The sequence below is a fragment of the Erwinia sp. Leaf53 genome, assembly GCF_001422605.1.
GTDB lineage: Bacteria > Pseudomonadota > Gammaproteobacteria > Enterobacterales > Enterobacteriaceae > Erwinia.
In genome coordinates this window covers 1-112,803 of sequence record NZ_LMLK01000027.1, presented here as the reverse complement: position 1 = coordinate 112,803, position 112,803 = coordinate 1, and the positions used below count along the sequence as shown (strand labels likewise).

Below are 112,803 nucleotides of genomic sequence, written 5' to 3'. Positions count from 1 at the left end.
TGGTAAAAGAGCGCTACGACCCGGCGCAGTGGAATATCTACGCCGCACAGGCCTCTGACGGCGATAACTGGGCGGATGATTCGCCGCTCTGTCATCAGATTCTGGCGAAAGAGATCCTGCCGGTGGTGCGTTACTACAGCTATATCGAAATTACCCGACGTGCGCACCAGACCCTGTGGCGCGAATATGAACATCTGCAGTCAACCTTCGATAATTTTGCCATTCAGCATATACGTGAGCCGGAGGATATCTATCCGGTGTTCCGTGAACTGTTCCGCAAACAGGTGGAAGAGAGCTATTAACCTCCTGCCCTACCGGCGGCTCCCCGCCGCCGGTCCTGTCAGCAATCCGCTGAAAAAAAAGCAAACTTATCCCCTCAGCGGCCGTTTAGCGTGCTTTTTTTAGGTTACCCTGTTGCAGAGTGCCGTTCTCTGCGCTGATTGGGGTAGACTGGCGTTCAGTTTTTGACTTTTTACCCGCACTTAAAACACACTGTTAAAAAATCATATCACTGCCAGGAGTAGCCCCGATTGGAAGCCAGCGCGATTTACAGTTTATTTATCATTGGTTCAGTGCTGGTTGCCGCAAGCATTCTGCTCAGTTCTTTCTCATCCCGCCTCGGCATTCCGATTCTGGTGATCTTCCTTGCGCTGGGCATGCTGGCCGGCGTCGATGGCATCGGCGGCATCGTTTTTGATAACTATCCGGCCGCCTATCTGATCAGTAACCTGGCGCTGGCGGTGATCCTGCTGGACGGCGGCATGCGCACCCAGGCCAGTTCGTTTCGCGTCGCGCTGGGGCCGGCGCTGTCGCTGGCCACCGTCGGCGTGCTGATCACCGCCGGGCTGACCGGGCTGGCGGCGGCCTGGCTGTTTGACCTGAACCTGATCAACGGCTTCCTGGTCGGGGCGATTATCGGCTCTACCGACGCCGCGGCGGTGTTCTCCCTGCTCGGCGGTAAAGGCCTTAACGAGCGCGTCAGCGCCACGCTGGAGATTGAGTCCGGCAGCAATGACCCGATGGCGGTGTTTCTGACCATCACGCTGATTGAGATGATCCAGCAGGGGCAGACCGGACTGAGCTGGATGTTTGTCGTGCACCTGGTGCAGCAGTTTGGCCTCGGCATCGTGCTGGGCATGGGCGGCGGCTGGGGCATTCAGCAGCTGATTAACCGTATTCCTCTCGCCAGCGGCCTCTATCCGCTGCTGGCGGTCAGCGGTGGCATCCTGGTGTTCGCCCTGACCACGGTGATGGAGGGCAGCGGCATTCTGGCGGTTTACCTGTGCGGCTTTGTGCTGGGCAACCGGCCGATCCGCAACCGCCACGGCATTCTGCAGACCTTTGACGGCATGGCCTGGCTGAGCCAGATCGGCATGTTCCTGGTGCTCGGGCTGCTGGTCAATCCGGCCGATCTGTGGAGTATCGCCCTGCCGGCGATGCTGCTGTCGCTGTGGCTGATTCTGGTCGCCCGCCCGCTGTCAATTCTGGTCGGCCTGCTGCCGTTCCGCGGCTTCAATATCCGCGAACGCTTCTTTATCAGCTGGGTGGGGCTGCGCGGCGCGGTACCGATTATCCTGGCGGTATTCCCGATGATGGCGGGCCTGCCGCACGCATCGCTGTTCTTTAATATCGCCTTCTTCGTGGTGCTGGTGTCGCTGATGGTTCAGGGCACCTCGCTCGGCTACGCCGCGCGTAAGGCGCGGGTGATCGTGCCGCCGACCGCCTCGCCGATCTCGCGCGTCGGGCTGGATATCCACCCGGAGAACCCGTGGGAGCAGTTCGTCTACCAGCTGGGTGCCGATAAGTGGTGCGTCGGTGCCGCGCTGCGCGATCTGAAAATGCCGCGCGAAACGCGCATTGCCGCGCTGTTCCGCGACAACCAGCTGCTGCACCCGACCGGTAACACCCGCCTGCGCGAGGGCGACGTGCTCTGCGTGATCGGCCGCGAACGCGACCTGCCGGACCTCGGTAAGCTGTTCAGCGAGTCGCCGCCGCTGGCGATGGACCAGCGCTTCTTCGGCGACTTTATTCTGCAGGCCACCGCGCGTTTGCATGATATCTCCGAAATTTACGGCATCGATCTGGATGAAGAGACCGATACCCAGCAGACGCTGGGGCAGCTGGTGCTGGAGATGATCGGCGGCGCACCGGTGGTCGGGGACCAGGTAGAGTGGAAAAACATGGTCTGGACCGTGGCAGAGAAAGCGGACAATGAAATCGTTAAGATTGGCGTTCGGGTGCAGGAAGATCGGGATTAATCCTGGCTAATTGCCGCCCCTGTGCGGCAATTAGCCACTATGCTTACTGCTGATGTTGTTTAACTGAGGAGTAAAGCATGGGAAATATCGTCAAAATTGGTCGCTATGACGTGGTCGACGCCGAGCTGGACGGGCAGCATTTCAACACCGTCAGCATCCCCTGCCACACCAATCCGGGGCTGTGCGTGCAGCTGGACGGATGGGACGCGCAGACCAGCGTACCGGCGATCGTCGATGGCAAATCCGTCGATCTGGCGCTGGGCCATTACGATACATCGTCCGACCGCTGGATCCTCAATAAACCCGCCTGAAGCCGGCTGATTACCGTTTAACGCCATGAACGGTAATCAGCCCGCCCGTAACGCAGTCAGGTTTACCCTGACTTATTTTCACTTTTTGCTTTTCTTTTCCTGCGCTTAAAACTACCCTGTGCGGCTCGCTTCAAAATGGACACCTGCCTGTTATGCAAAAATTCACGCTGCTGCTGCTCAGCCTGGTGCTGCTTGCACCGCTGGGCATCGATCTCTATCTGCCCACCTTGCCGGAGATCGCCGCCGGGCTGAACACCCCGGTCAGCCTGATCCAGACCACCATCCCGCTGTTTCTGCTGGTGATGGGGCTGGGGCAGATCGTTGCCGGCCCGCTGGTGGATAATCTCGGACGTAAACCGATCGCCCTGATCGGCCTGCTGCTCTACGTCGGCGGCAGCATCCTCGCCGCCACCGCCACCGCCTGGCCGCAGTTCCTCGGCGCGCGCATTATCCAGGGCTGCGCCGTATGCTGTACCGCCGTGGTGGCCTTCAGCGGCGTCCGCGACCGCCTGGACGGTGACGACGCGGCGCGCGCCTACGGTTTTCTCAACGGCGCGCTGAATATCGTGCCGGCGCTGGCCCCGCTGCTTGGAGGTATCCTCGCGGAAGCCTTTGGCTGGCGTGCGAACTTCTGGTTCCTCACCGCCTACGCGGTGGCGATCGGCGTGCTGGTAGTGTTTTTCCTGCCCGAAACCCGCCCGGCCAACACGCAGAAGGTCAGCGGCCTGCCGCTGGGGCAGTACCTGGCGATCCTGCGCCAGCGGCGCTTCCTTGCCTTCGCCTTTGCTAACGCCGGCGCGCTGGGTATGGTGCTGACCTACGTCTCGCTGGCGCCGCACGTGCTGATGACCGAAGGCCGGCTCAGCCCGCTGGCGTTCTCCATCGCCTTCGGCGCCAACGGCTTCTGGATTATGGCCGTCAGCGTGGTGGTCAATAAGGTGATCCGCAAGCTGGGGCGGCCGGTGTGCCTGGCCATCGGCGCGCTGGCGATGCTGCTGGGGTGCGCGATGCTGATCGGCGGCATGCTGCTGTTCCCGGCAAGTCTGCAGAACCACTGGGCGCTGTATATGCTGCCGGTGGCGGTGTCGGTAGCCGGTCTGGCCTTTACCGTCGGCCCGGCTACCAGCTACGCGCTGGAGCCTTACCAGCAGCAGGCCGGTGTGGCCTCGGCGCTGGCCGGGTTTATTCAGATGGCAGGGGGATCGTCGGCGGGTCTGCTGGTGATGGCGCTGCCGCTGGCGGAGAAGAACGCGCTGGCGCTGATGATGCTGCTGGGCGCGCTGCTGGCGTTTTTCGCCTGGCGCACCAGCAAATCAGCGCGCGGTACGATTACCGCGCTCTGATCGTTACTTTACGATAACCGGTACCCGTGGGGCCAGCGCGCACATCAGCTCGTAGCCCACGGTACCGGACGCCGCAGCCACATCGTCTATCTTCACGTTATTGCCCCACAGCTCAACCTTGCTGCCGATACCCGCCTGCGGGCACGGCGTCAGGTCGACAGTGATCATATCCATCGACACCCGGCCGACGACCTGCGTCATCACACCCTCCACGCACACCGGCGTGCCGGTCGGCGACAGGCGCGGATAGCCATCGGCATAACCGCATGCCACCACGCCGATGCGCTGGGCAGAGGCCGCGCGGTAGTGGCCGCCGTAGCCGACTGCGTCGCCTGCGTTCAGCTGCTGCACGCCGATAATCTCGCTGCTTAAGGTCATCACCGGCTGCAGCCCGCTGTCGGCGATGTCCTGCCACTGACCGCTGGGTGACGCGCCATAAAGGATAATGCCGGGGCGCACCCAGTCATGATGGGTGTGTGGGTGCCACAGCGTGGCTGCCGAGTTGGCCAGCGAGCGCGGGCACTGTAATCCTTCTGCCGCCTGCTCAATGCGCTTTAACGGCTCAACGATGCCCTCTGCGGTTTCGGCGGCGGCGAAATGTGCCATCAGCGTCATCTCACCGACGTTGTCCAGCGCGCGCAGCTGCTGCCACGCCTGATGCACCTGCTCAGGCGGGAAGCCAAGGCGGTTCATGCCGCTGTTCACCTTCAGGTAGATATCAATCGGCGCGCTGAGTCGGGCCTCGGCCAGCGCCGCAATCTGCCACGCGCTGTGCACGCTGGTGGTCAGCCGGTAGCGGTCCAGTAGCGCCAGATCCTGTGAATGGAAGAACCCCTCCAGCAGCAGGATCGGTTTTTGCCACCCCAGCTCGCGCAGCAGCACCGCCTCTTCCAGGTTCAGCAGGGCGAAGCCGTCGGTCTCCTGCAGGCTCTGCCAGACGCGTTCGATACCGTGACCGTAAGCGTTGGCCTTCACCACCGACCACAGGCGCGAACCCGCGGCCGCGCGGCGGGCGACCGCCAGGTTATGCCGCAACGCGGCGCTGTCAATCGTTGCGACAATCGGGCGTGACATAGTAACTCCTTGTACCAGCAATACGATAAGTTAACGCACAGGCGCGCTGTGCAGGGGGCGAACGGCCGGGGTATAGCCGGGCAGATAGCGCATCACCGACAGGTCGTCGGCGGCAATATCCGGTGTTTTACCGGAGATCAGGTCCGCCAGCAGCTGGCCGGATCCGCAGGCCATCGTCCAGCCCAGAGTACCATGACCGGTATTAAGGAACAGGTTTTTCAATGGGGTACGACCGACAATCGGCGTACCATCCGGCGTCATCGGGCGCAGCCCGCTCCAGAACGTAGCCTGTTCAATATGCCCGCCCTGCGGATAGAGATCGCGCACCACCATCTCCAGCGTGGCGCGGCGTGCCGGCAGCAGCTGGCTGTTAAACCCGACGATTTCGGCCATGCCGCCGACGCGGATGCGGTTATCAAAACGGGTAATCGCCACTTTATAGGTTTCATCCAGCACCGTAGAGACCGGCGCGGCCTGCTCATCGCGGATTGGAATGGTCAGCGAGTAGCCCTTCAGCGGATAGACCGGCACCTTCACCAGATTGTCCAGCAGCCCGGTGGAAAACGACCCCAGCGCCACCACGTAGCTGTCGGCGGTGATAATCTCATCGCCGCACTTCACCCCGCAGATCTGATTGCCCTCCTGCAGCAGCGCGTCGATGCTCAGGTTGTAGCGGAAGGTGACGCCGGCCTCCGCCGCCATCGCCGCCAGCCGTTGGGTGAACAGCTGGCAGTCCCCTGTTTCATCGTTGGGCAGGCGCAGACCGCCGGTCAGCTTGTGCGCGGTCGCCGCCAGCGCCGGCTCGACGCTGGCCAGCCCGGCGGCCTCCAGAAGCTGATAAGGCACCCCCGCCTCTTTCAGCACCGCAATATCCTTGCTGGCGCTAAGGAACTGCTGCTCGGTGCGGAACAGCTGCAGGGTGCCGCCCTGGCGGCCTTCATAGGCGATTCCGGTCTGCTCGCGCAACGTTTTCAGGCAGTCACGACTGTACTCAGCGATACGAACCATACGGGCTTTGTTCTGCTGATAGTGGCGCATATCGCAGTTGCGCAGCATCTGCCACATCCACTGCAGCTGGAAGCGGCTGCCGTCGAGGCGGATCGCCAGCGGCGCGTGGCGCTGGAACATCCACTTCACCGCTTTCAGCGGCACGCCGGGCGCGGCCCAGGGGGCGGCATAGCCGGGAGAGATCTGTCCGGCGTTGCCCGCGCTGGTTTCCAGCGCCGCACCCGACTGGCGATCGATAACCGTGACCTGATGGCCGGCCTGGGCCAGATACCAGGCGCTGGCCACGCCAACCACTCCACTCCCAAGGATGACAATACGCATAGCGACTCCGCATAACAGGTTGAAAGGGTATTTCACTGCAACCTGGCCTGATTGGCGGTGTAAAACACCAATGACCACCCACAGACCACCGCAGTAAATTTCACATATTTTTCACAGTTTCAGTGAAAAAAAACAAGATACCCCACACAATTAAGTCAAAAATCCTGCTTTACCGGCCTTATCAGCATCAGAAAGCCATTTTCAGGACAAAAAAACCCAATTTCAGCAGAAAGTTATTGCACCATAGTTTGCGCTTATATACAGAACTTTATTCTGAAAATGACCATCAAAATCAGCTTTCACATTATGTTGCGGTCTTTTTTATAACGACTCTGTATTTTCTGCCAAATATTTCATTTGTTTTCAGCACAGGGATAAGAGACAGTGAACTATCATTGAGAAGACTGGCTTTAATTCCAGACCCGCCACGCGTGTTTTCACGCCAGCGCGTTGCCATGAAAACGGACGTTTTGCCGCTACGTGAAGTACCGCAGATACCGGTTTTATAAAAAGGGGTGCGCTATGACCATGATCTTTGACCAGCCAACCACGACCCGCCAACGCCTCAGTGACGGTCCCGACTGGACCTTCGACCTGCTGGACGTCTATTTGAAAGAGATCGACCGGGTAGCGAAATCTTACCGCCTGGACACCTACCCCCATCAGATTGAGGTGATCACCTCCGAGCAGATGATGGATGCCTACTCGAGCGTCGGCATGCCGATCAACTACGCCCACTGGTCGTTTGGTAAAAAGTTTATCGAAACCGAACAGCGTTATAAGCACGGGCAACAGGGGCTGGCCTATGAGATCGTCATCAACTCTAACCCCTGCATCGCCTACCTGATGGAAGAAAACACCATCACCATGCAGGCGCTGGTGATGGCGCACGCCTGTTATGGCCATAACTCCTTCTTCAAAAATAACTATCTGTTCCGCAGCTGGACGGACGCCAGCTCGATCGTCGATTATCTGATTTTTGCCCGTAACTACATCAGCGAATGTGAGGAGCGCTACGGCCAGGAACAGGTGGAACGCCTGCTGGACTCCTGCCACGCGCTGATGAACTACGGCGTCGACCGTTATAAACGCCCGCAAAAAATCTCCCTGCAGGAGGAGAAAGCGCGGCAGAAAAGCCGTGAGGAATATCTGCAGAGCCAGGTGAATATGCTGTGGCGCACCCTGCCGCGGCGCGAGCGCGAAGAGGCACAGTTTGCTGCCGCGCGCTATCCGGCCGAGCCGCAGGAGAACCTGCTGTACTTTATGGAGAAAAACGCCCCGCTGCTCGAACCCTGGCAGCGTGAGTGCCTACGCATCGTCAGAAAGGTCAGCCAGTATTTTTACCCGCAGAAGCAGACCCAGGTGATGAACGAAGGCTGGGCCACCTTCTGGCACTACACTATCCTCAACCATCTCTATGACGAGGGCAAAGTGTCCGAACGCTTTATGCTGGAGTTTCTGCACAGCCACACCAACGTGGTGTTTCAGCCGCCGTATAACAGCCAGTGGTATAACGGCATTAACCCCTACGCGCTCGGCTTTGCCATGTTCCAGGATATTAAGCGCATCTGTCAGGAGCCTACCGAGGAGGACCGTTACTGGTTCCCGGACATTGCCGGTAAGGACTGGCTGGAGACGCTGCACTTTGCGATGCGCGAGTTTAAGGATGAGAGCTTTATCAGCCAGTTCCTGTCGCCAAAGGTGATGCGTGACCTGCGCCTGTTTACGGTGATGGACGATGACCGCAATAACTACCTGGAGATCGCGGCGATCCACGACGAGGCCGGCTACCGCGCCATCCGCCAGCAGCTGTCGGCGCAGTACAATCTGAGCAATCTGGAGCCGAATATTCAGGTATGGGACGTCGATCTGCGCGGCGATCGTTCGCTGACGCTGCGCTACGTGCCGCACAACCGCGCGCCGCTGGACAAAAGCCGCCGTGAAGTGTTGAAACACGTCCACCGCCTGTGGGGGTTTGACGTGCACCTGGAGCAGCAGAATGAAGATGGCGGTACCGAACTGCTCGACCGCTGCCCGCCGCGGCCGGGTGTCCCGCTGTAACGCAGCCCGCATGAAAAAAGCCGGTCAGCTTACGCTGACCGGCTTTTTACTGGGCGTTCCGCTTAGCGGCGCGGCGGCGGCAGATCGGTCGGCATGTTGACCTGCATGGCGTGCCAGATCTCACCGCTGCGGCGGCCGTAGTCACGCACGCTGTCCACCACCTGTTCATAGTCACCGCTCTGGCAGTAGCCGAGCAGCTGCTGATAGAAATCTCGCGCCAGCTGCCGGGCTTCCGGATTGGAGAAGTAGTGGCGCCCGACGCGGGTATACAACCCCTTCAGTCCGTTGAGGATTAGCCCGTAAATAGGGTTGCCTGACGCGAAGGCCAGCCCACGGAAGATGTTGTAATCAAGTTCGGTGTAGGCTTCGGCGTGATCGTCCGCCAGTGCTGCCGTCTCCAGCACCTCACGCGCTTTATCCGGGTGGTTGTGAATCGCACGACGGATAAAGATCGACGAAATATTGGTGCGAACGGAGAGCAGGTTGTCAATTAACTGCGGCACGCTGTCGTGGTCAAGCCGCGCCAGAGTTTCCAGAATATTCAGGCCGGAGGTTTCCCAGAAGTTGTTCACTTTGGTTGGTTTGCCGTGCTGAATTGTCAGCCAGCCGTCACGCGCCAGGCGCTGCAGCACTTCACGCAGCGTGGTACGTGTTACCCCAATCAGCTCAGAGAGTTCGCGTTCGGCGGGAAGAATAGAACCTGGCGGGAAACGGCTGTTCCAGATACTTTCAATAATGTACTCTTCAGCGAAACCCGCAGGGCTCTGCGCCTTAATAACCATAGCGTTTTGTTTCCGGCTACAAAATTTCAGCTCATCATAGCAGACCCCCCCTGCAACACCTAGTTAGCCACTACGTAAAAAGGCGATCCCCTGCAAAAAAAAGCAACGCGGTTTCACCTGTTTACCGCCCAAACGGGTCCGGTTAGCGGGGTCGCCAGCGGCTGAACCGCCCACGTGCGCTGCAGGCAACGTTTTTTAAACCGAAGTTTAATTCAGGTCATCCTGATGCTTAAAATTTAGGGTGCCGAGGCTCTCATCGCCGGCGTTTTGGTTTACACTGCCGGTTCAACGCTTACTACATGGACAGACTTATGTTGAGATATTTGAATCGCTGCTCGTACGGCCGGGGCGCCTGGCTGTTGATGGCGTTTACGGCTTTTTTACTTGAAATGGTTGCGCTGTACTTTCAACACGTGATGGGGCTAAAACCGTGCGTAATGTGTATTTATGAGCGCTGCGCGCTGTTTGGTGTGATGGGTGCCGGCATCGTCGGGGCCGTTGCGCCAAAAACGCCGCTGCGCTGGGTAGCGATTGCGGTCTGGCTTTACAGTGCCTGGGAAGGGGTGCGTCTCTCCTGGGAACATACCATGATGCAGCTTCACCCTTCTCCGTTTGTCACCTGTGATTTTGCCGCGCGCTTCCCGTCCTGGCTGCCGCTGGACAAGTGGCTGCCGTCGGTGTTTGTTGCCAGCGGCGACTGTGCTGAAAAAGGCTGGACCTTCCTGACGCTGAGCATGCCACAGTGGATGGTGGGCATTTTTGCCGCCTACCTGCTGGCCGGCGTGCTGGTGCTGATTGCCCAGGCCTTCCGGCCGAAACGCCGCGATCTGTTCAACCGCTGATACCGTCTGAGCCAGTGCGCTGGCTCAGATCTCCCCTAATTATTTGCCGTACCAGCGCGGGCGGTTAATGATGTGCTCTTCCCAGTCCACCACTTCACTCTCATGCACCGCAATATGGCGCACCGAAATGCGCGCCGCATGCATCGCCGCGCGCGAACCGTGGCGCAGCGGGTGCCACGCCGGCAGCGTCTTGCCCTCTGCCAGCACACGATAGGCGCAGCTGGGCGGCAGCCAGGCGAAGGTCGGCAGATTATCCCGCGTCAGTTTGATACAGTCCTCTTCCAGCTCAAAACGCCGCTCGTAGTTACGGCACTGGCAGGTTTTAATATTGAGCTGGTTACAGGCGACGTTGGTGAAATAGATTTCATCGGTGTCCGCATCCTGCAGCTTGTTCAGGCAGCACTGGCCACAGCCGTCACACAAGGACTCCCACTCTTCGTCGCTCATTTGTTCCAGCGTTTTACGCTGCCAGAAAGGGGTATCAGTCATGTTGGGATCCGCTTAAGTGTAAAAAACCCGACTCTTATAGAGGGTTTGGCGGTCGGATGCAAGGGCGGGGTTTCAGGCTGCCGCAAGGGCGGCAGCACCATGGCAGGGTTACAGTACGCGGGTAGTGAGGCTGCGGCCTCCCAGCGATACCTCCAGACGGTCACCGGACACCATCGGCCCGACGCCCTCCGGCGTGCCGGTCAGGATTACGTCCCCGGCGCGCAGGGTAAAGAACTGGCTCATATAGGCAATCAGCGGCAGGATGCGGTGGATCATATCCGCGGTGCTGCCCTGCTGACGGAGCTCGCCGTTGACGACCAGCTGCAGTTCGACGTTCTGCGGGTCATGGTCAAATTCAGCGACGGGGATAAAACCGGAGATCGGGCAGGAGTTGTCAAAGGCCTTGGCTTTTTCCCACGGCTGGCCGGCTTTTTTACACCCCGCCTGCACGTCACGCAGCGTCAGATCCAGCGCCACGCCGTAACCGGCAATCGCCTGCGCCACGTGTGCTTCCGTCGCCTGCTTCAGCGTTGCGCCGATCAGCACCGCCAGCTCGACTTCATGGTGCACCGCACCGAGGTTAGCCGGAATCGACAGCGGCTGTTTGATGTCGCACAGCGCCGTTTCCGGCTTGATAAACAGCACCGGCTCGGTCGGGGTGACGCTGCCCATCTCTTTAATGTGTCTGGCATAGTTGCTTCCGACGCAGACCACCTTGCTCACCGGATAATCCAACAACGCGCCCTGCCAGTTGTGATGCTGATACATACTGTTCCCCTGCATGATGCGCGAGCGGTCAGCCTTGGCGACGACCATCGCGCGTTAAGTGTGCGGCCGCACCGGCGATGTGCCGATACCCTGAACAAAATAATAAGCCCGATTGCCCGGTGCCGGGCGACAGAAATTGTTTTAAAGCGTAAATGAGCAGCGGACAGCAGGCTGCAAATGAACGTTATTTAACGCCATCCTCATTTTTCAGATGGCTCTTAAGCAGGCTTTCAATCGGCGGTGGGATTTGTAAATAAAAACCCTCATCGCGTAATGCGGTTTTAACCTTATCAATATCTGCGCTAACCAGCTTGCGGCTGCCGTCCAGCGGCAACAGCATCGCCAGCTGCGGCTTACCGAACCCCTGCATCAGCGCCTCAGGCACCCGCGAGAAATCGTCCTTTTTTTCGACATAAAGATAAGTCTGGTCGCGCTTTGGACTTCTGTAGATCACACAAAACATATTTTTTACTCGAATTAACCTGGAAGGTGACTTGCCTGAATATTACAGTAACTATAACATGCTTGCAGACCTTCGGAATATTGTCCTGCCATGATTAGCTGGCACAACGTGCCGCCGATTAAGTAAGGATGAGAAATAACAGGACTGAGCGGGACAGATGTCACAATCGCCAATCGAGTTTAAAGGCAGCAGTTTCACGCTGTCAGTCGTTCATTTGCACCACACCGATCCTGAAACCGTGCGCAGAGCGCTGGCGGCGAAGGTGAGTCAGGCACCGGCGTTTCTGAAAAATGCGCCGGTTGTGGTCAACGTCTCTGCGCTGCCAAACAACATTAACTGGCGGCTGATGCAGCAGGCGATCCTGTCTACCGGGTTGCACATTGTCGGCATCAGCGGCTGTAAAGATGAACAGCTGAAGCGCATCATTGCCCGTTCCGGGCTGCCGGTGTTGAGCGAAGGCAAGGAGCAGAAGCCGGAGCCGGCCCCTGAACCTGCGCCTGCACCGGTCGCGGTGCCTGAACCGGTTGAAGAGAGCGCCCGTACCCGGGTGATCGCTACCCCTGTCCGTTCCGGGCAACAAATCTATGCCAAAAACTGTGACCTGATCGTCACCAATAACGTGAGTGCCGGCGCAGAGCTGATTGCGGATGGCAATATTCATATTTACGGCATGATGCGCGGCAGGGCCCTGGCCGGTGCCGGCGGTGATAAAAATTGCCAGATTTTTTGTACCCACCTGTCAGCCGAGCTGGTCTCTATCGCCGGTGAATACTGGATTATGGATCAAATTCCGGCTGAGTTTTTTGGGAAAGCGTCCCGTCTGCGTCTTGCAGACGGCGCATTGACTATACAGACACTGAACTGAGCAAGGCTCACTCTTTTCTTTTCTTAAGGAAAATCATTTTATGGCACGCATTATTGTTGTTACATCTGGTAAAGGAGGCGTCGGTAAAACCACCTCCAGCGCGGCCATCGCTACCGGTTTAGCGCAGAAAGGTAAAAAGACCGTGGTGATCGATTTCGACATTGGTCTGCGCAACCTGGATCTGATCATGGGCTGCGAGCGGCGCGTGGTGTATGACTTTGTTAACGTAATTCAGGGTGATGCCACGCTGAACCAGGCGTTAATTAAAGACAAACGTACCGAAAACCTGTTTATCCTGCCGGCGTCGCAAACCCGTGATAAAGACGCGTTGACCCGCGACGGCGTGGAGAAGGTGCTGGACGATCTCGGCAAGATGGACTTTGATTTTATCGTCTGTGACTCGCCGGCCGGCATCGAAACCGGTGCGCTGATGGCGCTCTATTTCGCCGACGAAGCCATTATCACCACCAACCCGGAAGTCTCTTCGGTACGCGATTCGGACCGTATTCTGGGGATCCTTTCGTCAAAATCCCGCCGGGCCGAAAACAGCCAGGACCCGATTAAAGAGCACCTGCTGCTGACCCGCTACAATCCGGGCCGCGTCAGCCGTGGTGATATGCTGAGCATGGAAGACGTGCTGGAAATTCTGCGCATCCCGCTGGCCGGCGTTATTCCGGAAGACCAGTCCGTGCTGCGCGCCTCCAACCAGGGTGAACCGGTGATCCTTGATGCCGAGTCTGATGCCGGCAAAGCCTATGCCGATACCGTTGCCCGCCTGCTCGGAGAAGAACGTCCCTTCCGCTTCATTGAAGAAGAGAAGAAGGGTTTCCTGAAACGCCTGTTTGGGGGATAAACCATGGCCTTACTCGATTTCTTTTTATCCCGAAAAAAGAACACAGCCAACATAGCCAAGGAACGGCTGCAGATCATCGTTGCAGAACGCAGGAGGGGCGACAGTGAGCCCCACTATCTGCCGCAGCTGAAGAAAGATCTGTTGGAGGTGATCTGCCGTTACGTGAAGATTGACCCGGAGATGCTGAGCGTGAAGCTGGATCAAAAAGAGGATGATATTTCGATTCTCGAGCTGAACGTCACCTTACCGGAAGCGGAAGACGCCCCGAAATGACCGACGGCTGCTCATGATATTCCCCTGCTGTCAGGCAGGGGAATATCGCGTTTAACCCGCCGCCAGCAGGCGGTTGATCTCCGGCTCCAGCAGCGCCCCGCGCCAGCCATCCACCAGCTCCGGCTTATGCTCCTGCGGTTTTAACTTCCAGTACCAGCTCAGCAGCTGATTGATCTGACGGCGTGACGCCAGCAGCTCAGGGCTGACGCCGTGCTTTTCTGCCGTCTCGGCCACCAGCGCCTTCAGCGCCTTAAATATCTGTTTGTACTGCGGCTGATCGATCAGATTTACCAGCGGAGCCGGCAGCGCCTCTTCCGGCAGGGCCTCCGCCTGAGCCACCAGCGCCAGCAGCGCGCGACCGTGGAAGCGGATCTCCTGCCCCGGTACGCCCAGGTGCTCCAGTTCACCGAGCGAACCCGGCAGATAGCGCGCTACCTTCCACAGGTTCTCTTCGCGCACCACAAAATTAACCGCCATATCTTTTTCACGTGCCAGGTTCAGCCGCCAGGCTCCCAGCAGACGCAGTGCCGCCAGCTGACGCGGACGCAGCTGCCATGCATTGGTCATTTCACGCCAGGCTTCCTGCGGATCGAGCTGGGCGGTGCGGCGCTGACACAGCAGGCGGCACTCATCCAGCGCGGCGGCCATCTGGCCGGCGGCCTCGGTTTCCGCCATCAGCTTGTGGGCAACCGGCAGCAGATAGAAGACGTCCGCCGCCGCGTAGACGCACTGTTTTTCGGTCAGCGGGCGCGCCAGCCAGTCGGTACGCGACTCGCTCTTGTCCAGCGCGATGCCGGTAAAAGACTCGACGATGGTGGCAAAGCCGCAGCTGAGCGGACGTCCGCTGAACGCCGCGAGGATCTGGGTGTCGATCATCGGCTGCGGCAGCACGCCAAACTGGTGCAGAAACACCTCAAGATCTTCGCTACCGGCGTGCAGAAACTTGGTTACCCCGGCGTCCAGCAGCAGGTCGCGGAACGGCGTCCAGTCACCGATGGTGAGCGGGTCAATCAGCGAGATGGTTTCGCCGTCAAATAGCTGGATCAAGCCAAGGCGGGGATAGTAGGTACGGGTACGGACAAATTCGGTATCCAGCGCCAGCGCGGGTACCTGACGGGCACGCAGGCAGACTTCGGCCAGCGCGTCATCGGTGGTGATCATGGTGTAATTCAAAATTGCATTCTCTCGCCGCAGCGCTGGTTCAGGCCGCGGTCAGCTGGCATTAACGGTTAACGGCCGGGACCCCGGCCGTTAGGTTTTCTGTTCAGGCCGCCGTTGAGCCGGCCTGTTTAATGACTTCATCCCGCAGTTCACGGCGCAGGATCTTGCCGACGTTGGTTTTGGGCAGCTCGTCGCGGAATTCCACGATCCTCGGCACCTTATAGCCGGTCAGGTGTTTTTTGCAGTGGGCGATCAGCTCCTGTTCGCTCAGCGACGGATCCTTCTTAACCACGCAAATTTTGACCGCTTCACCACTGACCTCGCTCGGTACGCCAATGGCAGCGGCTTCGCGCACCTTAGGATGCAGCATCAGCACGTCTTCAATCTCATTCGGATAGACGTTAAAGCCGGAGACGAGGATCATATCTTTTTTGCGATCGATAATACGCATAAAGCCTTCAGGGTCAACGGTAACAATATCGCCGCTGCGAAGCCAACCGTTTCTCATCACCTCGTCGGTGGCGTCCGGCCGCTGCCAGTAGCCGAGCATCACCTGCGGCCCTTTAATGCACAGCTCGCCCGGCTCCCCTTCCGGCACGTCGTTGCCGGCGTCATCGACCAGGCGGATGTCGGTCGAGGGCACCGGCAGGCCGATGCTGCCGTTGTGGCACTTAATATCATAGGGGTTCACCGAGACCAGCGGCGAGCACTCCGTCAGGCCGTAGCCCTCCAGCAGATAGTGGCCGGTGAGCTTTTCCCAGCGCTCGGCGACCGCCTTTTGTACCGCCATGCCGCCGCCTGCCGACAGGCTGAGGGACGAGAAATCGAGCTGATTAAAGTTGGCGTCGTTGAGCAGCGCGTTAAACAGGGTGTTCACCCCGGTGATGGCGGTGAAAGGATAGCGCGCCAGCTCCTTCACCAGCCCCGGGATATCGCGAGGATTGGTGATCAGCAGGTTGGCCCCGCCCAGATCGATAAACAGCAGGCAGTTCACCGTCAGCGCAAAGATATGGTACAGCGGCAGCGCGGTGACCACCGTCTCCTGCCCCTCTTTCAGCAGTGAGCCATAGGTGGCGCGGCTCTGTTCGAGGTTGGCCTGCATATTGCGATGGGTAAGCATCGCCCCTTTGGCCACGCCAGTGGTGCCGCCGGTATACTGCAGAAACGCCAGGTCGTCGTTGGTAATCGCCGGTTTCTGATAAGGCAGTTCTGCGCCGCGCTGCAGCACGTGGCGGAACGAAATCGCCCCCGGCAGATGGTACTTCGGCACCATTTTTTTAATGTATCTGACCACAAAATTCACCAGCGTGCCTTTGACCGGCGAAAGCTGGTCACCCAGCCGGGTGAGGATCACGTGTTTGACCGCGGTGCGGGCCACCACTTTTTCCAGCGTATGGGCAAAATTCGAGACGATAACAATCGCGCTGGCACCGCTGTCGTTGAGCTGATGCTCCAGCTCGCGCGGGGTGTACAGCGGATTAACGTTGACCACGATCATACCGGCGCGCAACACGCCGAACAACGCCACCGGATACTGCAGCAGGTTTGGCATCATCAGCGCCACGCGGTCGCCCTTCTTCAACCCCAGCTCCTGCTGCAGGTAGGCGGCGAACGCCCGGCTGCGCGCGTCCAGCTGCGCGTAGGTCATGCTCTGGCCCATATTGATAAAGGCGGTCTGCTGCGCGTAACGGGCAGAAGCGTACTCGAACAGGTCGATTAGAGAAGCATAACGATCGGCATTAATTTCAGCCGGAACATCGGCGGGGTAACGTTTTAACCAAACCTTATGCAAGCTATCACCTCGGAAACTATTATTGGTTGTCATCGCAGCCTCGGCACGTCGGCATTTGTTAACATTATTTTAACTCAGCGTACCAGTTTGCTGAGCAAACTGTTAAGAGGTTGCGAAGCCCATCACTAAATTTCTCCGTCAGGGAGAAAACAGATAAAAAAAAGGCATATCCGCCATCACACAGCGGATATGCCGTGAATCAGTCCGCACAGGCCGCCTATTCGGTCAGAATGGTCTGTACCTGGGAAGGGCCGGTATTGTAATAGAAGGCCGGTGGTGGCCCCCAGTAGCCGCCACGGTGGCGATAGCCCGGTCCGTACCAGATCCACGGGTCGATCGGTGCCGGTGGTGAAACAATCTGCTGCACCCGGTGCCAGCGCTGGTAGCCGCTAACGTTAACCACCACAAAGTTATAGGACGCGCCGTTGATGCTGCCCTTCTCGGTGCCTTTGATCGGGCCGACCACCGTCACCATCTGGTCGCGGAAATCGACCGGATCGACAAAGCCGTTAATGTCGGCATAAATGCGGCCGATCGAGGCGGACCCCAGACGCGGACGGGCCCCCTCATCCAGCGGCATGGCGGCGATCTCCAGCCGGGTTTTACCGGTCTGGTTGAGCACGTTGACCACCTTGCCGCCGAAGCGCGACTCCTGGCCGGTAAACAGCTGCGGCGCGCCCAGCACGCGGGCCAGGTCCTGCTGCGGCACCGGCGACGAACCTTTGATCGAATCCGGCACGCTGACGCAGCCGGCCAGCAGCAGCGCGGCCGCCAGCAGCAGGCTGCCGGGTAAAAGAGCGGTTCTACGCATTATGTTGTTCTCCCCTGATAACATCACTCTTTTGACTGCACGCGCTGCAAATAGTTGCCGTAACGTTAGTCGCGGCCCGGTAATTTTTTCCACGCCACTTCATTGCGCAGATAGGTCGGCTCGGCGTGTTCCGGTGCTACGCTCAGGCCCGCGGCCAGCGCCTGTACGGCCAGCGGCAGCATATCCTGCGCGCACGGCAGCTCTACCGAACTCATCGTCAGCGTCAGCGGGCTGGCCTCTGCCAGCTGCGGCCAGGCCTTCCAGCCGGTACCGGCGCAGGCCCAGTCACCCTCCAGCGCCGCCATCCGCGCCGCGGCGGCCTCCGGTTTCAACACCGCTTCACTCTGCTCACCCTGCCAGACGCCGTGCGCATCGCGCTGATATTCCGCCCAGTAGACTTCCCCCATGCGGGCGTCGATCGCCACCAGCACCCGGGTTGCCCCGTGCAGCCGCCAGGCGCTCTCGGCCATGGTTTTCAGCGTGGAGACACCCACCAGCGGCAGCCCGGCACCCAGCGCCAGCCCCTGCGCGATACCTATTCCAATGCGTACGCCGGTAAAGCTGCCCGGCCCGCGGCCAAACGCCAGCGCGTCAAGCTGCTGCAGCTGCAGTTCACCCTGCTGCAGGATCTGCTGCACCAGCGGCAGAATGCGCTGGGTATGTTCGCGGGCGCAGAGTTCAAAATGCGCCAGCTGCTGCTGGCCGTTGAGCAACGCAACCGAGCAGGCTTCCGTGGCGGTATCAATGGCTAAAATTCGCGTGGACATCGCAACCTCTGGGGATAAAATTTTTCGGCGCGCATGATAGCATAGCGCGCGGTGAATTACTGCTGCGTCAGCGGTTTAAGAAAGTCGATGGCGCGGGCCAGATCGCGGGTGCGCGGCGCCGGCGGCAGGCTGTTTAAAAACACCGCACCGTACGGGCGCATCACCAGCCGCCCGTCGCAGATCACCAGCACGCCGCGATCGGAGACGTCGCGGATCAGCCGCCCCACCCCCTGCTTCAGGGTGATCACCGCATCCGGCAGCTGCACGTCGTCAAAAGGCTCGCCGCCGCGCAGCTTACAGTCTTCCATGCGCGCCTTCAGCAGCGGATCGTCCGGTGAGGTGAACGGCAGCTTGTCAATGATCACCAGCGACAGCACGTCGCCGCGCACGTCCACCCCTTCCCAGAAGCTGCTGGTGGCCACCAGCAGCGCGTTACCCAGGCTGACGAACTGATGCAGCAGCTGGCCTTTGCTGGTCTCCCCCTGCAGCAGCACCGGCAGCGTCAGGGTGGCGCGAAACTCCGCAGCCACCTCGCGCATCACCTGATGCGAGGTACAGAGAAAGAAGCAGCGCCCGCCGTTGGCCTCGATCAGCGGGCGTAGCGTGCGCGCCAGCAGCCGTGCGCCACCCGGCTGGTTGGGCACCGGCAGGTTACGCGGCACGCACAGCAGCGCCTGCTGCGCGTAGTCAAACGGGCTGTCGAGGATCAGCGTCTCGGCCTCGCCAACGCCCAGCCGCTCGACGAAGTGCCCCATCTGGCCGTTGACCGCCAGGGTGGCCGAGGTGAAGATCCAGCTGGCCGGGCGCTCGTCCATCACCTCACGGAAGCGTTCGGAGACGGAGAGCGGGGTCAGCGCCAGAATAAAGTGGCGGGCGTTACATTCGTACCAGTAGCTGAAGCCCGGCTGGTCAACCTGTTTCAGCCGCTTAAGCCGGCCACGGTAGAGCGCCGCGCGCTCAAAGGCCGCGTCGAGCAGCGCCGAGCGGCCCAGCGACAGTTTAGCCACGTCGTAACAGAGCTCCAGCGCATCGTCCAGCAGCAGCAGCGCGCGCTGAATGTTTTTATCCGCCAGCAGATCGCGCAGGTTACCGCGAAAGCCGGGATCGCCCAGCGCCAGGCGGAAATCAGCAGCCGCCTGCGCCAGCCGGTCAGCGGATTTCTGCAGCTGCTGCACGTCACGCACTTCGGTGCGGTAAGCAATGGTGATGTCTTTGGCGAGGTCCAGCAGCTGGCGGCTGGAGAGCTGCTGACCAAAATACTGGCTGGCAATGTCCGGTACCTGATGGGCTTCATCGAAGATCATCACGTCAGCCTCGGGGATCAGTTCGGCAAAGCCGCTCTCCTTAACCACCATATCGGCGAGGAACAGGTGATGGTTGACCACGATCACGTCGGCCTCCATCGCCTTACGGCGCGCCTTAACCACAAAGCACTCTTTATACTGCGGGCAGTCGCTGCCAAGGCAGTTATCGTTGGTGCTGGTCACCAGCGGCCAGATCGGGCTGTCTTCCGCCACGCCACCGCAGGTGCTGATGTCGCCTTCGACGGTTTCATTTGACCAGCCGCGCAGGTGTACGAGGTCGCTCATCGCCTGCACCGCCAGATCGCCGCCGGCCAGCGACTGCTGCTCCAGCCGTTCCAGGCAGAGGTAGTTGGAGCGCCCTTTCAGCAACGCCAGCTGCCCTTTAAACTTCAGCGCCTTTGCCACGGTGGGCAGGTCACGGCTGTAGAGCTGATCCTGCAGCGCCTTGGAACCGGTGGAAACGATCACTTTTTTGCCGGCGCGCAGCGCCGGAGCCAGGTAGGCGTAAGTTTTGCCGGTCCCGGTCCCCGCTTCCACCACCAGCTCGTGGCGACCGTCAATCGCCCGCTCAACGGCAGCGGCCATCAGCCGCTGCGGCTCACGCGGTTTAAAGCCGGGAATCGCCTTCGCCAGCGCGCCGTCTACTGCAAAATCGTCTGCCACATTACCTCACCGGCTACTAAAAACTACTGTGGATTATGTCAGTATTGCCCGACTGATGCAAAAGCAGGCGGCACCGGCCCTGCGGGGGATGGGCTACCGCCTGCGGGCAGCAAAGGGGGAAAAATGCCCGTAGTGCGTCTGCACACCCTGCCACCGCGTTGCAATGCGGCGTGACAGCAACCGGCCCTTTATGCCAGGCTAGCGCGGTTTCGCATTCTGCAAAAGGAGCAGCACATGACCATTGAACGTCTCGACCCCGAGCACCGCATGTCGGAAGCCGTCATTCACAACGACACCATTTACTACACCAGCGTGCCGGAAAACCTCGACGCCGACGCGGAAGCCCAGACCGCCAACGCGCTGGCGGTGATCGACCGCATCCTGGCGCGCGCCGGATCCGATAAGAGCCGCATTCTGGATGCGACCATTTTCCTGGTGAACAAAGAGGACTTCGCCGCCATGAACCGGGCGTGGGATGCGTGGGTATCACCGGGCAACGCGCCGGTGCGCTGTACGGTGCAGGCTAATCTGATGCACCCGCAGTATCTGGTTGAGATCAAAGTGATCGCCGCGAAGTAACACCGGCGCACAGTCGGGGCGGGGGCAGCGGCGCTACGCGCGCCCTCGTCTTGGTGCGGATCGGCCAGGTGCGGCAGGCCGGCACCCCGATCCGGAGCAATGATAATGATTCAGTACTGGTCGTCTTCGTCTTCGTCGTCTTTATCGTCACGGTCTGGATCGGCGACATAGTCCTCTTCATCGTCGTCGAACATCACCGCAACGTGGCCGCCGGTGTGGGTGCTGCGGATCTCCGCCGCCACCAGACCGATCGCCTGGCCACTGCTCATCCCCTGCGCCATCAGTTCCTGAATGCGCTCGACGGCCTGCTGTTGCTGCTCATAGCTGAGCGCGGGTAAACCTGAAAACATAATGACTCCTGTTAATTTGCCCGGCGGATTATTCCACGGCTGACAAAGAGATGCCAGCGGCAGAAAAATATGCCAGGCTGGCAGCCCTGTAACCGATCACCCTGCTGAAATCTCATGTTACCTGTTTATCATGCGCTTCCCTATACGCCCGACGCCGCCGGGCTGCTGTTTGCCCGTCTTGCCCATCTGCCGTGGGCGATGCTGCTGCACTCCGGATTTGCCGAGCACGCCGACAACCGTTTCGATATCCTGGTCGCCGAGCCGCGCATCACCCTGACCACCCGCGGCGACAGCACGACCATCGCCGACGGCGACCGGCAGCAGGTCTCCGGTGAGGATCCGCTGCTGTTGCTGCAGCAGCAGCTGGGCGCCTGCGGGCTGACCGCCGACTGGCGCGAGGATCTGCCGTTCCAGGGCGGCGCGCTCGGCCTGTTCGGCTACGATCTCGGCCGCCGCTTTGAAACGCTGCCGCAACAGGCGACGGCGCAGCTGACCACGCCGGATATGGCGGTGGGCATCTACGACTGGGCGCTGATCGCCGATCACCATCGGCAGGCGCTGACGCTGGTGGTGCACGGCGATCTGCAAGCGCGCCTCGACTGGCTGCAGGTGCAGCAGGCCCCGGCCGTTGAGGATTTTCGCCTGACCGGCGACTGGCAGTCGAATATGTCGCGCGAAGAGTACGGCGATAAATTCCGCCAGATCCAGCAGTGGCTGCTGGCCGGCGACTGTTATCAGGTTAACCTGGCACAGCGCTTCACCGCCCCGTACCGCGGTAACGAATGGCAGGCCTTCCGCCGGCTGTGCGCCGCAAACCGCGCGCCGTTCAGCGCCTTTATCCGTCTTGCCGACAGCGCGGTGCTCAGCCTTTCGCCGGAGCGTTTTATCCGCCTGGAGCAGGGCGAAATCGAAACCCGGCCGATCAAGGGCACCCTGCCCCGGCTGGACGATGCCGCCGCCGATCGCCTGCAGGCCGAACGGCTCGCCCGCTCGCCAAAAGACCGCAGCGAAAACCTGATGATCGTCGATCTGCTGCGTAACGACATCGGCCGGGTGGCGACGCCCGGCAGCGTTAAGGTGCCTGAGCTGTTTGTGGTGGAGCCGTTCCCGGCCGTGCACCATCTGGTCAGCACCATTACTGCCACCCTGCAGCCGCAGCTGAGCGCCTGCGATCTGCTGCGCGCCTGCTTCCCTGGAGGCTCGATCACCGGCGCGCCCAAGGTGCGGGCGATGCAGATCATTGAGGAACTTGAGCCGCAGCGGCGTAACGCCTGGTGCGGCAGCATCGGCTACCTCAGCCTGTGCGGGCGGATGGACAGCAGCATTACTATTCGCACGCTGATTGCCGAAGCGGGTAGCCTGTACTGTGCCGCTGGCGGCGGCATCGTTGCCGACAGCGAGGAAGCCGCCGAGTACCAGGAAACCTTCGACAAAGTGAGACGTATTTTGCCCCATTTGACCAGCGATGACGAGGAGGCGCGCGATGAACGCTAACCTGCCGCTGGAGCGCTTTCTGGCGCGCTTTGTGCTGCAGCCGCCGCACGCTGCCGCGCCGTTACGGCCGCTGCGCGAGGCCGCAGTGCTGGTGCCGGTGGTGGCTCATCCGTCACCGACCCTGCTGCTGACCCGCCGCGCTGCCAGCCTGCGTAAACACGCCGGCCAGGTGGCTTTTCCCGGCGGCATGCGCGACAGCAGCGACAGCTCGCTGGTGATGACCGCGCTGCGGGAAGCCGAAGAGGAGGTGGCGCTGCCCGCTTCGGCGGTCCGGGTGGTCGGCGTGCTGCCGCCGGTGACCAGCAGCACCGGCTTTGCCGTCACCCCGGTGCTCGGCATCGTGTCGCCGGGTATCGCCTGGCAGCCGAACGCCGGCGAAGTGGAGTCTGTTTTTGAGATGCCGCTGGAGGAGGCGCTGCGCACCGGGCGCTACTCGCCGTTCGACTTCATCCGCAACGGCAGCGACCAGCGCGTCTGGCTGTCATGGTTCGACGACTACTTTATCTGGGGTATGACCGCCGGTATCATCCGCCAGCTGAGCCTGCAGGTGGCAAAAACGGCGCAAAGCGGTTAAAATAGTAACATATGTCGGTCAGAATCGCGTCTTTCCATTATATTTAACTGCTTTGTTGCCGTATGGCGATCCAAATCACTGCAAGTCTGTGGGTTTTCATTTATATTTCACCCAATTTTGTGAGTACACCAGGTCACAGCGTATCAATACCCCTAAGGAGCGTTTAACGTGATTAGCGTTTTCGACATGTTTAAGATCGGCATTGGCCCGTCCAGTTCGCACACGGTTGGCCCAATGAAAGCCGGCAAACAGTTTGTCGACGATTTGGTCAACAACCGCCAGCTGTCCTCGGTTACGCGGATCGCCGTCGACGTCTATGGCTCCCTGTCACTGACCGGGAAGGGCCACCACACCGATATCGCCATCATTATGGGCCTCTCCGGCGCGATGCCGGATACCGTGGATATCGACAGCATTCCCGGCTTTATCCGTGACGTGGAAGCACGCCAGCGCCTGCTGCTGGCCAACGGTGCCCACGAGGTCGACTTCCCGCGCGAAGGCGGCATGGTGTTCCGCAGCGATAACCTCTCCCTGCATGAAAACGGCATGAGCATCCACGCTTACGCCGGCGAACTGAAAATCTACAGCAAGACCTACTATTCGGTCGGCGGTGGTTTTATCGTTGATGAAGAGAACTACGGTAAATCTACGCTGAGCACGGTGTCGGTGCCCTACCCGTTCCACTCGGCTAAAGAGATGCTGGGCCACTGCCAGCAGAACGGCATGTCGCTCTCCGGCATGGTGATGAAAAACGAGCTGGCGCTGCACACCCGCGAAGAGATCGAAGGCTACTTCGCCGCCGTCTGGCAGACCATGCGCGACTGTATCGATCGCGGCCTGAACACCGAAGGCGTACTGCCCGGCCCGCTGCGCGTTCCGCGTCGTGCCTCGGCGCTGCGCCGCCTGCTGGTTTCGTCGGACAAACTCTCCAGCGACCCGATGAACGTGATTGACTGGGTGAACATGTTCGCGCTGGCGGTCAACGAAGAGAACGCCGCCGGTGGCCGGGTAGTCACCGCACCGACTAACGGCGCCTGTGGCATCGTGCCGGCGGTGCTGGCCTACTATGACCACTTTATTCAGCCGGTGACGACCGATGTTTTCGTACGTTACTTTATGGCCTGCGGCACGATCGGCATCCTTTATAAGATGAATGCGTCAATCTCCGGTGCCGAAGTCGGCTGCCAGGGCGAAGTGGGCGTGGCCTGTTCGATGGCGGCCGCGGGCCTTGCCGAGCTGCTGGGAGCCAGCCCGGAGCAGGTGTGCGTGGCGGCAGAGATCGGCATGGAGCATAACCTCGGCCTGACCTGCGACCCGGTAGCGGGCCAGGTGCAGGTGCCGTGCATTGAGCGCAACGCGATTGCCTCGGTGAAGGCGATCAACTCCGCGCGAATGGCGATGCGCCGTACCAGCGAAGCCCGTGTTTCGCTGGATAAAGTCATTGAGACCATGTACGAAACCGGTAAAGACATGAACGCCAAATATCGCGAAACCTCGCGTGGCGGGCTGGCCATTAAAGTCCAGTGTGACTGACCCGAAAACGCCACCGCAACGGTGGCGTTTTTTTTGTTGTTTTGTAAAAAAACTTCCGCTACCCGCTATCTCCCAATCCGGGAAACGGCTAGAGTGTCTGCGCGTGTTTTGTGAGAGTAAGTGCCTGTTTTACTGCCACTCAGCTTTTCTCTTCAGCACTACTAAACTTAATGTCTCACTGGCCGATAACAGTTATTCGGTCTCTGTATACGCGTCTTGCTCTGAGGGTGGTTACTGATGCAAATGTCCCAGGAAGTTTTAGGACAGTTTCGCCGTAAGCGATTTCTTATCGCTGCGGTTGTTGCCGCATTGGTGCTTATTCTCACCCTCTCTCTGCGCTATATGGAAGAGAAAGGTCGAATCGAGCAGCAGTCACGCACCTTTGCTTACAACGCCATTCAACGCTTTGACCGTATGTTCTCGCCGCTTGACGTTGCAGCTAATAACACCCTCGGCCTGGTCGGATTAAGCTGCGAACAGGTGCGTTTCCCGCTGGTTGAAAAACTGGCGATGCTGCAGACCGTTCGTTCGGTGCTGCTGGTCGATGACGACCGCATCTACTGCTCAAGTATCTACGGCAGCGTCAGCATCCCCTTCAGCGATACCTATCCGGAACTGGCGGTCAATAATCAGCGCATGAAGCTGGCGGTGGATCAGGACCTGCTGAAAGGATCGCCGGTGCTGCTGCTGTGGACGCCGCGCTCGCTGGATAACCGCTCAGGCATTATGCAGGTGGTGAACATTGAGCTGATGACCAACTACCTGCTGGAACCGACGCTGCCGTGGGTTGAAAGGGCGATTTTTAAGGTCGCCGGCAAGAGCCTTGAGTACGGCAACCCGATGATCGAAGAGGCGGTTCCCTCAGAAGACGAGGTCAGCGTAGAGCAGGCCTCGTTGCGTTATCCGTTCACCATTACCCTGTTTGGCCCGTCACCGGCCCGGCTGGCGCTGGTCACCGTGCCTTCGCAGCTGCCGCTGGCGCTGCTGCTCAGCATGCTGATGGGCTACATCGTCTGGCTGGCCACCGCTAACCGTATGAGCCTCTCCTGGCAGATCAGCTACGGCATCACCGCCCGCGAATTTATGGTCTATGCCCAGCCGCTGATCAACGCCCGCACCGGGGCCTGCGACGGTATCGAACTGCTGCTGCGCTGGCACAACCCGCGCCAGGGGTGGATCCCGCCTGACGTGTTTATCCCGCTGGCCGAGCGGCAGAATCTGATTGCGCCGCTGACCCGCTTTGTGATCGGTGAAGCGGTGCGCCACCTGCCCTCCTTACCTGCCCGCAACAGCTTCCATATCGCCATCAACGTTGCCGCCAGCCACTTCCATGACAAAGCAATTATCGACGACCTGCAGAGCCTGTGGTGGCCGGCCAATCCAAAACCGCAGCTGATCGTCGAGCTGACCGAGCGCGACTCGCTGCCGGTGGTCGATCAGCGGGTGGTGTCACACCTGCACGAAATCGGCGTGCAGCTGGCGATCGATGATTTTGGCACCGGCCACAGCTCGCTCTCCTACCTGAAGACCCTCAGCCCGGATATTCTCAAAATTGATAAGGTGTTCACCGCCGCCATCGGCACCGACGCCATTAACGCCACCGTAACCGATATGGTGATTTCTCTCGCCCAGCGGCTGAACATCAGCCTGGTGGCCGAAGGGGTGGAAACCGCGGAGCAGGCTGAGTATCTGCGCGAACGCGGCGTCGACGTGCTGCAGGGTTATTTCTACGCCCGCCCGATGCCGCTGGCAGATATTCCGGACTGGCTGGTGGATCATGAGGCGCATCTGCGTACGCCAGCGCACGTCTGAATTGCTGATTACCGATCGGTGAGTGCTGAGCGCTGAAAGCCAGGAAAGGACCTGATTCACAGACTGGCTGAGTTGCGGGGCTGGTGTGCTGCTTAGCTGCTTAGCTGCTTAGTGACAGAATGACAGAATGACAGAATGACAGAATGACAGAATGACAGAATGACAGAATGACAGAATGACAGAATGAAGGATAAAGAAAAGGCCGGGTCAATAACCCGGCCTTTTTATTTCCCGCAACGCGGGCAGATTACTCGTCGTGCTCGCCTTCGTGCTCATCGCGCTGGCGGGTCACCCTGACCAGATCGACACGATAGTCGGTGGCTTCAATAATCTGGAAGCTTAGCGGCGCCATCTCAATCACCTCGCCCGGCTGCGGCAGCTGACCTTTCTGTGCAATCAGCAGGCCCGCCAGCGAAGCGTGGTCATCTTCCGGTTTCACCAGCACGTCGGTATCCAGCAACTGCTGCAGGGAGTGCAGGTCGGTACCGCCCTTCACCAGCCAGCCGTCGCCGTCGGCGATAATATCCGGGGTTTCATCCTCGTCCGGGAACTCACCGGCGATCGCTTCCAGCACGTCCAGCGGCGTAATCAGCCCCTGTACCACGCCAAATTCGCTGGTGACCACCACAAAGCTGCCCTTGGCACGGCGCAGCACGCCCAGCAGGTTCAGCGGGTCAAGAGTATCAGGCACGATAATCGGCGGGGTCGCCGCCGCGAAGGTGGCCACGTCCACGCCGTGATCCAGCGCCACCAGGAGCTCTTTCGCCCGCACCACGCCGATCACCTCATCCAGCTCGCCGCGGCACACCGGGAACAGGCTGTGCGGGGTGTCGAGCAGCTGAATACGGATCTCATCCGCCGGACGGCTGGCATCCACCCACGAGATATTGCCGCGCGGGGTCATAATGCTGCGCACCGAGCGCGAGGCCAGGGTCAGCACGCCGTTAATCATGTAACGCTCTTCGTCTTTAAACGCTTCCTGCGGCAGCGCGGCAGAGACTTCGCTGCTCTCGCTGCTGTGGTTTTCGCTCTGGCGACGGCCGCCCATCAGACGCTGAATCGCCTCTGCGGTACGTTCACGCATCGGCCGGTGCGCCTGGTGGCGTACAAAGTTACGCCGCGCAATCTGGTTAAACAGCTCAATCAGCACCGAGAAGCCAATCGCCGCGTACAGGTAGCCTTTCGGAATGTGGAAACCGAAGCCTTCCGCCATCAGGCTGAGGCCGATCATCAGCAGGAAGCTGAGGCACAGTACCACCACGGTAGGATGCGCGTTGACGAAGCGGGTCAGCGGCTTTGAGGCCAGCAGCATCACGCCCATGGCGATCACCACGGCGGTCATCATCACGGCCAGGTTATTCACCATGCCTACGGCGGTAATCACCGCGTCCAGCGAGAAGACGGCATCGAGGATCACGATCTGCACCACCACCGCCCAGAAACTGGCATAACCTTTGTTACCCCCGCCGTGGCTATCGCGGTTTTCCAGCCGTTCATGAAGCTCCATCGTCGCCTTGAACAGCAGGAACAGCCCCCCCAGCAACAGGATCAGATCGCGGCCGGAGAAGGTCAGGCTGCCCACGCTGAACAGCGGCGTGGTGAGCGTCACGATCCATGAGATCAGCGACAGCAGGCCCAGGCGCATTATCAGCGCCAGCGAGAGTCCGATCAGTCGCGCTTTGTCACGCTGCTTAGGCGGCAGCTTGTCGGCAAGGATGGCGATAAACACCAGGTTATCAATACCGAGCACGATCTCCAGTACGATCAGCGTGAGAAGACCTACCCAGATTGAGGGGTCTAAGAGAAATTCCATGACAGACTCCGGAAAAAGGTACAGGAAGACGCAGCAGACGTTCGCATGAGCGTGCAGCAGGCATTAACTGGGGTAAACGACAGGGTGGTGTCGGCAGAGATAAGCAGATCCGTAGAGCCCGGCGGCATGATTAAACGACTTCGGTGACAGTCCATGGGGAGGGCTGAGGCCCGTTACTCCTGTTTGAAAAAGGATCCTTACTTTAGCAGCAGAAAACGGCCGGTCAAATCTTTTATCACCCGCACCGGGTAAACCATTGTCAATGCAGGTCGACCACGGCGGTATTGTGCGCATAAAGCCTCTAAATTACTGAGCAAGGTCACATAATTTATTTTTTCACCTACTAAAATAAATCCCGGTATTGCTGGCTTTGGTTAGCTATGCTGAATAATCAACCGATCACCGTTCTACAGAAGGACAGGCTAGCAAGCTGAAAAAGACAGAAAATCTGATGCGGCCCTGACTCCAGGGGTCGTCGCCAACCGGAAAGGAGGGTGCAAGTGACTATTGCGATTGTAATTGGCACACACGGCTGGGCAGCGGAACAACTGCTGAAAACCGCCGAAATGTTGCTGGGAGAACAGGACAACGTTGGCTGGATCGACTTTGTTCCCGGTGAGAACGCGGAAACGCTGATTGAGAAGTATCAACAACGACTGAGCCAGCTGGATACCGCTCAGGGGGTGTTGTTCCTGGTGGACACCTGGGGCGGCAGCCCGTTTAACGCCGCCAGCCGGCTGGTGGTGGATCAGGCCCTGCACGACGTGGTGGCCGGGGTGAATATCCCGATGCTGGTGGAAGTGCTGATGGCGCGGGATGACAACCCGACCTTCGACGAACTGGTGGCGCTGGCGGTGGAAACCGGCCGCGAAGGCGTAAAAGCGCTGAAGGCCCCGGCGGCGGAAGCCGTCGTTAAGCGCCCCGCCCCAAATGCCACCACTGCCCCGGCGGCCCCCCTGCAACCCGGTGAGCGGATGAAGATTGGCCTGGCGCGCATTGACGATCGCCTGATCCACGGCCAGGTTGCCACCCGCTGGACCAAAGAGACCAACGTCAGCCGCATTATCGTGGTCAGTGACGAGGTGGCCGCCGACCACGTGCGCAAAACGCTGCTCACCCAGGTGGCACCGCCCGGCGTCACCGCCCACGTGGTCGACGTAGCAAAAATGATCCGCGTGTGGGATAACCCGAAATACGCCGGTGAAAAAGTGATGCTGCTGTTCACCAATCCGACCGACGTCGAGCGCCTGGTGGAACAGGGCGTGGCGATCACCACGGTCAATATTGGCGGCATGGCTTTTCGCCAGGGCAAAACCCAGGTGAACAATGCCGTTTCGGTAGACGAGAAAGACATCGCCGCGTTTAAAAAACTGCACGCGCGGGGTATTGAGCTGGAAGTGCGTAAGGTGTCCGGCGACCCGCGGCTGAAAATGATGGATTTACTGGCCAAACTCAATCCGTAACCGGTGCTGCCGGGCGCGCGTAGCCGCGCCGTTCTGGCAATCCAGAGGAGAAGTGTGATGGAGATTACCACGCTACAAATTGTGCTGATATTTATCGTCGCCTGTATTGCGGGCATGGGGTCAATCCTCGATGAATTTCAGTTTCACCGGCCGCTGGTGGCCTGTACGTTGATCGGTATCGTGCTCGGCGATATGAAAACCGGGATTATTATCGGCGGTACGCTGGAGATGATTGCGCTGGGCTGGATGAATATCGGTGCCGCGGTGGCACCGGATGCCGCGCTGGCGTCAATTATCTCCACCATTCTGGTTATCGCCGGTGGGCAGAGCGTTGGCGCGGGTATTGCGCTGGCGATCCCGCTGGCCGCGGCGGGCCAGGTGCTGACCATCATCGTGCGTACCGTTACCGTGGCCTTCCAGCACGCGGCGGATAAAGCGGCGGAGAAAGGCAACCTCAGCGCTATTTCGTGGATCCACGTCTCGGCGCTGGTGCTGCAGGCGATGCGTATCGCCATTCCGGCGCTGATCGTGGCGGTTTCCGTCGGCACCCACGCCGTGCAGGAGATGCTTAACGCCATTCCTGATGTGGTGACCAACGGCCTGAATATCGCCGGTGGGATGATCGTGGTGGTCGGTTACGCGATGGTGATCAACATGATGCGTGCCGGCTATCTGATGCCGTTCTTCTACCTGGGGTTCGTCACCGCCGCCTTTACCAGCTTTAACCTGGTGGCGCTGGGGGTGATTGGCGTGGTGATGGCGATTCTGTACATCCAGCTGGCACCGAAATATAACCGTGTTGCCGGTGCGCAGTCCGCCTCTCCGGTTCATAACGACCTCGACAACGAACTCGATTAAGGAGCGGTGAACAATGAGTGACATCACAACGCCAAAAAAACTGACGCCGGGCGACGTCCGCAGCGTGTTTCTGCGCTCTAACCTGTTCCAGGGATCGTGGAACTTTGAACGTATGCAGGCGCTGGGCTTCTGCTACTCGATGGTACCGGTGATCAGACGCCTCTACCCGGAGAACAACGACGAGCGTAAACAGGCGATCAAACGCCATCTGGAGTTCTTTAACACCCATCCTTACGTGGCCGCCCCGGTGCTCGGTGTCACCATGGCGATGGAAGAGCAGCGTGCCAACGGCGCGGCGATCGACGACGCGGCGATCAACGGCATCAAGGTTGGCCTGATGGGGCCGCTGGCCGGGGTCGGTGACCCGATCTTCTGGGGCACCGTGCGGCCGGTGTTTGCCGCGCTGGGGGCCGGGATTGCCATGAGCGGCAGTCTGCTGGGGCCGCTGCTGTTCTTCGTGCTGTTTAACCTGGTACGTCTGCTGGTGCGTTATTACGGCGTGGCTTACGGCTATCGTAAAGGGGTGGATATCGTTAACGATATGGGCGGCGGCTTCCTGCAGAAACTGACGGAAGGAGCGTCGATTCTCGGCCTGTTTGTGATGGGGGCGCTGGTTAACAAATGGACCCACGTTGACGTGCCGCTGGTGGTCTCGCGCATAACCGACCAGACCGGCAAAACCACCGTCACCACCGTCCAGTCAATTCTCGATCAGCTGATGCCGGGGCTGATCCCGCTGCTGCTGACCTTCGGCTGTATGTGGCTGCTGCGCCGTAAGGTCAACCCGCTGTGGATCATCATCGGCTTCTTTGTGATTGGTATCTTTGGTTACTGGGTGGGCCTGCTGGGCGTATAAGCGCGCCGTCAGAGTATGCTGTCATCGGGCCGGCTTTTGCCGGCCCTTATTATGGAGGTGGTTATGTCACTGACTGACGTTGTATTACTGGTCTTTATCCTGCTGATTCTGCTTTATGGTCTTTACGACGAGCTGGTGATGCCGCTACGGCACGGCCCCACCCGGCTCAAAATTTTACTGCAGCGCCGCAGCAAGCTGGACAGCCTGATCTTTCTCGGCCTGCTGGCGATCCTGATCTGGCAGAACCTGAGTAACGCCGGACCGCAGTTGACCCTGCTGCTGCTGATGGCGCTGGCGGTACTTGCCATCTGGCTGTTCTGGATCCGCGCTCCAAAACTGCTGTTTAAAGACCAGGGCTTTTTTTACGCCAACGTCTTTATCCGCAATGAGCGCATCAGCGCCATCAACCTGTCGGAAGACGGCGTGCTGGTGATTACGCTGGAAAAAAGACGCCTGCTGATCCACGTGCGTCAGCTCGACGATCTGGAGACCATCTACCGGTTTATGCTGACCAGCAGCCAGGAAGGTCAGCCCCTCTGACACGGTGCATCAGGTAGTTCAGGCCGTCGCTTTTATTGCTGTTCCCGATCTTCCTGCTGCTTCTGCTGTTCCTGAGCATCCTGCTGCCCCTCAGCGTCCTGCTCCCGGGCCAGCTCGGCCACCGGCAGTGCCCCGGCCGCCCGCTGCCACAGGCGCAGGGTGAAGTCGGCCTCGCAGGCAAAAGCGTCGGTGGTGGCCAGAATGCCCCACACTTCCGGGCGCGCCCGCCATGCGAATGGCGTCATCTGCAGCAACGCGGCCGACTCCTCACTGTTCAGCGTCATCGGGTAGCTGAGCGACTGCTCCTGCTGCAGGCTGAAACCGGGCATCTGCTCCGGTGTGGTGTCGTGCAGCTGTACGTCCTGGTAAATCAGCGCTTTAAACTGAATCAGATGTCGCGGGCCGGGGGTGACGGTCAGCACGTAGCCGCCCGGTTTCACCACCCGCGCCAGCTCTTCGGCCTTGCATGGGGCATAGATGCGCAGCACCGCGTCAAACTGCGCCTCGGCAAACGGCAGCCGGTGGCTTGACGCAACGCAAAACTCAACGTTGTGATAGCGTTTAGCCCCGGAGCGTACGGCGATCTTCGCCACGTCCAGCCCCCAGACTACCGCCTCACCCTGCGCCTGCAGCCGGCTGGCCACCGCCTGGGTGTAGTACCCTTCCCCACAGCCGATATCAAGCACCTTCGCCGCGCCCGACGGCAGGATGCCGGCCAGCAGATCGCACACCTGCTGCTGCAGCGGTTGATAGTGACCGGCGTCGAGGAAATCACGCCGCGCCTGCATCATCTCCGCATTGTCGCCAGGCTGGCGTGAGCGTTTATGTTGTACCGGTAGCAGATTGACATACCCCTCCTTCGCACGATCGAACTGATGCTGGTTGGCACAGCGCCAGCTGCGCTGCTCAAAGGTCAGCGGCTGCTGGCAGAGGGGGCACTGATACGACATAAAGACTCTCCGGGGAAAATGACGGCGGCAGTCTACTGCAAATCTGCTGGCAGGGGCAGCCAAATCTTGCAGGCAACAAAAAAGCCCGGTCATCGCTGACCGGGCTTTAGCATTCAGATTTCAGCCTTCATCACGCACCGGGCGCGCATCAGGCTCAGATCGAAAATTAGATTGCGGTGACGTTCACAGCAGCAGGGCCTTTCTGGCCGTCCTGAATTTCGAACTCAACGTTCTGGCCTTCGGCCAGAGTTTTGAAGCCGTTACCCTGGATTGCAGAGAAGTGTACGAACACGTCTTTGCTGCCGTCAGCAGGAGTAATGAAACCAAAACCTTTAGACTCGTTGAACCACTTAACCTGACCTTTAATCTTTGCCATTTTGCAAATTCCTTAGAGTGTTTTTTCGCCCGTGGGCATAACCGTACAGAAAAACCAGAGACATTACTGCATGAGGCATTAATTAAGGCTCGGCAAGGAAGCGGTATTCAACGTCAACGTCTTTACTCAGAACTTCTTTACTGAAGATGCCACACATAAACAGGATTGTACCTCGTTTTACCCATTTGGTTTATCACATATTCGCCAATTAATGGCAAGTTATTTTTAACTCAACTTGCGGCTTCGCACAGATTTGAAACAATAGCTGCGATAAAGTGCACATTCAGGGTAATTATCATGCAAACAAACCGTACACTTAGTGCTCAAATGTTACGCCGACGTGCGCCCCGTCTGGTGAGCGCGTCGATGACAGGGCAGCACAAAAAACCTGCCCTCACCGCCAGGGCTCTACTTTATGCTGTGATTGTTGCCTGCTGATGACAACGCGATACCCTAATTCCACCGGAGCGCCCCCCTCAGGATAAACCATTGCCTTATAAGATTTTTTCCTGAATGTATGCACAATGAATATTTGCTGAATAAATACGCTGCACCAAAAAAAGGAAAATCCTTCCACTCTGCCCCATTTAATCGCAAAGGCCGCGTAGAATAGATGTTCCCTTCTGGTTCAATTATTAGCGCATAATTAGATGCTGCTCTCATTTTCGGCATTAGATATAAGAAAATACTGTAGCATTACTCTTGACAGATATTAGCCAGCCCGCGGCTTTCGCCAATCCGCCAGGCGGCGAAGCGCTCACCGTCCATGCCGGACGCCTGCAGCGCATCTGACAACACCTGTGGCGGGGCATCCAGCGACTCGTCGGCCAGCTCAAATACGCCCCAGTGGATAGGAACGGTGAGCGGTTGACCGAGATCGCCATACAGCGAGACGGCCTGCTGCGGATCCATATGCTGCCCTTGCATGAACCATTCTGGTGCATAGGCCCCGACCGGCAGCGCGGCCAGGTTAAATGGCCCGAGCCTCCGCGGGATCTCCAGCAGATTCTCCGAATAGCCGCTGTCGCCGCTGAACCAGAAGTTCAGCGCCTGGTACTGCACCACCCAGCCACACCACAGCGAGCGGTTACGATCCCACAGCGTGCGCATGCTCCAGTGCCGGGCGGGCACCGCATGCACCCGCAGCCCGCCGATGCAGGTAAACTGCCACCAGTCCAGCTCGGTCACGCGCCGCGCGCCGCGCTTGCGGAACCAGCGGGCCAGCCCCAGCGGCACCACGAACTCGGTCTGCGGGAAGCGTTTGATAATCGCCTTAATGGTTGGCAGGTCCAGGTGATCGTAGTGATTGTGCGAGATCAATACGCAGTCGACGCGCGGCAAATCGGCGATCGCAAGCGCAGCCGGGGTTTTCCGTTGCGGCCCGTAAAAACGCAGCGGTGACGCTCGCAGGGAGAGCGCCGGGTCAATCAGCGTGATCTTGCCGCCGGTGCGCAGCATCAGACAGGCGTGGCCTAACCACCACACCCGGTCATCGTTGCCGCTGAGGTCGGCCGGCTGCCACCACTGCGCCGTAAACTGCGGGTAGCCCTGCGCCGGCGGCAGCGGCAGCCCCTGGGCTTTGCGCTCGCGCTGCCAGCGCCGCAGGTCACCGGGCTGGCGCAGATCGGGTTCAGGGTTACAGAAGCCTTCCGGAGTGTGGTGGGCCAGTGAGGGATCGTACCAGGGATTATTCCAGGCCATTGCGGTTAGTTAACTCCAGCGGCTCAGCGTTCAGGGATCATACGGATAAAATCTTTTTCAGCGCTCTGCTCTTCCTGCGCCGCCGGCTCGTTACCCACCACTTTGTCACTCAGCCGGCGCAACAGCGCGTTTTGTTGCTTTTGTTCTTCCAGCAGTTGCTCCAGCAGCTGGATCTGCTGATTGGCCCGCACGCTGGCGCGGTTAACATAAAACCAGACCACCAGCCCGACGATCGTCAGGGCGGCTCCAATACAGGCCGACGCGATGCTGAACGCGCCGTTCATTGTTTCGTTCATACAAACCTCTGAGGGAGTAATGGCTGCCATCATGCCCGGCAGCGCTGCGGCAGTGATTCTACTCACAACCGCGATAATTGATAGTTTCCTCACAAAAATTTACCGGCGTGCGGCGGAAAACCGCCACAGATTCAGCATCCTCTGAGTGCCACCAGGCCAGATTCAGGTCATGCTGATCACCGGGCCGGCAGTCACGGCCCGCACACAGTTCAACAGACAATAATAAGGGGACAGGATGAAAATCTTAACGCGTCTGGTCGCGCTGCTGGTGATTATCTGGCTGGCGATGCTGTTTACCGGTTACGGCGTTCTGACCGGCAGTACCAAAAACGTCGCGGGCCTGGGCCTGCAGTGCCAGTATCTGACCGCCCGTGGGATGGTGGTGGCGCAGTATCTGCACACTGACAGCGGCATCGTCGGCGTCACCGACTGCCCGCTGTTGCGCAAAAGCAGCGAAGTGGTGGATAACTAACCGGACGGGCCGCCTTGCCGGCGGCCCGCCAGCCCGCTATGTCTTCACAGGGCGTGGCGTATAACAAACATTCTTGCAATTCTTATCTCATTTACAGATTGGTAGAAATCGTAAAAACCCTTAGCATGCTTACATTCTTCTCTTAGCCTGCACTTCACTATGTCCTCTTCTGTTACTGACGGCCTGCCGTTACCGCAGCGCTACGGCGCGATCCTGGCGATCGCGCTGGGTATTACCGTCGCCGTGCTCGACGGCGCAATCGCCAACGTGGCGCTGCCGACCATTTCCCGCGAGCTGAACGCCAGCCCGGCGGAGTCGATCTGGATCGTTAATGCCTACCAGCTGGCGATTATCATTTCGCTGCTGTCGCTCTCCTACCTCGGCGATATGGTCGGTTACCGGCGCGTCTATCAGTGCGGCCTGGTACTGTTTACCGCCACCTCGCTGTTCTGTGCACTCTCAGACTCGCTGGGCATGCTGACTTTCGCCCGCGTTTTGCAGGGGTTTGGCGCGGCCGCGCTGATGAGCGTCAACACCGCGCTGATCCGCATCATCTATCCGCAGCGCCACCTGGGCCGCGGCATGGGCATCAATTCGCTGATCGTTGCCGTCTCCGTCGCGGCCGGGCCAACGGTGGCGGCGGCGGTGCTGTCGGTGGCCTCCTGGCAGTGGCTGTTCCTGATCAATATCCCTATCGGTATGCCGGCACTGTGGCTCGCGCTGCGTTTCCTGCCCGCTAACGCGCAAAAAAGCCAGGGGCAACGTTTCGACCTGCTGAGCGGCATCATGAACGCGCTAACCTTCGGCCTGCTGCTGTCGCTGCTCAGCGGCTTTGCACAGGGGGTGGACGGCCGGCTGCTGCTGGCTGAGCTGGTGGGGCTGCTGGCGGTCGGCACGCTGTTTATCCGCCGCCAGCTGACGATGAGCGTGCCGCTGCTGCCGGTTGACCTGCTGCGCATCCCGATTTTTGCCATGTCGCTCTGCACCTCGGTATGCTCGTTCTGCGCACAGATGCTGGCGATGGTCTCGCTGCCGTTTATGTTGCAGGGCGTGCTGCAGAAGAGTGAAGTGGCGACCGGGTTGCTGCTGACCCCCTGGCCGCTGGCGACCATGGTGATGGCACCGATCGCCGGACGACTGATTGAGAAGGTGCACGCCGGGCTGCTCGGCGCGGTCGGGCTGGCGATGTTTGCCGGCGGGCTGTTTGCGCTGGCGCTGCTGCCGGCGATGCCGACGGACCTCGATATCATCTGGCGGATGATGCTGTGCGGTGCCGGTTTCGGCCTGTTCCAGTCGCCGAACAACCACACCATTATCTCGTCCGCGCCCCGCCACCGCAGCGGCGGCGCCAGCGGCATGCTCGGCACCGCCCGCCTGCTGGGGCAGAGCAGCGGTGCCGCGCTGGTGGCCCTGCTGTTTAACCTGTTCTCCACCGGCGGCAGCCACTACGCCCTGCTGCTGGCCGGCGGCTTTGCCAGCCTCGCCATGGTGTTCAGCGCGCTGCGCATCAGGCCGCTTCACGCATAAAAAAACCGGGCGGATGCCCAGTTTTTTATCTTCACCCGTACTTCCGGCGGACTATTTCAGGTACTCACCGCTGCGCAGCGCTTCGATACGCTTATCCAGCGGCGGGTGCGACATAAACAGCTCGCTCATCGACTTCGACTTGCCGTTGATGCACAGCGCCATCATGCTGCTGGCTTCCTGCGGCTCGTAGCTGGTTTTCAGGCGCTGCAGCGCGGCAATCATCTTCTCACGACCGGCCAGACGCGCTGCACCGGCATCCGCATGGAATTCGCGATGGCGCGAGAACCACATGGTGATAATACTTGCCACGATACCGAACACCAGCTCCAGCACCATCGACACGGCAAAGTAGACCAGCGGGTTACCGTTGCTGTTCTCTTCACCATCGCGGTTGCCGGACATAAAGCCCGCCGCCAGCTGTGCCAGAATGCGCGAAATAAAGATCACGAAGGTGTTCACGATGCCCTGAATCAGGGTCATGGTCACCATATCGCCGTTAGCGATATGGCTGATTTCGTGCGCCATCACCGCTTCCGCTTCGTCACGGCTCATGTTCTGCAGCAGGCCGGTGGAGACCGCCACCAGCGATTTGTCACGGCGCGCGCCGGTGGCAAAGGCGTTAATGTCCGGCGCGTGGTAAATCGCCACCTGCGGCATGGCAATGCCGGCCTGCTGCGCCTGGCGGGCGACGGTGTCCATCAGCCAGCGCTCGGTCTCATTACGTGGCTGCTCAATCACTTCACCGCCAACGGAACGCAGCGCCATCCATTTTGACATCAGCAGTGAGACGAACGCACCGCCGAAGCCAAACAGACCCGCCATAATCATCAGGCCCATCACACTGCTTGACTGGATCCCTGTCAGGCTGAGGATCAGGCCGAACACCACCATCACACCCAGGTTAGTTAACAGGAAAAGCGCAATACGCATCATAAAATTTCTCTATCCTCAGTTAGTCACTCGGTATACCCGCATCGTTAAGCCGCCGGTATAGTCCTCCTTCACATCGTAAGGTCATCCCGGTGCTTTTCAAGCACTCTTAACCTTTAAGTGTTTAAAAAGACATAACTTTACATTTTTTATTACTTTTTTCAGTGAAGGCGATACGGCGCATCAATGCGGGGGGCAGAATAAAAAAGGCACAGCCTGCGCTGTGCCCTTTCGCTTACTTCACCGCAGCGGGGGTGGCTGCGGGTTGCTGTTTATCCAGCTGGGCCAGGTCATTGGCAATTTTGACCGTTTCATCCAGATACGGGTCCGGCTCTTTATAGTCTTTCGGCAGGTCGTCCAGCTTAGCCAGCGGCTTCTTGCCGTCCGCCTTCAGCCGGGCGTTGATGCGCTCCAGGCGCAGCGCGTCATCTTCCCGGTTCTCTTTTTCACGCTCGGCCAGGTTAAGCGAAATGATATTACGCTTGTCTTTGGTGGCGTTAAAGCGGGCGATATCCTTGATGATGTACTGGAACTCAGCATCTTTCGCGATACGATCCTGATGTTCTTTGATCAGCTGCGGCTCCAGCGATTTCAGCTCACCGGTTTTGGTGTAGGTCGCCGCGCTAATGCTGTCCCACGGCAGGGCGTTATCCTCAAACTTCTCACCGGTTTCCACCGCTTCAACGCCGGTTGGCATCAGCAGGTCCGGGGTAACCCCTTCACGCTGGGTGCTGCCGCCGTTAATACGGTAGAACTTCTGAATGGTGTACTGCACGGAACCCAGCGCCGGCCACTCCGGACGCAGCATCTGATCGTAGATACGGTTCAGCGAACGATACTGCTGAACGGTGCCTTTACCGAAGGTCGGCTCACCGACGATCAGCGCTCGGCCATAGTCCTGCATCGCGGCGGCAAAGATCTCAGACGCCGAGGCGCTGAAGCGGTCAACCAGCACCACCAGCGGACCTTTATAGTAGGTCACACCGTCGGTGTCGCTGTCCTCGCGGATCTTGCCAATATTGTCACGCACCTGCACCACCGGGCCACCCGGGATAAACAGGCCGGAGAGGGAGACCGCTTCGGTCAGCGCCCCGCCGCCGTTGGTGCGCAGGTCGATAACGATGCTGTCGACGTTCTGCTTCTGCAGCTTCTGCAGTTGCACCTTCACGTCATCGGTCAGCCCGACGTAAAAGCCCGGAATATCCAGCACGCCGACCTTCTCTTTACCGACGTTGTGCACGGTCATCTTCACCGCACGGTCTTCCAGGCGGATCTTCTCGCGGGTCAGGGTAATGGTGCGGGTCTTGGTGCCTTTACCGGCAGGCAGGATCTCCAGCCGCACTTTACTGCCCTTCGGCCCTTTGATCTGCGCGACGACGTCATCCAGACGCCAGCCGATCACATCCACTACCGGCTTGCCGGGCTGGCCAACGCCAACGATACGATCGCCAACGGTGATCGCCTTACTCTTGGCAGCCGGACCACCGGCGACCATCGAGTTGATTACCGTGTAATCGTCATCCATCTGCAATACGGCACCGATACCCTCCAGGGAGAGGCTCATTTCGGTGTTGAACTGCTCGGTGTTTCGCGGTGACAGGTAGTTGGTGTGCGGATCAATTTCGTGCGCAAAGGCGGTCATCGCCAGCTGGAATACGTCTTCGCTGTTGCTCTGCGCCAGGCGGCGGATGGCAAACTGGTAACGTTTGGTGAGAACCTCGCGGATCTCTTTTTCATCTTTGCCGGTCAGTTTAAGACTCAGCTCATCATATTTGACCTTGGCATCCCACAACGCGTTCAGCTCATCGCTGTTCTTCGGCCACGGGGCATTTTTACGGTCAATATCGATGGTGTCGTTGCCGGTAAAGTTCATCGGCTTATTCAGGACAGACAACGCGTACTGGTAACGCTCGAAGCGGCGCTTCTGCGTCAGGTTGTACAGGTCGTAAAAGACATTCAGCTGCCCGGTTTTGAACTCGTCGCCCAGCGTGGTTTTTTTCGCCGCAAACTGGTCAACGTCGGAAGCCATCAGCACGTTGTGGCTGTAGTCGAGCAGGTTCAGGTAACGGTCAAAGATTTTGGCAGAGAAATTCTGGTCAAGATCGAACTGACGGTAGTGCGAACGGGTAAAACGCGACGTAACGCGCTCACTGACGGTGGCATGTTGCGCTTCCTGATGCAGCTGGGGGATCTGATCGGCGCGCGTGATATTGTCAGCGGCGAATACGTTGCCTGCAATCAGCAGGCCCGCAATGATGGTGCTTTTAAAAAGAGTGTTCATGCCCTGATTAGCCTCCGTATCAGAACTGCAAGTGTTCTGCGCGTACGATCATTGCCAGGCCGGAAGCCAGCTGTACCCGGACACCTTCTTTACTGATTTCAAGAATGGTGGCGTCCATGGCACTTTTGCCTGCGGTGACTTTGATGTTCTGACCCACTTGCAATGCAGAGGTGTCGGTAACCGGCTTGCGCGGCGGCTGACGTTCTTCACGTACGGCGGCGGCGGCAGGTGCCTGTTCCGCTTGAGGGCGAGCCGGTTTACTGCTGCGTGGTTTACGCGGCTGCTCGCCTTCGGCAGGCTTGCGGGCAGGTTTACGCGGGCGGCGTGGGGCGGTCTCTTCACCGGCTTCACGTTTTTTCGCCTGCTGCTGCTCACGCTGTGCCTGCACGCGCGCTTTGGCTTCTTCAAGCTGTTTGCGGGCGTGCTCAACATGCTGCTCATCCAGTTGACCACAGGCGTTGCCGTCAAGGTCAACGCGGTCCGCACCGGCTTTGATGCCGTACAGATAACGCCAGCTGGAGGTATAAAGACGCAGTGCAGAACGAAGCTGAGTTTTGCTCAGATTCATTTCACCCTGCACGCGGTCGACCAGGTCCTGGAAGATTCCGATCTTCAGTGGTCGTGCTTCGCCTTCGGCGCTAAAGCATTGTGGGAAACGCTCTGCCAGAAAGGCAATGACTTCTTTGGTGCTATTCAACTTAGGTTGATTTTCCATGAAATTTCCTGATTACAACGGGTTTGCCAATCAGCGCAGGCATGAACAGGCGCCATTATAATGCGCCCATCAGTAAATGCTACGTGATCCAGCGCTTTAGGCGCGTTTCATGTGAATAAATTTTTCCACATCCGTCGCGGCCAGCACCCTGCACAGCCCGTCAGTCAAGGCTTTCAGCCCTGCTTCATCCTCACCATCAAAGCGGTTGTACTCTACGCTGTCGATGTCAAGAACGCCGATTATTTCGCCGTTCACCACCAGCGGCAGCACAATTTCAGCGTTACTCGCGGCGTCACAGGCAATATGGCCCGGGAAAGCGTGCACGTCATCAACGCGCTGCACGCTGCGGGTGGCCACCGCGGTACCGCAGACGCCCCGGCCTACCGGAATACGCACGCAGGCGATTTTGCCCTGAAACGGTCCGAGTACCAGGGTGTCCTGTTCGGTCAGCAGATAAAAGCCCGCCCAGTTAACGCCGTTCAGGCGTTCATACAGAAGTGCGCTGCAGTTACCCAGTACCGCCAGGAAGCTGGTTTCGCCGGTAAGTAACGCGGTCATATCACGGTTGAGGTCGTTGTAAAATTCTGCTTTATTCACGGTTCATCACTATATAATGTTGCGGAGCCACCTGGCGGCCCCGTGTAATAAAATAATCAGCTGTTGTCCGTCAGGACAAGATGCAACATGCGGTGGCTTAGGATACCCTTAGCAGGATGCTGAACCCTGATGGCGCTGACGTGTCATACTATCTTGTCATAACACTGCCCTGCTCCCGTATACCAAGGGCCTGAGCGCGATCGGAACGATGAAAATACACGCTATCACTCATGCTCTGCCCCAGGCACGTTATCAGCGATGCCCGCAGTGCGATACCCTTTTTTCCTTACCAGATGTGAAATCCAGCGAGTCGGCGCACTGCCCGCGCTGCAACGCGCGCATCCTCAACGGCCGCGACTGGTCGATGACCCGGCTGACCGCAATGGCGGTAACGATGCTGCTGCTGATGCCGTTCGCCTTCGGCCTGCCGCTGATGTCGATCCGCCTGCTCGGTACCAATATCAGCGCCAGCCTGCTGGGCGGCATAATGCAGATGACCCAGCAGGGCGAGTTGATTGCCGCCTCAATGGTGGCGTTCTGTACGCTGGGCGCGCCGCTGACCCTGGTGGCCTCCATCTGCTACCTGTCGTTTGGCGAAAAGCTGGGCATGAACCTGCGCCCGGTGCTGCTGATGCTCGACCGGCTGAAAGAGTGGGTGATGCTGGACATCTACCTGGTCGGGCTGGCCGTCGCCTCGATTAAAGTGCAGGATTATGCCGATCTCGATCCCGGTCCGGGGCTGGTGGCGTTTCTGGTTCTGACCGTGCTCAGCCTGCTGACGCTGATCCACCTTAACGTCGAGCAGCTGTGGTGCCGTTTTTACCCGCAGCAGCACAGGCAGGACGTCGCCCGCGTCGAGGATCTGCGCGTGTGTCTGAGCTGCCACTTTACCGGCGTGGCCGACGAACGTGGCCGCTGCCCGCGCTGCCATACGCCGCTGACCCTGCGCCGCCCGTACAGCCTGCAGAAGTGCTGGGCGGCACTGATCGCCTCCATCGTGCTGCTGCTGCCGGCCAACCTGCTGCCGATTTCGGTAATCTATCTGAACGGCGCGCGCCAGGAGGACACCATTCTCTCCGGCATCATGTCGCTGGCGGCAGGCAATATTCCGGTGGCGGCGGTGGTGTTCATTGCCAGTATTCTGGTGCCGTTTACCAAGGTTCTCGTGATGCTGACCCTGCTGCTGAGCATCCATTTCAACTGCGAACAGGGCCTGAAAACCCGCATTCGCCTGCTGCGCGTGGTGCAGTGGGTGGGCCGCTGGTCGATGCTCGATCTGTTTGTTATTTCGTTAACCATGTCGCTGGTCAATCGCGACCAGCTTCTGGCCTTCACTATGGGACCGGCGGCTTTCTACTTCGGTTCTGCGGTTATCTTAACTATCCTTGCCGTTGAGTGGCTGGATAGCCGTTTACTTTGGGATGCACATGCAACAGGAAACGCCGACTATACCGACTAGCGCACGCCTGATCCGCCGGCGAAAAATTTCGCCGTTCTGGCTGCTGCCGTTTATTGCCCTGCTGATCGCCGGCTGGCTGGTGTGGACCACCTGGCAGGAGCGCGGCACCACCGTGACCATCGATTTCGCCACCGCGGACGGCATCGTGCCGGGCCGCACGCCGGTGCGTTATCAGGGGGTTGAGGTCGGCCAGGTGCAGGGTATCAGCATGACCGACGATCTGCGCACCATTAAGATCAAGGCCAGTATCAAAAGTGATATGAAAGACGCGCTGCGCGAACAGACCCAGTTCTGGCTGGTGACGCCGAAGGCCTCGCTGGCGGGCGTCTCCGGCCTCGATGCGCTGGTGGGCGGTAACTACATCGGCATGATGCCGGGCAAGGGCGAACCGCGGGAGAACTTCGTCGCGCTGGATACCCAGCCGAAGTACCGTGTCAACACCGGCGAGATGCTGATCCACCTGCACGCGCCGGATCTCGGCGCGCTGAACAGCGGCTCGCTGGTCTATTTCCGCAAAATCCCGGTAGGCCGCGTTTACGACTACAGCATTAACAGCGGCAGCGGCGGCGTCACCATCGACGTGCTGATCGAACGCCGCTTTACCAACCTGGTGAAAAAAGAGAGCCGTTTCTGGAACGTTTCCGGCGTGAAGGCGGACGTCAGCCTGAGCGGCGCGAAGGTCGAACTGGAGAGCCTGGCGGCGCTGGTTAACGGAGCAATCGCTTTCGACTCTCCGGCGCAGTCGGCAGAAGCCAAAACCGACGACAGCTACCCGCTCTACCCGGACCTGGCGCAGAGCCAGCGCGGGGTGCAAATCACCCTTGACCTGCCCGACGGTAAGAACCTGAAGGCCGGACGCACGCCGCTGATGTATCAGGGGCTGGAGGTCGGTACGCTGACCAGACTGAACCTGCTGGACGGCGGCAAGGTCAGCGGTGAACTGACGCTCGACCCTTCGGTCAGCGGCCTGATGCGCAGCGGCACGCGCATTGAGATGCGCAGCCCGAAAATCAGCCTCAGCGACAGCAGCCTGAGTAACCTGCTGACCGGCAATACGCTGGAGCTGGTGCCCGGCGACGGCGAACCCCAGCACCACTTTGTGGTGCTGGCGGATAACGAGTCGCTGCTGCAGCAGGCGAACACTCTGCAGCTGACCCTGAGCGCGCCGGAGAGCTACGGCATTGACGCCGGCCAGCCGCTGGTGCTGTACGGCATGCGCATCGGCCAGGTGGTGAAACGCACCCTGACCGAGAAAGGCGTCAGCTTCGACGTTGCCGTCGCCCCGGAACACCGTGGCCTGGTGCATGGCGACAGTAAATTTATCATCAACAGCCGTCTGGACGTGAAGCTGGGCATCGACGGCATGGAAGTGCTGGGTGCCAGCGCGCGTGAATGGGTGGATGGCGGTATCCGCCTCGATCCGGGCGGCAAAGGCGAGCCAAAAAGCCGCTACCCGCTCTATGCTAACGCGGAAAAAGCCGAGGAAGGCGTCACCGGCGATACGCTGCCGACCACCCTGACGCTGACCGCGGGCAGCCTGCCGGATATTCAGGCCGGTTCCGTGGTGCTGTACCGTAAATTCCAGGTCGGCGAGATCGTCGGCGTGACCCCACGTGCGGACGCCTTTGACGTCAGCGTGCATATCAAGCCGGAGTACCGCCGTCTGCTGACCGCCAACAGCGTCTTCTGGGCCGAAGGCGGGGCGCGGGTGCAGCTGAACGGCAGCGGGCTGACCGTGCAGGCTTCGCCGCTTAATCGCGCGCTGAAAGGGGCGATCAGCTTCGACAACCTGAGCGGCGCCGGTGCCGGGCTGACCCGTCAGGATAAGCGCGTGCTCTACGCCTCAGAAACCGCCGCCCGCGCCGTCGGCAGCCAGATCACCCTGCGTACCTTTGACGCCAGCAAGCTCTCTGAAGGCATGCCGATCCGCTATCTCGGCATCACCATCGGCCAGCTGGAGTCGCTGGCGCTGGGGGTCGACAACAATCAGGTGATCGCCAAAGCGGTGCTCTACCCGGAGTACGTGGACAACTTTGCCCGCCTCGGCAGCCGCTTCTCGGTGGTTTCACCGCAGATTTCCGCCGCCGGGGTTAACCACCTGGAGACGCTGCTGCAGCCCTATATCAACGTCGATCCGGGTAAAGGCCGCGCGCTGCGCACCTTCGAGCTGCAGGAGTCCACCATCACCGATGCGCGCTACCTCGACGGGCTGAACGTGGTGGTTGACGCTGCTGAAGGCGGCTCGCTGTCGGTGGGCACGCCGGTGCTGTTCCGCGGCGTCGAGGTCGGTACCGTCACCGGCACCTCACTGGGATCCATGGCCGACCGCGTACAGATTACCCTGCGCATCAGCCAGAAGTACCAGCACCTGGTACGTAACAACTCGGTATTCTGGCTGGCTTCCGGCTACAACCTGAAGTTTGGCCTGATCGGCGGCGTGGTGAAAACCGGCACCTTCCAGCAGTTTATTCAGGGCGGCATCGCGTTTGCCACCCCGCCAACGGTGCCGCTTGCGCCGCAGGCCACCTCCGGCAAGCACTTCCTGCTGGAGGACGAAGAGCCGAAAGAGTGGCGTAAATGGGGCACCGCCCTGCCGAAATAAGCGCAGGCCTGTGCTCCACCGCAACCTCAGGACGGGATTTCCCGTCCTGACTTCTCGCCGCTCCCGTCGTTTTCCACGCCCGCCGCCAACTGTGGTAGACTGCACTCTCTTTTGACTTTCCCGGAACCCGTCTGTGTCCTCTTCCCGCGTCTTTTTTCCCCAGCCGTTTCTTGATGAAATGCAGCAACTGCTGCCTGACAACGCAGAATTTGCGCGCTTTATCGCCATCAGCCAGCAGCCGCTGCGCCGCAGCCTGCGCGTCAACACGCTGAAAATCAGCGTGGCGGACTTCCTGGCGCAGGTCGCGCCCTATCAGTGGGCGCTGACTCCGGTGCCGTGGTGCGCAGAGGGGTTCTGGATCAGCCGCGACGATGCGGACACCCTGCCATTGGGCAGCACCGCCGAGCACCTGGCCGGGCTGTTCTACATTCAGGAAGCCAGCTCGATGCTGCCGGTGACCGCGCTGTTTGACGGCAGCCCGTCGCCCGGGCGGGTGATGGACGTGGCCGCCGCGCCAGGTTCAAAAACCACCCAGATCGCCGCGCGTATGAACAACACCGGTGCCATCCTGGCCAATGAGTACTCGGCCAGCCGGGTCAAGGTACTGCACGCCAACCTCAGCCGCTGCGGAATCAGCAACACCGCCATGACCCACTTCGACGGCCGGGTGTTTGGCGCGGCGCTGCCGGAGTCCTTTGATGCGATCCTGCTGGATGCCCCCTGCTCCGGCGAAGGCGTGGTGCGCAAGGATGCGGACGCGCTGCGCAACTGGAGCGAGGAAAGCACCGCGACAATCGCCGCCACCCAGTGCGAGCTGATCGACAGCGCGTTCCATGCCCTGCGTCCGGGCGGCACGCTGGTCTACTCCACCTGCACGCTGAACCGCAGCGAAAACCAGCAGGTGATCGCCTGGCTGCTGGCACGTTATCCGGACGCTGTAGAGGTGGAGCCGCTGAACCAGCTGTTTAGCGGCGCGGAGCAGGTGGCGACCCCGGAAGGTTTCCTGCACGTCTTCCCGCAGGTGTTCGACAGCGAGGGGTTCTTTGTGGCCCGCCTGCGCAAGACCGCCGGCGTTGCACAGCTGCCGGTGCCCGGCTATAAGCTCGGCAAGCTGCCGTTCAGCCCGTTGAGCCGTAAGCTACAGCAGGAGGTGGCCGACGCGGCGGCAAAAGTCGGTTTGCAGTGGAGCGCTGAGCTGACGCTGTGGCAGCGCGACAAAGAGCTGTGGCTGTTTCCGGCGGCCATCGAGCCGCTGCTGAACCGCGTGCGTTTTTCCCGCATCGGCCTGAAGCTGGCCGAGACCTTTGCCAAAGGCTACCGCTGGCAGCATGAAGCCGTGGTGGCGCTGGCCAGCGCGCAGGCGGCCAACGCGGTGGAACTGAGCAGCGGTGAAGCGGAAGAGTGGTATCGCGGGCGGGATATCTATCCGGAGCGCCCGCTGCCGGCCGGTGAGCTGATCATTTGCCATCAGCAGCAGCCGATCGGGCTGGCAAAAACGGTGGGCAGCCGCATCAAAAACAACTACCCGCGCGAGCTGGTGCGCGACGGCAAGCTGTTCGGCGTCTGAGGGATCGGACGCCCTGCCGGGGCAGGAGCAGCGGTAACGCGCCCTGTCCGGACGGTTGCAGTCTGAACGTTAACCGGTAAAGCACCCTGTCCGGGAGAACGCAGCCGGAATGCTAACCGGTAAGGTACCCTGCCTGAACGGTGCCCTGCACGCGCCGTTTTAAACCGATGCCGGTACGCGTTTATGCCGGCATCCGGCAGCAGACCCTGCCCGGCTATTTCACCGCGCGCGGATTTTTTCGCAGCGAACCACTCCAGCTAAAGTCCTTCACTTCGCTCTCTTTTGCCGCAGAAGGTTTTTTCACCCGTTTTACCGGCGTCTTTTTGTTAGCCTCCTTCGCCAGCCGCTCCTTCATCACCAGCTTTTTGGCCTCTTTCAGGATCTCCTTCTCCTCTTTCTTACTGGCAACGTGGCCCAGCTTCGTCGTTAGCGTTTTAACGCGCAGTTCCACCAGCAGCTTCTCTTCGGCGGTAAACTGGTCGATCGAAATCTCTTTATCGTTGCTCATATCACAAACTCCAGACGGCGGATAACGGGGGTACCCGATGCAGCGGCCGCCCGCGTTTTCGCGCGACGATCGGGTACGCGCTCTTTTATCGGTTAATCTGCGGTAACAAGCAAGCACGGTGAACCTTGCGTTCACTCAATTATTCCCCGCGCCACGTTGCCGGTTAGCCAAACCTGTACTATGTTCAGCACTGTAATCAATAAGTTAAAACGAGACTATCAGATGCTGATCAAAGGTATTAGTAAGGGATTCTTTATCTTTATTCTGGCCATAACCACGCTGGCCTTTTTACACGTGCTGGGGCCCTATTTTTCCGCGATCCTGTGGGCCGCGATCCTGGCGATTATTTTCCACCCGTTAAAAACCCGCCTGCGCAACGCGCTGGGGGATAAAAACGGCATCGCCGCGCTGCTTACGCTGCTGGCGATCTGCCTGATCGTATTTATCCCCCTCGCGCTGGTGGCGTCGTCGCTGGCGGTGGAGTGTAACGCCCTCTATAACCGGCTGCAGAATAACCAGACCGAACTGGCCACGGTGGTCAGCGGCGTTATCAATCACCTGCCGAGCTGGGCGCGCCACTTCCTTGCTGAAAACAACCTCAACAACCCCGACCATATCCAGCAGCAGCTTTCCGGCGCGGCGATGAAAGGCGGTCAGTTCTTCGCCGGCAGCATTATGCTGATTGGCAAGAGTACCTTCAGTTTCACCATCGGCTTTGGCGTGATGCTCTACCTGCTGTTCTTCCTGCTGAAAGACGGCGCCTACCTGGTCAGCCTGGCCTTTAAGGCCATTCCGCTGACCGATCACGTTAAACACCATCTGTTTGTCAAATTTGCCGCCGTTTCCCGCGCCACCGTTAAGGGCACCGTGGTGGTGGCGGTGGTTCAGGGAACGCTGGGGGGCATTGCCTTCTTCTTCGCGGATATTCAGGGCAGCATTTTATGGGGCTCGCTGATGGCATTCCTGTCGCTGATCCCGGCGGTGGGTTCGGCGATTATCTGGCTGCCGGTGGTGCTTTACTTCCTGTTCAGCGGTGCGCTGGTGAAGGGGCTGGTGCTGGCGTTCTTCTTTGTGGTGGTCATTGGCCTGATCGATAATATCCTGCGCCCGCTGCTGGTGGGTAAAGACACCAAAATGCCGGACTACCTGATCCTGATCACCACCCTCGGCGGCATGGAGATTTACGGCATCAACGGCTTTGTGATCGGCCCGCTGATCGCCGCGCTGTTCATCTCCTGCTGGAACCTGCTCTCCGGCCGCGACCATAAGGGCAACACCGACGAGATCGACCCGGACTTCTTTGAAGAAGGGCTGAGCCAGCACGACAAAACCGAGTAACGGCTGGGCTAACGGGCCATTAAGCTGGGCCCGTTAGCCAAACCTGCCGCCTAATGCAAGACAACAGAAAGGCGCATCTTTTATCCGTAGCAAGCCAGGGATTAGCCATTTCCGTATCCCCCTCACCCACCTTTTTATCGCTGACAACGCCCTGCACGCCGCCACTTCAGCATACAAAAAATGCGCAATTTTCGACATTATCAGGAAACTTTCAGAGCGACAGCATTCGATGCCAAACTGGCGTTAGGCGGGCGCAGAAAAAAGGCGTAGTGTGCAGGCGGGTGCTTGAGGCTTTCTGCCTTAAGCAGTGTGTATGTTGACGGCAGAAAGAGAAAAGCCCCATTCGATATTCATCAAATGAGGCCTGACCCTAATGCGCAACAACATGAAGGTTAGTCCTTTATCGGTCGAAAGACAAGGAGGAGTAACCATGAGACAGCACGCGGCGATCACGATCGCCATTCTGATCATCATCACCATTACGGTGGTGGTGGTGCTCAGCAGAAAAGACCTCTGTGAGCTGCGCATCCGAAGCGGGCAAACGGAGGTTGTTGCCGTCTTTATGGCTTACGAATCCATAAGGTAAAGGCAAACGGCGGGGAGTCACCTCCCCGCCAACCGCTGTTGTCCGCAACCGGTCTTAAGCACCCGCCTTTTTATTCGCGATCGGACGAATCAGCCTGTCGTCCGGAGCGACCGTTGCCGCCAGCAGGCTAAGCGGCTGGCGCTGCCTGACCACGGCGGCTGAGCAACAGCACGACGGCGGCACCGAGCAGCAGCGCGACGATGGCGTAAACGCGGTTCTCGGGCTGCGTACCGCCAATCCCGCCTGCCGCCAGGAAGTAACCGGCGGCAAAGACGGCTTTCGCAATCGTCCAGCCGGTGGTCGGCGGCCGGCGGCAGATGACCCTGACCGCCCATGCCCCGAGAATTAACCCCATAAAGCCCAATACTGTTTCCATTATCCACGCCTTCTCAACCGGTTATCCGCCGGATTTGTCCGCCGGGGAATCTTTGTAACACGGCGCACCGGTCCGGCGCTACTGCGCGGGAGAGGCCCGGGGAGAACAACACCCGCAACGTTGCCCTGTTTCACTTTGCGACGGGCAGGTCGGCGCAACGGGTGGTATAGGCGGGCGACAGCATCTCGCGCTTCATCGCCCAGCTTTTCTGCATCCCCTGTCCGGCAAACCACAGCTTGCCCTTCCCCTGCTGGTTAATACCGTCGAGGATCTGCATCAGCGCGGCGCTGTTGGCCTGCGGCTGGCACTCATCAAACAGGTTCAGCTGTGCCACTCCCTGGCTGAAGAAGTCGCCGAGCATCACGCCGGCCTTCATATAGCGGTGCCCGTCGATCCAGATACGATCCAGCGCCGCCATCGCCAGTCGGATAATGTCACGGGTATCATTACTCGGCAGCGGCAGGCATCCCCCCGCCTGATTGCCGTAAAACACCTCGCCGGGCGTGTGCGGGCTGGTGCGCACAAAGACCGAGACCTGGCGGCAGTACTGGCGCTCCTGACGCAGCTTTTCCGCCGCCCGCTCGGCGTAGGCGCACACCGCCTGGCGCATGTCCTGGTAATCGGTGATGCGGCTGCCAAACGAACGCGAGCAGACGATCTGCTGTTTCGCCGGGGCAAACTCCTCCAGCGGCAGACAGGGTTCGCCACGCAGTTCACGCACCGTGCGCTCCAGCACCACGTTAAAATTCTTACGAATCATCCACGGCGAACTCTCCGCCAGCTGCAACGCCGTGTCGATCCCCAGCAGACTGAGTTTTTTACTGATGCGCCGGCCGACGCCCCACACGTCGGCCACTTCGACCAGGGCCAGCAGCTTACGCTGCCGCTCCGGGCTGGAGAGATCGACCACGCCGCCGGTTTGCGGCCACTTTTTGGCCGCGTGATTCGCCAGCTTGGCCAGCGTTTTGGTCGGCGCAATGCCGACGCCGATGGTCAGATGCGCCTCCTTCTTAATACGGTCCCGCACCTGATGGCCGAACTGCGCCAGCGGCATGCAGAGGCTGACGCCGGTCAGGTTCAGGAATGCCTCATCGATCGAGTAGATCTCGGTGCCCGGCGCCATCTCTTCCAGCAGCATCATCACCCGCTGGCTCATATCTGCGTAGAGCGCATAATTCGAGCTGAAGACATTGACCCGGTGCTGCTGAAACAGCGCTTTTTGCTGGAAGTACGGCGCACCCATTACGATCCCGAGCCGCTTCGCCTCCGCCGACAGCGCAATCACGCAGCCGTCATTATTGCTCAGCACCACCACCGGCTTACCGCGCAGGTCCGGGCGAAACACCGTTTCGCAGCTGGCGTAAAAGCTGTTCACATCAGCCAGCGCGAACATCAGCGGGTCGGCTTAATCACAAAGGTCACTACGCCGAACAGACTCAGCCCCTCTTCAGGGTTGATGACGATCGGCGAGTAAGCACGATTCATGGGCACCAGCCGCGGTACCGGACCCAGCTGCAGTTTTTTTACCGTAAACTCGCCGTCGATGGAGGCCACCACGATATCACCGTGCACCGCGGTCAGCGAGCTGTCGACCACCAGCATATCGCCGTCGCCGATGCCCGCCCCTATCATCGAATCGCCGCTGACGCGGATAAAGTAGGTGGCACTGGGGTGAGCAATGCATACGTCGTTGAGATTGATGCGCGTCTCAATATAGTCCTGCGCCGGTGACGGAAAGCCGCACGGCACCCGTTCAAGGAACAGGGGTAAAGCCAGCAGAGAGGGCCACTCGCAGGCCTTAAAAATTTGCATAGAACACCACATAAGAAATATCTGTATATATATACAGTATTATCGATCATTACCAACGATCAACCCTTTTTCACGGGCGACGAACTATGCGGTTGATGAACGGTGGGATTTAACTACGCAGGGGTGAACATGCTTAAAGGATTCTGGCGATAGCTATCAGGATGCGATTGATAGCGTTCGCGAAGCCATTGAGGGCCATACAGAACTTTTGGTAGAAGAAGGTGAAACTGTTGCCTTCCACCACCTGTATTGAGGCGTTCATTGATGACGGGGAATATGCAGGAACTATCCGGGCGCTGGTTGACGTGGATGTCACTCCCCTGATGGGCAAAGCCGGAAAAATTAACGTGACGCTTCCGATGCTGCCGATCCGGCGTATCAATCGGTTTGTGGCAAACCATCCTGGGTATCGCAGCCGTTCCGAGTTTCTGGCGCGTGCGGCTACCGAGCGGTTTATTAAGGTACCGACATAAAAAAAGACCAAAGGCCAATCCTGCCTTTGGTCCAGGGAAATGGCTCTTTGCAGAGCCGTGCGCTAAAAGTTGGCATTAATGCAGGCGGTGTGCCTGACTCTTAAAAGATAGACCACCGGCAGGGGAATTCCAGCCGGTGGAAATGAAGATGTTAACTTAATGTTAGCATTGTGATCGAAGCGGCAGAAACGGGCGTCCGCCGCCGGAGACTGGCGGCAAAACGCCGTGCGCGCTAACTATACGGCGACCGGCAGGAGTAGCAGCAGGTGAGATCGGCAGCACGTTCACAACGCTGGCGAGACAGGCCGATCATCCGCCGGGCTGAAGTTAAGACGGCGTTAACCGTCGCAGCGCGGGTTTACCAAAGGTGGCAGAGGAGCCTCCCCCTGCCCCGGCAGTCAGTTACAGAGCTTCTCAGCGCGGGCGATAATCGGTGCCAGGCTCTTTTTATGACCCGGATTGTTCGGGTCATCTGCCAGCACTTTCTCAATCGGCACGCCGTGCGTCTGCCCGGCCTGCACTTTGGCGATCGCTTCCGCATTGAGCGGGTACTGCATCAGCGTACCGTCGTTGATCGCAAACAGCACGTTACCCTTCTCGCAGCTCAGCATCATCTCTTCGCGGGTGAACGGCCAGTTATCCTTGCCCATATCAAAACGACTGACCGTTTCAACGCCAGCCAGCGCGCTGGTGCTCACGCCCAGTGCAATAAACAGCAATGCCCAATTTTTCATTACGATTGTTACCTTAACACGATGTCTTAACTGTATTTTTTCAGTGTGTCTGTGCGGCGCCATGGCTCAACCCGGTTGCAGCGTGGCAAACAGGCTCACCGCCAGCAGCGCCAGCGCCGCCAGCACGATTTCCGCCAGCGTAGTACGGATAAACAGCTGCTGTGCCCGCTGACCGCTGCGCTGAAAACGCGGTACCAGCCAGTAGCGGTTAACCAGCGCGATCAGCGTCATAGCGGCCACCAGAGCGACTTTTACCAGCAGCAGCTGACTGTAGAGGCGGAAGCTGGCCGGTGGCCAGCCGAGCAGCAGCAGCGAGTTCAGCACACCGCTCAGCACCACCAGCGCGACCGCCAGATGGCCGTAACGGGAGAAGCGCATCAGGGTGCGGATGGCATCATAGCGGTGGGCCACACCACGCGCTTCGCGCATTACCACCACCAGCGGCAGCAGGCCGCCGGCCCAGAACGCCGCGCCGATCAGGTGCGTCATCTGGTTAACCCGCTGAACGCCCCCTGCCCAGCCGTCCAGCATCGCCGCGTGGCCGACAAACGCCAGACCGGCCAGCTGCAGCAGCGCCATCAGCAACAACAGGCGCTGGCCTGCGGCACCGCGCAACAGCCAGGCCAGACAGCAGCACAGCGCAAACAGGCACTGCCACTGCCAGACCCGGCCAAAGCCGGTGTTCAGCACCGCCTGCCAGACCTCCGCGCTGAGCATATCGCCCCAGCCGTCGCCCATCAGCCCGGTCTGGGCCGTCAACAGCAGCAGCGTGCTCATCAGCGTCACGCCGCTGGCGGCGGCCATCAAGGGGCGTAAACGCCCGCTCAGATGCGGCCGATAGCGCGAAGGCGCCAGCAGGACGGTGTAAAACCCGGCCCCCGCCAGCGACATCAGCGCGCCAAAGTGCAGCCAGCGGCAGAGGATATAGAGCGCGGTCAGCGACATGTTACTTCACGGAGAAGCGGTAGCTTCCTTTGGTCTTGTGGCCGTCCACGGAAAGCACGTGCCACTTCACCTGGTAGCTGCCGCTGGTCAGCGGTTTTTCCAGCGGCACGATCAGCTGATTGTGCATTTTCGCGTCACGCTGCGCCTTGCCCAGCGCCACCGGCTGTTGATTTGCGGCAGCGACGTCCAGGCCGCTAAAGGCGGGCTCGATATCTTCCGAGAAGGTCAGCGTCAGCGCCTGCGGCGAGGCGGTAACCACGGCGTCGGCGGCCGGATACTGGGTTTTCAGATGAGCATGAGCGGCGGCCTGTTGCGCGAACAGCGCGGCAACCAGCAGCCCGGAGACCCTGCAGAAATTACGCATATTGCTTAATCATCCATAACGGGACGCAGCACGTCGCTGCCTGAGGCCGAAAGAATACCCCGCTTAAAAACGGGTGTCGAGGCGACAGCGGCGATCAATTGGCCACTAAACTTGCTAATCCGTGCCTTCTGCATTATTTTCTGCCGCAGACTAGCAGGAGAAGATCATGAGTAACAATCTGGCAACTTTACCGCAGCAGGAAAAGGACAAAATCAACGTCGAGCTGGCCGCCGCCGGCGTGGCGTTTAAGGAACGCTACAATATGCCGGCGATCGCCGAGATGGTGGAGCGCGAGCAGCCGGAAGCACTGCGTGACTGGTTCCGCCAGCGGCTGATGCACTACCGGCAGGCGTCGCTGTCCCTCTCCCGACTGCCGTATGAGCCAAAACAAAAATAGCGCGTTGCTCCGTTCCATTCCGCCATATCAACCCAAACAAAAACAGGGTGGTGCGTTTCGTTCACGCCCGACTTGCGTTACGCTGTCAGCCTCTGTTTCAGGTTGAAAGGTAAGGTCAATGTCCGGCTGGAATATCGCTGCTGCACAGTCAGGCTCGCGCGCGGGCAATATCACATGGAATATTGAGCACCACCTGGCGTTTATCCGCCAGGCTGCCGAACTTAACGTCGATCTGCTGGTGTTCCCGGAGCTGTCGCTGACCGGCTATGAACTGCCGCTGATGGCGGAGCTGGCGATGGCCGCAGACGCCCCCCGCCTGCAGGTGTTTGCGGACGCAGCACAGCAGTACGGGATGAGTATCTGTGTTGGCCTGCCGTTGAAAAACCAGCAGGATGTGATGCTCTCTGCCGCCACCTTCCTCGCGGACGGCACGCGTTTTGCCTACAGCAAGCGCAACCTGTTTGGCGACGAGCGGCAGATTTTCAGCCAGGGCAGCCCGGTGCCGATGTTCGGCCAGCCGCAGCAGAACGTGGTGCTGGCGATCTGCGCCGACATCAGCGTCGAACAGTTCGCCCGCGACGCCGCGCAGCAGGGGGCCGATCTCTATGCCACCAGCGTGCTAGTATCAGAAAAGGGATATGAAGCCGACTGCGCGCTGCTGGCCCGCTGGTCAGAGACGTATCAGATGGCGGTACTGATGGCCAACCATGCCTGGCCGACCGGCGCCTACGTCTCTGCAGGCAAGAGCGCGTTCTGGAGCCCAGACGGGCAGCAGGTGGTGCGCGGTGGCGAGGGTGAGCAGCTGATTATCGCCCGCCGCCGGGGCAGCCAGTGGCACGGCGAAGTGCATGCGCTGCACGCCACGGCGGATCGCTAGAAAGGAGTGAGTATGTTACGAGTGATCGACACCGAAACCTGCGGCCTGCAGGGCGGTATTGTCGAAGTGGCCTCGGTGGACGTGGTCGACGGGCAGATCGTTAACCCGATGAGCGACCTGATCCTGCCGGACCGGCCGATTGGCCGCCAGGCGATGGCCATTCACCGCATTACCGAAGCAATGGTGCGCGGCAAGCCGACCATCGAGCAGGCGATCGGCCGTTATCACGGCAGCGCGTTTTACGTTGCGCACAACGCCAGCTTTGACCGGCGGATGCTGCCGGAGATGCACGGAGAGTGGATCTGTACCATGACCCTCGCTCGCGCGCTGTGGCCGGGGCGCAAGTATGGCAACCAGGCGCTGCGCGAGTCGCTGCAGCTGGAGGTGTCGCCGCCGCCGGATCTGCACGCTCACCGGGCGCTGTACGACTGCTACGTCACCGCCGCGCTGCTGGTACGCATCATGGACTACAGCGGCTGGGATGCCGCCGAAATGCTGCGCCGCATGCAGGTCAAAGGCTCGGTCAACAGCCTGCCGTTTGGTAAGTATCGCGGGCAGAAGGTTGACGACGTGGCGAAAAAAGATCCGGGATACTGTCAGTGGATGCTGAAAAATATCCCGGACCTGAAGCCCGACCTGCGCGGTGCCCTGCTGCGCGCCTTAAGCGCCGCCGATTAAGCGGCCGGGCCGGCGAGCGTTCCGTTCGCCAGCCCAATCAGGAAGGCGTACTCCAGCGCCACCTCTTCCCACACCTTATAACGCCCCGATTTGCCGCCGTGGCCGGCATCCATATCGGTGTGCAGCACCAGCAGATGGTCATCAGTTTTCAGCTCACGCAGTTTTGCCACCCATTTGGCCGGCTCCCAGTACTGTACCTGCGAGTCGTGCAGCCCGGTGGTCACCAGCAGATGCGGATAGGCCTGCGCGGTGACGTTGTCGTACGGGCTGTACTGACGAATATAGCGGTAGTACTGCTCGTCGGCCGGGTTGCCCCACTCATCGTATTCGCCGGTGGTCAGCGGAATGCTCTCATCCAGCATGGTGGTCACCACGTCAACAAACGGCACCTGAGCCACCACGCCGTGGAAGCGCGCGGGCTGCTGGTTGATCACCGCGCCCATCAGCAGGCCACCGGCGCTGCCGCCCATCGCGTAGAGTTTTGCCGGATCGCCGTAACCCTGTGCCACCAGCGCCTCGGTCAGGTCGATAAAGTCGTTAAAGGTGTTCATCTTGTTCAGCAGGCGGCCGTCGTCATACCACTGCTGCCCCATCTCGCCGCCGCCGCGGATATGGGTCAGGGCGAAGACAAAGCCGCGGTCGAGCAGGCTGAGGCGGCTGGCGCTGAAATCCGCATCCATGCTGCTGCCGTACGAGCCGTAGCCGTAGACCAGCAGCGGGTTGTGGCCCGGTGTATAGCTGTCCTGGCGGTAAACCAGCGACACCGGCACCTCAACGCCGTCGCGCATGGTCACCCAGTGGCGCTCGCTGCGGTAACGCGTGGCGTCAAAACCTTTCACCTCGGTCTGCTTCAGCACGCTGCGTTCGCCGCTGTGCATATCCAGCTCGTAGAGGGTATCCGGCGTGGTCATCGACGAGTAGCCGTAGCGCAGCTTGCTGGTCTCCGGCTCCGGGTTGTGGCCCACCCAGGTAACGTAGGTCGGATCGTCGAAGGCGATACGCACCTCTTTGCCGTTCTGCCAGTGGATCTGCCGCAGGCTGGTCAGCCCGCGCTGGCGCTCTTCCACCACCAGCCAGTCGCGGAACAGGCTGTAGCCCTCCAGCACGATATCCCCCCGCGGGGCGATCACCGGCTGCCAGGCCGCGTCATCCGCGGTTGCGCTGCGGTAAAGGCCAAAGTTTTTCCCGTCGCGGTTGGAGCGGATAAAGAACTGCTGCTGGTAGTGATCGACGCTGTACTCATGATCTTTACGCCGCGGGCTGAACAGCTGCGGCTGCGCCTGCGGATCGCCGGCGTCCAGCAGCAGGATCTCGCTGGTGGTGCTGCTGTTAAGCGAGATGGCGATGTACTGCTCAGAGGTGGTTTTATATACGCCGACGTAAAAGGTATCGTCCGCCTCTTCATACACCAGCTGGTCCTGCTGCTGCGGGGTGCCGAGGGTATGTCGCCACACCTGGTACGGCAGCAGCGTCTGCGGGTGCTTACGCACGTAGTAGAGCGTCTGCGAGTCGTTGGCCCAGGTCATGCTGCTGGAGACCTGCTCCAGCACCTCGTCATACTGACGATCGGTGCTGAGATTACGCAGGCGAATGCTGTAGATACGGCGTGAGAGGAAATCCTCCGCCAGCGCCAGGATCTGATTGTCGCGGCTGATGGCCATGCCGCCCAGCGTATAGAATTCGCTGTCCGCCGCGCGCTGATTGCCGTCGACCAGCGTCTGCCACTGCTCCGGCATGGCGGTATCCGCCGGCTGGCGGCTGTGGATCGCGTACTCGTTGCCCTCTTCAAAGCGGCTCTGGTAACGCCAGCCGCGCTTCACATAGGGCACCGACTGGTCACGCGGCGGAATACGATCGACAATCTCTTTCAGCAGCTCGGCCTGCAGCGCCTGCTGCGGGGCCAGCAGCTGCTGACCGTAATCGTTCTCAGCCTGCAGCCAGGCCAGCACTTCCGGGTCAGCGCGCTCGTCGTCACGCATCCAGTAGTAGTTGTCGGTACGGGTTTCACCATGCAGGGTCATCTGATGGGGGATTTTTTTCGCTAATGGAGGGGTCATAGTCTCTTCGCGGTTGCTGTGCCTGCCTGAAAGACTGGCAGTAAGCGGACGAAATGCCAAGGAATTATGCGGGTGGGAACACAAAAAGGTCGGGCGACGGGAAATCGCCCGGGTCAGCGTCAGCGTCAGGCAGTCAGTTTCAGTTTCTCTTCGCGGATGTCACCCAGAATCGAATCCCGCACGTCCTGCGGAATGTTCAGCGCGTCACCCAGCGCCTGCAGGTAGCTGCGCTCCATAAAGTGGTCGGCGTCAATCACCAGGTTGCTGAGGAAATAGACCTCCAGCGCCTCTTCTTCATTTTTGACATCCGCGGCCAGCCGCTGTGGATCCAGCGGACGCTCAATCGCCTGCTGCACCAGCCGTTCGGCCTGTTCGCCGAGGCCCGACTGGCGGATATGTTCATCGATGGCCTGACGCTCTGAGCTGTCGATATGGCCATCGCTTTTGGCGGCAAACACCAGCGCTTCAATCAGCCGTTCGGCGCGGCGGTCCACCGGCGTGCTCTGCTGACCGAACTGCGGCTGGTCGCGGTGGGTTTCGCTGACCCGCTGCTTGTACCTGTTCCACAGCACCGCACCCGCCGCCGCGCTACCGCCAATGATCAGCGCATTTTTGCCGTACTTAGCCAGCAGATTACGTGACGACTTGCTGGCAATCAGCATGCCCGCCAGCCCGCCCAGCGCGCCGGGAGCCAGCATTTTGCTCAGCCCTTCCCCGCCGGAGGATTTACCCGCCTTACCCAGTACCGATTGAATCTGCTGTAACCAGTTGCTCATAGTGGTTCCTTCTGGCCGAAAAACACCACAATAGGCGAAGGCGCGTCAGGAAACGTCAAAGGATGCAAAGGCCGGTTAAAGAAGATGCCGCCATAGCGCTTTCGGGTGCTGAACTTGCCGGACCGCTACAGGGCTTCTACTCTGTACTACCTGGTTCGTAAGTTTTCAGGAGCACTGATGACGCAGCACGCTTCCCCGCTGTTTCTTAACACCATTCTCACCGGCGGCACGCCGCAGCAGAAGCTGCGTGCGGCGAAGTCAGCGGGCTTTGATCAGGTTGAACTGTGGCAACAGGATGTGCAGGCCGCCGACGGGGGTGTCTTCACGCTGGCGCCGCTGCTGCACGAACTGCAGCTGGGGCTGACCGACTATCAGGTATTGCTGGATTTTGACGGCGCGCGCGGCGACAAACGTGAGGATAAGCGACGTGAGGCGCTGACGATGATGGACAACGCCGTTAAGCTGAGAGCAAACACGATACTGACTCCAGCCTCCACCGATCCCTGCTGCGATGCCGGCTGCGTACTGCAGGATCTGCGCTGGCTGACGGCACAGGCGGCAGAGCGCGGGTTGCGGGTCGCCTATGAAGCGATGGCCTGGAGCCAGCATATCAATACCACCGATGCCGCCTGGCAGCTGATACAAAAGACCGGCGCCGGAAATATCGGGCTGGTGGTGGATGCCTTTCATATCTTTGCCGGCGGGCGGACGCTTGACGATCTGACGGGGATCCCGGCGGAAAAAATTTACCTGGTGCAGCTGTCAGATCTCAGCACCCGGCCGCAGAAAAACCAGCTGGTTGAAACCGCGCGTCACCATCGCCTGTTGCCCGGCGAGGGAAACTTCCCCCTGACATCGCTGCTGCAGCACCTGAAAACGCTGGATTATCGCGGCCCCGTCGGGCTGGAGGTATTTAATGACGAGCGCCAGGCAGCCGATGCGCATCTGACGGCTGATGCGGCAATGCAGTCACTGCGCAGGGTGCTGGACAGCGCAGGCTATCGGTAGTGAAAAATGCTCCCCGTCATTATGCCGACCGGACGCCCGGTTAGCCATCAGGCCGATTTTACCGCGCGCAGCGTAGTGGCGTCGTCTTCGGCGCTGTCGCTGCTGCTCTCTTCCGGCAGCTTGCCGCTGCGCAGGATATGCTGCAGGGCGTCTTTGTTCTCCGCCAGGAACAGGCCCAGCGCCTCGCCCTGCTGTTCGTCCAGTTCAAGCTGGCTGGTGGTTAACCAGTCAGAGAACACTTCCGCCATATCGAGCATTTTGTCGTACGCATCGGCTTCCTTCTTGCTGGCAAAAGTCATCTTTTCCTCACCTTTTCTGACGACAACGTATTTAATCTCAACAGCCATGATGTTCACTCCGGTTAACTGTGTTTATATACAGTATAACAGCAACGGTTTTTTGACTCAAGCTTCCCGTAACGGATGATCGCGCAAACGTTTTCGTTTATACTGCGCGCGTTATTTTTCATCCAATCAGGTAGACATTATGACGACTTTAGGAACCGCGCTGCGCCCTGCTGCGACACGCGTAATGCTGTTAGGATCGGGCGAACTGGGTAAAGAAGTGGCCCTGGAGTGCCAGCGTCTTGGGGTGGAAGTGATCGCCGTCGATCGCTATGCCGATGCGCCAGCGATGCACGTGGCTCACCGCAGCCACGTTATCAATATGCTGGACGGCGCCGCGCTCGCCGCGCTGGTTGCCCTTGAGAAGCCCGACTTTGTGGTGCCTGAAATTGAAGCCATCGCTACCGATATGCTGATTGAGCTGGAAAAGCAGGGCCAGCACGTGGTGCCGACCGCCCGCGCGGCCAGACTGACCATGAACCGTGAAGGCATCCGTCGCCTGGCGGCCGAAGAACTGGCGCTGCCGACCTCAACCTACCGCTTCGCCGACAGCCACGCGGCGTTTCTCGCCGCCGCCGATGAAATCGGCTTCCCGTGCATCGTCAAGCCGGTGATGAGCTCGTCCGGCAAAGGCCAGAGCTTTATCCGTGATGCGGCTCAGCTGGATGCGGCCTGGGAGTACGCCCAGCAGGGCGGCCGCGCCGGTGCCGGGCGGGTGATTGTCGAAGGCGTGGTGAAGTTCGATTTCGAAATCACCCTGTTGACCATCAGTGCGGTAGACGGTATCCACTTCTGCGCGCCGATCGGCCACCGTCAGGAAGAGGGCGACTATCGCGAATCCTGGCAGCCGCAGCAGATGAGCGCGCTGGCGCTGGAACGTGCCCAGGCAATCGCAGAAAAAGTGGTCACCGCCCTCGGCGGCCGCGGCCTGTTCGGCGTCGAGCTGTTTGTCTGTGGTGATGAAGTGGTGTTCAGCGAAGTGTCACCGCGCCCGCACGATACCGGCATGGTTACGCTGATCTCGCAGGACGTTTCCGAATTCGCCCTGCACGTGCGCGCCTTCCTCGGCCTGCCGGTTGGCGGCATTCGCCAGTACGGCCCGTCGGCCTCGGCGGTGATCCTGCCGGCGCTGGACAGCGACAACGTACAGTTTGGCAATCTCTCCGCCGCGCTGGGTGCCGGCCTGCAGCTGCGCCTGTTCGGCAAGCCGGAAGTGCGCGGTCAGCGTCGTATGGGCGTAGCGCTGGCCACCGGCGACAACGTTGATGAAGCGGTCGCCCGCGCGGTGGCGGCAGCGGCCAGCGTGAAGGTCAGCGGCTAACGCCGAATCCGGGGCGGTGTGCGCCGCCCCGAAAATCACCTGCGCTCGTCACTGCCGCGCGCCGGCCACCGCTTCCCGCGCCAGCTGCGTAATCCGCTGATAATCTCCTGCTTCCAGCGCGTCCAACGGCACCAGCCAGGATCCACCGATGCACAGCACGCTGTTCAGCGCCAGATAGTCACGATAGTTGGCCGGGGAGATACCGCCGGTCGGGCAGAAACGCACCTGCGGGAACGGGCCAGCAATCGCCTGCAGCGCCTTCACGCCGCCGTTGGCTTCCGCCGGGAAGAACTTGAATTCCCGCAGCCCGTAATCCAGCCCGGTCATCAGCTCCGATACGCTACTGATGCCCGGAATAAGCGGCAGCGGCCCGTCAACGGCGGCACGCAGCAGCGGTTCGGTTAAGCCCGGGCTGATAGCGAACTGCGCGCCAGCGTCGGTCACCTGTTGCAGCTGCTGCGCGTTCAGCACCGTGCCGGCCCCGACTATCGCTTCCGGCACCTCGCGCACCATCGCCTGCAGCGCCTCCAGCGCGCAGGGGGTACGCAGGGTAACCTCCAGCACGCGGATCCCCCCTGCCACCAGCGCTTTCGCCATTGGCACCGCGTGCGCAACGTCGTTGACCACGATCACCGGTACCACCGGGCCCGTCTCCAGGATCTGGCGGGCGCTGATTTTCCAGTTACTCATTGCTCAGTCTCCTTGTAATAAAAAAACCCGCCGTAGCGGGTTTCAGAACATCAGCAGATTACTCGAACTCGTTCCACGAACGGCCGTCGCGGGTGATCATCGCCACCGATGCGACCGGGCCCCAGGTCCCGGCCTGATAAGGCTTCGGCGCTTCTTTATCCGCAGACCAGGCGTCCATGATGGAGTCAACCCACTTCCAGGCCTCTTCCACTTCGTCGCGGCGCACGAACAGCGCCTGAATGCCGCGCATGGTTTCCAGCAGCAGGCGCTCGTAGGCGTCCGCCAGGTGCGACTGATTGAAGGTCTCAGAGAAGCTCAGATCCAGCTTGGTGGTCTGCAGGTTGTGCTTGTGATCCAGGCCCGGCACTTTGTTGAGGATCTGGATCTCCACGCCCTCATCCGGCTGCAGACGAATGGTCAGTTTGTTCTGCGGCAGTTCCTGCCAGGAGTCTTTGAACAGGTTCAGCGCCGGGTTCTTGAAGTAGACCACCACTTCTGAACATTTGGTCGGCAGTCGCTTACCGGTGCGCAGGTAGAACGGCACGCCCGCCCAGCGCCAGTCGTCGATATCCACGCGGATCGAGACGAAAGATTCGGTGTTGCTGTTCTTATTGGCACCCTCTTCTTCCAGGTAGCCCGGTACTTTTTTGCCCTGCACGAAACCGGCGGTGTACTGGCCGCGCACGGTTTTTTCACGCACGTTGGTGTGGTCAATGCGGCGCAGTGAACGCAGCACCTTCACTTTCTCGTCACGGATGCGGTCAGCCGACAGATCGGCCGGCGGTGACATGGCGATCATGGTCAGCACCTGCAGCAGGTGGTTCTGGATCATATCGCGCATCTGGCCGGCCTGGTCGAAGTAACCCCAGCGGCCTTCGATTCCCACCTCTTCCGCCACGGTGATCTGCACGTGGTCGATGGTACGGTTATCCCAGTTAGAGGCAAACAACGAGTTGGAGAAGCGCAGCGCCAGCAGGTTCAGCACCGTCTCTTTGCCGAGATAGTGGTCAATACGGAACACCTGGCTCTCTTCGAAGAATTCACCGACCTGGTCGTTAATTTCCTGCGAGGTCGCCAGTGAAGTACCCAGCGGCTTTTCCATTACCACGCGCGCCGGCTTGGCATTCAGCTTTGCCTGGCCAAGGCCTTTGCAAATTGCGCCAAAGGTGCTTGGCGGCATGGCAAAGTAGTTGATAGTTACGCGTTTTTTCTGGTCAAGCATTTTGCCCAGGCGCGGGAAGTGGCTGCTGTCGTTAACGTCCAGGTTGCAGAAATCGAGACGGCTGCTGAGTTTATCCCACAGCGCTTCATCGATTTTTTCCTTCATGAAGGTTTCCAGCGCCTCACGCACTACCTTGGTGTAGGCTGCTTTATCCCACTCAGCACGGCCAACGCCGATGATGCGGGACTCTTCATGGATCTGTCCGGCTTTCTCCAGTTGATACAGAGAGGGCAACAGTTTCCGGCGCGCCAGGTCGCCTTTGGCACCGAAAATCACCAGATCGCATGCCTGAGCTGTTTGTGTAACCGCCATTTCATTCTCCTCGTTGCAGGATTAGCCCGTCCTGGTGATTCCGTAAGTGGACAGACTCTTATTGTAATTTTGTTTCAATACAATGTACTGCTTTGCCCGGTGCGCGTAAACCAGGGCAGGCCACTCTGGCACAATGTATTCAGTTATCGGGCAATATACCGCCCCACCTTCCGGGCGGGCGATAAATTATGCGTAATTTTCCATCGTTTTTGTTACCGTTATTACCGTTGTGAAATCTGACCCAGCTCAAACTCTGGTAAAAAATGGGCCTTTTATCACGTTCCTGGTTGCCTTCATTCGCATAATGCGTTGTATATTCTCTACAAAATGAGATTGATTTCACCTGTGATTGAAATCGGCAAAATGTATGAGTAAATATCTCTATGAATGTATTGGAAAAAATTCAATCTCAGTGGGAAAAACTGAGTAAATCTGAACGCAAAGTCGCCGAAGTCATTCTCGCTTCCCCTTCCACCGCCATGCACTCCAGCATCGCCACGCTGGCGCGGGCCGCTGCGGTCAGTGAACCGACGGTGAACCGCTTCTGTCACCGGCTTGGCACCCGCGGCTTCCCGGATTTCAAACTGCAGCTGGCGCAAAGCCTGGCCAACGGCACGCCTTATGTCAGCCGCATTGTCGATCAGGATGACGGCGTGGACGCCTACTCCAGCAAGATTTTCGAGTCGGCGATGGCCGGGCTGGATCAGGTCAGACAGGGGCTGGACACCCAGGCGGTAAACCGCGCCGTTGACCTGCTCACCCAGTCAAAAAAGATCGCTTTTTTTGGTTTGGGTGCCTCCGCCGCGGTAGCGCACGATGCAATGAATAAATTTTTCCGCTTCAATGTACCGGTTTTCTATTCTGATGATATTGTGATGCAGCGCATGAGTTGTATCAACAGCGGAGAGGGAGACGTGGTGGTGTTGATTTCGCATACCGGCCGCACCAAATCGATGGTTGAACTGGCCCGCCTGGCGCGGGAAAACGACGCCACGGTGCTGGCGATCACCTCCCCCGACTCGCCGCTGGCCCGCGAAGCCTCCCTGGCCCTTGAGCTGGACGTCCCGGAGGATACCGACATCTACATGCCGATGGTCTCCCGCCTGGCGCAACTGACGCTGGTCGACGTGCTGGCCACCGGCTTCACCCTGCGGCGCGGTGCCAAATTTCGTGACAACCTGAAACGGGTTAAGGACGCATTAAAAGAGTCCCGTCTGGATAAAGACGGCTCGCTTGCCCGCTCCCGTGAATGAATTTAAGCAGCAGTCCCGTAAGGGCCAGCCTGGCCCTTAACCTGAAACGACAGAGTCAGCCTGGTTGTGCCTGCACCTGCAGTACAACGTTTAAAGCCAACGGAGTTATACATGTCAAGACGTCTCAGAAGAACCAAGATTGTAACCACGCTTGGGCCTGCCACCGACCGCGATAATAACCTGGAAAAGATCATCGCTGCGGGCGCCAACGTTGTTCGTCTGAACTTCTCTCATGGTACCGCGGAAGATCATCAGTTGCGCGCTGACAAAGTGCGCGCCATCGCCAGCAAATTAGGCCGCCACGTGGCGATCCTCGGCGATCTGCAGGGTCCTAAAATTCGCGTATCCACCTTTAAGGAGGGCAAAGTCTTCCTCAACATCGGTGAGAAATTCCTGCTGGATGCCAGCATGGGTAAAGGCGAAGGCGACAAAGAGAAGGTCGGCATTGACTATAAAGGTCTGCCGGCGGACGTGGTCCCGGGTGATATCCTGCTGCTGGATGACGGCCGCGTGCAGCTGAAGGTGCTGGAAGTTCAGGGCATGAAGGTGTTCACCGAAGTCACCGTCGGCGGCCCGCTGTCGAACAACAAAGGGATCAACAAACTGGGCGGCGGCCTGTCAGCAGAAGCGCTGACCGAAAAAGACAAGGCCGACATTCTGACGGCGGCGAAAATTGGCGTTGACTACCTGGCCGTCTCTTTCCCGCGCTGCGGCGAAGATATGCACTACGCGCGCCGCCTGGCGCGTGAAGCAGGCTGCGATGCGAAGCTGGTCTCTAAAGTTGAGCGTGCAGAAGCCGTCGCGTCTCAGGAAGCGATGGATGACATCATCCTTGCCTCTGACGTGGTGATGGTCGCCAGGGGCGACCTGGGCGTTGAGATCGGCGATCCGGAGCTGGTGGGTATTCAGAAAGCGCTGATCCGACGCGCCCGTCAGCTGAACCGCTCGGTGATCACCGCCACTCAGATGATGGAATCGATGATCACCAATCCAATGCCGACCCGTGCCGAAGTGATGGACGTGGCGAACGCCGTGCTCGACGGCACCGATGCGGTGATGCTGTCGGCAGAAACCGCGGCGGGCCAGTACCCGGCGGAAACGGTGTCAGCGATGGCCAAAGTATGCCTGGGTGCTGAAAAGATCCCCAGCATTAACGTCTCCAAGCACCGCCTGGACGTGCAGTTCGACAATATCGAAGAAGCGATTGCCATGTCGGCGATGTACGCCGCCAACCACCTGCAGGGCGTCACGGCGATCATCACCATGACCGAATCCGGCCGTACCGCGCTGATGACTTCGCGTATCACCTCCGGCCTGCCGATCTTTGCCATGTCACGCCACGAGCGCACGCTCAACCTGACCGCCCTGTACCGCGGCGTCACCCCGGTTTACTTTGACAGCAATAACGATGGCGTGGCGGCAGCCCACGACGCCGTCAACCTGCTGCGTGACAAAGGGTTCCTGGTCTCCGGCGACCTGGTGATTGTCACCCAGGGCGACGTCATGAGCACCACCGGCACCACCAATACCAGCCGCGTGCTGCGCGTCGAGTAAAAGCAACTCACGGGGGCTCCTGCAGCGTCAGGCGCCCCCGGATGACCCTCATTGCGTTCTTTGATGTCAGTAACCTTCCCGCGACGCCTTCACTCTACGGCGCAACGGCGTAGCCGTTTACTGCTGGCCCAGCGGCTTTCACACAAAAAAAATCGGTAAAGCAGGTCTCCCTGATTTACCGATCGTGCAGGCCGGAAAGAGTCAGTTGCAGCACTCAACGCGGTACAACCTGCCCTGCCGCGGACTCTTAACGGGTTGTCGAGGTCGTGGTGGTGGTCGTGGTGCCGGTATTGGAACCATCACCGCCGCCAGAAGATGCGATAAATACCCCCGCCAGCGCAGCGACGACACCCACACCCACGGCAGTGGAGGTACCCGTTGACATAGCAGCCGCGTCAGATCCCGCTGCCACTCCCGTTTCTGTAGCGGCAGAAGCGCCCGCAGCCAGAGATGACATTAATAAAAACAATGCTATTTTTGCCTTCATTGAGAACCCTTGCAAAATGGGGTGGATAGGATTAGGAGTTCATTCTTTTTAATTCAAGGAAAGTGCCGTTTTACAATAGCACAGTACAAACGGTTGCCTGATTTTTTTATCTCAACGCAAGATGTTGTAATATATTGGGTTTTTTAAAGATACAAGGTAATGAAAAAGTGAACTTAACGCAAATCATTGATTTCATTTGTTTTGATTAAATGATTTTAAGAATTTTCTTATGCTGTTTTTTTTCGAATATGCTCGCGAAGGCATGTAAGGAACAATTCGTCACTCTCATTAGCCGCGCCAAACAATACGCATGCTAACTATTACGGATGGCAACGCAGAGCCACTCTCGCGTTACATCCTCATAATAATGCAGCATCTTTCGTATAAAATGCGCTATCTTAGCGCTCCGCCAAAGCAGAGCGGGAACGACCGATACATCTACGGAAGGAGCCAGAATGGCATCAACCACCCCTGTTTCAAGCCTCACGCGCAGGCATATTATTTTCCCCCTGTCGCTGGTGTTATTTGAGTTCGCTACCTATATCGCCCACGACATGATCCAGCCCGGCATGCTGCTGGTCACCCGTGAGTTCAACGTCGGCCCGGAGTGGGTCTCTTCGTCGCTGACCGCCTATCTGATCGGCGGGATTGTGCTGCAGTGGCTGCTCGGCCCGCTGTCGGACAAGCTGGGCCGGCGCCCGGTGATCCTTTCCGGCGTCGCCTTCTTTGTACTGACCTGCATCGCCACCCACTGGGTGCAGAGCATTGAACAGTTTGTATTACTGCGCTTTCTGCAGGGGACCAGCCTGTGCTTTATCGGCGCCGTCGGCTATGCGGCAATTCAGGAAGCCTTTGATGAGAAACTGAGCGTCAAAATCATGGCGCTGATGGCCAACGTGGCGCTGCTGGCCCCGCTGATTGGCCCGATTGCCGGCGCGGCGTTCCTGGAATTTGGCGAATGGCGCAACATGTTCTGGCTGTTCGGCATCGTCAGCGCCGTGGCGTTGGTGGGCCTGTGGCGGGCGATGCCGGAAACCGCAGGCGATCCGCTGATGAAGATCTCCGCCGGCTCGCTGGCCCGCGGCTACCGCACCCTGCTGCGCGACCGCCAGGTGATGAGCGGCTCGGTGGCTATCGGCCTGGTCAACATTCCCGGCCTCGCCTGGGTGGCGCTGGCGCCGGTGGTGCTGATCCACGATGAAGGGCTGACGCGGATTGAGTATGCGCTGCTGCAGCTGCCGGTGTTTATTGCCATGATCGGCGGTAACTTTACCCTCAGCCTGCTCTCCGGCCGGCTGGCGATTGATAAGCCGCTGCGGCTGGGAGCCTGGCCGCTGATCGGCGGGCTGCTGATCGCTACCGTTGCCACGCTGGTTAACCCGCACAGCTATCTCTGGCTGACCGCCGGTCTGAGCCTGTACGGCTTTGGCACCGGGCTGGTGAACGCCGGGCTGTACCGGCTGACCCTGTTCTCCAGCAGCGAAGGGAAAGGTAGCGTGGCGGCGATGCTGGGAATGGTTTCGCTGAGTCTGTTTACGCTGGGAATTGAGCTGGTGAAGTGGGCTTACTTTAGTCTGGGTACCGGTGCCTTTAGCATGGTAACGCTGGCGTTGATATTACTGTGGTTCCTGCTGGTACGCGCTTTCCTGCGTGAATGGCAGCGCCGTTCGGTGCTGAATCCGTAAGCCGGAGTCCGGCTTACGGGCATGAAGAGCCGCTCCACAGCGGCTCTATTTTTTTGGATAGAGTTCGTCGCGGTCGTAGGGCTCGACCTCGCCAGGTTTACGGGTTTTTAGCAGCTTGAGGATCCAGGTGTACTGTTCCGGGTTCGGGCGAACCAGGTGTTCCACCTCTTCATTCATCCGCCGCGCCAGCGTAACGTCGTCGGCTTCCAGCAGGTCGTCCATCGGCTCACGCAGAAAGATGTCGAGGCTATGCGTCTTCACGTCATAGACCGGGAACAGCGGCACCACCCGCGCGCGGCACACCTTCATCAGCCGCCCTACCGCCGGCAGGGTCGCCTTATAGGTGGCAAAGAAATCGACAAATTCGCTGTGCTCGGCACCGTGATCCTGATCGGGCAGGTAGTAGCCCCAGTATCCCTGACGCACCGAGCTGATGAAGGGTTTGATACCGTCGTTGCGCGCGTGCAGGCGGCCACCAAAGCGACGGCGCACCGCGTTCCAGATGTAATCCATCACCGGATTGCGCTGATTGTGGAACATCGCCGCCATCTTCTGCCCTTCACAGGCCAGCGCCATCGCCGGGATATCCACCGCCCAGCCGTGCGGCACGAGGAAGATCACGTTCTGACCTTCATCACGCATCTGATCAATCTGCTGGCGGCCGTGCCAGCGAATGCGCGTCAGCGCTTTTTTCGGGCGCAGCGCCAGTTCGGCCATCATCACCATCGACTGCGGCGCGGTGGCAAACATCTGGTCGATAATCGCTTCCCGCTCGGCTTCGGAGCGCTCAGGCAGGCAGTACAGCAGGTTGATCTGCGCACGGCGGCGGGCGCTGCGGGCAATTTTGCCGGCAAAACGCCCCAGGCCACCCAGCAGCGGATCGCGCAGCCGCGGCGGCACCAGCGCAATACCGGCGCAGGCGCCAATCGCCAGCCAGCTACCCCAGTGGCGGGGAGCTAAAAAGGATTTCTGAAAGACGGGAATAAACTCCGTAGGACTTTTTTTACTCTTTTCCATGCACCGGCCTCAAACAATAAGGGGCTAATGATAGTGCTGACGGGCAATAATGCAATCAATTCCCCTTATCTTTCAGCATGTCGGATTGCTGAAGGGAAAATAGCAGAGAAGCAGGGCTGCCCGCCAATAAAAAAACCGGTGAAAACTCCACCGGTTTTTCTGACGCGTTTCGGCCTACTTAAGACGCAGCTGCGGAACCACTTCACGCACCTGCGCGAGATAATCACTGCGGTCTTTACCGGTCAGACCTTCCATCCGCGGCAGCTTGGCCGTCAGCGGGTTAACCGCCTGATTGTTGATCCAGATTTCAAAGTGCAGATGCGGCCCGGTAGAACGCCCGGTGTTACCCGACAGCGCAATACGATCGCCGCGCTTAACCTTCTCGCCCGGTTTCACCAGCAGCTTTTTCAGATGCATGTAACGCGTCGTATACTGGCGGCCGTGGCGAACCGCCACGTAGTTACCTGCGGCACCGCTGCGCTTCGCCACGATCACCTCACCGTCGCCGACCGCCAGCACCGGCGTACCAACCGGCAGGGCAAAATCCACCCCTTTATGCGGAGCAATACGCCCGGTGACCGGGTTGAGACGACGCGGATTAAAGTTGGAGGAGACGCGGTACTGTTTCACCGTCGGGAAACGCATAAAGCCACGCGCCAGGCCGGAGCCGCTGCGGTCGTAGAACTTACCGTCTTCCGCACGGATGGCATAATAGTCCTGGCCACCGCTCTGCATGCGCACGCCTAACAGCTGGCTCTGCTCGTTTTTGCCGTCCAGCACTTCACGCGACATCAGCACCGAGAACCGGTCGCCTTTGCGCAGCTTGCGGAAGTCCATCTGCCACTGCAGCGACTTGATAACCGCGCTGATTTCACCGCTGGTTAACCCGGCCTGTTTAGCACTGGTGACAAAGCTGCCGTTAACCACGCCGCTCAGTACGTTGTTCTGCCACTCACCTTTTTGCATTTCCGACGAGCGACGGAAACCGTCACCGCTGCGGTCGTAGGTACGGGTTTCACGGCGGGAGACTTCCCACGTCAGGCGCTGCAGCTGGCCGTCATCGGTCAGCGTCCATGACAGCTGTTGGCCGATCTTCAGGTTACGCAACTCTTTGTCGGCTTTCGCCAGCTGGCCGATTTCTGACATATCAATGCCATACTGGTTCAGTACGCTGCTTAACGTATCACCGGTAGAAATGACGTAGTCATGCGTTCCGGCTTCGTTCGGCACGTCTTCGTCGATTTCATCTTTCGGGGCATCATCTTCGGGCTCAGGGGTGTCCTGATCGAGGGGTTCGCTGGCCTCGGGCAGCAGCGTACGCAGCTCGTTTTTATCCAGCTCGATAGTTTTGACGATCTGGCTTTCGTGGCCCGGATGATAGACGTAAGGCCGCCACACGGTGACGGCCAGAGTAACGACAGTCAGCGACCCCAGCAGAATGCGGTGAGGTCGTGGTAAGTTATTGAACGCTAAGGCGACAGCGCGGGATATCTGCTGCACTAAAGTTTCCTCTATTCTCCTTTCAGGCAGCTCGAATACTGGCTGGACAACTGCGAGAGGAATGTCACATAGCTGTCTTTACCTGGCATGATATTGGTGCCGAGGGGATCAAGCGTACCTGAACGCACGCTGGTCCCTCTGGCTACCGCCTCGATCACGGCCGGCCTGAATTGTGGTTCAGCAAAGACGCATGCGGCCTTCTGCTCAACCAGCTCTGTTCGTATTTGATGTAAACGCTGCGCGCCCGGTTGGATCTCAGGGTTGACGGTAAAATGCCCCAGCGGGGTCAAACCGTAGTGTTTTTCAAAGTACGTGTAAGCGTCGTGAAAAACGAAGTACCCTTTACCTCTGACCGGTGCCAGCTGATTACCGATTTTCGCATCGGCTGACGACAACGCTGCCTCAAAGTGCTGCAGGTTCGCGTCAAGTTTGGCCTTGCTTTGCGGCATAAGTTCCAATAATTTTGCATGGATTGCAACCGCAGTTTTCTTAGCTATCTCCGGTGACAACCACAGATGCATGTTGTACTCGCCATGATGGTGGTGGTGCTCATCCTCACCGGCGCCGTGAGCATGGCCTTCATGCTCCTCTTCCTCGTCTTCACCGCCCTTCAGCAGCAGCGCTTTTACGCCGTCGATCTGCACCATTTCGAGGTTTTTTTGCGCCGGTAATGCGGCGGCAGATTTGGTCATAAAGGCTTCCATCTCTGGCCCAACCCACACCACTAAATCCGCGCCCTGCAAGCGTTTTACGTCAGATGGACGCAACGCGTAATCGTGCTCCGAGGCGCCGTCCGGCAGCAGAACCTCAACCGGGGTGACCCCGTCGGCAATGGCGGCAGCGATAAAGCCGACCGGCTTCACCGAAGCGACTACGGCGGCATGGGCTGCAGGGGCGATCGCGGCGGCCAGACCGAGGCCAGCAAGCAGAGAAGTGAGACGCTTATTTTTATGTAACATAATGATACTTTCCATCGTGAAGTGCAGATGGATTGTGATATTATAACATCCTAAAGTTTTCGCAACCTGTAATCGACATGTCATCTCTGATTGCCCTTAAAAACATTTCGGTCTCGTTTGGCCAGCGTAACGTCCTGTCCGGCGTGTCGCTGGATCTGCAGCCCGGCCGTATTCTGACCCTGCTTGGCCCGAACGGTGCCGGTAAGTCAACGCTGGTGCGGGTGGTGCTCGGCCTGGTCGCCGCTACCTCCGGCAGCGTGACCCGAGCCGAACAGCTGCGCATCGGCTACGTGCCGCAAAAGCTGCACCTCGACGTCACCCTGCCGCTGACCGTTGAGCGCTTTATGCGCCTGCGTCCCGGGGTCAAAAGCAGCGATATCCTGCCGGCGCTGAAGCGCGTGCACGCCGCCCAGCTGCTTCACTATCCGCTGCAGAAACTCTCCGGCGGCGAAATGCAGCGCGTGCTGCTGGCGCGTGCCCTGCTCAACCAGCCTCAGCTGCTGGTGCTGGATGAACCCACGCAGGGGGTGGACGTCAACGGGCAGGTGGCGCTGTACGATCTGATCGACTGCCTGCGCCACGAGCTCAACTGCGGCGTGCTGATGGTTTCCCACGATCTGCACCTGGTGATGGCCAAAACCGATGAGGTGCTGTGCCTTAACCAGCACATCTGCTGCTCCGGCACGCCGGAAGCGGTTTCACGTCATCCGGAATTTATCTCAATGTTTGGCCAGCGAGGCGCTGAGCAACTGGCGATCTACCGCCATCACCACAACCACCGTCACGACCTGCAGGGGCGGATCGTTTTGCGCAAAGGATTTGGCCGTCATGATTGAACTGTTGTTACCCGGCTGGCTGGCGGGGATGTTGCTGGCGCTGGCCGCCGGTCCGCTGGGCTCGTTTGTGGTCTGGCGCCGCATGTCCTATTTCGGCGATACGCTGGCGCACGCCTCGCTGCTCGGCGTGGCGTTTGGCCTGCTGCTCAACGTCAGCCCGTTCTATGCGGTGATTGCGGTGACGCTGCTGCTGTCGCTGGTACTGGTGTGGCTGGAACGCCGTCCGCATCTGGCGATTGATACGCTGCTGGGGATTATGGCGCACAGCGCGCTCTCCCTTGGCATGGTGGTGGTCAGCCTGATGTCCAACGTGCGGGTGGACCTGATGGCCTACCTGTTTGGCGACCTGCTGGCCGTCAGCCCGACTGACCTGATGACCATCGCGTCCGGCGTGGTGGTGGTGCTCGGCCTGCTGGCGTGGCAGTGGCGTGCCCTGCTGTCGCTGACCATCAGCCCGGAGCTGGCGCAGGTCGACGGCGTCAATATCCAGCGCACCAAAATGATCCTGATGCTGATTACCGCGCTGACCATCGGCGTGGCCATGAAGTTTGTCGGTGCGCTGATCATCACCTCGCTGCTGATTATCCCGGCCGCCACCGCCCGCCGCTTCTCACGCTCCCCGGAGCAGATGGCGGGGCTGGCGGTGGTGGTCGGCATCCTGGCGGTAACCGCCGGCCTGACCTTCTCCGCCTTCTACGATACCCCGGCCGGCCCTTCCGTGGTGCTGAGCGCGGCGGCGCTGTTTATGCTGAGCATGGTGAAGAAGCCGGCGGTGTAAACGACCTGTACCGGCGGACACGTCACCGATCGGGCTGAACCGGGTAAGACCCGTTAAGCCAATAAAAAAACGCCTGACATCGATGGTCAGGCGTTTTTTTTACGCGGTGCGCAGGCTGCTAAAGCCACGTCATGCGGTCAGGTTGACTCAGGGCGGGTGATGCCGAAGTGTTTGTAGGCGTGCTGCGTGGCGATACGCCCGCGCGGCGTGCGCTGGATAAAACCCTGCTGGATCAGGAAGGGTTCCAGCACGTCTTCGATGGTTTCCCGCTCTTCGCCGATGGCGGCGGCCAGGTTATCCAGCCCCACCGGCCCGCCCATAAACTTGTCGATAATCGCCAGCAGCAGCTTGCGATCCATATAGTCGAAGCCTTCGGTATCGACGCTCAGCATATCCAGCGCGCGGGAGGTGACCTCCCCGCTCATCTCCCCGGCGGCACGCACCTCGGCGAAGTCGCGCACCCGGCGCAGCAGGCGGTTGGCGATACGCGGGGTTCCCCGCGCGCGGCGGGCGATCTCCAGCGCGCCTTCAGCGGTCAGCGGCAGCCCGAGGCAGGCGGCGCTGCGCCCGACGATATGCTGCAGATCCTCCACCCGGTAGAACTCCAGGCGCTGAACGATGCCGAAACGGTCACGCAAAGGCGAGGTGAGCGAGCCGGCGCGGGTGGTGGCACCGATCAGCGTGAACGGCGGCAGATCGAGTTTAATCGAGCGCGCCGCCGGCCCTTCGCCGATCAGGATATCCAGCTGATAGTCTTCCATCGCCGGGTAAAGCACCTCTTCCACCACCGGCGACAGGCGGTGGATCTCATCGATAAACAGCACGTCGTGCGGTTCAAGGTTGGTGAGCATCGCCGCCAGGTCGCCCGCTTTCTCCAGCACCGGGCCGGAAGTGGTGCGCAGGTTAACGCCCATCTCGTTAGCAACGATGTTGGCCAGCGTGGTTTTACCGAGGCCCGGCGGCCCGAAAATCAGCAGATGGTCGAGGGCGTCACCGCGCAGTTTTGCGGCCTGGATAAAGATCTCCATCTGTTCGCGCACCACCGGCTGGCCGACATACTCTGCCAGCATCTTCGGGCGAATGGCGCGGTCAATGGTCTCTTCTTCGGTGATTACCGCGGCGGAGACCAGGCGGTCGGCTTCAATCATGCTCTACCTCAAATCGCCGCGCGCAGCGCTTCACGGATTAACGTTTCACAGTCGGCGTCTGGTTTACCGACTTTACTGACCATGCGGCTGGCCTCCGGCGGGCGATAACCCAGCGCTACCAGCGCGGCCACCGCTTCGCTTTCCGCATCGTTGCTGTTTTCCGGCGGCATTTCGCTGGTCAGTGCAAACGGCGCGTCGGCGGCAAACAGGTCGCCGTGCATGCCTTTAAAGCGGTCCTTCATCTCGACCACCAGCCGTTCGGCGGTCTTTTTACCGACGCCCGGCAGTTTCACCAGCACGGCGATCTCTTCCCGCTCGACGGCGGTGACAAACTGCTGCGCCGACATGCCGGAGAGGATCGCCAGCGCCAGCTTCGGCCCGACGCCGTTCACCTTAATCAGCTCGCGGAACAGCGCACGCTCCTGCTTGCTGTTAAAACCAAACAGCAGCTGGGCATCTTCACGGACCACAAAATGGGTAAAAATCACCGCTTCATGGTTGAGGTCAGGCAGTTCATAAAAACAGGTCATCGGCATCTGCACCTCATAACCGACCCCGCTGGCTTCAATCACTACCGCCGGCGGCTGTTTTTCCAGGATAATGCCTCTGAGACGACCAATCACGCGCGCTTCCTTAAGAGTTAAATCTGTGGGCAGAAGGTCGCGGAACGCGCCCCTGCAAAGAGAATGAAGAAGGGTATAGCATAAAAAAGGCTGGATGGATACCCAGCCCTCAGGAACGCAGACGCCCGCGCGCCAGGCTCAGGTTGCCCTCTCCCAGCCGGGCCACGTTCTGGCTCAGGTGGCAGTGGGTGATGGCGATCGCCAGCGCATCCGCCGCATCCGCCTGCGGGTTGGCCGGCAGCTTCAGCAGCGAGCGGACCATATGCTGCACCTGGCTCTTTTCAGCCGCACCGGTGCCGACCACGGTCTGCTTAACCTGACGCGCGGCGTATTCGAACACCGGCAGGTCGTGGTTGACCGCCGCGACGATCGCCACGCCACGCGCCTGGCCCAGCTTCAGCGCCGAGTCGGCGTTTTTCGCCATAAACACCTGTTCGATAGCAAACTGATCCGGCTGAAACTGGGTGATAATTTCACACACCCCGGCATAGATCAGCTTGAGCCTGGACGGCAGATCGTCAACTTTGGTACGAATACAGCCGCTACCGAGATAAATCAGCTGCCGGCCTACCTGACGGATGACGCCGTAACCGGTGACGCGCGAACCGGGGTCAATACCCAGAATAATCGCCATTATGCGCCCCCGGTTAGCACGCGCAGTGAGAGCCGAAACGCCATTACAGCGTCGCCGCCACCTCGTCGGAAATTTCACCGTTATGGTACACTTCCTGCACGTCGTCACAGTCTTCCAGCATATCGATCAGGCGCAGCAGTTTCGGTGCCGTTTCCGCATCCATATCCGCTTTGGTGGACGGGATCATGGTCACTTCCGCCCCTTCGGCCTGCAGGCCTGCGGCATCCAGCGCATCCTTGACCTGACCCAGTGACTCCCAGGCGGTGAACACGTCAATCGCGCCGTCGTCATAGGTGGTCACGTCATCGGCACCGGCTTCCAGCGCCGCGTCCATCACCGTGTCTTCATCCAGACCCGGCGCGTAGGAGATTACGCCTTTCTTGGTGAACAGGTAAGCCACCGAACCGTCGGTACCGAGGTTGCCGCCGGTCTTGGTAAAGGCGTGACGCACTTCAGACACGGTGCGGTTACGGTTGTCGCTCAGGCATTCAACCATCACGGCGGTGCCGCCCGGGCCGTAGCCTTCATAGATGATGGTTTCCATATTGCTGTCATCATCCCCACCGACGCCGCGCGCGATGGCACGGTTCAGGGTGTCGCGGGTCATGTTGTTGGCCAGCGCCTTATCGATCGCCGCGCGCAGACGCGGGTTAGACCCGGGATCGCCGCCGCCAATTTTGGCCGCGGTAACCAGTTCACGGATGATTTTGGTAAAAATTTTACCGCGTTTTGCGTCCTGCGCCGCCTTGCGGTGCTTGGTATTCGCCCACTTACTATGTCCAGCCATGTTCTCTTTTTCTCCAGATTGGCAGCGGACAGGCTATTCTGCTGGCGGTGTTGCCCCGCGCGGTGCCCGGAAGGGTCGCGTACTTCAGTACGCTGCGCTTCCTGCACGCTGGCGGTAGGCAACCTCGCTGCGCTGATAACGCCTGAACGTTTAGCTCTGTTCAAATAATAATCAGACCACAAATTCTTCTATCGCCTGGCGGTTACTCCAGGACTTGGTGAGCGCGGCAGCGGCCGGCGCATCCAGCCACTGCAGGGCCAGATGCTCGCTCAGGGCCACGTCACACTCTGCCGGCAGCGCCAGGGTAAACCAGTGTTCCCGGTTATGGGTGGTCCCCGGCGCGTAGCGGTGGCGGAAGTGTGCGAAGATCTCGAACTCGATCTGCCGCCGGCAGTCGGTCAGCGTCAGCCCGCAGGCGTCAACGTCAATCCCCAGCTCTTCCAGCACTTCCCGCCGGGCGGTCGCTGCCAGGCTCTCGCCTGGCTCCTGGCTGCCGGTAACCGACTGCCAGAACTGCGGATCGTCGCGCCGCTGCAACATCAGCACCCGTCGGCTCTCCAGGGCATAGACCACCACCAGCACCGAAACCGGATGCTTATAGCCCATTAGTCGTTCTCTGACTGCTCTGGCGCAGCAGGCTTCTCTCTCTTCACCACCTCAATACCCAGCTCGGTCAGCGACGCCGGATTGGCAAAGCTTGGCGCTTCGGTCATCAGGCAGGCGGCCGCGGTGGTTTTCGGGAAGGCGATCACGTCACGGATGTTATCGGTGCCGGTCAGCAGCATCACCAGACGATCCAGGCCAAAGGCCAGGCCGGCGTGCGGCGGCGTGCCGTACTTCAGCGCGTCCAGCAGGAAGCCAAACTTCTCGCGCTGCTCCTGCTCGGTAATGCCGAGGATGTCAAACACGGTCGACTGCATCTGGCCATGGTGGATACGCACGGAACCGCCGCCCACTTCATAACCGTTGATCACCATATCGTAGGCGTTGGCTACCGCGGTTTCCGGTGCGGCTTTCAGCTCTTCCGGTGACATGTCCTTTGGTGCGGTGAACGGGTGGTGCATCGCGCTCAGGCCACCCTCGCCATCCTCTTCGAACATCGGGAAGTCGACCACCCACAGCGGGGCCCAGGCGGCTTCGTCGGTAATGCCCAGATCGCGGCCCAGCTTCAGACGCAGCGCGCCCAGCGCATCGGTGACCACTTTCGCGCTGTCTGCGCCAAAGAAGATCATATCGCCGTCGGCAGCGCCGGTACGCGCCAGGATCGCTTCGACGATCTCCGCGCTGAGGAACTTGGCGACCGGGCTGGTGATCCCCTCCAGGCCATTAGCACGCTCGTTAACCTTGATCCAGGCCAGGCCACGCGCGCCGTAGATTTCAATAAACTTGCCGTACTCGTCAATCTGCTTGCGGCTCAGCTGCGCGCCGCCCGGCACCTTAAGTGCGGCAACGCGACCCTTCGGATCGTTGGCCGGGCCGGAGAACACCTTAAACTCCACCTCTTTCAGCAGGTCGGCGACGTCCACCAGCTCCATCGGGTTACGCAGGTCCGGCTTATCTGAACCGAAACGGCGCATCGCGTCAGCGAAGGTCATCTGCGGGAACTCACCGAGATCGACAGATTTCATCTCCAGCCACAGCTCACGTGCCAGCCGTTCCATCAGTTCACGCACCTGAGGCGCGGTCAGGAACGAGGTTTCCACGTCGATCTGGGTGAACTCAGGCTGACGGTCGGCGCGCAGATCTTCATCGCGGAAGCACTTCACAATCTGATAGTAGCGATCGAATCCGGACATCATCAGCAGCTGTTTAAACAGCTGTGGCGACTGCGGCAGCGCATAGAATTTGCCCTTGTGCACGCGGCTTGGGACCAGATAGTCACGCGCGCCTTCCGGCGTGGCTTTGGTCAGCATCGGCGTTTCGATATCAAGGAAGCCGTGATCGTCCATATAGCGGCGGACGAAACTGGTGATTTTCGCACGTGCTTTCAGGCGGTTAGCCATCTCCGGACGACGCAGATCCAGATAACGGTACTTCAGGCGCGCTTCTTCGGTATTGGTGTGGTTCGAGTCCAGCGGCAGCGGTTCAGAACGGTTGATGATGGTCAGATCGGTGGCGAACACTTCCACTTCGCCGGTCGCCATGTCGCTGTTCTTATTTTTTTCATCACGCGCACGCACGGTGCCGGTTAACTGGATGCAGAACTCATTACGCAGCTCTGACGCCAGCGTAAACGCCTGCTGGCGATCGGGATCGAAGAACACCTGCACGATGCCCTCACGGTCACGCAGATCGATGAAGATCAGGCTGCCGAGGTCGCGGCGGCGGTTGACCCAGCCACAGAGTGTAACCTGCTGCCCTACATGAGACAGATTAAGCTGTCCACAATACTCAGTACGCATAACGATATCCTTTTAACTTCGCCGCTGCGGGCGCGACAGAGTGGCAAACTACCCGGCCCGCTGGGGGCTGCTGCCGCGAAAAATGGCTGCCATTATAATGGAAAACGGCGCACAGGATAAGTGAGTCCGTTGCAGCAGGCAGCAGAAAAACCGCGAAACGGCTTCAGGAACAGTTAAGTGGTGAAGATTTCAGCTGGCTCCGTTGCCGGGTTGGGGACAGGCGCTAAAATCGTGTTTTGGGCTGCCACACGACCGGCACTGGCTCGATACTATAATTGTCTGTTGAAAAAACATGCAACGGCCGTAGGCTCCCTCTACCGTAGCGACATTCAAAAGGAGGTTGGATTATATGTTATCGAATCGCGATGGCGCGCCGGGACGCCGGGTGAAACCCCGTTCCTGGCAAGAGAACGCCCTGTTACGCCAGTACCAGCAGTCCAGGATTGAGCTGGCCGAAGAACTACGCCGCAATGGCAATCTGGGTGAGCCTGGCGAGGTATTATCCGGTTATAACAGGTGTAAACCCTGACTCAGAGCAGGTATTAACAGGGGCCATCGGCCCCTCTTCTTTCGGTTTAAGCGAAACACCCGCTAACAAATCACCTGAATTCCTCCACATAATCAGCGTCATTCCCGTCACCTGATTTCCTGTAATATCACCCTCTTTGCCCCTGTTTTCTGGAGAAACCCATGCTTCAACTTTCCGCTCAATCGACCGCGCTGGTATTAATCGACCTGCAGGAAGGTATTCTGCCGTTTGCCGGCGGCCCGCACAGCGCCAGCGACGTGGTTGACCGTGCCGCCGTGCTGGCCGCTAAGTTCCGCGAAGTGGGTGCGCCGGTGGTACTGGTGCGCGTTGGCTGGTCGGCCGACTATGCCGAAGCGCTGAAGCAACCGGTTGATAGCGCGCACGCCGGTGCTCTGCCGGAGAACTGGTGGCGCTATCCTGCGGCGCTGGGCGCGCAGGAGGGCGATATCGAAGTGACCAAACGCCAGTGGGGCGCGTTCTACGGCACCGACCTGGAGCTGCAGCTGCGCCGTCGCGGTATTGACACCATCGTACTGGGCGGCATTTCGACCAATATTGGCGTAGAGTCGACCGCGCGTAACGCCTGGGAGCAGGGCTTTAACCTGGTAATCGCGGAGGATATCTGCAGCGCCTTCACCACCGAGCAGCACAACAGCAGCGTTAACTGGATCTTCCCGCGCATCGGCCGCGTGCGCAGCAGCGCAGAGATTATCGCGGCGCTGTGATGACGTCGTTATATCTTGGCCTGCCGCAGTGGCAGCACCCGCAGTGGAAAAAACTGGGCATGGTCACGCTGGAAGACTATGCCCGCTACTTCAACTGCGTGGAGGGCAACACCACGCTGTACGCCCTGCCGCGGCCGGAGGTGGTGCAGCGCTGGCGGGCAATGACCGGCGACCACTTCCGCTTCTGCTTTAAGTTCCCGGCCACCATCACCCACCACGCCGCGCTGCGCCAGTGCGGTGACCTGACCGCCGAATTTTTTACGCTGCTGGAGCCGCTGGCCGATCGTATCGGCCAGTACTGGCTGCAGCTGCCCGCCCGCTTTGCGCCCGCCGACCTGCCGATCCTGTGGCAGTTTCTCGACGCGCTGCCCGACCGTTTTCAGTACGGCGTTGAAGTACGTCACGCGGAATTCTTTGCCAAAGGCGAGGCGGAGCTGGCGCTCAACCGCGGGCTGCACCAGCGCGGAGTCAACCGGGTGATCCTCGACACCCGCGGCGTGCATGCCGCCCGCCCCACCACGCCGGAAATCATCGAGGCGCAGCGTAAAAAACCGCGCCTGCCGGTGCACGCGGTGGTGACCGCCGGCGCGCCGATGGTGCGATTTATCGGCGGCGATGATATGCAGGCCAACCTGCAGTGGTTTCAGGCGTGGCTCCATCGCCTGCCGCAGTGGGCTGAGACCAGCCAGCCGTGGCTGTTCATTCATACCCCGGATATCGCCTTTGCCCCCGAGCTGGTCAGCGCCCTGTGGCCCGATCTGCAGCGGGTGATGCCCGGGGTGGGCGACGCCCCCGACTGGCCGCGCCAGGACTCGCTGTTCTGATCCGACGAGCAGTCTGCCTGGCGACAGTATCGCGTTTGCCCGCTATGATGGTGCCTAAGATAATACTTATAATTCGGAGTCAGGGATGGTCAGCGCTCTCTATGCGGTGTTCGGCGCACTGTTCATTATTAAATTGTCACTGGATGTGGTCCGCCTGCGCCGTCAGTACCGCGTCTCGATCGGCGACGGTGGCGTGTCCGACCTGCAGCTGGCGATCCGCGTCCACGGCAACGCCGTCGAGTATATCCCGCTGGCGGTGCTGCTGCTGATCGTGATGGAGATGAACGGCGCCGATATCTGGATGATTCATCTGGCCGGTATGTTCTTCTTCTTCGGCCGCATGCTGCACGCGCTTGGCCTGCGCAGCCGCACGCTACTGTGGCGGCGCAACGGCATGCTGCTGACGCTGCTGTCGCTGGCGGGCATGATCGTAGTCAATCTGATCTACCTGCCCTGGGATCTGGTGCTGACCCTGCATTAAGTCCGCTGAGGCAGAAAAGGTGCAGCCCGCGCCGCTTTCTGCCAGAATATGCCTTTTCCGTTAGCTTCCCCGGACTTACCACTATGTCTAACCGCGATACGCTGTTCTCTGCGCCGATTGCCAAACTCGGCGACTGGACGTTTGACGAGCGCGTTGCTGAAGTCTTCCCCGATATGATTCAGCGTTCCGTGCCCGGCTACTCCAACATTATTTCGATGATTGGCATGCTGGCCGAACGCTTTGTACAAAACGACTCTCAGGTCTACGATCTCGGCTGCTCGCTGGGTGCCGCCACGCTGTCGGTGCGCCGCAACATCACCGCCAGCGGCTGTAAAATCATTGCCGTCGATAACAGCCCGGCAATGGTCGAGCGCTGCCGCCGCCACATTGACGCCTTTCGCGCCGACACGCCGGTCGAGGTGATCGAAGCCGACATCCGCCAGATCCCGGTGGAAAACGCCTCGCTGGTGGTGCTGAACTTCACCCTGCAGTTTCTTGAGCCGGAAGAGCGCCAGCAGCTGCTGAACACCATTTACCAGGGCCTGCGCCCGGGCGGCGCGCTGGTGCTGTCAGAAAAATTTAGCTTTGAAGACGCCGACGTCGGCGAGCTGCTGTTCAATATGCACCACGACTTCAAACGGGCCAACGGCTACAGCGAGCTGGAGATCAGCCAGAAGCGCAGCATGTTAGAGAACGTGATGCTGACCGACAGCGTGGAAACCCATAAACAACGCCTGAAAACGGCCGGCTTTCAGCACGCTGAACTGTGGTTCCAGTGCTTTAACTTTGGCTCACTGGTGGCACTCAAGGCAGGTAGCGTCTGATGGACTTCGGTAACTTTTATCAGCTGATCGCCAAAGGCCCGCTGGCTCCCTGGCTGGAGACCCTGCCGGCGCAGATCGCCGGCTGGCAGCGCGAGGCGTTGCACGGCCATTTTAAAAACTGGGAGCGCTCGGTGGAGCACCTGCCGCTGCTGACCCCGGAAACGCTGGATCTGCTGCACAGCGTCAGCGTTGATAACAGCCAGCTCAGCGAGCGTCAGCGCGGCGGCATCGAGAAGCTGCTGCGTAACCTGATGCCGTGGCGGAAAGGCCCCTACTCGCTGTATGGCGTCAACATTGATACCGAGTGGCGTTCCGACTGGAAGTGGGATCGCGTGGCTCCGCATATCTCCTCGCTGGCCGGGCGCACGGTGCTGGACGTCGGCTGCGGCAGCGGCTATCACATGTGGCGGATGATCGGCGCCGGCGCGCAGCTGGTGGTCGGCATTGACCCGATGCAGCTGTTCCTCTGCCAGTTTGAAGCGGTGCGTAAGCTGCTGGGCAACGACCAGCGCGCCCACCTGCTGCCGCTGGGCATTGAGCAGCTACCGGAGCTGAAGGCCTTTGATACGGTGTTTTCCATGGGGGTGCTCTACCACCGCCGTTCGCCGCTGGACCACCTGATGCAGCTGAAAAATCAGCTGGTCAGCGGCGGCGAGCTGGTGCTGGAGACGCTGGTGATCGAGGGTGATGACCAGCAGGTGCTGGTGCCGGGCGAGCGTTATGCGCAGATGCGTAACGTGTACTTTATCCCGTCGACCGGCGCGCTGAAGAACTGGCTGGAGAAGTGCGGCTTTGTTGACGTGCGCATCGTGGATTACTCGGTCACCAGCACCGAAGAGCAGCGCCGCACCGACTGGATGACCAGCGAATCGCTGGCCGAGTTCCTCGATCCTGCGGACAGCAGCAAAACCGTGGAAGGCTACCCGGCGCCGCTGCGCGCGGTGCTGGTAGCGACTAAACCCTAAACCGGGTCGGCCGGCGCAGGCCGATCCTGACCGGGGCAGCAGTGCCCCGGCGTTACTCCTCCTTCGGCTCTTCCGGCCGATCCCAGTATTCAAACCGGTACGCGGCGGCCAGGTTGCGGCTCCATATGCCGCTGTTGCGTAGCTCCATCTGATGGGAGTAGCTCAGCGTGCAGTTGCCGCGATCGTCCCACAGCTGGCAGGTATCAACCGTGGTTTCCTGGCTGAACGGATCGGTACGCCGCTGGCTCATCTGCAGCTCACGCCCCTGCGCGTCGTAACGCAGCGTCGTGGTGGTTTGCCCCGACTGAATGCCGGTCAGCTGATGCGTATCAGACCAGCTGTAGTGGGTCTCATCGTTGCTCAGCGCATCCGACCCGCGCGACCAGCCGCTCACCAGCCGTCGCTGGCGGTCAAAGGCGTACACGCTGGTGGTGAAGCCTTTCTCCCCCTGCAGAATAAAGGCGTCGCTGGCGCTGGTGATGCCGCCGCTGCGCCCGGTCAGATAGCTGGCCTCACCCTGCTTGCGGCTCACCTCCACCGGCCGGCCATCCTTGAGCACCGATAACGAAATATTATAGCTCATCTGCCAGCCGTCGCTGACCCGCACAATTTTCTGCACCAGCTTCAGCAGCGTGCGGCCGTCCTGCTTGTCGTAAGTCATATCGGCCACGCTCAGCACGCCGCAGCGGTCAAACTGCGCCAACAGCCGCTTCTGCACGTTGACATCCTTGCCAAACTCACCGATCACCACCTGCTTAATCGGCCCCTTTGACGTGCCACCAAGCAGGATGATGTTGTTATTTTCATTAACCTGCGCGTTAACGCCAGTGCAGGGTGCCGCCATCGCCTGCCCGGCCAGCAGCACCCCCGCCAAACACAGACTGCCGCTAATCCACTTTGCCATTGCCGCTCTCATCACTCGTCGCTCAACCCGTATTCTTAGTGTAAAAGTTTTTGTGCTTCATAGTGATACACGTTTGCTTTTTCAGACAAAAAAAACCCCAACAAAGCATGCTGGGGTCTGGTACTTGCAAACATCACGTCAGGATTCGGCGTGGTGCGCGGCAAAATCGGTCAGGATTCAGGCCACTCTCACCGGCGAGCTGAATAGCATGGCGCTCTTCATGGCGTCGACGACATCGCCATCGACGGCGGTGCGGCTGAACTCATCATTTTCGGTCTCAGAACACATTGACACCCCGGCCTTGCGGTAGCGCATCTGCGACGGTACCCGCTGGCTGGCCGAGCTGTGGAGTTCGGTTAATCCGGCATCAATAAACTTCTGCAGGTTGCTAAGACGCACTCCCGCACCCGCCATAATCTTTGGACCACGGGTGAGGTGATTAAGTTCCCGCAATAACGGTAAACCACTCTCCGCGCTCTGCTGCTGACCGGAGGTCAGTATCCGCGCCACGCCGAGATCGGTCAGTTGCTCGAGGGCGGTCAGCGGGCTGTGGCAGAGATCGAAGGCGCGGTGAAAGGTCACCGCCATACCGTCGCACAGCGCCATCAGCTGCTGCATCCGCGGCAGATCGATATGGCCGTCGGCGTCGAGAATACCGACCACCAGCCCGGGAAACTGCAGCTCGCGCAGCAGCGCGATATCGGATTTGATCTGCTCAAATTCGATGGCGCTATAGCAGAAATCCCCGCCGCGTGGCCGCACGATCGGATGTACCGGAACGCGCACCCGCTGGCGGGCAAGGTGCAGCGCACCGGCCGAGGGCGTCAGCCCGCCTTCCGCCGGTGACGCGCAGAGCTCAATGCGGTCGGCACCGGCACTTTCCGCCGTCAGCGCGCAGTCGACGCCATAGCAACATACTTCAAGTTTCAGCATCCCATCCCCCCGTTAATTCCCGTTGGCCAGTTGTGTATTTGCCGCCTGATGATTAGTCTGACCTTAAAGAACTGGCATTTATCTTAACGGGAATCACTCTTATGGACTTCGATTTTGACCAACGGATAGACCGCCGTCACAGCGATAGCCTCAAATGGCGCAAATATGGTGATCGCGATATCCTTCCGTTGTGGATCGCCGACACGGATTTCCGCTCCGCCGACTGTATTACCGAGGCGCTGCAGGCGCGCGTCGCCGAGGGCGTGTTCGGTTACGGCGTGCCGTCTGACGAGCTGGCCAGGGTCACCGTCGCCCGCATGGCAGACCGTTTCGGCTGGCGCATTCAGCCGGAGTGGCTGGTCTTTTTGCCCGGCGTGGTCTGCGGTCTGCATATCAGCGTGCGGGCCTTTACCGAAGCGCATCAGGGCACCGTGGCCCCCACGCCGATCTATCCCCCGTTTCGCACCGCCGCCAGCCAGGCCGGGCGTTCGCATCTCAGTGCGCCGCTGACCCTGCGTCAGCAGCGCTGGGTGGTCGACTTCGACGCGCTGGAGCCGCAGATGGACGGCTCGCAGAAGCTGCTGCTGCTGTGTAACCCGCAGAATCCCGGCGGCACCGTCTACCGGCGCAGCGAGCTTGAGGCCCAGCTGCGCTTTGCCCGGCGCCACGATATGGTGGTCTGCTCGGATGAGATCCACGGCGACCTGCTGCTGGAGCCGGGCACGCAGCATATTCCCTTTGCCAGCCTGAGTGAGGACGCCGCACAGCGTTCCGTCACCCTGCTGGCCCCGTCGAAGGCGTTCAACATCGCCGGGCTGGGCGCGTCGCTGGCGGTGATCCCCAACCCGGAGCTGCGCAAGCGCTTTATTCGTCAGCGCAAAGGTATGGTCCCGGACGTGGATGTTCTGGCCTATGTTGCGGCAACCGCCGCCTGGCGCGACGGCCAGCCGTGGCTGGACGCGCAGCTGGACTATCTGCGCGCCAACCGCGACCGGCTGACGCAGCACGTGAATACGCTGCCGGGATTAAGCATGGTCTCCCCCGAGGCGAGCTATCTCGGCTGGATCGATGCCAGCGCGCTGGGCGTCGCCAGCCCGGCGCTGTTCTTTGAGCGGCACGGGCTGGGCTTCTCAGCGGGGGTCGACTTCGGCGACGATCGCTTTGTGCGCATTAACTTTGGCTGCCACCGCCTGCTGCTGGAAGAGGCGTTGCGGCGTCTCAGCGTGGCGGTAGCGTCACGGCGCTGATGACGCCCGTTCGCTGGCGACGATCTCCTGCAGGCTCCAGGGGTGGAATTTAATCGTTATCTGCCCGTCGGTCACCGCCAGCGTCGGGTTCGGCAGGCGTTCCCCCTCCCCTTTTGGCGCGCTGGTTTTAAACGAAATCCCCTGCTGCATCAGCCCCTGATCGGACATCAGCGCCATCGCCCGGCTGCCAAGCGTCTGCGGGTCGCCCGCCAGCACGATCTCCACGTGCTCCCAGCCTTCATGGCGATAGAGCCGCTGCCCCGGCCACGGCAACTCCACCACCGCTACCTGCCAGCCGCCGACGTTCAGCGGCTCGTCCAGTTCAAACAGCGCAATCGGCCGCCCGGCGATCTGTTTCTCGGAAAACAGCGCCCCGCACTGCAGCAGCCCCGCTTTCCAGCGCTCCGCCGTGGCGTTCTGATGGCAGCGCACCGCGATATGATCGGCCGCCAGCGTGCTGAGGTCGAGACCCAGCCGCGCCGCCAGTTCCGCTAAGGCCTGCTCAAAGCGCGGAAGATCTTCGCTGAGATCGCTCAGCCCGGCCACCTGATGAAAACCTGCCATTGTACAAACTCCTGATAACCCCGTCGCCGCCCGGGTAACAACGTTCACGGCGAAGTGCGGTGACCCGGCGTCACCCGCGCGCTATCTTACCTGAAAGGCCCCGGCGGCGCGTACTCAGGTTCCTGGATAATTCAGGGCCAAATGCAGTATACTTTTCCCCTTCTTTTTTAAAGCGCTGCCGGTCGGGACAAAATGTCGCCGCCGGCGGCGTCATGACAACGGCCAGCGTTGATGCGCGAGCCATTTTCAGCAAAATTAAGGTAACTCGGTGAATATTCAGGCCCTCCTCTCAGAAAAAGTCAGTCAGGCGATGATCGCAGTGGGTGCTCCGGCAGACTGCGAGCCTCAGGTACGTCAGTCGGCAAAAGCACAGTTTGGTCACTATCAGGCCAACGGCATGATGGCCGTGGCGAAAACCCTGGGCATGCCACCGCGACAGCTGGCAGAAAAAGTACTGGAGCAGCTGGATCTGAGCGGCATCGCCAGCAAAGTGGAGATCGCCGGGCCGGGTTTCATCAACATTTTCCTCGACAACGCCTGGCTGGCCGCGCAGGCGGACAGCGTGCTGCTGGCCGATAAACTCGGCGTGGCACCGGTCACGCCGCAGACCATCGTGATCGACTACTCGGCCCCGAACGTGGCAAAAGAGATGCACGTCGGCCACGTGCGCTCCACCATCATTGGCGATGCGGCGGTGCGTACCCTGGAGTTCCTCGGCCATAAGGTGATCCGCGCCAACCACGTCGGCGACTGGGGTACCCAGTTCGGCATGCTGATCGCCTTCCTTGAGAAACAGCAGAACGAGCATCACGATGATATCGCGCTGTCTGACCTGGAAGCCTTCTACCGCGAAGCGAAGCGCACCTATGACGAAGATCCGGCGTTTGCCGAGCGAGCGCGCGGCTACGTGGTCAAGCTGCAGGGCGGCGACGAACACTGCCGTAAAATGTGGAAACAGCTGGTCGACATCACCATGTCGCAGAACCAGAAAATCTACGACCGTATGAACGTCACCCTGACCCGCGACGACGTCATGGGTGAAAGCCTGTATAACGACATGCTGCCGGGCATCGTTGACGATCTGAAGGCCAAAGGCCTTGCGGTGGAGAGCGAAGGCGCCACCGTGGTGTTCCTTGACGAATACAAAAACAAGGAAGGTGAACCGATGGGGGTGATCATCCGTAAAAAGGATGGCGGCTACCTCTACACCACCACCGATATCGCCTGTGCCAAGTACCGTTATGAAACGCTGAAGGCCGATCGCGTGCTCTACTACATCGACTCCCGCCAGCACCAGCACCTGATGCAGGCGTGGACTATCGTGCGTAAAGCGGGTTACGTGCCGGATTCCGTACCACTGGAACACCATATGTTCGGCATGATGCTGGGCAAAGACGGCAAACCGTTCAAAACCCGCGCCGGCGGCACCATCAAGCTGTCTGACCTGCTTGACGAAGCGGTGGATCGCGCCACCACACTGATCGCCGGTAAAAACCCGGAGATGCCGGCCGACGAACTGAACGCGCTGGCCAACGTGGTGGGCATCGGTGCGGTGAAGTATGCCGACCTGTCAAAAAGCCGCACCACCGACTACATCTTCGACTGGGACAATATGCTGGCGTTTGAAGGCAACACCGCGCCGTATATGCAGTACGCCTACACCCGCGTGCTGTCGGTGTTCCGCAAGGCGGGCATTGACGAGAGCGGCATCTCAGGCGCAATTAACATCAGCGAAGATCGCGAAAGCGCGCTGGCCGTGCGCCTGCTGCAGTTCGAAGAGACCATCACCCAGGTGGCCCGCGACGGCACCCCGCACGTGATGTGTGCCTACCTCTACGAGCTGGCCGGCCTGTTCTCCGGCTTCTACGAACACTGCCCGATCCTGACCGCCGAAGACGACGCCACGAAGCAGAGCCGCCTGCGCCTGGCGCTGCTGACCGCGAAGACCCTGAAGCAAGGCCTTGATACGCTGGGCATTCAGACGGTAGAACGGATGTAATGCACGACAGGGGCCGGGCGCAATGCCTGGCCCCTTCACTATTTAAACGCCGTTACCTACCTTCTGCCTGCAGATTTAAGCCTGACCGATCCGCCTGACACCTCTCGCCAAATTGAGACCAATGGAAATTAAGCACCAGATGCGCTACAACTAGTGTGTACGGTGTGTAATAACACGTGCCTCATTCAACGAAATGGAGGTGCGTTGAAAAGCTCAGAACTGATCAAACTATTGCAGCAACATGGCTGGGTTCTGGAAAGAGTCAAAGGCAGCCACCATCACTTCAGCCATCAGGACTTTGCAATCATTATCACCGTTCCGCACCCGCGTAAGGATATGAAGAAAGGCACGCTTCATCAGATCCTCAGGGATGCAAAGTTGAAACTGACGGAAGAGTGATTCGGTCTTCCGGTATGAGAGGTCATTATGTTGTATCCAGCTTTCGTGGAAATTGATACCGATGGCACGGCGAGTGGGTTCTTTCCTGATGTTCCCGGCTGTTACTTCGCCGGAGATACGCCGGAAGAGACCATCGCTGATGCAACTTCAGCGCTCAACGCTCACTTTGAGCTGTTAGCTGAGAAAGCGATGGGTATTCCCGAGCCTGCCTTAACATGGCGTACCGCGTCATATCCCATCGTTGATGGCAGGGCCGTGGAGGGCGTGTGGGTGTATATCAGTATCGATATCACCCGCTTTTTTGGTCGTTCAGAAAGGATCAACATCAGCATGCCCAATCTGCTGATTGAAAAAATCGACAGGACCGTGAGCGAAGATCCGCGCTACACCAGCCGTAGCCATTTTCTGGCAGAAGCCGCACGCAAGGTACTGTCTCAGTGCTGATCCGTGCGTAGGCGCTTTGGTTCAGCGAGAGGCTCTGCCACCTGTTGAATGAGTGGACGCATTATAGTGGATTAATCGCCCGCTACTGGTAATTCACCATCACCCCATTACTCACCACCCGCAGCGGCGGGAACAGCCGCCCTTTGCCCTCGACGAGGTAGACAAAGCGCAGGGTTTCGCCGGCGGCGACGTTGGTCAGGCCGCTGGTGACGCCGCTGCCGCCCTCCAGCGGCGTGCAGCGGCTGGAAGAGCAGAGCTTTACCTGCAGGCCGGCCGGGGCCGGGGATGCCAGCTGATAGCGCCAGGCGATCTGGTTCATCGCGCCCTGCACCGGCTGGCGCGGGGACAGCGGGCGCGATGACGCCTGCACGCCGCGGTTGCCGATGCCGGGGCCGATATCGCTGGCGGACCAGCTGCTGGCCACCGCCTGGCAGAGCCCCGGCACCAGCAACAGCACGCCGATCCACAGCCAGCCGCGCATCAGTTGCCACCGATCGTAGACGTCATACGGATCTGCCGGTTGTCGGTCAGCTCCATATTGGAGATTACCATCAGCTGCGGCATCGAGCGGCGCAGGAAGCGGGCCAGCAGCGCGCGCAGCGGGTGGTTAACCAGCAGCACCGGCGGCGCGCCCAGCTGCTCCTGGTGCTGCAGCGCGTTCTGCGCCTGCGCCAGCAGGCGGTCGGCGAGGCCCGGCTCCAGGCCGCCGCCGCCCTGCAGCGCCTGCAGCAGCAGGCGTTCCAGCGCGGTGTCGAGTCCAATCACCTGCACCTCGCCGTTGCCAGGGAACCACAGCTGGGTAATGGCGCGGCCCAGCGCCACGCGCACCACGGCGGTCAGCTCCTGCGGGTCGGTCTGCACGCTGGCGTGTTCGGCCAGCGTTTCAATAATGGTGCGCATATCGCGGATCGGTACCCGTTCGGCCAGCAGGTTCTGCAGCACCTTGTGCAGCGTGGTCAGCGGCACCACGCCAGGGATCAGATCTTCGGTCAGCTTCGGCATCTCCTGGCTGACGCGGTCCAGCAGCTGCTGCGCTTCCTGGCGGCCGAACAGCTCGCTGGCGTACTGGCCGATCAGGTGGTTCATATGGGTGGCCACCACGGTACTGGCCTCAACCACGGTAAAGCCCTGGATCTGCGCCTGCTCTTTCAGCGCGCTGTCGATCCAGATCGCCGCCAGGCCAAAGGCCGGATCGACGGTCACTTCACCCGGCAGGCTGCCCGCAGCGGTGCCCGGGTTGATCGCCATCCAGCGCCCCGGATAGGCGTCGCCGCTGCCGATCTCCACGCCCTTCATCAGGATGCGGTAGCGCGCCGGCGGCAGATCCATATTGTCGCGGATATGCACCACCGGCGGCAGGAAGCCCATCTCCTGGGCGAATTTCTTACGAATGCTGCGGATACGACCGAGCAGCTCGCCGTCCTGCTGGCTGTCGACCATCGGGATCAGCCGGTAGCCGACCTCCATCCCCAGCGAGTCTTCCAGCTGCACGTCGTTCCAGGTGGCCTCCGTATTGGCTGCGTTTTCCTGCGGCCGCTGAACCGGCATAGCGACGGCCGCCTGCGGCTTCATCTGCCTGCCGCGCATCCACCAGGCCAGGCCCAGCAGGGCACCGGTAAACAGCAGGAACACCAGGTTTGGCATGCCCGGCACCAGGCCCAGCAGGCCCAGCACGCCGGCGCTCAGCAGCATCACCCGCGGGTTGTTAAACAGCTGGGTGACCATCTGTTCACCCACGTCCTGGTCGGTGCCAACGCGGGTGACAATCACACCCGCCGCGGTGGAGATCACCAGCGCCGGGATCTGCGCCACCAGGCCGTCACCGATGGTCAGCAGGGTGTAGGTTTCGGCCGCGTGGCCCATATCCATCCCGTGCTGCACCACGCCGACCAGCAGACCGCCGAAGACGTTGATCACCATAATCAGAATACCGGCGATGGCGTCGCCGCGGACAAACTTACTGGCACCGTCCATCGAGCCGTAGAAGTCCGCTTCCTGGGTCACGTCGCTGCGGCGCTTTTTCGCCTCCTCTTCGCCGATCAGCCCGGCGTTAAGGTCGGCGTCAATCGCCATCTGTTTGCCCGGCATGCCGTCGAGCACGAAGCGCGCGCCGACCTCGGCAATTCGCCCGGCACCCTTGGTGATAACCATAAAGTTGATAATCACCAGGATCACAAACACCACGATACCGATGGCGAAGTTACCGCCGACGAGGAAGTGGCCGAAGGCCTCGACCACCCTTCCTGCCGCATCCGCCCCGGTGTGCCCGTCCATCAGGATCACACGGGTGGAGGCAACGTTCAGCGCCAGGCGTAACAGGGTGGAGAACAGCAGAATAGTCGGGAAGGCGGCAAACTCCAGCGTGCGCTGGGTAAACATCGCCACCAGCAGTACCATAATCGACAGGGCGATATTGAAGGTGAACAGCAGGTCGAGAACGAACGGCGGCAGCGGCAGCACCATCATCGACAGGATCAGCAGGATCAGTATCGGACCGGCCAGCACCTTCCACTGGGTGTCTTTAAGGTTGTCAGGCAAGCGCAGTCGGGCGGCCAGGTTAGACATCAGATTTCTGTTCTCCAGCAAAGTCCAGCCCTTCCGGCACCGGCAAATTATCAGGTTTTTTCGGGATCAGGCCGCCTTCCATCTTCCAGCGCCGCAGCTGCCATACCCAGGCAAGCACTTCCGCCACCGCGGCATACAGGGTGCCGGGAATATGCTGGCCTATCTCACTGTGTCGGAACAGGGCGCGCGCCAGCGGCGGCGCTTCCAGGATCGGCACCCGGTGCTCGGCACCGAGTTCACGAATGCGCAGCGCCACTTCTCCGGCCCCTTTGGCCACCACTTTGGGTGAGCTCATCTTTTTCTCGTCGTACTGTAACGCCACCGAGTAGTGGGTCGGGTTGGTGACGATCACGTCGGCCTTCGGCACGTCGGCCATCATGCGCCGCCGCGCCGCCGCACGCATCTGCTGGCGGATACGCCCTTTGACGTGCGGGTCACCTTCGTTCTGCTTATGCTCATCGCGGATATCCTGCCGCGACATGCGTAAATTTTTGATGTGGGTCCACAGCTGGAAAATGACGTCGAAACCGACCATCGGCGTCAGCCCAAGCACCACCAGCACGCAGCACAGCGCAATCATATTCAGCGATCCGGCCAGCGCGGTGACCGGCGACTCGCTGATCAGGTGCAGCATTTCAGACCAGTGACGCCAGATGAAAAAGCCGGCGACGCAACCGACCAGTACCGCCTTCAGCACCGCCTTCAGCAGTTCGGCGGCGGTCTGGGCGGAGACCATCTTCTTCAGCCCTTTCAGCGGGTTCATCTTGCCGAGGTCAAACTTGATCGCCTTACTGCTGATATTCACTCCGCCCAGCAGCATCGGTGCCGCAATGGCCACCAGCACCAGCCCGATCATCATCGGCAGGATCGCCACCACCGCCTGGCTAATCAGGTTAGCGATCTGGTGCAGCATCTGGCTGGTATCGCTAACCACCGAGTGGTTAAACATCAGCCCGTCGGCCACCAGCGCGCCCAGCTTGCGCCCCATCCACTCGCCGCCGGCCCACAGAATGCCCAGACCGGTCAGCAGCATCAGCATCGAGGTCAGCTCACGGGATCGCGGGATCTGCCCCTCTTCGCGCGCCTTTTCTAGTCGGTGCGCCGTGGGGGATTCTGTTTTTTCCTCGTCACTGTCCTGGGACACGGCATTTAACCTTTGCGTGCGGATTTTCAGGCACTAGCATGCCAAATTCAGGCAGGGGTAATGCCGCGAGTAAACGCGTAAAACGGGGGTTATTCAGCTTATCGGGAAGGGAAGCAGGGGCGGAGGAAGCTCCGCCCCGGAAAATCAGAAACCGAGACTGTCCAGCAGGTCATCAACCTGATCCTGGTTCGCCACCACGTTTGGTGCGGCGGCGTTAATCTGCGGGCCGTTCAGCAGATTATCATTCTCACGTTTCGCACGTGCGTTAGGCTCCGGCATGTTCTCCAGTAACACCATCAGCAGCTGGCGCTCAATCTCCTGGATCACGTCCATCATGCGTTTGATCACCTGCCCGGTGAGATCCTGGAAATCCTGCGCCATCATAATTTCCAGCAGCTGCGCGTTGGTAAAGGCAGTATGCTGCGGCACAGAATCAAGATACCCACGGGTATCCGTAACCAGAGCGCGAGCATCCGCAAGTTCAACAGGATGTTCAAACCACTCATCCCAGCGCCCTTTCAGTGCTTTCGCTTCACTCTCCAGCTGAGACTGGCGTGGCTGAGCGGCCTCCACGCAGTTCAGCGCACGTTCGGCCGCCTGCGCGGTCATCTGTACCACATAATCCAGGCGGTCACGGGCATCCGGAATAGCCTCCGCCGCTTCGGCGATTGCCTGATCCAGACCCAGCTCTCGCAGACTGTCGCGCAGCATCCGCGTCAGTGAACCTATTTTGGAGATAATGTCCTGCGCCGAAGCAGCATCAACATTTGGTTGCGGAAAAGTGCTCATCTCGGCTCCTTACATACCCAGCTTTTCGAAGATCTTACCCAGTTTCTCTTCCAGCGTCGCCGCGGTGAACGGTTTCACAACGTAACCACTGGCGCCCGCCTGGGCAGCTGCAATGATGTTCTCTTTCTTCGCTTCCGCGGTGACCATCAGTACCGGCAACGACGACAGGGTCGCATCGGCGCGCACCGCCTGCAGCAGCTGCAGGCCATCCATGTTCGGCATATTCCAGTCGGAGATGACGAAGTCAAAACCGCCGGTGCGCAGCTTGTTCAGCGCGTCCTGGCCATCTTCTGCCTCTTCAACATTGTTAAAACCCAGTTCCTTCAGCAGGTTACGGACGATACGACGCATCGTGTTGAAATCGTCGACCACCAGAAACCGCATATTCTTATCTGCCATACCTACTCCTGTTTGCAACAGCCCCACGGGACCGCATCAGATACGTAATGCCTGTCCGGCGCTAATTTTTGCCAGCATATGCTGGCTGATTTGGTGGAGATCCACCACTTCACTGGCTCCCCCGAGGGCGATTGCCTCTCGCGGCATGCCAAATACCACACAGCTCGCTTCGTTCTGGGCGATGGTCCAGGCGCCGGCTTTACTCATCGCCAGCAGCCCTGCAGCACCGTCGTTGCCCATGCCGGTGAGGATCACGCCTACGGCGTTCCGTCCGGCGAACTGCGCCACTGAGTTAAACAACACATCGACCGACGGTTTATGACGATTAACCGGCGGTCCGTCATTCAGTTTGATCTGGTAGTTCGCGCCGCTGCGCGCCAGCTCCATATGCATGGCACCCGGTGCGATGTAGGCATGGCCTGGCAGGACACGCTCACCGTCTTCCGCCTCTTTCACCGTAATCTGGCACAGCTTGTTCAGCCGCTCGGCGAACGATTTGGTAAAGCCGGGCGGCATATGCTGGGTGATCAGCAGCGCCGGGCTGGTCGGCGGCAGCGGCTGCAGCACGTGGCGAATCGCCTCCGTGCCGCCGGTGGAGGCACCGATGGCGATCAGCTTTTCACTACTGAGCAGCGGCCCGGCCTTCAGCATGACCGGCGCGGGCAGCGGGCTGCGGGTATGCAGCCGCGCACGCGAGGCGGCACGCACCTTATCGCCAATCATCTGGCTGTAGGCCAGCATCCCTTCGCGGATCCCCAGCGATGGCTTGGTGACAAAGTCCACCGCGCCCAGCTCCAGCGCCCTGAGGGTGATTTCCGACCCTTTACCGGTCAGCGAAGAGACCATCACCACCGGCATCGGCCGCAGGCGCATCAGCTTTTCCAGAAAATCGAGGCCATCCATGCGCGGCATCTCAACGTCGAGCGTCAGCACGTCCGGGTTGTATTGTTTGATCAGGTCACGGGCGACCAGCGGGTCCGGGGCGGTGGCCACCATTTCCATATCGCTGTGGCTGTTGATGATCTCGGTCATCAGCTGACGCATCAGCGACGAGTCATCAACGCATAACACTCTGATTTTACTCATTACCTTTCCTTAGTCAGTCCATAGACTGTCTGACCCCGCAGATAGAACTCGCGGCTGATCTGACTGAAGTTCTCTGAATGACCGGCGAACAGTAGGCCCCCGGGTTTCAGCAGCGGTACAAAGCGCCGTAAAATCTTCTCCTGGGTTTCTTTATCGAAGTAGATCATCACGTTGCGACAAAAAATAGCGTCAAACGGTCCCGGCAGCGTCCATTCGTTGGCCAGCAGGTTGAGCTGCATAAAGTTGACCATACTGGCCAGCTCCGGGCGCACCCGTACTTTGCCCTCGTGCGGGCCGGTGCCGCGCAGGAAGAAGCGCTGTAGCTGCGAGGGCGAGAGCGTACGCAGCTCCTCCTGGCGGTAGACGCCGGCCAGCGCGGTCTCCAGTACCTGGGTGTCGATATCGCTGGCGGTGACCTGAAATTTCCCCGGCCCGCTGCCCAGGGTTTCCGCCAGCGTCATGGCGATCGAGTAAGGCTCTTCGCCGGTCGACGCCGCGGCACACCAGACGTTAAAGCTGCCGCTGCGGCGTTTAGCGTGCTCGGCCAGCAGCGGAAAATGGTGCGCCTCGCGGAAAAAGGCGGTCAGGTTGGTGGTCAGCGCATTGATAAACGCCTGCCACTCCGCGCTGTTCTGCTCGCTCTCAAGCAACGCCAGATAGCGGCCAAAATCGTCAAGGCCAAGGGTGCGCAGGCGGCGCACCAGACGGTTATAAACCATTTCCCGCTTGTGATCGGCGAGAACGATGCCGGCTCGCTGATAGATCAACTGACTGATACGCTTAAAATGCGTATCGGATAACGGCAGCCGCTGAACCATCTGGGTCAGCAGCGTGGCGGTTTCCTGTGGAGCCAACAGCGGCGATTTCTTCACTTAAAAGGTTTCCCAGTTATCGTCCGAGGCCGAAGCCGGGGCTGCCAGCGCCTTACGCGGCGCGGCCGCCGGTGCGGCGTGCGGCCGCTGCTGCAGCACGCCGCTCAGCACCGGTTTCTTGATGCGGAACACCGCCACCGCCTGGGTCAGGCGGCTGGCCTGGTCTTCCAGCGACGCCGCGGCAGAGGCGGACTCCTCCACCAGCGAGGCGTTCTGCTGGGTCACCCGGTCCATCTCGGTCACCGCGGTGCCCACCTGGTCGATGCCGCGGCTCTGCTCGTCGGAGGCCGAAGCGATCTCACCCATAATATCGGTGACGCGGGTCACCGCGTTGACGATGTCATTCATGGTTTCACCGGCGCTCTCCACCAGCACCGAGCCGGTATCCACGCGCGCCACCGAGTCTTCGATCAGCCCCTTAATCTCTTTCGCCGCCTGGGCGCTGCGCTGCGCCAGGTTACGCACTTCGCCGGCCACCACCGCAAAGCCGCGGCCCTGCTCGCCGGCGCGCGCCGCTTCCACCGCCGCGTTCAGCGCCAGAATGTTGGTCTGGAAGGCGATGCCGTCGATCACGCTGGTGATATCGGCGATCTTCTTCGAGCTGCCGGCGATGTCGTTCATGGTCTTCACCACGCCGTCCACCACCCGGCCGCCCTTCTGCGCGGTTTCCGAGGCGTTTTTCGCCAGCACCGACGCCTGACGGGCGTTATCGGCGTTCTGCTTCACGGTGGCGGTCAGCTGCTCCATGCTGGCGGCGGTCTGCTCCAGCGAGGCGGCCTGCTGTTCGGTACGCGCCGACAGGTCGTTATTACCGGCGGCGATTTCGCTGGCGCCGGTGTAGATGGCATCCGACCCGTCGCGCACCACGCTGACGGTTTTCACCAGCTCCTGCTGCATATGCTGCAGGCTGGCGGCCAGCTGGGCCATCTCATTCCTGCCTTCGGTATCAATGTCGCGGGTCAGATCGCCGCTGGCGATATGACGAATGTGTTCAATGCTCTCTTTCAGCGGGCGCAGCAGGATTTTATGCATCCCTGACCAGGCCACTACCACCAGGCCTACCGACAGCAGCAGCACGATGGCCAGCACCCAGATTGCCTGCTCGTAGGCGCGCTCGTTTTGCGCCGAACCGGCCGCCAGCAGCGCGTCAGAGTTCTTCAGCCAGGCGTTGTAGGCCTCTTCGAAACCGTTCTGGTAGCCCTGCGTTGGCTGATCGACAAAGCCCTGGAAGTTATTCCCCACCAGCATCACGATCAGCTCGGCCAGGGCAGCGTGCAGCGCTTTGTACTTCTCGGCAACGGCCTGCACGTGCGGCTGGCTGGCCACCTCCGGCGTCAGGCTGTTAATGTAGACGTTGTACTCTTTATCAGCGTCGGCCAGCTTGCCTTTCGCCATGTCGAGCAGTTCAGTAATGCCGGCACCGGTGCCATTACCTTTGGTATCCAGCAGGTAGCGGGTGGCGGCGCGGTTGAGCGTGTTGCGGGTTTGTACCAGTGCAATCCATGCGGACGTCAGACTGGCCTGCTCGCCACGGATCTTCTGCGTCAGAGTAAAGTTTTCTTTGTCACCCTTCAGCGACTGAAAGAACAGGCCGCCGGAGATCAACTGTAATGAACCAAATAACACCAAAACCAGCACCAGACTGGTGACCACTTTCACACGCTTCAACATACCTTTCCCCGATTGGATAGCTACTGCATTGTTGTTGGATAGCTACTGCATTGTTTTATCGGCCATCGGCGGGAAATCTTTATGGCTGCGGAGGAAAAGCGCGAAGGCGGGCCACCTGCACACGGCAGGCGGCCCGTTAGCTCAGTTAAAAGGTTTCCCAGTTACTGTCGCCGGACGCCGGCGTGCTGGCGATGCGGGCGGGCTGCGGCGTCGCCGCCGGGCGCTTCAGCACCGTGGCAGGCGCGGCCTGTTTGTTGATGCGGAACACCGCCACCGCCTGGGTCAGGCGGCTGGCCTGGTCTTCCAGCGACGCCGCGGCAGAGGCGGACTCCTCCACCAGCGAGGCGTTCTGCTGGGTCACCCGGTCCATCTCGGTCACCGCGGTGCCCACCTGGTCGATGCCGCGGCTCTGCTCGTCGGAGGCCGAAGCGATCTCGCCCATGATGTCCGTCACGCGGGTCACCGCGTTGACGATGTCGTTCATGGTTTCACCCGCGCTCTCCACCAGCACCGAGCCGGTATCCACGCGCGCCACCGAGTCTTCGATCAGACCTTTAATCTCTTTCGCCGCCTGGGCGCTGCGCTGCGCCAGGTTACGCACTTCACCGGCCACCACCGCAAAACCGCGGCCCTGTTCGCCGGCGCGCGCCGCTTCCACCGCCGCGTTCAGCGCCAGAATGTTGGTCTGGAAGGCGATGCCGTCGATCACGCTGGTGATGTCGGCGATTTTCTTCGAACTTCCGGCGATGTCGTTCATGGTCTTCACCACGCCATCGACCACCCGGCCGCCCTTCTGCGCGGTTTCCGAGGCGTTTTTCGCCAGCACCGACGCCTGGCGGGCGTTATCGGCGTTCTGCTTTACGGTGGCGGTCAGTTGCTCCATGCTGGCGGCGGTCTGCTCCAGCGAGGCGGCCTGCTGTTCGGTACGCGCCGACAGGTCGTTATTGCCGGCGGCGATTTCGCTGGCGCCGGTGTAGATGGCGTCCGACCCGTCGCGCACCACGCTGACGGTTTTCACCAGCTCCTGCTGCATATGCTCCAGGCTGGCGGCCAGCTGGGCCATCTCATTGCGGCCCTCAACCGGGATCGGCTGGGTCAGATCGCCGCTGGCGATGCGGCGAATATGGGCAATGCTGGCGTTCAGCGGCGTCAGCAGAATATGACGGATGCCGCGCCATACCATGGCAATCGCCAGCAGCGACACCAGCAGCGCGCCGGCCAGCACCCAGATCGCCTGATGATAGGATTCGAGGTTGTGTTCGGCCCCGGCCGCCGCCTGGGCATCGTTGCGATCCAGCCAGCTGCGCAGCGCCTTAGCAAAGCCGTCCTGATAGCCGGTGGTCGGCTGGTCGAAGAACTCGTTGATCTTGCCGGCGTTCATCAGCGCGATCAGCTCGTTCAGCGCGCCGCTGAAGATTTTATAGTTCTGCTGGATCGCCAGCACGTTTTCGGCGCTCTTCCCCTGCTCGCTCAGCAGCCCGTTCCAATCCGTGAAGTTTTTATCCGCCTCTTTCAGCTGACCCTGAGCCATCGTCACCAGCTCGGCCACGGTGCTGCCGCTGCCCATATTGTTGGCATCGAGCATATAGCGGATACCGGCACGGTTAAGGGTGTTACGCGCCTGAATCAGCGCCACCCAGGATTCGTTCAGCGCCGACTGCTGCAGCCGCAGCTGCTGCGACACGGCAAAATTGTCTTTATCGCCCTTCAGGGCCTGGAAAAACAGCCCACCGGTGATTAACTGCAAAGCACCAAAAAACACCAATACCAGAATCAGTGTGGTGACAACCTTCATACGCTTAAACATGCGGTTCCTTATTGCCTGAATGAGAAGACATGGCCCATCCTGATTAGCGGGCTCCCGCCGCTGTTATCGGCAGCCTGACGCCGATCTTTATGCTGCATCCGGAGATAAAAGACAGCATTTAACACTCCAGAATGCGCCAGCGTTGAGCACAAAAAAGGCTGACCACGGCGGCATTACCGATCCTTAAGCGGCAACAGGGTCAGGCTGTTTTCACTCGCTTCGAGCACGCGCGCGGTGTCAGGGTCCAGCGCTTCGCGATCCAGCACCTGCTTCCAGCCGTTGCCTGTCAGATCCGGCTGGCGGAACAGCCCCACCACCGCCACGAACCGTGCCTGCGGCTCCATCGGCATGTTCAGGCTGACCGCACCGCCGGGTGTCAGCACCACGTCACGGCTGGCGGGCAGATCCTCAGCCAACAGCGTATCGCCGCCGGTCGCCAGCTGCGGGTAAACCAGCCTGTCAAAGGCCCTGCGATCTTTAAGCTGATAAACACGTATTACCACGGACTGCGGGCGGGTATGGCTTTCACGCGTGTCGGTATTCAGCGCTTCACGGGCGATAAAATCGAGGTGCAGCACCTTGATTTTTTTACAGAACACGGCGGACACGGCAGATCGGGTGCCATCGGCGACGCTCTGCGTCAGCCCACAGCCGTTCAGGGTCACGGCCAGCAACGGCAACAGCCAGCGGGCAAAGTTAGTCAAAGAGATAGTTAACACGCTGATTTCCTTTTACGTATGGGGTCGGTTGCAGGCCGCGATAGCTGCCCGGCTCCGTGGTAAACGTCTGTGGAACGTCGGCCGGGACGTTTTTCCCTTCCACGCCCAGCACGCCGCTCATCCCCAGCCGGAACGGGGCATCGCCGAGGGGCACCACCGCCAGCAGCGCGGTGCTGACGGTCAGGCGGATTGTTGCTTTAAAGCGCCAGCCGAGATACACCCGCAGCATGATCATAAAGTCCTGATACAGCTGGCCGTCCGGCATCCAGCCCTGCGCTTCACTTTCGCTGTCGGTGATCAGCTCAATCAGCAGCTGGCTGCTGGTCTCCATCACTTCATCGCCCAGCGGCGTGCTGCCATCCAGCAAAAAATCGTCATCGCCGTAAAAACCGGTCGGCCGGCTGATGGCAACCGGGCGCAGGCAGTACGGGCTGACCCGCGCCCGCGTCTCCGGGGCCAGCAGGCGCACCAGCGCCTGCACGCCCTCCTGGGTTTTCGCCGGCTGGCGCAGCACGCCCAGCAGCGCCAGAAAGCGCGACACCGGGGTGGCGATATGGCTGGCGGTACCGGGAATACCCAGGCCGACCAGCCCGAGCAGCGAGCGGGAGATGCTGTCCGTGCCGCCACGCTCGAAGGTGGCCGGATAAGAGTATTTCCGCCAGATGCGGTAAAACTGCGTCAGGATGCGATGGCTGAAGATATCGAGAAAAGCCTGCAGCGCCTCGTGCCCTTCCCGCCGCTGGCTGATGTCGTTGAGGTAAGCCGTCGGCAGCGGCGAGTCGACCCCGTACATCCCCATAAAGGTGGTGCGCACTTTCGGTGCTTCCGTGGCGTCGTCCCCGCTGTATTCAACGCTTTTCAGCTCGCTGGCGGGAAAGCCCATGCCCGGCCACGGCGTGAGGCGCACCGCATCGTCCTGCGGGTGGCTGGTGCTGCCGAGCGGCGGCCGGTCAGGGTGCTGTTTTTCCAGCAGCTGGCAGAAGCGGTAAAAATTCATCCGCGTCAGCTCCGCTTCCATGCGCGGACTCAGCCGGGAATACGGCGGTTGTGTTTCTCTTGCCATTCCAGGCGCTCTCCGGTGGGTTGCAGGATGATAATCAGGCGGTTAAACAGATAGATATCGGTATACAGGGCAAAAAAGTGGCTGAGCATCTCGCCGAACAGGCAGATATCGCCATGCCCGGCAAAGCCGTGGCCGTCGAGCGTCACTTCAATCTGTACGCCGCGCAGCAGGTAGCCCTGCTCAAAACGCTCGGTTTCGCTGTGGCTGACATTGAGGATCGCTTCAAGGCGACGGCGGTTCATCTCGCTATCGCTCCACTCGTACAGCGCCAGGGTGCCGCGCAGCACATCGGCATTGTCCATCATTGACTGGAAGTTGCTGCCAAGGTGGCTGAGTACGCGCCAGTGGAAGCGGTCACGGTTCGGCGGATAACAGGGCAGCGTCGGTGCGCAGAGGTTGCGCACCGTGACGCGGCTGGGGCTGGTTTTTGTCGCGGTATCCAGCAGCGTGCTTTGCAGGGCGCGGCGCGGCAGCTGGCCGTTAGTGCCGGTCAGCGTCAGCGACAGGCTCTCGTCGCCCGGCACCGTATGATTATCAAAGGCTTCACCACCGGGGATCAGCCAGGTGTTATGCAGCCCGGAGGCCCCGCGCCGCACGCGGGTATGGTAGTAATATTCCGGTGCCTCGTGGCGCATCATGCCGCCCTTGTGGCGAAAGCTGGAGAACGGCACCCAGCTGTGATTGCCGGAGGAGCTCACCGAATCAACGGAATAAATTTCGGTATGCCCGTCCTGCACGCGCATCGGACGCAGCAGATATTCCGTCTGCAGCGAGTTCAGCGTCAGCGGATCGGACTCCAGCGGAAAGAGGTTAATCACCGGCGCGCAGTGCAGCCGCAGGTGCTTACCGCTGAAGGTGAAGTCGTGCTCCCAGCGCTGCGCCAGCACCACGTCAATTTCAAACCAGGGTAAGCCGGCAGGCAGCGATACGCTCTCCAGCCCGCGCAGGCCGGTGAACATAAACTTCTCGCGGAAGGTGAAGTACTCCAGCAGCAGCTGATAACCGCTGAAGCTGCTGTCGCCTTTGGGCCACAGCCGGTCATCTTCAGCAAAGCCGAGAGCGGTAAAGCGCGCATCCAGCGGGCGGCGATCCGGGTCCCCCGGCAGGCGTAGCCAGATGCCGGCGGTATTTAAGGTGAACGCTTCATGCATCGCACAGGCCAGCGGCGCATCGGCATTGAAGTAGAACGGGATCAGGCTGAGATCCGCGCGGCTCCAGTCGGCCAGGCTGCTGCAGATAAAGCGCAGGCGCACCACCGAACGGCCGTCCGGGTCGGTGGAGAGTGTGGCCTGCTCCAGCGCCAGCGGTTGCAGGCTGATTTCCCGGGTGGTGGTATAGCGACAGCGGGTCGCCTTCTCGCCAATCGGGCGCGAGAGCACTTCAAACCCTTTTGCGAGAGGCATCGGTTCCTTCATTTCCCGCCAGTCCGGGCTGAACTCCACCACCGACATCGACGGAATGGTGCGCAGGTAGTGCGGCCACAGCAGCGTGACCAGCCCTTCGGTCAGCTCCGGCAGGTCGTCGTCCAGCTTCTCGCGCAGGCGGCCCATCATAAAGGCAAAGCCTTCAAACAGGCGCTCAACGAACGGGTCGCGCGCGCCCGATTTATCCAGATTCAGCGCCGCCGCCCGGTCCGGGTGGGCGCGGGCAAACTCTTCACCGGCTTCAAGCAGGTAGCGCATTTCAGCGTCGTAATAACGCAGGGTTAAGTCGTCCATATTTTCCTAATTTAGTATTAATTATTGAATAATTCAGATTCCAGTTATCAACTGAAATCACCAGGACCTTACCGACACAAAGTTAATACTTATAATTAAATGCTTTTATTTTTTTTAAGCACATATTGCCAGCAACGGTTTTAATGATGTTTTTATTAAGACCACTCTGTATTTCAATCGACACAGAGCAAACACCTTCCGTTGATGAAAGGATAAACCCCTGACTCCCCCCACCGATCGAATTGTATTCATATCGACCACCAACCCTCCACCCAACATCGATTTCTGCATCCTTTTTTAATAACGACATAAAGGAGGTCGTCAGTTTGAATTTTTTACCAGCCACTAATATCCTTGGTCTTGACTTTACAATCTCACCAACTTCATAAGGCTCAGGCTCAACGCCATAGACACTCTCAGTTTTATATATGTACAACACCTTACCGGTATTATTTACAATTGTAATTACAGGTCTTATCTGAATAAAAAACCCCGCTATAAAAACCAGGCAAATAATACAATAACAAAACAGCATCCCGTTCTTTTTCACACCTACTCCTCAAGCCTTTCCGGATTATCCGCACTCCAGCACCAATGCATCCCCCTGGAATTGGGAAATAGCTGATTCGGTGTATTTTCTAATGCACTAAGTATGCTATTAACGTTCAGGCCTTCAGCATACTTCCCATGCTGATGAAAAAGTCTAAACCCTATTTTTATACTCGTAACATCATCCAGAGTGTCGTCTCCCATTGCACCTGGTGTCATATTTTGTTCCCATGTTGAACCTTTTAAGAGAAGTGACTCCGAAAAACCAACGCTCAACCCGACGTATCCATAATGTATATTCGACCAGACATCATAAAAATAATCATGTTTTTTGAACTTGTGGTAATATGACTTTGATGGTTTTCCTGTGTTTGGCAAAGGTCGCGCAACCGCAATCGCCGAAAATCTATCACGTATCTTAGGTTTATGATCCCAGGTAGAACCCGTTTTAACCGTCTGATACCATATGGCCATTGCAGCGAGTAAATCAGGTTGAGGAACCGGAGCCAATCTGGCATAAAATGGAAGCTTATTCCATTCGGCACGCCTGTGCTTTATTGTCTCCTGGTCGATTAAATATCGTATTTTTTCTGACGTTTCACTTCTGACATTCATCCTAATCTCACTAAGTATATACTCAGCCACCCTTATTGCTCCGTCAGTGTGATTACAATGACGCTCATTCTTCTCTTCCGGTTGCAGATTTTTATAGGGGGCCAGTAAGGAAGTTATAAGCCCATCGGATGAAAAAGAAGTGCTTGAACACTCTCCTGCTTTCTCATAGGTATCCTGCATCATCGACGGCACAAAACGCGCCCTGCAGGGGCAGGAACTGCTACTGTCCAGCGTTCCCGCCATCCTGCGCCCTTGAATAGCGTCATTCCGGATCCCGCCGGCAATCATAAAGATGCCGGGATGCTGACCGCAGGTGGCCTTATCTCTTTCCCGGGCCACGCCTTTGCCAGACAGCGTGTGGTCCGTTGCCCCTTCAATAATGCGCCCGCCGCAGGTCGTTTTGTCGCCCTGCACCAGATAATAACCTTTAGCCATGAACGAACTCCTTATGCCGGAAGTTAACCCTGTACGCCCGTCCCCGCTGAGCCAGCGGGCCCTCTTCTGTGCGGCAGGCGGTGACTAAGTTTTGTAAGGTTGTCATTCAGATCCTCCATCCGTGGCGGGTATCTCATTATCGTTGCCTGGCAATACCCGGGCCGCCTGCGCGGCATCGACGCTGAATATTTCCGGCGGCAGCTGAAAATTACGCAGCTGCAGCAGCTGTAGCGGGCCGCTGCCCAGCTGCGAGCGCAGCACCCACTGCAGGGTGCTGCCGTCAGGGGCGCTGAAGCGCATCATCCACCGGCTGCGGTCAAGCTGCTGACGTGTGCCCTGCTCCAGCCAGCGAATTAAGCCCCAGCTGCCGTTCCAGTCGCCAAACAGCCGCGCCCCGGCGCGCGCGGTGCTCCAGGTCAGCATCGCCCCCGGTTTAAAGGTGTCCCCCGGCCAGCGGAAGGTCTGCCACTGCGCCATCTGGTTGAAATACTTGAGCTGCTGGCCGTCGATGGTCAGCTGCGTCTGCACCACGCCAGGCACCGGCCGCGCCTGCAGCTCAAAGCTGATGCCCTGGCTGCCATCGGTGAACAGCACGTCCGACAACTGGCTCAGCTGGTCCACCGCCTTCAGGAACGCCGGATTAAAGGTCAGCCCCTGACTGCTGGTGAGGTCCGGCACCCACCGGCTGCCTTCTTTATGCAGCACGCCGCCCAGCTCCGCGTTCAGGAAGCGCTCAATGCGCCCGCTATCGCGGCGGATAAATTCGGCCAGCATCGGCAGCGAGGCGTCATTATTGCTGGCGGCAAACGGGTAGCGCCCGTCAAACGCGCCGTGCCACAGCGCCACCACCGATCGCGCCCATTTGTCGTTCAGGCTGGCGGCAGACGGCTGCAGCACCGTCTCCCACGCCCGGGTCAGCGGCCGGACGAACAGCGTCTGGCCGAAGCCGCTCCACTCCTCGCCGAGGCTGGCGGCCATCAGGCTGCCGTACTGGCGGGTGTCGGTCAGGTCGACGCTTTTGCCCTGAAACACCGTCTGCGCCAGGGTCTGCATCCTCTCCTGCGGATCCGGGCTGGCCGCCACCTGCTGCAGGCGCAGGCGCACGCGGGTGATGCGCGTCAGGTACGTCTGCAGGCTCAGGCTGTCATCGCCCGCAAGGGCGCTGGCGGTTTTGTTACGGCCCGTCAGCGCCAGCAGCGGCCCAAAGGTCGCGTCAAGCGGCCCCTGAGGACCGGCGGCGCGCGGGTCGATAAGCGGTTTTTTGCTGCTGCCTGCCAGCGCCTTCGCCGATTTGATCAGCGAGTCCGACAGCGCTTCACTCTGCTGCCCGGTCTCTCCCTGCCACACCAGGGTATTCATCAGCGCAATCAGCGGCGACTGGCGCACGTCGCTCATCAGCGTCAGCTGGTCGGTGACGGCGGCAATACTGGCTGCCGGGGTCAGACGCAGGCTGTTAAGGAAGTTAAGCCAGCTGCCGGCAAAGTCGGTGAAATAACGCTGCGTCAGGCGTTCCTTCAGGGCTTCCGGCAACAGGCTGGCTTTGATGCTCTGGCGACTGTCGCTCAGCACCCAGTCAATCTCATCGCGGCGCGACCTCGCCGCGTTGTCTATCGCCTGCTGCACGCCGCCTTCCCACGCCTGGCGGGTAAACATGCCTGGCACCACTTCCTGGGTGGTGAACAGGCGGCGGGCGTCAGTGCCGCCGGTCATCTCCTCCAGCGTGACGTCGGCAAAATTGCGGCGCACCGACTTCAACATGTTCTCATACAGGGTGCTTTCGGCATTGCGCTGCCCAATCTGCAGCAGCAGCACCTGGCGGCTCTGGCTGACCCGCTGCGGATCCGGGGTGATTTTCCACTGCGGCTGGTACGGCAGCTCGCTGATGTAAAACGCCCACAGGTCCGGCGTCAGGCTCTGCCACAGGCCGGGGGAGATGCCCGCGCGCTCCGGCTGCACCCTCTTCATCACCTGCGCATAGAACGCGCCGTCAGCCTTATCCGGGCGCGCCATCATCAGCCAGGCCTTCAGCTGGTCGTAGGCAGACTTTGCCCGTTCCGCACGCAGCGGACTGCCTGGCGGCAGCGCCGCCAGTGTGGTCAGCTGCTGCTGCAGCGCGGCGCTGGCCGGGTCGCGCAGCAGGCGGTTATTCGCCACGCCGTACCACGGCATCATCGCCGCCAGCAGCTGTTCATGATGGTCAAGTCCAAAGCGCTGATACCAGGGCGCGCCGTTATGATGCCAGCGCCTGAGCCGCCCGGCCTCGTTACGCAGCGCATGCAGGCCGGTCAGCTGCCGGTCTGACACCTCTGGCGTCTGCACCAGGGCGCGGGCTTTCTGCGCCACGCTGACAATCTGCTGGCGGTTGAGCGCAAAGGAGAGCAGCAGCCCCGCACCCCACACGCCGATAAGGGTCATCAGCCCCCAGGCCAGCGTCTGCTGCCAGGGCATACCAACGCGGCGGCCGCGCAGCCGGGTGCAGTCGTTTACCACCCCCTGCCAGCTGGCGGGCAGCGTCAGGGCATGGCGCGGCAGCGCACCGTCAGAGGATGCCGCCGCCGCGCCGTTCTCCGCCAGGCTGAACATCAGGCCGCGCAGGAAAATACGCTGCTGTGCGGCGTACAGCCACGGCGTCAGCCGGGTCTGCCAGCGCCCGCACCCGCCCTGCTCAAGCCGCTGCCCGAGGCGCAGCAAAAAATCATGCGACTGATTCTGCGCAATCTGCGCCATGCCCAGCTCGCGCAGCGGCAGCAGCAGGCCGTTGAGCTGTAAGGCAATATCCTGCGGCTGCGCACGCGGCGGGAACGTCCCCCCCACCGCCTGCTCAGCGCGCCCGGCCTGCGACCAGTCGCTGCTGCACAACTGCCACAGCCATACCGGCGGCTGGTAACCCAGCAGGGTGCCGAGCGCTTCCAGCGCGCGCAGGTCGCGATCGCTCTGCTGCGGGGTCAGGTTCTGCCCGCTGGCCAACACGCGGATAACGCCGTCCAGCGGACGGCCACGACGCAGCCTGCGCAGCGCGGCATATTTTTCAGCATCCGGCGCGGCGCTAAGAGTGCCGCCATCAATCAGCACGGTGCGCGCCCCTTCCAGCCACTGATTTTCCTGCAGGCCGGGAAGCAGGGCTTCGCGGGCGGCGTCATCTCCGACCACCAGCAGCAGACGCACTTTGTAGCGCCAGAACGGGTGGTAGCGGGTGCGGAGGTGGCGCGTTATCGCCTGTACCATCAGGACTGCCTGAGAAGCAGGCTGCTTTTTTTCATCCGTCGTTCCGGCGATATCATCACCCTCCACCGCATTTAATTCATCCTCAAACCTCCTGCTCCCTGCATGATGCAAGACAAAAACGGAGGTCAGGGTTAATAACGCCAGAATCACCGCAACGGTAAAAGAGGATGACATCCAGCGCTGCCGGGCTACGCTTTCTGCCAGCAGACCAAGTCGCTCAGGCTGCTGCCATGAGATAAAGCCCAGGGCCACCGCACACGTCAGCAGGAGCAGCAGAATAGTCAGGAACCAGAATTCAGATGATTTAGGGATTAGAAAGGATGTGTAAGGTTTCAAGTGTCCATCTCCTGTACCGGATCCACTGGCGTGATCACGGTGCTCCACATTATTTCCGTTGTCCTCTCACCAGTAATGGTGATTTGAGGCGTTCGGGTGTTTTCCGCCGCAAAAACAGCAGCAGCGATGGCCAGCCATGTCCCTGCGGCTCCCGCATGTCCAGTCAGCCTGTCCAGTAAAATAATGGCCTCATTTTCGACAGCACCGGCCGGATGCGAATGCTGATTTATAATCATTTCTTCATGCTGGCCTTCAGAAAGCCCGGCCAGCCAGAGTTGACTGATTATGTTATTCTTCAGCGGCACGTTATATGCGGCCATATTCATACCCGTGCCAAGCTGACCGGGTAATGACAATTCAGGACGGTGAAGGAGTGCAAGCGGCTGCAGGATATTCTGCTTCAGCCGGTTGCCCAGCAGCAGGGCGACCGCGACTTCAGCGCTGTAATCCGTTTCTTCAGGCATGACCTGCAGCGCAACAACCAACAGCATTTCGTTTTGTGTAATACGGTGATTCAACCAGTGGTCAATCATTGTCAGTCCGTTGCAGATGCTGTATTCCACAGCGCAGTGAATATTGGTTTCCTGCCAGATTTCTTTCCAGATATCACTGATGCATTCTTCCGACAGAGACGATGAAAGATCAAATGCCACGACCAGGCGGCTGTCTTCGGTGAACTGATTAACCGGCAGATCGGTAATCAGATGAGAAAAAACATGACGAATTACGGCATCAGCACTCAAATCACTTCCAGTATTGAAGCGGGTAAGCCTGTGCCCGTTCTCTCCCCTCCAGTCCGGCTGAGAACGTATAATATTTTGATGGCTGATCAATGCCTGTACGACTTCACGAGGATCTTCCTGAGGGTGCCCGGTGATAAACGACACGTTAAGCACCTGTAACGCTCGCCGGGACTTACGTGTTTCACTTAAAATCCAGCGTTCGCGCCTTTCGTCATAACCGTTAGCCATAATATTTTGAAGTAAACAGATAATAAGCCGTGCAACACCGGCAGTAAGCCATAATGCTGCGGGAGCCCCCAGCGCCAGCCACCAGAAGGGCTTATCTTCAATATCACCACCGAAAAAGTGCATCAGTAAAAAACTGACGGCTGCTATGATGGCCAGTGCGGTCATCCAGCGTGACAACTTTGGTGGTTTCGGTCTGTTATATAAATCAGGTGGATTTTTGAGTGAGTAAGGCATTCGGATACCCGCTATTACGCTGAAAAACTGAAATAACACCCCTTGAATAAAATAACGGCATGACTCATCACTGCCGTCAAAAAAGACAGGCTACTTTTTAGGACGAATCAGTTTCCCACCTAATTCTTCAAGCGTGGCTTTACCGTCGAATAGCTTCTGACATCTATCCTTAATTTCATCGTCTCCGAGTGAAGTATCAAAGACTACCCTTTTGTTTTTCCTGATATCCCAGAGTCCGGGAAATGAATCAACAAAACAACTGAGATAAATAGGAGAAACATACTTGCCATCTAATGAAATTTTACCACCATACCAACTATCCCCTATATCAAACGGCATGTCGCTTTTTTTTCCGCTAAAAAAACCCGGGCCAGAGAGCAAGTTTTTATTACTGTCAAAGCTCGACAATATTGATGTAAACGTTAAATTCCTTACATCTGCCAGAACCACTAACAAAACCAATTTCTTTTCGAAGTTAATATCAACAATAGTATCCCGCCAGTCATCTGACTGCGGAATTTTATGAAGCCCCACCCCCTCTGAATCACACTGCATAAGCTCAGCGGTTGACAGGTATTTATTGGTTGGATAGATAAGTATCCCTTTCTCATCATTGGTGATAGATATGATCCCGCCACCAGAATTATGCTTGCTTTCCCAGTTATTTATTCTACACGCAACATCACTCTCCCCATCATCATTAACAATATGGATAATGGATGAGTCTTTTCTATCCATATACATCGTGAAGTCACCATAACGAATGACATTATTAGTTTCAAAATCGGCACTTGCAGAGCAAGACATTAAAAAAACAAGATAAAAAAACATTCTAAACTTCATCACTGAAAATCTCCTTGGCAGCCTTGGTGGTTTTTTTCCTTTCTTCGATACCGATGGTACCGCCGTTAATTTCCCGGGTGACACGCTCAGCAACATCATTATCATCCTGCGAGACGACCTTATCTGAGTCCATCACTCTCAGGGTTTTATTTTTAAAGCACACGATATAAAACGCGCCGGTATCAATACAGCTATATGGACTTTCCGTCACTTTCTGCGGGTCATCTATCTGAGGGGGCCTTTTGATCATCCCGGGAAGATTTTTTCTCCTGTACTGAGGATCTGTCCACCATGAAGCGTCAAAACTGCTTTTTGATAACCATCCCCGGTATACCCAGTAGCTGGAGTAGGTATCCAGCCCGGTAAGCATTTTAAACCCACGCCCGCGAAACTTCTGCGCATCCACATCGCCGCAGTTGCCATTACGCCAACTGTATGAGCTGGCAATTTTAACCCCACTGCTGTTGTATTTATCTCCGGAGAAATAGACATCCACTTCAGAAGCTATCGCACCATACCAGTGACCGAGTTCATTTGATTCATCCTTTCCAGAATCCTCTACAATTTTTCCACCGAAGTGCCTGCCATTTTCTGTTCGCTGTATCTGACTTGTTTCCTGCATAGAGAGCAAATAGCCCGATTCGACAGCCCCCTGGCCCAGAAAATGGCTTGCTCTGTTGAAGCCAGTAATATTGTATTTTCTCAAAACCAAATTTATTGAGAAAAGATATTCTTCCGACTTACGTTTTATTTTTTTGATTTCATCTTCACGCCTGACACTTTTAGTCGATGTCATTATTCTCTCAATCACCTCACACTCCAGCCATCCACATTTCCTGAAATGTGCGATAAACCGCCTCGGGTCAAAATGCCAGACCCGGCCCGTTGG

The 112,803-nt window shown here is 59.6% G+C and carries 108 protein-coding genes and 2 pseudogenes (1 of these 110 only partly in view); 45 read left to right on the top strand and 65 right to left on the bottom strand.

Going from position 1 to position 112,803, the window contains the following annotated elements:
* From ASF13_RS22375 to ASF13_RS22360, 4 genes are all read left to right on the top strand, one after another.
* Positions 1 to 302: the end of a YeaH/YhbH family protein gene (locus ASF13_RS22375; RefSeq protein ID WP_056242095.1), read on the top strand. The gene continues 979 nt to the left of window position 1, outside the view; 302 of the gene's 1,281 nt are visible here — the last part of the coding sequence; the start codon falls outside the window, past its left edge; it ends in the stop codon at positions 300 to 302.
* Positions 303 to 530: 228 nt separating this feature from the next.
* A complete protein-coding gene (locus ASF13_RS22370) occupies positions 531 to 2,258 on the top strand; it encodes a potassium/proton antiporter (protein ID WP_056242093.1) in 1,728 nt (575 codons plus the stop codon).
* 77 nt (positions 2,259 to 2,335) lie between these two features.
* The gene (locus ASF13_RS22365) at positions 2,336 to 2,569 is read left to right on the top strand and encodes a DUF1480 family protein (protein WP_056242090.1); all 234 of its coding nucleotides are present in this window, start codon (positions 2,336 to 2,338) and stop codon (positions 2,567 to 2,569) included.
* A 152-nt stretch (positions 2,570 to 2,721) separates the two neighbouring features.
* Complete coding sequence (locus ASF13_RS22360; RefSeq protein WP_056242088.1) at positions 2,722 to 3,912, top strand: multidrug effflux MFS transporter; 1,191 nt, start codon at positions 2,722 to 2,724, stop codon at positions 3,910 to 3,912.
* Between the two features lie 3 nt (positions 3,913 to 3,915).
* Here the strand turns inward: ASF13_RS22360 and dadX are convergent, their stop codons facing one another.
* On the bottom strand, positions 3,916 to 4,986 hold the full coding sequence (gene dadX / locus ASF13_RS22355) for a catabolic alanine racemase DadX (protein ID WP_056242084.1): 1,071 nt from the start codon (positions 4,984 to 4,986) through the stop codon (positions 3,916 to 3,918).
* A 30-nt stretch (positions 4,987 to 5,016) separates the two neighbouring features.
* Positions 5,017 to 6,315 (bottom strand): D-amino acid dehydrogenase, encoded by a 1,299-nt coding sequence (locus tag ASF13_RS22350; protein ID WP_056242081.1) that lies wholly within the window; start codon positions 6,313 to 6,315, stop codon positions 5,017 to 5,019.
* 522 nt (positions 6,316 to 6,837) lie between these two features.
* Between ASF13_RS22350 and ASF13_RS22345 the strand changes: the two genes are divergently transcribed.
* Complete coding sequence (locus ASF13_RS22345) at positions 6,838 to 8,376, top strand: SpoVR family protein (RefSeq protein ID WP_056242077.1); 1,539 nt, start codon at positions 6,838 to 6,840, stop codon at positions 8,374 to 8,376.
* A 62-nt stretch (positions 8,377 to 8,438) separates the two neighbouring features.
* On the opposite strand, the gene fadR is transcribed toward ASF13_RS22345, so the two are convergent.
* Positions 8,439 to 9,158: a fatty acid metabolism transcriptional regulator FadR gene (gene fadR / locus ASF13_RS22340; RefSeq protein WP_056242074.1), complete on the bottom strand. Its 720-nt coding sequence runs from the start codon at positions 9,156 to 9,158 to the stop codon at positions 8,439 to 8,441.
* A gap of 311 nt (positions 9,159 to 9,469) precedes the next feature.
* On the opposite strand from fadR, the gene dsbB reads away from it, so the two are divergent.
* Positions 9,470 to 10,000 carry a disulfide bond formation protein DsbB gene (gene dsbB / locus ASF13_RS22335; RefSeq protein WP_056242072.1) on the top strand — a complete coding sequence of 177 codons (531 nt, stop codon included), beginning with the start codon at positions 9,470 to 9,472 and terminating at the stop codon, positions 9,998 to 10,000.
* A 39-nt stretch (positions 10,001 to 10,039) separates the two neighbouring features.
* Here the strand turns inward: dsbB and ASF13_RS22330 are convergent, their stop codons facing one another.
* The 3 genes from ASF13_RS22330 to ASF13_RS22320 form a co-directional block, all read right to left on the bottom strand.
* Entirely contained in the window at positions 10,040 to 10,489 is a 450-nt protein-coding gene (locus ASF13_RS22330) for a YcgN family cysteine cluster protein (RefSeq protein WP_056242068.1), read from the bottom strand.
* 108 nt (positions 10,490 to 10,597) lie between these two features.
* Positions 10,598 to 11,257: a fumarylacetoacetate hydrolase family protein gene (locus ASF13_RS22325; protein ID WP_056242064.1), complete on the bottom strand. Its 660-nt coding sequence runs from the start codon at positions 11,255 to 11,257 to the stop codon at positions 10,598 to 10,600.
* 184 nt (positions 11,258 to 11,441) lie between these two features.
* Positions 11,442 to 11,720 (bottom strand): YcgL domain-containing protein, encoded by a 279-nt coding sequence (locus tag ASF13_RS22320; RefSeq protein WP_056242060.1) that lies wholly within the window; start codon positions 11,718 to 11,720, stop codon positions 11,442 to 11,444.
* 157 nt (positions 11,721 to 11,877) lie between these two features.
* Between ASF13_RS22320 and minC the strand changes: the two genes are divergently transcribed.
* The 3 genes from minC to minE are packed head-to-tail and all read left to right on the top strand — an operon-like array spanning position 11,878 to position 13,711.
* Complete coding sequence (gene minC, locus ASF13_RS22315) at positions 11,878 to 12,585, top strand: septum site-determining protein MinC (protein WP_056242057.1); 708 nt, start codon at positions 11,878 to 11,880, stop codon at positions 12,583 to 12,585.
* 40 nt (positions 12,586 to 12,625) lie between these two features.
* A complete protein-coding gene (minD, locus tag ASF13_RS22310; RefSeq protein WP_056242053.1) occupies positions 12,626 to 13,438 on the top strand; it encodes a septum site-determining protein MinD in 813 nt (270 codons plus the stop codon).
* Positions 13,439 to 13,441: 3 nt separating this feature from the next.
* Positions 13,442 to 13,711, top strand: a complete 270-nt coding sequence (gene minE, locus ASF13_RS22305) for a cell division topological specificity factor MinE (protein ID WP_056242049.1) — start codon at positions 13,442 to 13,444, stop codon at positions 13,709 to 13,711.
* A gap of 51 nt (positions 13,712 to 13,762) precedes the next feature.
* Here minE and rnd read toward each other — a convergent pair whose 3' ends face one another.
* The 5 genes from rnd to ASF13_RS22280 form a co-directional block, all read right to left on the bottom strand.
* On the bottom strand, positions 13,763 to 14,872 hold the full coding sequence (rnd, locus tag ASF13_RS22300; RefSeq protein WP_056242046.1) for a ribonuclease D: 1,110 nt from the start codon (positions 14,870 to 14,872) through the stop codon (positions 13,763 to 13,765).
* Positions 14,873 to 14,975: 103 nt separating this feature from the next.
* Complete coding sequence (gene fadD / locus ASF13_RS22295) at positions 14,976 to 16,664, bottom strand: long-chain-fatty-acid--CoA ligase FadD (RefSeq protein ID WP_146005465.1); 1,689 nt, start codon at positions 16,662 to 16,664, stop codon at positions 14,976 to 14,978.
* A 217-nt stretch (positions 16,665 to 16,881) separates the two neighbouring features.
* Complete coding sequence (locus ASF13_RS22290; protein WP_056242041.1) at positions 16,882 to 17,475, bottom strand: Slp/YeaY family lipoprotein; 594 nt, start codon at positions 17,473 to 17,475, stop codon at positions 16,882 to 16,884.
* Between the two features lie 65 nt (positions 17,476 to 17,540).
* Positions 17,541 to 18,242, bottom strand: coding sequence for a tRNA (adenosine(37)-N6)-threonylcarbamoyltransferase complex dimerization subunit type 1 TsaB (gene tsaB / locus ASF13_RS22285; RefSeq protein ID WP_056242038.1), 702 nt, complete (start codon positions 18,240 to 18,242; stop codon positions 17,541 to 17,543).
* Between the two features lie 56 nt (positions 18,243 to 18,298).
* Positions 18,299 to 20,209: an ATP-dependent DNA helicase gene (locus ASF13_RS22280; protein ID WP_056242035.1), complete on the bottom strand. Its 1,911-nt coding sequence runs from the start codon at positions 20,207 to 20,209 to the stop codon at positions 18,299 to 18,301.
* Between the two features lie 234 nt (positions 20,210 to 20,443).
* Here ASF13_RS22280 and ASF13_RS22275 point away from each other — a divergent pair, with 234 nt between their 5' ends.
* Positions 20,444 to 20,788 (top strand): RidA family protein, encoded by a 345-nt coding sequence (locus ASF13_RS22275; protein WP_056242032.1) that lies wholly within the window; start codon positions 20,444 to 20,446, stop codon positions 20,786 to 20,788.
* A 110-nt stretch (positions 20,789 to 20,898) separates the two neighbouring features.
* Here the strand turns inward: ASF13_RS22275 and ASF13_RS22270 are convergent, their stop codons facing one another.
* Entirely contained in the window at positions 20,899 to 21,138 is a 240-nt protein-coding gene (locus tag ASF13_RS22270) for a YoaH family protein (protein WP_056242029.1), read from the bottom strand.
* Positions 21,139 to 21,252: 114 nt separating this feature from the next.
* On the opposite strand from ASF13_RS22270, the gene pabB reads away from it, so the two are divergent.
* The 4 genes from pabB to ASF13_RS22250 all read left to right on the top strand — a co-directional run bounded on the left by pabB (position 21,253) and on the right by ASF13_RS22250 (position 26,551).
* Positions 21,253 to 22,632 (top strand): aminodeoxychorismate synthase component 1, encoded by a 1,380-nt coding sequence (gene pabB / locus ASF13_RS22265; RefSeq protein ID WP_056242023.1) that lies wholly within the window; start codon positions 21,253 to 21,255, stop codon positions 22,630 to 22,632.
* A complete protein-coding gene (locus ASF13_RS22260; RefSeq protein WP_056242021.1) occupies positions 22,622 to 23,206 on the top strand; it encodes a CoA pyrophosphatase in 585 nt (194 codons plus the stop codon). The genes pabB and ASF13_RS22260 overlap by 11 nt, the downstream gene beginning before the upstream one ends.
* A gap of 168 nt (positions 23,207 to 23,374) precedes the next feature.
* Positions 23,375 to 24,739 (top strand): L-serine ammonia-lyase, encoded by a 1,365-nt coding sequence (locus tag ASF13_RS22255; RefSeq protein ID WP_056242019.1) that lies wholly within the window; start codon positions 23,375 to 23,377, stop codon positions 24,737 to 24,739.
* A 237-nt stretch (positions 24,740 to 24,976) separates the two neighbouring features.
* Positions 24,977 to 26,551, top strand: a complete 1,575-nt coding sequence (locus ASF13_RS22250) for an EAL domain-containing protein (RefSeq protein ID WP_056242017.1) — start codon at positions 24,977 to 24,979, stop codon at positions 26,549 to 26,551.
* A 247-nt stretch (positions 26,552 to 26,798) separates the two neighbouring features.
* Here the strand turns inward: ASF13_RS22250 and ASF13_RS22245 are convergent, their stop codons facing one another.
* Positions 26,799 to 28,364 carry a TerC family protein gene (locus ASF13_RS22245; RefSeq protein ID WP_056242014.1) on the bottom strand — a complete coding sequence of 522 codons (1,566 nt, stop codon included), beginning with the start codon at positions 28,362 to 28,364 and terminating at the stop codon, positions 26,799 to 26,801.
* 500 nt (positions 28,365 to 28,864) lie between these two features.
* Here ASF13_RS22245 and manX point away from each other — a divergent pair, with 500 nt between their 5' ends.
* The 4 genes from manX (at position 28,865) to ASF13_RS22225 (ending at position 32,081) form a co-directional block, all read left to right on the top strand.
* Positions 28,865 to 29,827: a PTS mannose transporter subunit IIAB gene (gene manX / locus ASF13_RS22240; protein ID WP_056242010.1), complete on the top strand. Its 963-nt coding sequence runs from the start codon at positions 28,865 to 28,867 to the stop codon at positions 29,825 to 29,827.
* Between the two features lie 57 nt (positions 29,828 to 29,884).
* Positions 29,885 to 30,685, top strand: coding sequence for a PTS mannose/fructose/sorbose transporter subunit IIC (locus tag ASF13_RS22235; protein ID WP_056242007.1), 801 nt, complete (start codon positions 29,885 to 29,887; stop codon positions 30,683 to 30,685).
* 13 nt (positions 30,686 to 30,698) lie between these two features.
* Positions 30,699 to 31,541 (top strand): PTS mannose transporter subunit IID, encoded by an 843-nt coding sequence (locus ASF13_RS22230; protein WP_056242004.1) that lies wholly within the window; start codon positions 30,699 to 30,701, stop codon positions 31,539 to 31,541.
* Positions 31,542 to 31,604: 63 nt separating this feature from the next.
* On the top strand, positions 31,605 to 32,081 hold the full coding sequence (locus ASF13_RS22225; RefSeq protein WP_056242001.1) for a DUF986 family protein: 477 nt from the start codon (positions 31,605 to 31,607) through the stop codon (positions 32,079 to 32,081).
* 32 nt (positions 32,082 to 32,113) lie between these two features.
* Here the strand turns inward: ASF13_RS22225 and rlmA are convergent, their stop codons facing one another.
* The 5 genes and pseudogenes from rlmA to ASF13_RS22205 form a co-directional block, all read right to left on the bottom strand.
* Positions 32,114 to 33,031 (bottom strand): 23S rRNA (guanine(745)-N(1))-methyltransferase, encoded by a 918-nt coding sequence (rlmA, locus tag ASF13_RS22220; protein ID WP_056241997.1) that lies wholly within the window; start codon positions 33,029 to 33,031, stop codon positions 32,114 to 32,116.
* 166 nt (positions 33,032 to 33,197) lie between these two features.
* Positions 33,198 to 33,407 carry a transcription antiterminator/RNA stability regulator CspE gene (gene cspE, locus ASF13_RS22215; RefSeq protein WP_001062678.1) on the bottom strand — a complete coding sequence of 70 codons (210 nt, stop codon included), beginning with the start codon at positions 33,405 to 33,407 and terminating at the stop codon, positions 33,198 to 33,200.
* Between the two features lie 20 nt (positions 33,408 to 33,427).
* Positions 33,428 to 33,564, bottom strand: a pseudogene (locus ASF13_RS25115) (DUF2627 domain-containing protein); the annotation flags it as partial.
* 539 nt (positions 33,565 to 34,103) lie between these two features.
* Complete coding sequence (locus tag ASF13_RS22210) at positions 34,104 to 35,108, bottom strand: MBL fold metallo-hydrolase (RefSeq protein ID WP_056241992.1); 1,005 nt, start codon at positions 35,106 to 35,108, stop codon at positions 34,104 to 34,106.
* A 23-nt stretch (positions 35,109 to 35,131) separates the two neighbouring features.
* Positions 35,132 to 35,404, bottom strand: a complete 273-nt coding sequence (locus ASF13_RS22205; protein WP_056241989.1) for a YebO family protein — start codon at positions 35,402 to 35,404, stop codon at positions 35,132 to 35,134.
* A gap of 235 nt (positions 35,405 to 35,639) precedes the next feature.
* On the opposite strand from ASF13_RS22205, the gene ASF13_RS22200 reads away from it, so the two are divergent.
* Both ASF13_RS22200 and ASF13_RS22195 read left to right on the top strand, forming a co-directional pair.
* Positions 35,640 to 35,876: a YobH family protein gene (locus ASF13_RS22200; RefSeq protein ID WP_056241985.1), complete on the top strand. Its 237-nt coding sequence runs from the start codon at positions 35,640 to 35,642 to the stop codon at positions 35,874 to 35,876.
* A 159-nt stretch (positions 35,877 to 36,035) separates the two neighbouring features.
* Complete coding sequence (locus tag ASF13_RS22195; protein WP_056241981.1) at positions 36,036 to 37,403, top strand: MFS transporter; 1,368 nt, start codon at positions 36,036 to 36,038, stop codon at positions 37,401 to 37,403.
* 51 nt (positions 37,404 to 37,454) lie between these two features.
* On the opposite strand, the gene htpX is transcribed toward ASF13_RS22195, so the two are convergent.
* From htpX to ASF13_RS22175, 4 genes are all read right to left on the bottom strand, one after another.
* On the bottom strand, positions 37,455 to 38,336 hold the full coding sequence (gene htpX, locus ASF13_RS22190) for a protease HtpX (protein WP_056241978.1): 882 nt from the start codon (positions 38,334 to 38,336) through the stop codon (positions 37,455 to 37,457).
* Between the two features lie 232 nt (positions 38,337 to 38,568).
* Positions 38,569 to 40,614, bottom strand: a complete 2,046-nt coding sequence (prc, locus tag ASF13_RS22185; protein ID WP_056241975.1) for a carboxy terminal-processing peptidase — start codon at positions 40,612 to 40,614, stop codon at positions 38,569 to 38,571.
* Positions 40,615 to 40,633: 19 nt separating this feature from the next.
* On the bottom strand, positions 40,634 to 41,329 hold the full coding sequence (gene proQ, locus ASF13_RS22180; protein WP_056241972.1) for an RNA chaperone ProQ: 696 nt from the start codon (positions 41,327 to 41,329) through the stop codon (positions 40,634 to 40,636).
* 96 nt (positions 41,330 to 41,425) lie between these two features.
* Positions 41,426 to 41,926, bottom strand: coding sequence for a GAF domain-containing protein (locus ASF13_RS22175; RefSeq protein WP_056241968.1), 501 nt, complete (start codon positions 41,924 to 41,926; stop codon positions 41,426 to 41,428).
* 208 nt (positions 41,927 to 42,134) lie between these two features.
* Between ASF13_RS22175 and yebS the strand changes: the two genes are divergently transcribed.
* From yebS to rsmF, 3 genes are all read left to right on the top strand, one after another.
* Positions 42,135 to 43,385 (top strand): membrane integrity lipid transport subunit YebS, encoded by a 1,251-nt coding sequence (yebS, locus tag ASF13_RS22170; protein ID WP_056241964.1) that lies wholly within the window; start codon positions 42,135 to 42,137, stop codon positions 43,383 to 43,385.
* Positions 43,354 to 45,987: a PqiB family protein gene (locus ASF13_RS22165; protein WP_056241961.1), complete on the top strand. Its 2,634-nt coding sequence runs from the start codon at positions 43,354 to 43,356 to the stop codon at positions 45,985 to 45,987. Before yebS ends, ASF13_RS22165 begins: the two co-directional genes overlap by 32 nt.
* A 133-nt stretch (positions 45,988 to 46,120) precedes the next feature.
* Complete coding sequence (gene rsmF / locus ASF13_RS22160; protein ID WP_072166477.1) at positions 46,121 to 47,554, top strand: 16S rRNA (cytosine(1407)-C(5))-methyltransferase RsmF; 1,434 nt, start codon at positions 46,121 to 46,123, stop codon at positions 47,552 to 47,554.
* Positions 47,555 to 47,768: 214 nt separating this feature from the next.
* Here the strand turns inward: rsmF and ASF13_RS22155 are convergent, their stop codons facing one another.
* Positions 47,769 to 48,062, bottom strand: coding sequence for a hypothetical protein (locus ASF13_RS22155; RefSeq protein ID WP_056241958.1), 294 nt, complete (start codon positions 48,060 to 48,062; stop codon positions 47,769 to 47,771).
* Between the two features lie 222 nt (positions 48,063 to 48,284).
* On the opposite strand from ASF13_RS22155, the gene ASF13_RS22150 reads away from it, so the two are divergent.
* Together ASF13_RS22150 and ASF13_RS22145 are read left to right on the top strand one after the other, a co-directional pair.
* A complete protein-coding gene (locus tag ASF13_RS22150; RefSeq protein ID WP_056242475.1) occupies positions 48,285 to 49,400 on the top strand; it encodes an AI-2E family transporter in 1,116 nt (371 codons plus the stop codon).
* Positions 49,401 to 49,830: 430 nt separating this feature from the next.
* On the top strand, positions 49,831 to 49,986 hold the full coding sequence (locus ASF13_RS22145) for a Hok/Gef family protein (protein ID WP_056241955.1): 156 nt from the start codon (positions 49,831 to 49,833) through the stop codon (positions 49,984 to 49,986).
* A gap of 127 nt (positions 49,987 to 50,113) precedes the next feature.
* Here the strand turns inward: ASF13_RS22145 and ASF13_RS22140 are convergent, their stop codons facing one another.
* From ASF13_RS22140 to umuD, 3 genes are all read right to left on the bottom strand, one after another.
* The gene (locus ASF13_RS22140; RefSeq protein WP_072166476.1) at positions 50,114 to 50,362 is read right to left on the bottom strand and encodes a hypothetical protein; all 249 of its coding nucleotides are present in this window, start codon (positions 50,360 to 50,362) and stop codon (positions 50,114 to 50,116) included.
* 130 nt (positions 50,363 to 50,492) lie between these two features.
* Entirely contained in the window at positions 50,493 to 51,755 is a 1,263-nt protein-coding gene (gene umuC / locus ASF13_RS22135; protein WP_056241952.1) for a translesion error-prone DNA polymerase V subunit UmuC, read from the bottom strand.
* Positions 51,755 to 52,174 carry a translesion error-prone DNA polymerase V autoproteolytic subunit gene (umuD, locus tag ASF13_RS22130; protein WP_056242469.1) on the bottom strand — a complete coding sequence of 140 codons (420 nt, stop codon included), beginning with the start codon at positions 52,172 to 52,174 and terminating at the stop codon, positions 51,755 to 51,757. Before umuD ends, umuC begins: the two co-directional genes overlap by 1 nt.
* A gap of 230 nt (positions 52,175 to 52,404) precedes the next feature.
* Here umuD and ASF13_RS23885 point away from each other — a divergent pair, with 230 nt between their 5' ends.
* The gene (locus ASF13_RS23885) at positions 52,405 to 52,647 is read left to right on the top strand and encodes a type II toxin-antitoxin system HicB family antitoxin (RefSeq protein WP_072166475.1); all 243 of its coding nucleotides are present in this window, start codon (positions 52,405 to 52,407) and stop codon (positions 52,645 to 52,647) included.
* 398 nt (positions 52,648 to 53,045) lie between these two features.
* Here the strand turns inward: ASF13_RS23885 and ASF13_RS22125 are convergent, their stop codons facing one another.
* The 3 genes from ASF13_RS22125 to yobA form a co-directional block, all read right to left on the bottom strand.
* The gene (locus ASF13_RS22125) at positions 53,046 to 53,381 is read right to left on the bottom strand and encodes a YebY family protein (protein ID WP_056241948.1); all 336 of its coding nucleotides are present in this window, start codon (positions 53,379 to 53,381) and stop codon (positions 53,046 to 53,048) included.
* 66 nt (positions 53,382 to 53,447) lie between these two features.
* Positions 53,448 to 54,326, bottom strand: coding sequence for a copper homeostasis membrane protein CopD (gene copD / locus ASF13_RS22120; RefSeq protein WP_056241945.1), 879 nt, complete (start codon positions 54,324 to 54,326; stop codon positions 53,448 to 53,450).
* A 1-nt stretch (position 54,327) separates the two neighbouring features.
* Positions 54,328 to 54,690, bottom strand: a complete 363-nt coding sequence (gene yobA / locus ASF13_RS22115) for a CopC domain-containing protein YobA (RefSeq protein ID WP_056241942.1) — start codon at positions 54,688 to 54,690, stop codon at positions 54,328 to 54,330.
* A 166-nt stretch (positions 54,691 to 54,856) separates the two neighbouring features.
* Here yobA and ASF13_RS22110 point away from each other — a divergent pair, with 166 nt between their 5' ends.
* The 3 genes from ASF13_RS22110 to exoX all read left to right on the top strand — a co-directional run bounded on the left by ASF13_RS22110 (position 54,857) and on the right by exoX (position 56,642).
* Complete coding sequence (locus ASF13_RS22110) at positions 54,857 to 55,087, top strand: DNA polymerase III subunit theta (protein WP_056241938.1); 231 nt, start codon at positions 54,857 to 54,859, stop codon at positions 55,085 to 55,087.
* 118 nt (positions 55,088 to 55,205) lie between these two features.
* Complete coding sequence (locus tag ASF13_RS22105) at positions 55,206 to 55,964, top strand: carbon-nitrogen hydrolase family protein (protein WP_056241936.1); 759 nt, start codon at positions 55,206 to 55,208, stop codon at positions 55,962 to 55,964.
* 12 nt (positions 55,965 to 55,976) lie between these two features.
* Positions 55,977 to 56,642, top strand: coding sequence for an exodeoxyribonuclease X (gene exoX, locus ASF13_RS22100; RefSeq protein WP_056241931.1), 666 nt, complete (start codon positions 55,977 to 55,979; stop codon positions 56,640 to 56,642).
* Here the strand turns inward: exoX and ASF13_RS22095 are convergent.
* Both ASF13_RS22095 and ASF13_RS22090 read right to left on the bottom strand, forming a co-directional pair.
* Positions 56,639 to 58,699 (bottom strand): S9 family peptidase, encoded by a 2,061-nt coding sequence (locus ASF13_RS22095; protein WP_056241928.1) that lies wholly within the window; start codon positions 58,697 to 58,699, stop codon positions 56,639 to 56,641. The two genes, exoX and ASF13_RS22095, sit on opposite strands and share 4 nt — an antisense overlap.
* A gap of 125 nt (positions 58,700 to 58,824) precedes the next feature.
* The gene (locus ASF13_RS22090; protein ID WP_056241926.1) at positions 58,825 to 59,475 is read right to left on the bottom strand and encodes a tellurite resistance TerB family protein; all 651 of its coding nucleotides are present in this window, start codon (positions 59,473 to 59,475) and stop codon (positions 58,825 to 58,827) included.
* Positions 59,476 to 59,652: 177 nt separating this feature from the next.
* Here ASF13_RS22090 and ASF13_RS22085 point away from each other — a divergent pair, with 177 nt between their 5' ends.
* Positions 59,653 to 60,483, top strand: a complete 831-nt coding sequence (locus ASF13_RS22085; RefSeq protein ID WP_056241924.1) for a sugar phosphate isomerase/epimerase — start codon at positions 59,653 to 59,655, stop codon at positions 60,481 to 60,483.
* 47 nt (positions 60,484 to 60,530) lie between these two features.
* Here the strand turns inward: ASF13_RS22085 and ASF13_RS22080 are convergent, their stop codons facing one another.
* Positions 60,531 to 60,830: a YebG family protein gene (locus ASF13_RS22080; RefSeq protein WP_056241921.1), complete on the bottom strand. Its 300-nt coding sequence runs from the start codon at positions 60,828 to 60,830 to the stop codon at positions 60,531 to 60,533.
* A gap of 139 nt (positions 60,831 to 60,969) precedes the next feature.
* On the opposite strand from ASF13_RS22080, the gene purT reads away from it, so the two are divergent.
* Positions 60,970 to 62,148 carry a formate-dependent phosphoribosylglycinamide formyltransferase gene (purT, locus tag ASF13_RS22075; RefSeq protein ID WP_056241919.1) on the top strand — a complete coding sequence of 393 codons (1,179 nt, stop codon included), beginning with the start codon at positions 60,970 to 60,972 and terminating at the stop codon, positions 62,146 to 62,148.
* Positions 62,149 to 62,196: 48 nt separating this feature from the next.
* On the opposite strand, the gene ASF13_RS22070 is transcribed toward purT, so the two are convergent.
* Together ASF13_RS22070 and zwf are read right to left on the bottom strand one after the other, a co-directional pair.
* Complete coding sequence (locus ASF13_RS22070) at positions 62,197 to 62,838, bottom strand: bifunctional 4-hydroxy-2-oxoglutarate aldolase/2-dehydro-3-deoxy-phosphogluconate aldolase (RefSeq protein WP_056241917.1); 642 nt, start codon at positions 62,836 to 62,838, stop codon at positions 62,197 to 62,199.
* Positions 62,839 to 62,896: 58 nt separating this feature from the next.
* On the bottom strand, positions 62,897 to 64,372 hold the full coding sequence (gene zwf / locus ASF13_RS22065; protein ID WP_056241915.1) for a glucose-6-phosphate dehydrogenase: 1,476 nt from the start codon (positions 64,370 to 64,372) through the stop codon (positions 62,897 to 62,899).
* Positions 64,373 to 64,755: 383 nt separating this feature from the next.
* Between zwf and ASF13_RS22060 the strand changes: the two genes are divergently transcribed.
* Complete coding sequence (locus tag ASF13_RS22060) at positions 64,756 to 65,625, top strand: MurR/RpiR family transcriptional regulator (RefSeq protein ID WP_056241911.1); 870 nt, start codon at positions 64,756 to 64,758, stop codon at positions 65,623 to 65,625.
* A 111-nt stretch (positions 65,626 to 65,736) separates the two neighbouring features.
* A complete protein-coding gene (pyk, locus tag ASF13_RS22055) occupies positions 65,737 to 67,179 on the top strand; it encodes a pyruvate kinase (protein ID WP_056241908.1) in 1,443 nt (480 codons plus the stop codon).
* Between the two features lie 247 nt (positions 67,180 to 67,426).
* Here pyk and yjbE read toward each other — a convergent pair whose 3' ends face one another.
* On the bottom strand, positions 67,427 to 67,666 hold the full coding sequence (gene yjbE / locus ASF13_RS23880; RefSeq protein ID WP_072166474.1) for an exopolysaccharide production protein YjbE: 240 nt from the start codon (positions 67,664 to 67,666) through the stop codon (positions 67,427 to 67,429).
* Positions 67,667 to 68,121: 455 nt separating this feature from the next.
* Here yjbE and ASF13_RS22050 point away from each other — a divergent pair, with 455 nt between their 5' ends.
* Complete coding sequence (locus ASF13_RS22050; protein WP_056241904.1) at positions 68,122 to 69,351, top strand: MFS transporter; 1,230 nt, start codon at positions 68,122 to 68,124, stop codon at positions 69,349 to 69,351.
* A gap of 45 nt (positions 69,352 to 69,396) precedes the next feature.
* On the opposite strand, the gene lpxM is transcribed toward ASF13_RS22050, so the two are convergent.
* The 3 genes from lpxM to znuA form a co-directional block, all read right to left on the bottom strand.
* The gene (gene lpxM, locus ASF13_RS22045) at positions 69,397 to 70,368 is read right to left on the bottom strand and encodes a lauroyl-Kdo(2)-lipid IV(A) myristoyltransferase (protein ID WP_056241900.1); all 972 of its coding nucleotides are present in this window, start codon (positions 70,366 to 70,368) and stop codon (positions 69,397 to 69,399) included.
* Between the two features lie 174 nt (positions 70,369 to 70,542).
* A complete protein-coding gene (mepM, locus tag ASF13_RS22040; RefSeq protein ID WP_056241898.1) occupies positions 70,543 to 71,868 on the bottom strand; it encodes a murein DD-endopeptidase MepM in 1,326 nt (441 codons plus the stop codon).
* A gap of 11 nt (positions 71,869 to 71,879) precedes the next feature.
* Complete coding sequence (znuA, locus tag ASF13_RS22035; RefSeq protein WP_056241891.1) at positions 71,880 to 72,827, bottom strand: zinc ABC transporter substrate-binding protein ZnuA; 948 nt, start codon at positions 72,825 to 72,827, stop codon at positions 71,880 to 71,882.
* A 77-nt stretch (positions 72,828 to 72,904) separates the two neighbouring features.
* Between znuA and znuC the strand changes: the two genes are divergently transcribed.
* A complete protein-coding gene (gene znuC, locus ASF13_RS22030; protein WP_056241888.1) occupies positions 72,905 to 73,663 on the top strand; it encodes a zinc ABC transporter ATP-binding protein ZnuC in 759 nt (252 codons plus the stop codon).
* On the top strand, positions 73,656 to 74,441 hold the full coding sequence (gene znuB, locus ASF13_RS22025; RefSeq protein ID WP_056241885.1) for a zinc ABC transporter permease subunit ZnuB: 786 nt from the start codon (positions 73,656 to 73,658) through the stop codon (positions 74,439 to 74,441). The genes znuC and znuB overlap by 8 nt, the downstream gene beginning before the upstream one ends.
* 137 nt (positions 74,442 to 74,578) lie before the next feature.
* Here the strand turns inward: znuB and ruvB are convergent, their stop codons facing one another.
* The 6 genes from ruvB to aspS all read right to left on the bottom strand — a co-directional run bounded on the left by ruvB (position 74,579) and on the right by aspS (position 80,035).
* Positions 74,579 to 75,589 (bottom strand): Holliday junction branch migration DNA helicase RuvB, encoded by a 1,011-nt coding sequence (gene ruvB / locus ASF13_RS22020; protein WP_056241883.1) that lies wholly within the window; start codon positions 75,587 to 75,589, stop codon positions 74,579 to 74,581.
* A gap of 8 nt (positions 75,590 to 75,597) precedes the next feature.
* Positions 75,598 to 76,212 (bottom strand): Holliday junction branch migration protein RuvA, encoded by a 615-nt coding sequence (gene ruvA / locus ASF13_RS22015; protein ID WP_056241881.1) that lies wholly within the window; start codon positions 76,210 to 76,212, stop codon positions 75,598 to 75,600.
* A gap of 109 nt (positions 76,213 to 76,321) precedes the next feature.
* Positions 76,322 to 76,846: a crossover junction endodeoxyribonuclease RuvC gene (gene ruvC / locus ASF13_RS22010; RefSeq protein WP_056241878.1), complete on the bottom strand. Its 525-nt coding sequence runs from the start codon at positions 76,844 to 76,846 to the stop codon at positions 76,322 to 76,324.
* Positions 76,847 to 76,889: 43 nt separating this feature from the next.
* Positions 76,890 to 77,633, bottom strand: coding sequence for a YebC/PmpR family DNA-binding transcriptional regulator (locus ASF13_RS22005; RefSeq protein ID WP_056241875.1), 744 nt, complete (start codon positions 77,631 to 77,633; stop codon positions 76,890 to 76,892).
* 171 nt (positions 77,634 to 77,804) lie between these two features.
* Positions 77,805 to 78,239, bottom strand: coding sequence for a dihydroneopterin triphosphate diphosphatase (nudB, locus tag ASF13_RS22000; RefSeq protein ID WP_056241873.1), 435 nt, complete (start codon positions 78,237 to 78,239; stop codon positions 77,805 to 77,807).
* Positions 78,239 to 80,035, bottom strand: a complete 1,797-nt coding sequence (gene aspS, locus ASF13_RS21995; RefSeq protein WP_056241870.1) for an aspartate--tRNA ligase — start codon at positions 80,033 to 80,035, stop codon at positions 78,239 to 78,241. The genes nudB and aspS overlap by 1 nt, the downstream gene beginning before the upstream one ends.
* 690 nt (positions 80,036 to 80,725) lie before the next feature.
* Between aspS and ASF13_RS21990 the strand changes: the two genes are divergently transcribed.
* The 5 genes from ASF13_RS21990 (at position 80,726) to cmoB (ending at position 84,383) form a co-directional block, all read left to right on the top strand.
* The gene (locus tag ASF13_RS21990) at positions 80,726 to 81,289 is read left to right on the top strand and encodes a hydrolase (RefSeq protein WP_056241867.1); all 564 of its coding nucleotides are present in this window, start codon (positions 80,726 to 80,728) and stop codon (positions 81,287 to 81,289) included.
* Positions 81,289 to 82,113 carry a DUF72 domain-containing protein gene (locus ASF13_RS21985; RefSeq protein WP_056241865.1) on the top strand — a complete coding sequence of 275 codons (825 nt, stop codon included), beginning with the start codon at positions 81,289 to 81,291 and terminating at the stop codon, positions 82,111 to 82,113. The genes ASF13_RS21990 and ASF13_RS21985 overlap by 1 nt, the downstream gene beginning before the upstream one ends.
* Positions 82,114 to 82,198: 85 nt before the next feature.
* Positions 82,199 to 82,594 carry an MAPEG family protein gene (locus tag ASF13_RS21980; RefSeq protein WP_056241863.1) on the top strand — a complete coding sequence of 132 codons (396 nt, stop codon included), beginning with the start codon at positions 82,199 to 82,201 and terminating at the stop codon, positions 82,592 to 82,594.
* 83 nt (positions 82,595 to 82,677) lie between these two features.
* Positions 82,678 to 83,418 carry a carboxy-S-adenosyl-L-methionine synthase CmoA gene (gene cmoA, locus ASF13_RS21975; protein WP_056241860.1) on the top strand — a complete coding sequence of 247 codons (741 nt, stop codon included), beginning with the start codon at positions 82,678 to 82,680 and terminating at the stop codon, positions 83,416 to 83,418.
* Positions 83,415 to 84,383: a tRNA 5-methoxyuridine(34)/uridine 5-oxyacetic acid(34) synthase CmoB gene (gene cmoB / locus ASF13_RS21970; RefSeq protein WP_056241857.1), complete on the top strand. Its 969-nt coding sequence runs from the start codon at positions 83,415 to 83,417 to the stop codon at positions 84,381 to 84,383. The genes cmoA and cmoB overlap by 4 nt, the downstream gene beginning before the upstream one ends.
* Before the next feature lie 52 nt (positions 84,384 to 84,435).
* Here the strand turns inward: cmoB and ASF13_RS21965 are convergent, their stop codons facing one another.
* Positions 84,436 to 85,287, bottom strand: a complete 852-nt coding sequence (locus tag ASF13_RS21965; RefSeq protein ID WP_056241855.1) for a hypothetical protein — start codon at positions 85,285 to 85,287, stop codon at positions 84,436 to 84,438.
* A gap of 177 nt (positions 85,288 to 85,464) precedes the next feature.
* Positions 85,465 to 86,220, bottom strand: a complete 756-nt coding sequence (cutC, locus tag ASF13_RS21960) for a copper homeostasis protein CutC (RefSeq protein WP_056241852.1) — start codon at positions 86,218 to 86,220, stop codon at positions 85,465 to 85,467.
* A gap of 101 nt (positions 86,221 to 86,321) precedes the next feature.
* Here cutC and ASF13_RS21955 point away from each other — a divergent pair, with 101 nt between their 5' ends.
* A complete protein-coding gene (locus tag ASF13_RS21955; RefSeq protein ID WP_056241850.1) occupies positions 86,322 to 87,467 on the top strand; it encodes a MalY/PatB family protein in 1,146 nt (381 codons plus the stop codon).
* On the opposite strand, the gene ASF13_RS21950 is transcribed toward ASF13_RS21955, so the two are convergent.
* Positions 87,456 to 88,031 carry a VOC family protein gene (locus ASF13_RS21950; RefSeq protein WP_056241846.1) on the bottom strand — a complete coding sequence of 192 codons (576 nt, stop codon included), beginning with the start codon at positions 88,029 to 88,031 and terminating at the stop codon, positions 87,456 to 87,458. The two genes, ASF13_RS21955 and ASF13_RS21950, sit on opposite strands and share 12 nt — an antisense overlap.
* A 268-nt stretch (positions 88,032 to 88,299) precedes the next feature.
* Between ASF13_RS21950 and argS the strand changes: the two genes are divergently transcribed.
* The 3 genes from argS to ASF13_RS21935 all read left to right on the top strand — a co-directional run bounded on the left by argS (position 88,300) and on the right by ASF13_RS21935 (position 90,873).
* Complete coding sequence (argS, locus tag ASF13_RS21945) at positions 88,300 to 90,030, top strand: arginine--tRNA ligase (protein WP_056241843.1); 1,731 nt, start codon at positions 88,300 to 88,302, stop codon at positions 90,028 to 90,030.
* Positions 90,031 to 90,234: 204 nt separating this feature from the next.
* Positions 90,235 to 90,429, top strand: a complete 195-nt coding sequence (locus ASF13_RS21940) for a type II toxin-antitoxin system HicA family toxin (RefSeq protein WP_056241841.1) — start codon at positions 90,235 to 90,237, stop codon at positions 90,427 to 90,429.
* A 27-nt stretch (positions 90,430 to 90,456) separates the two neighbouring features.
* The gene (locus ASF13_RS21935) at positions 90,457 to 90,873 is read left to right on the top strand and encodes a type II toxin-antitoxin system HicB family antitoxin (protein ID WP_056241839.1); all 417 of its coding nucleotides are present in this window, start codon (positions 90,457 to 90,459) and stop codon (positions 90,871 to 90,873) included.
* Between the two features lie 82 nt (positions 90,874 to 90,955).
* Here the strand turns inward: ASF13_RS21935 and ASF13_RS21930 are convergent, their stop codons facing one another.
* The 18 genes and pseudogenes from ASF13_RS21930 to ASF13_RS21845 form a co-directional block, all read right to left on the bottom strand.
* Complete coding sequence (locus tag ASF13_RS21930) at positions 90,956 to 91,354, bottom strand: flagellar protein FlhE (protein WP_056241837.1); 399 nt, start codon at positions 91,352 to 91,354, stop codon at positions 90,956 to 90,958.
* Positions 91,354 to 93,438, bottom strand: coding sequence for a flagellar biosynthesis protein FlhA (gene flhA, locus ASF13_RS21925; RefSeq protein WP_056241834.1), 2,085 nt, complete (start codon positions 93,436 to 93,438; stop codon positions 91,354 to 91,356). Before flhA ends, ASF13_RS21930 begins: the two co-directional genes overlap by 1 nt.
* Complete coding sequence (gene flhB / locus ASF13_RS21920) at positions 93,431 to 94,582, bottom strand: flagellar biosynthesis protein FlhB (protein WP_056241832.1); 1,152 nt, start codon at positions 94,580 to 94,582, stop codon at positions 93,431 to 93,433. Before flhB ends, flhA begins: the two co-directional genes overlap by 8 nt.
* A 144-nt stretch (positions 94,583 to 94,726) precedes the next feature.
* On the bottom strand, positions 94,727 to 95,371 hold the full coding sequence (gene cheZ / locus ASF13_RS21915; RefSeq protein WP_056241829.1) for a protein phosphatase CheZ: 645 nt from the start codon (positions 95,369 to 95,371) through the stop codon (positions 94,727 to 94,729).
* Between the two features lie 9 nt (positions 95,372 to 95,380).
* Positions 95,381 to 95,770: a chemotaxis response regulator CheY gene (cheY, locus tag ASF13_RS21910; RefSeq protein ID WP_056241826.1), complete on the bottom strand. Its 390-nt coding sequence runs from the start codon at positions 95,768 to 95,770 to the stop codon at positions 95,381 to 95,383.
* Positions 95,771 to 95,806: 36 nt separating this feature from the next.
* Complete coding sequence (locus ASF13_RS21905; protein WP_056241823.1) at positions 95,807 to 96,856, bottom strand: chemotaxis response regulator protein-glutamate methylesterase; 1,050 nt, start codon at positions 96,854 to 96,856, stop codon at positions 95,807 to 95,809.
* Positions 96,856 to 97,674 (bottom strand): protein-glutamate O-methyltransferase CheR, encoded by an 819-nt coding sequence (cheR, locus tag ASF13_RS21900; RefSeq protein ID WP_369814411.1) that lies wholly within the window; start codon positions 97,672 to 97,674, stop codon positions 96,856 to 96,858. The genes ASF13_RS21905 and cheR overlap by 1 nt, the downstream gene beginning before the upstream one ends.
* A 54-nt stretch (positions 97,675 to 97,728) precedes the next feature.
* Positions 97,729 to 99,399, bottom strand: a complete 1,671-nt coding sequence (locus ASF13_RS21895) for a methyl-accepting chemotaxis protein (RefSeq protein WP_056241815.1) — start codon at positions 99,397 to 99,399, stop codon at positions 97,729 to 97,731.
* A 145-nt stretch (positions 99,400 to 99,544) separates the two neighbouring features.
* Entirely contained in the window at positions 99,545 to 101,206 is a 1,662-nt protein-coding gene (locus tag ASF13_RS21890; protein ID WP_056241811.1) for a methyl-accepting chemotaxis protein, read from the bottom strand.
* Between the two features lie 173 nt (positions 101,207 to 101,379).
* Positions 101,380 to 101,925 (bottom strand): type VI secretion system lipoprotein TssJ, encoded by a 546-nt coding sequence (tssJ, locus tag ASF13_RS21885; protein ID WP_056241807.1) that lies wholly within the window; start codon positions 101,923 to 101,925, stop codon positions 101,380 to 101,382.
* A complete protein-coding gene (tssG, locus tag ASF13_RS21880) occupies positions 101,903 to 102,988 on the bottom strand; it encodes a type VI secretion system baseplate subunit TssG (protein WP_056241804.1) in 1,086 nt (361 codons plus the stop codon). The genes tssJ and tssG overlap by 23 nt, the downstream gene beginning before the upstream one ends.
* On the bottom strand, positions 102,952 to 104,706 hold the full coding sequence (tssF, locus tag ASF13_RS21875) for a type VI secretion system baseplate subunit TssF (protein WP_056241801.1): 1,755 nt from the start codon (positions 104,704 to 104,706) through the stop codon (positions 102,952 to 102,954). Before tssF ends, tssG begins: the two co-directional genes overlap by 37 nt.
* 82 nt (positions 104,707 to 104,788) lie before the next feature.
* Complete coding sequence (locus ASF13_RS21870; RefSeq protein ID WP_156365643.1) at positions 104,789 to 105,256, bottom strand: hypothetical protein; 468 nt, start codon at positions 105,254 to 105,256, stop codon at positions 104,789 to 104,791.
* 2 nt (positions 105,257 to 105,258) lie between these two features.
* Positions 105,259 to 106,305, bottom strand: a complete 1,047-nt coding sequence (locus ASF13_RS21865; RefSeq protein ID WP_056241797.1) for a polymorphic toxin type 44 domain-containing protein — start codon at positions 106,303 to 106,305, stop codon at positions 105,259 to 105,261.
* Between the two features lie 102 nt (positions 106,306 to 106,407).
* Positions 106,408 to 109,866: an ImcF-related family protein gene (locus ASF13_RS21860; protein ID WP_056241794.1), complete on the bottom strand. Its 3,459-nt coding sequence runs from the start codon at positions 109,864 to 109,866 to the stop codon at positions 106,408 to 106,410.
* Positions 109,863 to 111,071, bottom strand: coding sequence for a hypothetical protein (locus ASF13_RS21855; protein WP_056242465.1), 1,209 nt, complete (start codon positions 111,069 to 111,071; stop codon positions 109,863 to 109,865). The genes ASF13_RS21860 and ASF13_RS21855 overlap by 4 nt, the downstream gene beginning before the upstream one ends.
* A 90-nt stretch (positions 111,072 to 111,161) precedes the next feature.
* The gene (locus ASF13_RS21850) at positions 111,162 to 111,917 is read right to left on the bottom strand and encodes a hypothetical protein (RefSeq protein ID WP_156365642.1); all 756 of its coding nucleotides are present in this window, start codon (positions 111,915 to 111,917) and stop codon (positions 111,162 to 111,164) included.
* Positions 111,904 to 112,803: pseudogene (locus ASF13_RS21845) on the bottom strand (M23 family peptidase); the annotation flags it as partial. The gene ASF13_RS21850 and the pseudogene ASF13_RS21845, both read right to left, overlap by 14 nt.

What these genes read in the sequence shown, in the direction of transcription:
- yobA (WP_056241942.1), bottom strand. Translation starts at nt 54,690, where the DNA reads ATGCGTAATTTCTGCAGGGTCTCCGGGCTGCTGGTTGCCGCGCTGTTC.
- znuB (WP_056241885.1), top strand. Translation starts at nt 73,656, where the DNA reads ATGATTGAACTGTTGTTACCCGGCTGGCTGGCGGGGATGTTGCTGGCG.
- cutC (WP_056241852.1), bottom strand. Translation starts at nt 86,220, where the DNA reads ATGCTGAAACTTGAAGTATGTTGCTATGGCGTCGACTGCGCGCTGACG.
- ASF13_RS22165 (WP_056241961.1), top strand. Translation starts at nt 43,354, where the DNA reads ATGCAACAGGAAACGCCGACTATACCGACTAGCGCACGCCTGATCCGC.
- ASF13_RS22050 (WP_056241904.1), top strand. Translation starts at nt 68,122, where the DNA reads ATGGCATCAACCACCCCTGTTTCAAGCCTCACGCGCAGGCATATTATT.
- ASF13_RS22125 (WP_056241948.1), bottom strand. Translation starts at nt 53,381, where the DNA reads ATGAAAAATTGGGCATTGCTGTTTATTGCACTGGGCGTGAGCACCAGC.
- ASF13_RS22260 (WP_056242021.1), top strand. Translation starts at nt 22,622, where the DNA reads ATGAACGCTAACCTGCCGCTGGAGCGCTTTCTGGCGCGCTTTGTGCTG.
- ASF13_RS22365 (WP_056242090.1), top strand. Translation starts at nt 2,336, where the DNA reads ATGGGAAATATCGTCAAAATTGGTCGCTATGACGTGGTCGACGCCGAG.
- ASF13_RS22205 (WP_056241989.1), bottom strand. Translation starts at nt 35,404, where the DNA reads ATGAACGAAACAATGAACGGCGCGTTCAGCATCGCGTCGGCCTGTATT.
- cheY (WP_056241826.1), bottom strand. Translation starts at nt 95,770, where the DNA reads ATGGCAGATAAGAATATGCGGTTTCTGGTGGTCGACGATTTCAACACG.
- copD (WP_056241945.1), bottom strand. Translation starts at nt 54,326, where the DNA reads ATGTCGCTGACCGCGCTCTATATCCTCTGCCGCTGGCTGCACTTTGGC.
- ASF13_RS21855 (WP_056242465.1), bottom strand. Translation starts at nt 111,071, where the DNA reads ATGCCTTACTCACTCAAAAATCCACCTGATTTATATAACAGACCGAAA.
- minC (WP_056242057.1), top strand. Translation starts at nt 11,878, where the DNA reads ATGTCACAATCGCCAATCGAGTTTAAAGGCAGCAGTTTCACGCTGTCA.
- ruvC (WP_056241878.1), bottom strand. Translation starts at nt 76,846, where the DNA reads ATGGCGATTATTCTGGGTATTGACCCCGGTTCGCGCGTCACCGGTTAC.
- aspS (WP_056241870.1), bottom strand. Translation starts at nt 80,035, where the DNA reads ATGCGTACTGAGTATTGTGGACAGCTTAATCTGTCTCATGTAGGGCAG.
- ASF13_RS22235 (WP_056242007.1), top strand. Translation starts at nt 29,885, where the DNA reads ATGGAGATTACCACGCTACAAATTGTGCTGATATTTATCGTCGCCTGT.
- umuC (WP_056241952.1), bottom strand. Translation starts at nt 51,755, where the DNA reads ATGTTCGCGCTGGCTGATGTGAACAGCTTTTACGCCAGCTGCGAAACG.
- ASF13_RS22140 (WP_072166476.1), bottom strand. Translation starts at nt 50,362, where the DNA reads ATGGAAACAGTATTGGGCTTTATGGGGTTAATTCTCGGGGCATGGGCG.
- prc (WP_056241975.1), bottom strand. Translation starts at nt 40,614, where the DNA reads ATGAACACTCTTTTTAAAAGCACCATCATTGCGGGCCTGCTGATTGCA.
- htpX (WP_056241978.1), bottom strand. Translation starts at nt 38,336, where the DNA reads ATGATGCGTATTGCGCTTTTCCTGTTAACTAACCTGGGTGTGATGGTG.
- ASF13_RS22200 (WP_056241985.1), top strand. Translation starts at nt 35,640, where the DNA reads ATGAAAATCTTAACGCGTCTGGTCGCGCTGCTGGTGATTATCTGGCTG.
- yjbE (WP_072166474.1), bottom strand. Translation starts at nt 67,666, where the DNA reads ATGAAGGCAAAAATAGCATTGTTTTTATTAATGTCATCTCTGGCTGCG.
- ASF13_RS22110 (WP_056241938.1), top strand. Translation starts at nt 54,857, where the DNA reads ATGAGTAACAATCTGGCAACTTTACCGCAGCAGGAAAAGGACAAAATC.
- ASF13_RS22270 (WP_056242029.1), bottom strand. Translation starts at nt 21,138, where the DNA reads ATGTTTTCAGGTTTACCCGCGCTCAGCTATGAGCAGCAACAGCAGGCC.
- umuD (WP_056242469.1), bottom strand. Translation starts at nt 52,174, where the DNA reads ATGCAAATTTTTAAGGCCTGCGAGTGGCCCTCTCTGCTGGCTTTACCC.
- ASF13_RS22345 (WP_056242077.1), top strand. Translation starts at nt 6,838, where the DNA reads ATGACCATGATCTTTGACCAGCCAACCACGACCCGCCAACGCCTCAGT.
- ASF13_RS22085 (WP_056241924.1), top strand. Translation starts at nt 59,653, where the DNA reads ATGACGCAGCACGCTTCCCCGCTGTTTCTTAACACCATTCTCACCGGC.
- ASF13_RS22090 (WP_056241926.1), bottom strand. Translation starts at nt 59,475, where the DNA reads ATGAGCAACTGGTTACAGCAGATTCAATCGGTACTGGGTAAGGCGGGT.
- rlmA (WP_056241997.1), bottom strand. Translation starts at nt 33,031, where the DNA reads ATGTCGTATCAGTGCCCCCTCTGCCAGCAGCCGCTGACCTTTGAGCAG.
- ASF13_RS22320 (WP_056242060.1), bottom strand. Translation starts at nt 11,720, where the DNA reads ATGTTTTGTGTGATCTACAGAAGTCCAAAGCGCGACCAGACTTATCTT.
- ASF13_RS22290 (WP_056242041.1), bottom strand. Translation starts at nt 17,475, where the DNA reads ATGCGTAGAACCGCTCTTTTACCCGGCAGCCTGCTGCTGGCGGCCGCG.
- minE (WP_056242049.1), top strand. Translation starts at nt 13,442, where the DNA reads ATGGCCTTACTCGATTTCTTTTTATCCCGAAAAAAGAACACAGCCAAC.
- ASF13_RS21930 (WP_056241837.1), bottom strand. Translation starts at nt 91,354, where the DNA reads ATGCGCGGCTGGCTGTGGATCGGCGTGCTGTTGCTGGTGCCGGGGCTC.
- ASF13_RS22330 (WP_056242068.1), bottom strand. Translation starts at nt 10,489, where the DNA reads ATGACTGATACCCCTTTCTGGCAGCGTAAAACGCTGGAACAAATGAGC.
- ASF13_RS21980 (WP_056241863.1), top strand. Translation starts at nt 82,199, where the DNA reads ATGGTCAGCGCTCTCTATGCGGTGTTCGGCGCACTGTTCATTATTAAA.
- ASF13_RS21890 (WP_056241811.1), bottom strand. Translation starts at nt 101,206, where the DNA reads ATGTTTAAGCGTATGAAGGTTGTCACCACACTGATTCTGGTATTGGTG.
- ASF13_RS22080 (WP_056241921.1), bottom strand. Translation starts at nt 60,830, where the DNA reads ATGGCTGTTGAGATTAAATACGTTGTCGTCAGAAAAGGTGAGGAAAAG.
- fadR (WP_056242074.1), bottom strand. Translation starts at nt 9,158, where the DNA reads ATGGTTATTAAGGCGCAGAGCCCTGCGGGTTTCGCTGAAGAGTACATT.
- zwf (WP_056241915.1), bottom strand. Translation starts at nt 64,372, where the DNA reads ATGGCGGTTACACAAACAGCTCAGGCATGCGATCTGGTGATTTTCGGT.
- znuA (WP_056241891.1), bottom strand. Translation starts at nt 72,827, where the DNA reads ATGTTACATAAAAATAAGCGTCTCACTTCTCTGCTTGCTGGCCTCGGT.
- proQ (WP_056241972.1), bottom strand. Translation starts at nt 41,329, where the DNA reads ATGGAAAATCAACCTAAGTTGAATAGCACCAAAGAAGTCATTGCCTTT.
- znuC (WP_056241888.1), top strand. Translation starts at nt 72,905, where the DNA reads ATGTCATCTCTGATTGCCCTTAAAAACATTTCGGTCTCGTTTGGCCAG.
- cheZ (WP_056241829.1), bottom strand. Translation starts at nt 95,371, where the DNA reads ATGAGCACTTTTCCGCAACCAAATGTTGATGCTGCTTCGGCGCAGGAC.
- ASF13_RS21905 (WP_056241823.1), bottom strand. Translation starts at nt 96,856, where the DNA reads ATGAGTAAAATCAGAGTGTTATGCGTTGATGACTCGTCGCTGATGCGT.
- ASF13_RS22225 (WP_056242001.1), top strand. Translation starts at nt 31,605, where the DNA reads ATGTCACTGACTGACGTTGTATTACTGGTCTTTATCCTGCTGATTCTG.
- ASF13_RS22060 (WP_056241911.1), top strand. Translation starts at nt 64,756, where the DNA reads ATGAATGTATTGGAAAAAATTCAATCTCAGTGGGAAAAACTGAGTAAA.
- ASF13_RS22195 (WP_056241981.1), top strand. Translation starts at nt 36,036, where the DNA reads ATGTCCTCTTCTGTTACTGACGGCCTGCCGTTACCGCAGCGCTACGGC.
- ASF13_RS22210 (WP_056241992.1), bottom strand. Translation starts at nt 35,108, where the DNA reads ATGGCCTGGAATAATCCCTGGTACGATCCCTCACTGGCCCACCACACT.
- ASF13_RS22325 (WP_056242064.1), bottom strand. Translation starts at nt 11,257, where the DNA reads ATGTATCAGCATCACAACTGGCAGGGCGCGTTGTTGGATTATCCGGTG.
- ASF13_RS21950 (WP_056241846.1), bottom strand. Translation starts at nt 88,031, where the DNA reads ATGGCAGGTTTTCATCAGGTGGCCGGGCTGAGCGATCTCAGCGAAGAT.
- ASF13_RS22105 (WP_056241936.1), top strand. Translation starts at nt 55,206, where the DNA reads ATGTCCGGCTGGAATATCGCTGCTGCACAGTCAGGCTCGCGCGCGGGC.
- cspE (WP_001062678.1), bottom strand. Translation starts at nt 33,407, where the DNA reads ATGGCAAAGATTAAAGGTCAGGTTAAGTGGTTCAACGAGTCTAAAGGT.
- ASF13_RS21985 (WP_056241865.1), top strand. Translation starts at nt 81,289, where the DNA reads ATGACGTCGTTATATCTTGGCCTGCCGCAGTGGCAGCACCCGCAGTGG.
- ASF13_RS22145 (WP_056241955.1), top strand. Translation starts at nt 49,831, where the DNA reads ATGAGACAGCACGCGGCGATCACGATCGCCATTCTGATCATCATCACC.
- cmoA (WP_056241860.1), top strand. Translation starts at nt 82,678, where the DNA reads ATGTCTAACCGCGATACGCTGTTCTCTGCGCCGATTGCCAAACTCGGC.
- ASF13_RS21955 (WP_056241850.1), top strand. Translation starts at nt 86,322, where the DNA reads ATGGACTTCGATTTTGACCAACGGATAGACCGCCGTCACAGCGATAGC.
- flhA (WP_056241834.1), bottom strand. Translation starts at nt 93,438, where the DNA reads ATGTCTAACCTGGCCGCCCGACTGCGCTTGCCTGACAACCTTAAAGAC.
- lpxM (WP_056241900.1), bottom strand. Translation starts at nt 70,368, where the DNA reads ATGGAAAAGAGTAAAAAAAGTCCTACGGAGTTTATTCCCGTCTTTCAG.
- dadX (WP_056242084.1), bottom strand. Translation starts at nt 4,986, where the DNA reads ATGTCACGCCCGATTGTCGCAACGATTGACAGCGCCGCGTTGCGGCAT.
- tsaB (WP_056242038.1), bottom strand. Translation starts at nt 18,242, where the DNA reads ATGTCCACGCGAATTTTAGCCATTGATACCGCCACGGAAGCCTGCTCG.
- nudB (WP_056241873.1), bottom strand. Translation starts at nt 78,239, where the DNA reads ATGGGCTATAAGCATCCGGTTTCGGTGCTGGTGGTGGTCTATGCCCTG.
- exoX (WP_056241931.1), top strand. Translation starts at nt 55,977, where the DNA reads ATGTTACGAGTGATCGACACCGAAACCTGCGGCCTGCAGGGCGGTATT.
- rnd (WP_056242046.1), bottom strand. Translation starts at nt 14,872, where the DNA reads ATGATCACCACCGATGACGCGCTGGCCGAAGTCTGCCTGCGTGCCCGT.
- ASF13_RS22005 (WP_056241875.1), bottom strand. Translation starts at nt 77,633, where the DNA reads ATGGCTGGACATAGTAAGTGGGCGAATACCAAGCACCGCAAGGCGGCG.
- ASF13_RS21895 (WP_056241815.1), bottom strand. Translation starts at nt 99,399, where the DNA reads ATGTTGAAGCGTGTGAAAGTGGTCACCAGTCTGGTGCTGGTTTTGGTG.
- pyk (WP_056241908.1), top strand. Translation starts at nt 65,737, where the DNA reads ATGTCAAGACGTCTCAGAAGAACCAAGATTGTAACCACGCTTGGGCCT.
- ASF13_RS21935 (WP_056241839.1), top strand. Translation starts at nt 90,457, where the DNA reads ATGTTGTATCCAGCTTTCGTGGAAATTGATACCGATGGCACGGCGAGT.
- pabB (WP_056242023.1), top strand. Translation starts at nt 21,253, where the DNA reads ATGTTACCTGTTTATCATGCGCTTCCCTATACGCCCGACGCCGCCGGG.
- ASF13_RS22245 (WP_056242014.1), bottom strand. Translation starts at nt 28,364, where the DNA reads ATGGAATTTCTCTTAGACCCCTCAATCTGGGTAGGTCTTCTCACGCTG.
- ASF13_RS21965 (WP_056241855.1), bottom strand. Translation starts at nt 85,287, where the DNA reads ATGGCAAAGTGGATTAGCGGCAGTCTGTGTTTGGCGGGGGTGCTGCTG.
- purT (WP_056241919.1), top strand. Translation starts at nt 60,970, where the DNA reads ATGACGACTTTAGGAACCGCGCTGCGCCCTGCTGCGACACGCGTAATG.
- ASF13_RS22070 (WP_056241917.1), bottom strand. Translation starts at nt 62,838, where the DNA reads ATGAGTAACTGGAAAATCAGCGCCCGCCAGATCCTGGAGACGGGCCCG.
- tssF (WP_056241801.1), bottom strand. Translation starts at nt 104,706, where the DNA reads ATGGACGACTTAACCCTGCGTTATTACGACGCTGAAATGCGCTACCTG.
- ASF13_RS21865 (WP_056241797.1), bottom strand. Translation starts at nt 106,305, where the DNA reads ATGGCTAAAGGTTATTATCTGGTGCAGGGCGACAAAACGACCTGCGGC.
- dsbB (WP_056242072.1), top strand. Translation starts at nt 9,470, where the DNA reads ATGTTGAGATATTTGAATCGCTGCTCGTACGGCCGGGGCGCCTGGCTG.
- ASF13_RS22250 (WP_056242017.1), top strand. Translation starts at nt 24,977, where the DNA reads ATGCAAATGTCCCAGGAAGTTTTAGGACAGTTTCGCCGTAAGCGATTT.
- ASF13_RS21990 (WP_056241867.1), top strand. Translation starts at nt 80,726, where the DNA reads ATGCTTCAACTTTCCGCTCAATCGACCGCGCTGGTATTAATCGACCTG.
- ASF13_RS22360 (WP_056242088.1), top strand. Translation starts at nt 2,722, where the DNA reads ATGCAAAAATTCACGCTGCTGCTGCTCAGCCTGGTGCTGCTTGCACCG.
- ASF13_RS22350 (WP_056242081.1), bottom strand. Translation starts at nt 6,315, where the DNA reads ATGCGTATTGTCATCCTTGGGAGTGGAGTGGTTGGCGTGGCCAGCGCC.
- ruvB (WP_056241883.1), bottom strand. Translation starts at nt 75,589, where the DNA reads ATGATTGAAGCCGACCGCCTGGTCTCCGCCGCGGTAATCACCGAAGAA.
- ASF13_RS22150 (WP_056242475.1), top strand. Translation starts at nt 48,285, where the DNA reads ATGCTGATCAAAGGTATTAGTAAGGGATTCTTTATCTTTATTCTGGCC.
- tssG (WP_056241804.1), bottom strand. Translation starts at nt 102,988, where the DNA reads ATGGCAAGAGAAACACAACCGCCGTATTCCCGGCTGAGTCCGCGCATG.
- ASF13_RS22230 (WP_056242004.1), top strand. Translation starts at nt 30,699, where the DNA reads ATGAGTGACATCACAACGCCAAAAAAACTGACGCCGGGCGACGTCCGC.
- ASF13_RS22275 (WP_056242032.1), top strand. Translation starts at nt 20,444, where the DNA reads ATGACCATTGAACGTCTCGACCCCGAGCACCGCATGTCGGAAGCCGTC.
- cheR (WP_369814411.1), bottom strand. Translation starts at nt 97,674, where the DNA reads ATGGTTCAGCGGCTGCCGTTATCCGATACGCATTTTAAGCGTATCAGT.
- ASF13_RS22095 (WP_056241928.1), bottom strand. Translation starts at nt 58,699, where the DNA reads ATGACCCCTCCATTAGCGAAAAAAATCCCCCATCAGATGACCCTGCAT.
- yebS (WP_056241964.1), top strand. Translation starts at nt 42,135, where the DNA reads ATGAAAATACACGCTATCACTCATGCTCTGCCCCAGGCACGTTATCAG.
- ASF13_RS22155 (WP_056241958.1), bottom strand. Translation starts at nt 48,062, where the DNA reads ATGAGCAACGATAAAGAGATTTCGATCGACCAGTTTACCGCCGAAGAG.
- minD (WP_056242053.1), top strand. Translation starts at nt 12,626, where the DNA reads ATGGCACGCATTATTGTTGTTACATCTGGTAAAGGAGGCGTCGGTAAA.